Raw genomic sequence first — 115,343 nt, 5'->3', positions numbered from 1 at the left:
CTTGTATAGGACTGGCCCATCCCTTTAAGGGAAAACCTTGGGAGGGGAATATGCCGATAAGCCCCACTCCTCGTCCGAACAACAAGATCAGCAACAGACCACCCCAGAGTGCGGGAATGGATCCACCGACGATGGAGATCACATGAAAACTTTGGCGCGAACGCTTGCTGGTAGCCAATGCGCCTGCGCACCCTGAAGGTATGCCAATCAGTAAAGCGATTAGCATACCAATTGCAATCAGCGGAAAGGTAACTTGTGATCTCACAGCGATTTGTGCACTAATGGAGCGCCCTGTGAGCAGTGAAGTACCGAAATCCCCTCTCAATACGCCAGTAAGCCAACTACCATATTGCTCGGGGATAGAACGGTTCAGTCCCAACTGCTCACGAAGCGTCTCGACTCGCTGAGGTGTGGCATTGACACCGGCCATAACGGACGCCACATCGCCTGGAAGAATACGCAAAGCCGCAAATACTAACAGCGACATTCCAAACAAGGCCGCCAAAAACAACAGCAGACGCTTGACGACAGCAAGCATGAAATCTCCTTAGTTGCCCTATAGCGAATTCTTGACGAATAGGCTACTCATCATGATGACGTGTACCTCAGCACTGTAATCCTTTAGCACAGACTTCATGATCGAACATAAACAAGATTCGACAGAGGCAACAAGGATTGGTTCAGGTTCACTGGGAATCCGCTTACACCTTTCGCATAGGCCGTGGTCACTCGATAGTTGAACAACCAGTCAGCAGGCGCATCCTCACTGACCAAACGTGCCGCCTGGCGCAAGTAGGATTCCTCCTCGGTATCACTCGTAGCCGCGACCGCTTTCGCATAGAGATCCTGAACCGTGGGGTTGTCATAGTTGTAGTAATAGTCAGGGTCAGCCCACTGATAAAAGTCGTGACTTTCGTTATGGTCCACCAATGAAAGGTCATAATCCTTATTGGTGTACACATCTTGTAACCATGCAGAGAACTCCACAACATTCACCTGAAGATCTATGCCGACCGCTTTCAACTGAGATTTCAATTGATCACCGATTTCTGTCCCATAAATATTCGCATACTCAAAACGTAACTTGAGAGGATTCGCTGTTGTGTAACCTGCTTCAGCAAGCAGCGACTTCGCTTTGGTGGGATTATATGGATACAAATCAGTCAAATCCTCATACCCTGGATCCAGGGATGGGATTGGCCCGCCGAGAGCAGCATCTGAACCACCCCGAGCTGCAATCAGCTCCTCATTATTTATCGCGTATCTGATTGCCTGTCTTACACGCTTATCTGACGTGGAAGCTCCAGTGGAGTTGAACGCAAGCACAAACTTGTCAGTATCATCACCAGCTTTTACGACGTAATCATCATTATTGGAGAAGGTTGAGGCGAGATTTTCAGTGATTGGTGCCAGTACTTGCACATCACCACTTTTGAGTGCATTAACTGCTGCATTATCATCAGCAAAATATCGGATGATAATCTCTTGTGTTTTCGCTTTAGCGCTACCCCAATACTTAGCATTGGCGGTGAGTGTAATGGAATCGCCTTGTCTAAATGAACTCAGTAAGAAAGAGCCAGAGCCTATTGCCTGAGTTTTGGCATCATAGCTGGCATCTTTGTCAAACACCAATCCTGCCCTACCAGTGAGCGCCCAAAGCAAAGCGGAATAGGGTTTATTGAGTGTGATGACCACAGTGTTATCGTCTGTTGCTGTAATCGACTTCATAGTCGACAACACATCTGCATCAGTGTATTGCTTATCAACCAGCTCTTGGATGGACCACACCACATCCTTAGCGTCAAGCACGTCTCCATTGGAGAAGTTCATATCGGTATTAAGTTTGAAAGTATATGTCAGTCCATCATCAGATTTGCTCCATGATGAGGCGATGGCTGGCACTACTTTGTTTTCCGAAGAACGTGCTACAAGGCCCTGATACACGTTACCAATGAGCACCTGATCGAGCGCTGAACCCGACTCATTGCGGATATCAAGATTCGTGGGCGCCAACTTCAATCCGACGGTGACGCTTTTCGCCACAGTGCCTGTAGCTGTTGGCGTGGAACGCAGAGATGAGAATACCCATGCACCTGCCGACACTGCAATCACGACGATAACCGCGATTAATACCCACAACCAGCTATTACGTCGTTTCGGGATCTTACTGGCAGCGTTCAGTGTCTCATCAGTGCTTCCAGATGCTGTGATATCTGATGCTGCGGATGTTGGCTCAGTGTAATCTACTTCAGCATTACCTGACGTGTTATCACTCGGCTCAGCACTATCCGGATTACTATTTTCCGGTTCAATGTTTTGTGACATTCTTACTCTCTTTTGAACAAGGCTTCTATGAGAGCGTCAACAAACATCACAGCAGACATCGTTGAGATTCCATGCTGATGCAATCACAAAAGCTACGATTGGCCGCCCGAGTTCGGGTCGACCACCTCAACCCATTTTAACAATGGACATAGAATTTGTGATGATACTACTGCGATTATGCTGAGAACAGGACTTACATCTCAACAATCACTACTGTGATGACCAATGTCTGTTGCCGGACTACCTGCCTCAGACCTTTCGTACACCCGAAGGAGATTTTCATGCTAGTTGCCGTTGACATTGGAAACACCAACATCGTCCTAGGATTCATGGATCATTCGACTATCGCAGGCAGCTACAGAATAACCACGAAAACCAGCCGATCATCCGATGAATATGGCTTAATGATTAAGGAATTCCTTAACATGAGCGGATACAAAGTTGATGATGTCGATGACGTCATTATCACTTCTGTGGTACCCAAGGTGATGTATTCCTTCCGTTCGGCCATCATTAAATTCTTTGATATCGAGCCGATGATTGTTGGTCCTGGAATCAAAACAGGTATCAACATTCGTATGGATGATCCCGCTTCTGTTGGCGGTGACATTCTTGCAGGCTGTGCTGGTGCTCATTTTGTGTATAACAGTCCGGCACTTATCATCGACTTTGGTACAGCCACCACCTATGCTTACGTTGATGAATCTGGCGCTCTGACTGCAGGGCTGATAACCGTGGGTATTCAATCAGGAGCTTCAGCGTTGTGGGGACAAACCGCTCAACTGCCCGAAGTAGAAATCATTAAACCAGATTCAATACTTGCTTCCAGCACACGTTCGGCTATGCAAGCCGGCTTGTATTACAACTTCCTCGGTGGCGTGGAACGCACTATTGCACAATTTAGACAAGAGTTGGACAGCGACTTCAAAGTCATAGCTACAGGTGGCCTCGGTCGTGTGTTCGCTCATGACACTGATGCGATTGATATTTATGATCCGAACTTGCTGTTTAAGGGCATGGCACTGATTTATGCGCGCAATGTGCACAACTAGCTAAACGTTGTATTGCGAATCAATCCGCTCAACCTGAACTCGGGCGAGATATATATAGCAATTAGGGGCTGCGCAAGGAATTTTCCCTTGTGCAGCCCCTAATTGATGTTCTGTCTGGTTACTTAACCGTATACCCTTGGCTTTCAGCATAGCTCTTCAGATTCTTCTGCCAAGCCGCTATCCCCTGCTCGAGAGTAATCGATTTATCGGTAAAGGCCCCGCCAACATCATCTGCAAACACACCACGCGCATATACCTCAAATGGCAGGAATTTATATCCTGTAACCACATTCGCGGCTGCTTTGGCTAGTTCCTTATTGAACTCCTGACCACCGAAGTACTCATTATCTTTGCCATCAGCATCTTTCACAGATGTCATGCTCAAAAATGACTCAGAAGCCAGGCTGTCATTGTCAGCTGGGAAGGCCCCGCCATCTACGCGTTCTTTGATACCGGCGGCATTATGCGTCGCATACTCCAAGAACTTGTAGGCAGCCTTGACTTTGGCTTCGTCATCGGACTTGATAATAGCCAAAGATGATCCTCCGTTCTCGGAGTTCTCTGTACCACCTTGCTCCCAAGTAGGCATCTGGGCAATCCTCCACTTGCCGGAACCATCAGGAGCACCTGAAAGAAGGTTGTAAGGCATCCAAGCACCAGTCAGCAAAGATGCGATTGAACCATCATTCAGACCTTTATTCCAATCGTCCGTCCATCCGGCGGTTTTGGTGTCGATGAGATCCTCATCAATCATCTTCTGCCAGAAATCCGTCCACTTCTTGACGCCACTGTCGGATGTGAGATTAATGCCAACCTCTTTGCCATCTTTACTGGTGGAGAATGGTGTAGCTCCAGCTTGCCAAGTCATCGAATCAAAGAAGCCCGCATCCCCCGAATCTGAGGTGATATATGAACCGGTTGCACGAATTTTTTTTGCAGCTTCATAGAATTCGTCCCAAGTTGTAGGAATCTGCGTAACACCGGCCTTGTCGAATACTTCTTTATTGTAGAAAAATGCCATTGGGCCAGAGTCAAGTGGTAGACCGTAAACGCCTCCATTGATGTTGACAGAGCTCCATGTGCCTGGTGTGTAGAAGTCTTTGTAGTCAGAGGCACCCAAATCAGAAAGGTTCTGAACATTCTCCCTAATCACATACTCTGGTAACGCGTAATACTCGATTTGCGCGATATCAGGAGCACCCTTCCCTGCTGACATGGCGTTGTTTAGAGCAGTGTACTCATCCTTGTTCGTTCCTGCGTTGGTAATCTTGACAGTGATATTGGGATTCTCTTTCTCAAAACCGGCAACAGTCCGAGATAATGTTGAATCCCATGACCAAACTAGTACTTCGGTTTTGCCACTGCCTGAATCGCTCGCGTTGCTCCCCGACCCACCACATGCAGCCAATGGCGCGAGCATCACCACAGTTCCTAATATTGCAACCGCTCGTTTGCTGAACTTCATCGTTCACTCTCCTTTTTGTAAGCCCACCAAATCTTCATTGATCGGCTAAGCACACACTTCCCGAACGCATTTCTCGTTATAAATTCGACTTCAAACCAGTCGTCTTGTATCGTTCATGCTAACGATAACATCACTGAGCATGTTTACGCAAACAAACAAGTGTTTCAAAGCGAAAGGAAACTTTTTATGATTCGTGAAAGATCCAGTGAAAATGGCTCTAATCTTCATACACAGCAAGACAAGGTGAGCTCTCAAAATCTCTCACAGCCCGCGCCTGTGGCAACCGTCATACATACACCGGTTGCTGTGGCCGATATTCCCCAGCGTCTTTTTGGATCCTTCATCGAGCACATGGGGCGTGGTGTATATGGAGGTATATACGAACCGGAACACCCAAGCGCTGACGAATATGGATTTCGCCATGATGTCATTCAGCTAGTTAAGGAGCTGGGAGTCAACTGTGTTCGCTATCCCGGAGGCAATTTCGTCTCAAACTACAACTGGGAGGATGGAACCGGCCCTAAGGAGCATCGGCCCATTCGGCGAGATCTAGCATGGCACAGCACAGAAACGAATGAGGTCGGCATTGACGACTTCTACCGTTGGAGCCTACAAACAGATACAGAAATCATGCTGGCAGTCAACCTAGGAACGAGGGGTTTACACGCTTGCCTTGAAGAGTTGGAATATGTCAATGGAGCAGCCGGAACAACATTGGCCGATCGACGCATACGCAACGGCATTCCCAAAGCGATGGATGTCTCCATGTGGTGTTTGGGCAATGAGATGGACGGCCCTTGGCAAGTCGGCCATATGAGTGCCGAAGAATACGCAGCTGCCGTTGACAAGGTGGCACATGCCATGAAACTCGCCGAATCAGGGTTGCAACTCGTGGCCTGTGGATCTTCGAGTGCACATATGCCCAGCTTCGGACACTGGGAACGTACTGTGTTAGATAAGGCATATGAGAACCTGGATTTCATCTCCTGCCACGCCTACTACTATGATCGTGGAGCTTCCAGTTTCCAGGATTTTCTGCTCTCCTCCGAAGACATGACACAATTCATCAAAACAGTCGCCGAGATATGTGCCGACGTGAAAACAGAAAAGCACTCCGACCATGAAGTGGCTTTATCGTTCGACGAGTGGGGCGTATGGTATTCGGACATTTGGAACCGTCAGGAACAGGAATGGAAAGCCGAAGCGAAGGCCGGTCTTCATCATCAGCCATGGCCTCAGGCACCTCATCTGTTAGAGGATCGCTACACGGTCGCCGATGCCGTAGTGGAGGGTTCACTGATGATTACTTTGCTTAAGCATTGCGACCGTGTACGATCTGCATCTCGAGCACAACTAGTCAATGTCATCGCGCCCATTATGGCAGAGGCCAATGGGCAGGCTTGGAGGCAAAGTGTCTTTTATCCTTTTGCCGCGGCCGCAAACTTCGCCCGCGGAATTGCATACGCGCCTACCATCGAGGGTCCCCTGCTATCTACCCAAGACCTTGCTGTAACACCAGCTATTGATGCCGTAATTACGTGGGATGAGGAAGAGCATCAGGGACTAGTGCTCATCGTCAACCGCGATGAGCACCAGAGCCATACCGCCACTGTTGACTGCTCATTATTACCTGGTGTAGCGGATTCCTCCGTGATCATTGACTGCGCGCAAATGCTCCACGAGAACGACCCACTGATGTGCAATTCGCCAGAGGAAACCAGAGCGGTGGTTCCCCATCACGTAAATCTTCAAAACGCCATAAACGGCTGCATTACCATCGACATGCCTGAAATCTCGTGGATGGCGATTCAATTCCATACCTTGCAAGCATGACCCCACAATAAGATTTGGCAGGGTAATCGGATTCCTTCCGAAAACCCTGCCAGTCATCAACAGACAACACGTCCAGCATGCTGAGCTCTCAAGGGCCCACGATTCAGTGCTAATACTTCATCACCAGCAAACCATTCGCCTTCAGAGTGGCAGTAGAAGTCTCTTCGTGAACAGTAGCGCGCGAAGACACCAGAACTGTACCTTCCCTGCTGACAGTCACATCTTGATGAGTTCTGTTAAACAGGAACACGAAATGTTCTTGAGTATTCACATCAACTCGTTCAACACGCAACACACTGGCACTCGAGGATCCACCAGAAGCCGTGATATGCATATGGGACAGCAAATCTGGCAATGTTCTCGCCAAGCCTTCACGACCGAGTCTGCAACCCACATATGCCGCCAGACCTTCACCATAGACGTTGAGCGTTATAGCAGGAATACCACTCATTCCAGTCCACTCCTCCGCCTCGTACTGTGCCAGCACCTGTGCACTACCAGCAACCGAGGTGATTACATCGGCGAGATCATGCGCTACCGCACCATTGCTGAGATTGAGATGGTCCAACACCCCTGAAACATCGGTGCCGAGAGGTGCGAAATCCTCTGATCTCATACCAAGTACGTCGCGTATCGAGCCGGGATACCCTCCTAACCAGATATGGTCATCACCATCAGCAATCCCTGTGTAATACGTGGCAAACAACTTCCCGCCAGTAGCAACATAATCGTGCACACGTTTGGTGTTGCGTTCATCAAGCAGATATACGCTCGGCAACACTACAGCCTCATACGAGTCCCAGTCAGCCCTGATTGGGACCATGTCGGCGGTTATGCCGCAATCCGCCAACGCACGAAACCAGTCCAAGGGTTCGGTCCAGTGCCGGACTTGTTGTGTAGGCGTCGCAGTGTGTTCACTCGCCCACTCGCTTTCATAGTCATACACCACAGCGACTGATGACTTCACCACAGTGCTGGACGTTACACCTGCGCCACTAAGCACTTTCAGATTTTCCCCCAATTCACAAACCTCACGGAAATCCTGACTATGTTCACCCGCATGTGGCAACATCGCGGTATGGAATTTCTCCGCTCCCGATGACGACTGACGCCACTGGAAATAGCAGATAGCATTCGCCCCCATAGCCAGATGGACAAGGGAATCACGAATCAGTTGCCCCTGCTCTTTGCGGTAGTTAATGGTGCGCCAATTCACCGCACCCGTGGAATGCTCCATCAGGAACCAAGGACGCTTGCGTGCAATGCCATCCACAAGAGAGGAACTGTATGCAAGTTCGTCAAGATGCTGATCTCCTGGCACGAAGTAATGATCGTTGGATACGAAATCGACATCTTTGCCCCAAGCATCATAATCCAGCATGCTGTTACCTGCACTCACCATGAAATTGGTGGTCAGGGGAATATCAGGGGTAATTCGCTCCAGCGTATCTCGCTCTGCACGGAAGAACTCTTGTAATGCATCAGAAGAGAATCGTTTGAAATCGAGAAGTTTTCCCGGATTCATGAAATTACCCTCACCGATGAAACGAGGTGGGAGAATCTGCGAGAAATCCCCCATCTGTTGAGACCAGAATGAAGTTCCCCAGGCAGCATTAACAGATTCAATATCGCCATACCGCTTCTTACACCAAAGCTGAAATGCCTTCATAGCATCATCTGAGTAATCAAAACGATTGTGACATCCATATTCATTATTAACATGCCACGCCACGATATAAGGATTATCGCGATAGTGCTCAGCCATTTTCGTGCACAGTGCAAGCGCATATTCACGGAAGACTGGCGAAGTCGCTCTCCAATGCTGGCGTGCACCAGGCCAACATACATTCCCTCGTTCGTCACGCCAGAGCACCTCAGGATGCGCTTGAGTTAACCACATTGGAGGAGAAGCTGTTGCACTGGCAAGATCAACGGCAATACCCGCAGTACCTAGCTTTTCGATAATGCGATCAAGCCAGTCAAAGTCCCAGGTGTCCTCAGATGGTTGCAGCTTTGCCCACGAGAAGATTCCCAGGGATACAAGATTGACTCCTGCCTTGCGCATCAGAGCCACGTCCTCATCCCATATTTCCTCTGGCCATTGCTCGGGATTGTAATCTCCCCCGTACCAGATTTCCTGGCTGTTGCCCTGCAGTGGGTGCGGCCATCTGAATTCTCTGCGTTCAGTCATTGAAACTCCGATTCTTGTACCTCACGCACAATCTGGCATGCATGATATACCTTGCTATTAGTGATTATGGCCCTTTCTGAGCCTGTTGAGCTCCCCCTCATACCTGATGCGTCTGTACATCCATCAATGCCGAATCCAACGAAGATTACAGACCTATCTCAATACCAGAGGGGGGTCGCTTATTCTTTGACTGCGCCTGCTGCGAGGCCTGATTGCCAGTAGCGCTGTAGTAGCAGGAACGCGATAACCAGAGGAATAATGGTCACCAAGCTTCCAGTAACCACGAGATTCTGAATAGCCTGTCCTCCTGCAGTACTGGCCTGGTCTTTCCATTGATTCAAACCAATGGTTAGCGGATACCAATCTGCATCTTTAAGCATGATTAACGGCAGGAAGTAGTTATTCCATGTCGCCACAATAGTGAACAAGGCTGTGGTCACAATCCCTGGTGCTAACAAAGGCAAGCTCACCTGCCAGAATGTGCGGAACTCGCCAGCACCATCTACTCGTGCCGCTTCCAACAACTCTGTTGGTACAGCTTGCTCACTGAAAATCCACATCAAATACAAACCAAAAGGACTAATCAGACTCGGAATAATCATTGCCCACGGTGTATTGGTCAAGCCAAGCTTCGCGAACAGTAAAAACTGCGGCACTGCCAAGGCAATACCAGGCACACTGATAGCACCAATTACCACTACAAACACCGCTTTACGGCCCGGGAAACGGAACTTCGCCAAAGCATAGCCACCCATAATTGCCAACAACGTTGCACCACCAGCACCTACCAATACATACAACAGTGTGTTCAGCAGCCAGCGTCCAAAAATGCCATCCTGATATGTAAACACCAGAGACAAGTTATCCCACAAGGCAAACGAGTCGCCAAATCCCAAACCAAATGTTGACGTGAAATCTGCCTGTGTCTTGGTCGCGTTAATCAACAAGTACACAAAAGGAAATAGACAGTACACCGCGAACAAGGCACACACCAAGGTCAACAATGTAGAGCGTCGCGGATTTGCTGGATTCGAAAAACCAGAACGTCCAGCTCTGCGACGTTCTTCACGCTCATCGTGAGCGGTTCGTTTAGCTCGTTGACGTTCAGACTTAGACACAGCACTCATGGCATCCACCGCTGTTACGGGCTTCGTCTCTGCAACCACGACCGGAGAGATCGTATTCATTGATCCACTCACTTCATCTGCTCCTTCATACTGCGCAACTGCACGGCATAAGCAATAGCCATAGTGATGACAGCCATCACTATCGCCAACGCCGCCGCATAATTGGACTGATTACCAGAGAAACTCAAGTTGTAGGCATACATGTTTGGCGTGTAATACGTCGTCACAGCATTGCCTGGCACCATATTCTGCAGAATGCTCGGTTCGTTGAATAACTGAAAACTGCCAATAATACTGAAAATCACCGTAATCGCCAATGACCCCCTAAGTTCCGGCAGCTTAATCCTGCGCACAATCTGCCATTCACTAGCTCCATCAATTGCCGCAGCCTCATATAAAGAATGAGGGATTGTTGAGAGACTCGAATAGAAAATCAACATGTTATAGCCCGTGAACTCCCACGTCACAATGTTGCCAATCGCAGCCAACAACACCGAAGGAGCCAATACATCTAGATTGGTACCCAACACGTCGTTAAGCGAACCAACCAACCCATACTTTGATCCGTACACAAAACCCCAAATTAACGTGGATACCACTGCCGGCACCGCATAAGGCAGAAAAGTAGAAATACGGAAGAACTTTGAACCGTGTAATTTCATGCTGTCAAGTGCCAGAGCCAACGCAGCCGCCAAAAACAACATCACCGGCACCTGCACTACCGTGAACAGTGCCACTCTACGCACACTATCCCAGAACTGCGTATCGCCCAGTAAACGACCATAATTTGCTAAGCCTACGAACACCGTTCCACCAATCATTTTCTTTTGGAAGAACGAAATCCACACCGCATACACAATCGGCACGATAAACACAAACACGAATACCACAGCGAAAGGCAGCATAAACTTCCAACCACGCCAATCATGACGTCGACCACCACCACGAGCAGAGCCTGGCAACTCCGACCCCCGAATCACTGGCACACTAGGCGCAACCATAACAACCACTCTCCTTCGAATGGGGCCCGACAAGCTATTTTCCATGGCATCTGTGGGCACAACAGTTCATTTCACGTAAATGTTTACGCAACCATTTGTATTCTACACATGTTTTTTTGATTGCGCCACCATTACATATCTCTAAATCGCACGAAAGTTAATGAAGTAGGGTATACAGGAGGAATGGCAGGCAAACGCACACGATGGGCATCCATGCAAGACGTCGCCCAAGAAGCAGGCGTCTCTCCTCAAACCGTTTCTCGCGTATCCAATGGCAGTCAGGCTGTACGCCCCGAAACGCGCAAACGTGTTAAGGAGGCAATGCAGAAACTAGGATATCGTCCAAATTTTGCTGGACGCGCATTGAAACATGGCCGTTTCAAAGATATTGGCGTTGCCATGTTCAATATGAACACCTATGGCAATATGCGCATCTTGGAAGGCATCAGCACCTGCGCAGCGGCAAAGGGATATGCCACCACAGTGTTGACCATGCAAACTACAGATGAGCATCCTCTACGGCACGCCATTGAACAGATGAAGCAATTTCCTGTCGATGGTGTGATTGTCATCCTAGAACAACGCGTAGCAGATTTCACTGATTTCATACCTCCCAGGGATTTACCTGTAATCATGGTGACAGAGGGACCATCAAATCACTGCCCTACCATTGACGACGACCAGTATGGATGTGCAGCTTCGGCTAGCGAATACTTACTGAGCAAAGGACATCGGACCGTTTATCACATATCAGGACCTCAGCATTCACAGGCTGCCGTCAGCCGCGCACGAGGTTGGAAAGATACCCTCATGCAGCAGGGTTTAGCAGTTCCTGATGCTTTTATAGGCGACTGGAACGCCGACAGTGGATACGATGCAGGGCGACTCTTCGCCGCCGATCCACAATGCACGGCTATTTTTGCAGCAAACGACCAGATGGCATACGGTGCCATTCAAGGCATTGAAAGCACGGGTAAACATGTGCCCGATGACATCAGTGTCATAGGTGTCGACGATTCCTTACACGGCACTGTTCCACGGTTATCTCTGACCACTATGCGTATGCATTTCTCTGAAATCGCACAAAGTGCTTTCTCAATGGTTCTACGTGCATGCGAAGGTGACTCTCCATCCGTTGGCGTGAAAACTGTGATTCCTGCAGAACTCATAGAACGTTCCTCTGTTCGCGATTTGAACGAATAAAGCTACATTCACGAGTGTGCATTCGCATATATCAGGAGTTCCATGTTTGGCGTGTCATGTATGAGAGTGCACACTCGCGAAATTATCTGCAGGAGCTTGAGGCAAGCAGAGCAGGGGTGAAAACAAAAGACGTCAGTCGTGCGTCCCAATAGCATCATCCGACACCTGCAAAGGTATCTGGGATGTGAATCTGTGCAATAGCCCGCTATATGGATCTTTGAACTCTAGACTTCGCGCCACAAGCTGAAGAGGCTGCGAGAAATCATCCGTCGCCCTCATATTCAGCGTCGGATACAAATCATCACCGAGTATCGGCAATCCGAGGGCACTCATATGCACCCTGAGCTGGTGAGTTTTGCCACTGTATGGATGGAGTTGGTACACGCGCAACAACCGCGTTGCTGCTCGCTTGCCAAACATTGCCAGGGCATCTTCATTGACTGCCAACACAGCTTGCTGATTGCAACTTATAGCAATCACTGTCCTGCTATTTGCCTCACCAGCAGACTCATAAGCCTGAATAATCCCACGATCTTTGTCTATATGTGAAATGCGTTCCATCGGAAATAGTGAAGGCCTGTTGAGCTGCACGTTGACACCGAATCGTGTCGATATTAGCACTCTTGCAGGAGCGATACACTCGTAAGTTTTTCTCACTGCTCTCCGCTGGAATAACATTTGATATGCACCCCTAGCTGAGGGCTCTTTCACAAATACCACTATGCCCGCTGTTGAACGATCCAAGCGGTGAGCTGGAGTGATATCAGCATTATGGTATTGCTCGCGCAATCGCATTAAAGCGCTGGAACGATACCACATACCTCTTGGCATGGTGGGAAGAAAATGAGGTTTATCGACAACAATAATGCGCTGATCCTCATACAACACCTGCATGTCAAAAGGGATATCCGGCTCTTCAAGCACCCAACGATGATGCTCGTTCGGCTGCGTGTGATCACTCAAGCAATCATCCCGCCTACTGAAAGTGTGTGCTCAGGCACGTGACACACCGGAAAAAACCGGCTACACGTGCCATGGTGCACACTTCCAGATTCCCTTTGCCACATCACTCAACAGTGACTGACTTTGCCAAATTACGAGGCTTGTCAATGTCATAGTGCTTAAGTTTCGCCATATCCATGGCAAACAGTTGCAAAGGCACCACATCAGTAAGAGGACTCAGCAGGGTTGAACATTCTGGGCGCCAGAAGATCACATCAGCATAATGCTCAACATCTGGATCTCCTACTTCAGCCACAGCAATTGTGAATGCACCTCGTGCTTTAACCTCTTCAATTGAAGAAATTACCTTATTGTGCAAGACGTCACGACCACGAGGGCTAGGAACAATCACCACCACCGGCTCTCCCTCATCAACAAGAGCTATAGGTCCATGCTTCAGTTCACCTGCTGCAAAACCCTCAGAGAAAGTGTAAGCAATCTCCTTGAGCTTGAGCGCGCCCTCCATAGCAACCGGATATCCCACATGCCGCCCTAGGAATAGGAAAGAATGAGCATCGAGCATCTGTTCCGCCGTCTGAGCAATTGTCTCAGCCTGATTGTCTAACACCCATTGAATTTTTTCAGGCATGGATTTGAGATTATCGACGATATGTCGAATCTCATCGCGATACATAGTGCCCTTAACTTGAGCCAAATACAAGCCAAGAATATACGAAGCGACAATCTGAGCTACAAAGGCTTTTGTGGAGGCGACTGCTATCTCAGGTCCAGCATGCGTGTATAGCACAGCATCAGATTCACGAGGAATAGTGGAACCTTGTGTGTTGCATATTGCCAGCACTCGTGATCCTTGCTCGCGAGCGTGACGCAGAGCCATCAAGGTATCCATGGTTTCGCCAGACTGCGAAATAGCCACAACAAGAGTGCGAGGCGTCAAAATCGGATCGCGGTAACGGAATTCATGCGCGAGCTCAATCTCCACAGGAATACGCACCCAGTGTTCGATTGCATACTTAGCTACCAAACCCGCATATGAGGCTGACCCACAAGCGATGACCACAATCTTGTCTATCGAGCGGAACACATCTTCGTCAATACGGACTTCGTCCAGATTCAAGTCTCCATCAACACTGAAACGACCAAGCAGAGTATCAGAAACCGCTACGGGCTCTTCATGGATCTCTTTATCCATGTATGAGTCCCAACCACCCTTTTCAGTTGCGGAAGCATCCCAGTCTACAGTGAAACGTTTTGGTTCAGCAACAGCATTACCTTCGAAATCCGTGACTTCGACACTGTTGGCACTAATGCAAACCGCTTCATCTTGTCCAAGTTCTAGAGCCTGCTTAGTGTATGCCACAAATGCTGCGACATCGGAACCCAGGAAATTCTCTCCCTCACCTAAGCCAACAACCAAAGGTGAGTCATGACGAGCTCCTACCACTATCTCGGGCTGTCGTGAATCTACTGCAAGAATGGTAAATGCGCCGGTCAGCATCCTTGCTACGCGCCGCAGAGCTCTGAATAAATCAGCTTTACCTTCTTGAGCAATAATCTCGTTAGCAACCTTACCGAGTAACTTAGCTGCAACTTCTGTATCTGTGGCAGAGGCGAAGGTATATCCCTCAGCTTGTAGATTGAATTTGAGTTGAGGAGCATTTTCAATGATGCCATTATGAATAACAGCAATGTGCCCGTCGCCACTCATATGCGGATGAGCATTCACATCCGTAGGAGCCCCATTGGTGGCCCAACGTGTGTGACCTATACCTGCCGTAGCCTGTGGCATTGGATGCCGAGCAAGATCCTCTTCGAGATTGTTCAGACGTCCTGACTTCTTGCGCCAAGCGACTTCATCCATACCCGGCGCGACTAGGGCCACACCAGCGGAGTCATAACCCCGATATTCCAAACGCTGAAGCCCCTGCATACACACTTCCAAAGGCTTACCGCAAGCACATCCTGACCCAGCATATCCAACGATTCCGCACATAGTCCACTAGTTTATGATCAACACAGACAATCCTTGATAAGAAGTACGCTTCTTATCCGAACCTCTACACCTGTGTAGATAACCAGCAGGATTCAATCACAGCACGGATTGCAAAAAGGCTGAGAATCGTTCAGTCTGAGGATGATCGATAATGTCAGGAGTACCGTGTTCCACCACAACTCCCCCATCCATGAACACCACCTGATCTGCAACCTCGCGCGCAAAGCCCATCTCATGAGTAACTACGACCATGGTGATACCTTCATGAGCAACCTGTCTCATAACTGATAGCACTTCTCCAACCAACTCTGGGTCTAATGCCGAGGTTGGTTCGTCAAAAAGCATGATTTTTGGATGCATAGCCAAGGCTCTAGCTATAGCTACCCGTTGCTGTTGCCCACCAGAAAGCTGAGCTGGGTAATAATTTGCACGATCAGCAAGACCAACGCGATCAAGTTCTGCTAATGCTTGCTCTTTTGCCTCTTTTTTGGGCACTCCTGCAACATGTACAGGAGCTTCCATAACATTCTCAACAGCAGTTTTGTGGGGAAATAAGTTAAAGCGCTGAAACACCATACCGATTGTGGAACGTTGCTGCGCAACCTCGCGGTCATCGAGCATTCTCAAGCCACCGTCGCTTAAACGCTTATATCCAATCAGCTCACCTTCAACAATGATTTCACCACCACTTCGAGTCTCAAGCTGGTTAATCATGCGTAGCAAGGTAGATTTGCCGGACCCAGAAGGTCCCAGAATCGCAGTGACAGTTCCCGGCATCACTTTCAAACTCACACCTTTAAGCACATGAAGTGATCCGAAAGCCTTATGAACATCCTTGATCTCAATGGCCGCTACAGCAGACATGGAATCGGATAGTTGTTGTGTACTCATGCGTTCAACCCCACCATCGTCGCCTGATTCACTTTATTGACTGCATCTTGTGGCTCTCCTGAAGTCTTGCCTGGCAAAGGAGGCTGTTTACCTTTGCTGCCCATTGCTCTAGCATCAAAACCCTTACCAAAGTGACGTTCGAGTCTGGACTGAGCAAACATCAATATTGTGGTGATGACGAGATACCAAATGCACGCTACAAGTAGCAGAGGAATCGGCTTATAAATTCGATTAGCAATGGCATTTGTTGCGAACTGTAGTTCCAGAGTGAATGGCACAGCTAATACCAGCGACGTTGTTTTCAACATCCCTATTGTTTCATTGCCGGTTGGCGGCACAATGATACGCATGGCTTGAGGAAGAATGATACGTCTCATAATCACTGAACGTCTCATACCCAATGCCGCAGCTGCTTCGGATTGACCTGTATCTACAGCTTCAATGCCGGCACGTACAATTTCGGACAGATAGGCAGCCTCATTAAGGCCAAGGCCAAGAACCGCTGCAGTTCCTGCCGAAATCAATGTTTTAGTATCAATACTCCAGAATTCAGGACCGAAGGGAATGCCGAGTGCCATTTTGGGAATCAACACTGCTAGTAATCCCCAGAACACCAATTGTGTGTACACAGGTGTACCGCGGAAGAACCAGATAAAGAACCAGCTCACTCCCCGCAAGACAGGGTTAGCAGATTTACGCATGATAGCCAGTACAACAGCAAGCACAGTCGCCAACAGCATGGCATACACCGTGAGTTGCAGCGTCCATCCAATGCCCGAAAGCACATTTTCGTTGAATAAGTACATCCAGACCGTAGGCCAGTCAAAATTTGGATTCGTGACCATTCCATGAACCAGCATCAGCGCGACGACTACCACTATAACCGCGGCTACATATGGTCCCGCCTTTCTGACGGGACGTGCAGATATCCTATTCGGTATATCCAATCCGTCAGGGTTGTCCTTCTTTGGCATATCACTCCTCCAAGCTTGATATCTGCTGCTGTGCAGACCACGAATCACATCACGTTACAGCTATGCGCTATATAAAAGGTGTTGCACCTGGTGCGTAATCCGACTTAAGCACTATAAGCCGAATGCTTCGAATTCGGCCAGATTGTTCAATAGTATATACACACGAAATACTTGAGTGAGAGCTGAGTTCTAAGCTCAGCGCCCACTCATCTGTGTTCTCACATCTGTGTTCTCACAGCTGTGCTCTACTCACTAACGGTTGGGTTAATCTCCGATGTCTCTATGGCACCACTCTGAGCTCCCCAGGACTTAAGAATTTTGCCGTAAGTGCCGTCGTCAATGAGCTTTTGTATAGCTTGTTGAATCGCTTCATCCATTTTGCTGTCGCCTTTTTTGATTGCTACAGCTTGAGGCGCAACACCTTGATCTTCACCAAGTGTTTGGAGCTTATCGCCAGTCTGTTCAATGGCATAACCAGTTACTGGGCTATCAGCGTACAAAGCATCAACCTTGCCTGTAACTAGAGCAGTGGTGACATCAGTCTGCTGCTTATACGACTGAATATCAATAGCCTTCTTACCATTAGTCGTGCATTCTTTACTGGTGGAGGTAGCTTCTTCCTCTTCCGTTGTCCCAGTCTGGACGCCTAATGTAATACCGCAAAGATCGTTGACGTCCACTTTCTGAGGATTACCCTTTTGAACGGCATAGGTCATGCCAGCTTTGAAATACGTTACAAAATCGACAGCTTCGCTACGTTCTTTGGTAACTGTGAAACTCGAAACACCAATATCATATTTAGTGCCAATGGATGGGATGATTGAATCGAAAGTCGCAGTCTGTGGATCTGCTGTCAGACCGAGCACCTTGGAAATAGCGTTGACTAAATCAACATCGTATCCAATCGGAGTTTTACCATCTGAGCCAAGGAATTCCGCTGGCGCATATGAGGTATCCATACCTACGGTGAGCTTGCCGTCCTGAGCAATATAGCTCGGCACCAGTGATGCGATGCTGTCATCTTTCGAGATGCCACTGACATCAAACGCTGAAGGAGTAGCTGCGGATCCTGAAGCACCAGCACTCGAATTATCTGAACTATCTGTGGTTCCACAAGCAGCCATAGACAACACCAAGGCGCTGCTAATCAAAGCAGTTGCCATACATTTCATTTTCCCAAATGTCATTTCTTCCCTCTCTGTAAATGTCCTTACAACATCGGACGCCCTCAACAGGGAGAGTAAAAGGCATATGTCACGAAGTCGTAAAGACACAAGGTAATTCGCTCAAGTCACCAAATCGGTTACACGTTCAATATGCGGTCATTCAGCGACAAAAGAAGCGAAAACTGTGCAATTCGATATGCCCAATACCTTGCAATAGCAGGATTTGTGCGTTGAGGCAGCAATCCTGCTGGTGTCACTACTCAGAGCGATTCAAATTCTTGTAACGCATCGCACGTTGCGCTTCTCGCTTATCTTGCTCTTCACGCAGAGATTGACGTTTATCGAACTCGCGTTTACCTCGAGCAAGTGCGATCTCAACTTTGACGCGTCCATCTTTGAAATACATGCTCAAAGGAATAATGGTGTAACCTTTGGCTTCAATTTGCCTAGAAAATTTAGCAATCTGTGCAGCATGAAGCAATAATTTGCGCTTGCGCTTAGGTGCATGGTTATTCCACGTACCATTCAGATACTCTGGAATATTAGCGCCCTCAAGCCACATTTCGCCACGACGATCTATGGTGACAAATGCCTCGGCCAATGATGCACGACCTTCTCGCAGAGATTTGACTTCTGTACCAGTCAACGCGATACCAGCCTCAAGGTGGTCCTCGATAGCATAGTCATGGCGAGCTCGACGATTATTCGCAATCGTAGCGATGCCCTGCTCTTTAGCCATCGTGTCCCTCCTTCTTTCCGAACTATTCTGATGCCTGCAAACACATCACCTTATGCCAATGTTGTTGGAATGCTCAGGCTCATATGCACGGCTAGAGGATAGCACATATAGCATTCTGTTGCTCCTCTCGCAGCAGCAATCCCCTTCATACAACAACATGAGACCCCGGCATTACACCAGGGTCTCATGTTGCGTTGGCTTTATACCAATATGCGCTTATACGTCACATACAGCTCAGTAATGTATGTACCAATACAGCCCTGGGTTATAAATCGTTCGTGACTGAACGTTTCCCATCAAGCTGGCTCCACTTTCAGAAACGATGATGGAATTCGAATTGACCTGTTCCACAATAGCTACGTGGCCATATTGTGCATTCGCACCTAGCTGCCCACCACGTAGAGAAATCGCAGCCCCCACATGCGGTGTGTGATTTACCAGATATCCCAAAGCACGAGCTGAGTTAGCCCAGTCTTGACCATTACCCAAATAGGACCCCACAGGAAGGTTAAGCTGTTGCCGCCTGATATATGCCCACCAAGTGCATTGACTCCATGGGTAAGCGTTACCGACATTACCTGTACGATGCCCATAGCAGTATGTTGCCCCGGGTGCACAACTTCCTGGAACCGAGTAATTCATACCAGAAGCACCGCTTGAGCTAGCACTTCCTGAACTAGAACTACTTGATTTTGAGCTGCTAGAGCTGCTGGAACTCGTGGATTTATTGGAGCTACTTGAGCTTCTTGAACTGGTATTTGAAGAGCTAGATGATGTAGTGCTAGCTGTAGCCTTTCGATATTGCCCTTGTGCTGAAGCAGCAGCTGCCGCAGCATTTGCAGCAGCTTGCTGCTGTTGTTTCTGCAGCTGGATGTTATAAGCGTCAATCTGGGCTTTCATCATCACTGCTTCGGCAGCTTCTTTGGCCGCCGAAGAAGTCAACTGGCTCTTCTGGGATTCCAAGGCGGTCTGTTGCGCGCTGCCCTCTTCGCGCAAAGTATTTAAGCTGGTCTGCTTTTCAGACGCGGCTGCTGAAGCTTGTTGCGCAGCAGCTGCTTGATCTGCGGTTTGCTGTTTAAGCACAGCAATCTGTTTTTCGATCGCTTCTAGTCTCTGCTTACGATTCATCGAGTCGCTTAATGTGGTCGCAGCATCATCAGCGGCTTCAGTTTCACTGCGCGTGACAGCAGCCTTTGACTGCATCTTGTCGACGAACTCGGTCGTAGTTTTAGTATTGGTCACTACTTCCATAACATCGGAAGCATCAGATCCATGGAAGCTACTGCGAGCAAGTTGCGCAACTGCTGCTTTGGCATCGTCGTAATCAGCACCAGTTTCTGCGATCTTTGTTTCGAGATCACTTTTATCTTTTTTAGCGGCGTCAAGGCGATCTGCCGTTGCATCGGCTTGTTGTTTGGCTGATTCAGCAGCATCAGCAGCTGCATCAGCTGCTTTCTGCGCTGCCGGTATCTGATTTTCTACCAAATCATTGAGTTGAAGGATTTTGTCTTGTAGCGCGCTACTAACGCCTGCAAGCTGCGTCTTGAGTGCATCACTTGAAGCCAGCTTTTGCTGATACTCGGAATAACTTGCAACTGCATGAGCCTGTTTAATGTTGGCGTTGCTCACTACAATACAGCCGGTAAGCGCCATTGCTGTGCATAGCAGCCCTGCACTGACAGCTTTGAAACGTGTTCTCTGCTTCATGAATCAGCCTTTCGAGTCACATGTAGGCATATATCGTACCCCAGCACTCTGAATCAGCCAAGGACACAAACTCATAATATGCATATTAAGCCTTCAAATATCTACGGAGCGAGAAGGCAGAAGCGATGCCAGACAGCGCCATAGCACCTATGATGAGCGCAGGTGCCAGTAGTATAACGGTGGTCTGATTGATGTACGGCATCCACGTAATGGATTTAGCCAACCAGTTGGTAACAAATGTGTTCACAATCACACTCAGAGCTGCAACTGAAAGCACAGATCCTATGAGAGAAGCGAACATACCTTCCAAGATAAATGGCAGACTGATAGTCCAATTTGAAGCACCGACAAGTCGCATAATTTCGGTCTCATTTTTTCGAGATGCAGCAGACATTCGAATCGTGGTCCCAGTAAGCATAATGGCGACTAAGACCATCACTGCTGCCAACACAACAGTAACGGCTGTGGCACGATTCAGTATGCTAAATACAGGATCAAATATTTGGCGTTGATCAACAACTTCTTCGACACCAGTTTTGCCAGATAATACCTCAGAAACCACTTGGTATTTTGTTGGATCAGTGAGTTTTAGTCTCAATGATGATTGCATATCCGCAGCGGTAAGAGTACGCCCTTCGTATACACCATTTGGATATTCTTTGAGGAAGATATTCTTATAAAAATCTTCCTGACTCATATAGGTGATTTTTGATACATCGTCAGCAAGCTCTGTGTGAATTAGATCCTCGACAGCAACAATTTCTGTCTGTGTAGGAGCCTTACCAGAAGCGCAGGTTGCAGATTGACTGGAACCATCAGGGCAAAGCCAAACAACCACCTCAACCTTGTCGTACCAATCACCCTTAGCTTTGGTAATTTGAGCCTGCATCAAGCCAGAAGCACCGATGAATAGGAATGAGATGAAGGTCACCAAGGTGACAGAGAGAATCATGGGGCCGTTGCGCTTCAGGCTCGTCCACGTTTCTGAAAGTATGAACCGGAATCTCATTTGCTATCCCCTTGTTCCTCTTCGCTGTCGTCTGGTGAAGTAGATTCTGAGAGACGCGACTTCGCACGCTGTGCTGGATCTTTTGCTACCTGAGGAGGCACAGGCGGTGCAGGTGCTGGCGCTGGCGCAGGCGCAGGTGAGCTGTTAGCGTCATCCTGCTTCTCAAGATGATCTGGCTCAACTGCTCCTGTTTGGGCCCCACTATCTTCGTGTTGCGCATCCAGCACTATGCCTTTGCCCCAAGTCAGTGTTGTTTCGACAGGTGCGAAGGCCTCACCATACCGGCCTTTTCGTCCTGAATGCACCGAGTTTGCCAAACGTGCTATGCCTTCATCACCTTGTCCACTAGATTCGATTGCTTGATCGACCGCAGCATTATTCTCTGCAGCATTATCAGCTTCAGCAGGCGCACCCGCAAGCTCTGGAGTAGGTGCAATCTCGTTAGCTTGTAGTGCGTGGGTCTCTATAGCACCACCCTGAATGGCATCCTGAGCCTTGGCTTCTACCTCTGCATCGGGGAAGAACTTAGCTGAATCATACGATCCGCGTGACTCATCGCGCACAATCTTGCCCGTATGCAGCTCAACTACACGTTTGCGCATAGAGTTGACGATTTCCTCATTATGAGTTGCCATCACAATAGTGGTACCAGTTCGGTTAATAGCTTCCAAAACCTCCATGATACCTAGCGAAGTTGTTGGATCAAGATTGCCAGTCGGCTCATCGGCCAACAATATTTGAGGGTGATTGACATATGCTCGTGCAATAGCCACACGCTGTGCCTCTCCACCTGAGAGTTCGTGCGGATAGTTGTTCTCTTTACCGGTCAATCCCACAGTCTTCAATACTTGAGGAACTAAGGATTTTATGGTGCTCCTTCTGGTGCCAATCACTTCAAGAGCAAAAGCCACATTTTGCCACACGGTTTTGTTGGCCAAGAGTTTGTAATCCTGAAACACAAAGCCAATACTCCGACGATACATCGGCACTTGACGGTTAGTGAGACGACGTAAATCGTTGCCCGCAACCCTAATCTCGCCTTCGGTGGCCTCCTCTTCATGGAGCAGCAGACTAAGTAAGGTCGTTTTTCCTGAACCAGAAGCACCTACAAGAAACACGAAATTCCCGCGGTCAATGTCGAGATTGACATCACTAAGAGCAGGACGAGAACCTTTCGGATACACCTTGCTGACATGCTCCAATGAAATAAGCGCCATGTCGTCTCCTATTCCTTCGCTTCGGCATCTTCGCGGCGCTGTTGGTGGCGCCACCGAATACCAGCATCAATGAATGCATCGATATCGCCGTCAAATACACCTTGTGTGTCTGAGGTTTCATAACCAGTGCGTAAATCTTTCACCATTTGGTAAGGATGCAGCACATAGGAACGCATTTGATCGCCCCAGCTAGCCTTAATATCCCCAGCAAGTTCCTTCTTACGCTTTGCTTCTTCTTCGTGGCGAAGCACCAGCAGACGAGATTGCAACACAGCCATAGCCGCTGCTCGGTTTTGTATCTGGCTGCGCTCATCCTGCATCGTTACCACAATATTTGTAGGAAGGTGGGTAATACGAACTGCGGAATACGTGGTATTCACACCCTGTCCACCAGGACCTGATGAGCAGTAGGTGTCGAGTCGAATATCCGAATCAGGAACATCAATATGATCGGTTGCTTCAACCAAAGGAATGACCTCAACAGCAGCAAAGCTGGTCTGCCTGCGACCTTGATTATCGAAGGGTGAAATACGAACCAGACGGTGAGTGCCCCCCTCCACCGATAAACGCCCGTATGCATATGGAGCTTGAACTTGGAATGTAGCGGATTTAATTCCTGCTTCTTCAGCATAAGAGGTATCCATAACAGTAGTTTTGTAACCGTGACGCTCTGACCAGCGCAAATACATCCTCATCAACATTTGCGCCCAGTCCGCTGCATCGACACCACCTGCACCGGAACGAATCGTGACCACAGCGGCACGTTCGTCATACTCGCCGTCAAGCAGGGTCTGAATTTCCATGTCGACGAGATCGCTTTTCAACTTCTCAGACTCCGCGGCTGCCTCATCAAGAGTATCTTGATCACTCTCCTCTTGGGCAAGCTCTACCAGCGTCTGCACATCGTCAAGCCGACGCTGCGCGGATTCGAGATGCCGCAATAAAGTCTGAGCAGCAGATAGCCTACTAGTAACCTTTTGCGCATTTTCCTGATCATCCCACAACCCAGGAGCGCTTGCTTCCTGTTCTAGCTGTGCGATTCTGCGGCGCAAATCATCCATATCAATCGCTTGCGCGATTGACTCGAAAATCGTGCGAGCCTCGTCTATTGTCTGCATTACTTCAAAATCTGCCATTGATACCACCATACCGTTTACGCTGCGAATGAGCGCGTTGAAAACTCTTCACATTACTTTGTGTGCACAAGAACACACTGTTGTCCGTCCCTCTATAAGCATTGTGACAGCTTAATGCTCAGGTGACGTTGTTGACATAGCTGTTGCAGATATCCACAAAATACAGCACTCGAACAACAATCGTTTTAAGGCCCGAATTGAGGGTATAAGAGTGCTACTGCTGGTCAAAAACCTGAGAACAATGCTGGAATAATGAGGCTAGCAAGCATGGCGGCAGCAATAATCGCGCAAACGGCGCGAGTAATGTTTCGGCGCCGACGCTCCGCGCGCATACGCTGCTTTTCATATTCACCCATAAGCGAATATGATACCCAGACCTGTAAACCTCATTCTCTGGGCTGGGTCTTACAGTGATGAATATCTGTACGAAAGGAATATCAATGACCGAATCACGAATAGCTTGGGGATGGGGTCTGGCAAGTATCGACAGTGCCGGCAATACTCTAGATGTCTGGTATCCAGCGCTGCACCTCGGCAAAGCCCCAATAGATGATGACCGTCCACAACACGAATTCGGTACTCTCGTAAAACAAGAGGCTGATGCACGTGGTGTGCGACGAGTTCCAGTATTTACTGAATCGGCCATTGATGCGCAGATTCAAAGCACAGCTGATGCATATCTGCGTCTACATCTCTTAAGTCTAAGAATGGCATTACCAAATACGCTGAATCTTGAGGGTATCTTTGGCGCTCTGAACAATGTAGTGTGGACGAATTATGGCCCCTTCGCGGTTGATGATTTTGCACAGCGCAAAATGGCTGTGTTAAGCACATTGGGCAACAATCAAGCTGATATTAATGTTCTCTCGATTGACAAATTCCCACGTATGGTGGACTACGTAGTTCCTACAGGTGTGCGTATCGGCAACGCTGATCGCATCAGATTAGGAGCATATTTAAGTGAGGGAACCACTGTAATGCATGAGGGCTTCGTCAACTTCAATGCTGGAACGCTCGGTACCTCTATGGTCGAAGGACGCGTTTCACAAGGAGTTGTGGTCGGCGATGGCTCAGACATTGGCGGCGGTGCTTCGATTATGGGCACACTTTCTGGCGGCGGTCAGCACCGCGTATCCATCGGTGAACATTCACTGCTCGGCGCAAACTCAGGCATAGGAATTTCGCTCGGTAACCACTGCGTCGTGGAAGCTGGCTTATATGTAACAGCAGGCACAAAAGTAACTATCTACGACAAAGCTAAAGTCGCAGCTCATGAAAGCTTAGACATTGTCAAAGGAGCGGAGCTCAGCGGCAAGGACCATATCCTCTTCATCCGTAATTCAGTGAGCGGAGCTATTGAAGCCAGAAGCCGCAATACTGGTATCGCTCTTAACGCCCAACTGCACGCCAACTGAGAATCATAAACGAGATAACTGCCTCAATGTGGGAGCAATTGCGCTAGCATGTCATACCCATTGTTGCCACTATTACCGCAGTTATCTCGACTACGGTAATTACACTGTGTGGGGCTGCACGGTGCTGGGGTTACACAGTGGCGGCTACACAGTGGCGGCTACATTGTGGTACTTACAATCACCGCGCAGTGATTGGTATAACGTCACGTTTAGGTTGACCAGTATAAACCTGCCGTGGCCTGCCAATTTTTGTGGCGGGATCGTCAAGCATTTCACGGTACTGCGCAATCCAACCAGGGATACGTCCCAGTGCGAATAGTGTGGTGAACATGCTCGGCTCGAACCCGATAGCGCGATAGATCAGACCTGTATAGAAATCTACATTCGGGTACAGATGCCTTGAAGTGAAATAGTCATCGTGGAGAGCTATATCCTCAAGTTCTGTTGCCACATCAAACAGAGCAAGATCGCTACTTGGAAGCCTGAGCTGCTCCTCTGTCATGATTCGCGTCAGCCATTCCTTGGCTATCGCCGCTCTTGGATCGTAAGATTTATACACTCGGTGGCCAAGACCTGATATACGTTGACCATTCTCCTTTGAGTCCTCAACGAACTCTTTCACTGATTTACCCGAGTCACGTATCGACATCAGCTGTCTCAATGCCGCTTCGTTGGCACCACCATGCAGAGGACCTGAAAGCGCATTAATACCCGCAGCAACTGCCGAATACAAATTTGCATGCGCTGACCCTGCTATGCGCACCACAGAAGTTGAACAATTTTGCTCGTGGTCAGCGTGTATGATGAGCAGCTTATCCAAGGCTTCAACCATCAAAGCGTCAGCTTCAAACGATTGATACGGAGTTGCAAAACTCATCCTTAAGAAGTCATCTACATAACCGCGAGTGTAATCCGGATATAGCAAGGGTTCATCTTTACTACGGCGATGGATTAACGACACAATGGTGCGAACCTTAGCCATAATGATTGCTCCAGCCTCGTCCAATTGCGCCGGATCATTGACATCACATGTATCGGGATAAAAGCTCGCCAATGCATTTACAGCTGAGGACAACACACTCATAGGATGTGCATTTCTTGGGAATGAACCTAATAAGGTTCTGAATTCTTCTCCCACAACCGTGTGGTGCAATACTCGATCTCGATATTCCTCGTACTGCGGGAGCGTAGGCAACTCTCCCTGATTCAGTAACCAAGCAACCTCAAGAAAATTTGAATGCTCACATAACTGTTCAATAGGATAGCCTCGGTATCGCAGTATGGAACGATTACCGTCGATAAAAGTAATTTTGGACTCACATTGCGCTGTTGTCAGAAAACCCGGGTCGAGTGTAACCCAACCGTCATTGCGTAAATCAGAGACGACGATGCCGTCGGGTCCACACGTCGCTTTCACGACTGGCAAATCAAACTGCGACGAATCAACATTAAGCTTTGCTTTCGGCATCATTTGCCTCCCTTACCCAAGAAGTGACCAGCAACGGTACTGGAATGGAAATGCGAGGCATCTGTGACGATGCCAGAGTCGTTAATCGTATCAGACTGGGGAGTGCCAACCATCCGTTTGTATTGCTTCTCGAAATGGCGACAAACCCCGAATCTCATATGCCGTTGTTACCGCAAATACCGGTAATATCACTCGTCTCTGGCGGTCAAAATAATTGGACCGTCATCCGTTATTGCAATAGTATGCTCCGTGTGTGCACCACGAGAACCATCCGCTGAACGCAAGGTCCAACCGTCTTTTGGATCCTGGATGATTTCGTCTGTGGTACGAAGGAACCATGGTTCAATTGCAATGACCAATCCATTGCGCAGTTTATATCCGTGATGTGCTTTGCCATCGTTGGCTACATGCGGATCACCGTGCATGATATGCCCTACACCGTGTCCGCCGAACTCTAAATTAACGGTGTAACCATTCTCATGAGCGATTTCTCCGATAGCAGCTGAAATATCTCCCAAGCGGTTACCAGGTTTAGCTTGAGCAATACCCGCTTTCAAACCATCCTCTGTGGCCTTGATGATTTTCAAATCCTCAGGATCAGCATGCTCACCGACAACGAAACTAATCGCTGAGTCTCCAACCCATCCATCCACGTTGATTGCAAGATCTAGACTCAGTAAGTCCCCATCTTTCAACGTGTAGTCAAAAGGCACACCGTGCAGCACAGCATCATTTACTGAGGTACAGATGTAATGAGCAAAAGGACCGGTTCCAAAATCCGGAGCATAATCCACATAACAGGACTCTGCACCAGAGCGTGCCTCAATACGTTGTTTGACGAAGTCGTCGATCTCCAGAAGGTTGGTACCGACCTTGGTCATCTGACGTAAATCCTTGAGAATGCTCCCCACGAATTTACCTGCTGGGCGCATAGCCTTGATTTCCTGTGGTGTCTTCAGTTCGATCAATTGATTGTTTCTTTCTACCTTGTTTGGTTATCCACCACCCTACTGCTAAGGCGTTACAGGGCAAACCCGCAATAACAAAGATTCCCCTCAGACAAGGTATATCAAGGCATATAAGGACTCTTAGCCGTGAAGTATTGTTCAGTGACAGCGCATAACGTTGTCAAGAAACGTCATTAGGCTGTACTTATGAGCAAAGTATTGAAATCGGGCATTGATCCCACATCATTTTCATCAGTAATTCGGCCGCAGCAAGACCTCTTCCGTTACGTGAATGGACCTTGGATTGACACGTATTCGTTACCAGATGACCGTTCACGATTTGGCTCCTTCGACAAACTTGCCGACGATGCTGAGACTCAAATCCGTGACATTCTTGAGGATGCTGCAACACCAGCGGCTAAGTCAAGTGCTCTGTACACCAGTTTTTTGGATACTGAAGCCATTGAAGAGGCGGGTATTGAAGGCATTCGTGCAGATCTCGATGCTCTTGACCAAACTCATGACAAGAATGAGCTCATTACAGCACTCGGTGCACTCAATCCACTAGGCGGACCAGACCTGCTTGGTATCGGTATATACGGAGACCCAGGAGAACCAGAGCGCAATATCGTGCACATTGAGCAAGGTGGTCTCGGTCTACCTGATGAAGCGTATTACCGCGAGGATCGTTACGCCACGATTCGCGATGCGTACCAAATCATGGTTGCTAAGCTTCTCATGCTGGCCAAGTATGCATCCGATATGGATGACGCCAATACACAGGCGACTCGACTACTCGAACTTGAGCAACGCATCGCCTCACATCATTGGGATGTTGTAGAAACCCGTGACCAAGATAAAACCTATAACCCCACCGATTTCGACGCTTTACAGTCGGCGCTGAGCCATCTCAACATCGCTGCTTGGGCCGATGCATGGCAACAGTCCTACGCTACAACGCCTACAGCACAGGTCATGCCTCTGGACTTCAAAAAAACATTATCCCGTACCATTGTTCATGAACCGAGCTTCCTCAGCGGATTAGATACCGTCTGGGCTGAAGCTGAATTGAGCGATCTTCAACTTTGGGCACGCGTTCACACATTAATTTCTTGGGCAGGGTATCTCAGCCACGAATTTGAACAAGCTCGCTTTGACTTCTATGGCAAGGTACTTTCAGGCACAACCGAAATGCGCGCTCGTTGGAAGCGTGGAGTGATGCTTGTTAACGGTATTTGTGGTGAAGACGTTGGCAAAGTTTATGTCAATAGACACTTCCCCGAATCCAGTAAACAACGTATGGAGGAACTCGTAGGTAACTTAATTGATGCCTACCGAGTATCGATTCAATCTAGTGATTGGTTGGGAACAGCAACCAAAGAAAAAGCGTTAGATAAATTGAATCACTTCTCGCCAAAAATTGGTTACACCAACCATTGGAGAGATTACACGGCTCTTGATGTGAGGTCCGAAGCTAGCCTCTGCGAGAATATCCACGCTGCGCAAACCTACGAAACTGCCTATCAAATCAGCAAGGTTGGCCAACAAGTCGATAAAGACGAATGGCTAATGAACCCGCAGACGGTGAACGCATACTACGAACCGACTATGAATGTTATCGTATTCCCAGCTGCCATTTTGCAGCCACCCTTCTTTGACCCTGACGCTGACGATGCCGCAAATTACGGAGGAATCGGAGCTGTGATCGGGCATGAAATCGGTCACGGATTCGACGATCAGGGCAGCAAATATGACGGTTCTGGGCGTTTGAATGATTGGTGGACTGCCCAAGATCGTAAGAACTTTGAGCAACGTACCACAGCTCTGATTGATCAATACAACTCTTTTGTGCCAGCGCAGTTAGCTGAGCTGTATGCTGACCAACCATCTGAAGCTCCACATGTTAACGGCGCTTTAACTATCGGTGAGAACATCGGTGATCTTGGCGGCGTAAACATCTCACTTAAGGCCTATGCATTTGCACTAGATACAGCTGCGGGACGCAGCAAGGATGGGAGCGTAGAAGGTATACGAAGCTCATTGATGCAGACTCCTGAAATTGAAGGATTCACTGGAGTACAGCGTTTCTTCATCGCATATGCATCGATTTGGAGAACTAAACTTCGCGACCAGCTTGCTGAACAGTATTTACAAATTGACCCTCACTCCCCTGCAGAGTTCAGGACCAACGGCATTGTTCGTAACGTGGATTTATTCCATGAAGCCTTCTGCGTGAAGGATGGCGACGATATGTGGCTAGCGCCTGATTCCAGAGTCCGAATCTGGTAAACAACACTGTCATCGCAGTAAAAGCCATGAGGTATCTCGTTTGACTAGTACTGAGCACGTGCTCATCTACATGAAACGAGGTACCTCTTGGTGTTGTTTGAGCGGACTTCAGTTGACTTGTCAGAACATCTCTTCGAAATCACCCACAGTGCAACCGTCGTCTACCACATTGCTCTGAACTGTGCAGATATCACCATCACCAAACTGATGACTAGGTATTGTCTCTTGATGAGACAAACTTGATGAAGATGCAGGTGATGGAGCGGTAACAGGCTGAGCTGTCATTTCTTGTCCCGTGCTGCGCTTGGAGAATTGGGTGGAACCAAGGCCCAAATCGTGACCAACTGCGCTAGCTTCAATCACTAATGCGAACTGAGAACGGCCATCTTTTTTCCACTCGTCCACACTTAGTAAGCCGACGACAATTATTGGGTCTCCTTTATGCACCGAAGTCATGATGTTATTTGCCAGTGACCGGTAGGTTTTCACCGTAATCCACAGCGTAGGAAAGTCTTTCCAACGCTGTGTCTTTGCATCAAAATACGAACGTGTTGAAGCCAATCGCAATACGCATAGTGGAGTGCGGTCGAGGTCACCGATTCTTCGCGGTTCCTTGGCTACATATCCAGTAACAGTAACGAGTCCTTGTTGAACGCCCACGGTTCTCTCCTCACCAACGATGTGGACCGTCCGAATCGTATCCTGTCACTTCTTGGACAGTACATAACGAATCCAAGCAGAATTCGAGCCACATACTTGATGTACCCTTGATCAATTCCGACGGTAGGTAATATTCTCGGGCTTTGTCAGTGTCAGAGACCTATCCACTGGGCATTGTGGTCAAAGGTGGAAGTATCCACAATAGTGTTCTCACAAAGAATCATCCCCAGCGCTTCAGGGATGCAGCAACGTTCCAAATGTGATAATACATGTGAAGTTGTGCCTCACTGCACGGTTTCACATGCATATTCGAAATCACTGTCAGCAAATGCGTTTAACAACAGTTAAGCACGATAGCTGCACTCGCTATCATGCTTAACTGTTGAGTTTCAGCCTAGCTAGATATACCGCTAGATATAACTTCTCATCACGCAGGCTCTTGTACTGCGTCTTCTGCATATAGCGCATTGAGCCGTCTCAACACCGCGTCAGCAGCGTTATTTACAGGTACCGCTTCGCTTTGAGAACCATCACGACGACGAATCTCGATGGTGCCATTATTCACCGTGTCTCTTCCCGCTACAGCAATCAACGGAACACCGATTAACTCAGCATCCTTAAATTTCACTCCAGGTGACACTTTGAGGCGGTCATCATAAATTACCTCAACGTTGTGCTGTTCAAGCTGAGAGACCAGCTGGTTCGCAGCTTCGAATGCCTTCGGATCTTTGCCAGTAGCCATCACATGCACTTGTGCTGGGGCCACTGCAACAGGCCAGTCCAATCCCTTGTCGTCATGATGGAATTCAGCAATGCAAGCCAGTACACGGGATACGCCAATACCGTAGCTGCCCATCCATACTGGCACCGTTTTGCCATTCTGATCGAGAACTTTCAGATCAAGAGCTTTAGAGTATTTCAGACCAAGCTGGAATACCTGACCGATTTCTACACCGCGCTCAAAACTCAGTGGGCCGGAACCATCTGGACTCGTGTCTCCGTGGCGGACTTCCACTGCTTCTATGCGCTCCGAGCAGCCGAAATCTCTGGTGTACACCGCGTTGAAGAGGTGCTCACCCTCAACATCCGCACCGGTTATCCAAGCACTACCACGTGCCACATGCGCATCGACGAAGTATCGTATAGGATGCTCAATCTTGGCAGCCTCTGCCTGCGGGCCAAGCACATTCGGCCCGATATAACCCTTAACCAGCTCAGGATGACTGGCCAAGTCCTCGGGTGTCGCTTCCTCAACCTCAGCCGGAGCGAATTGGGCTTCGATACGTTTCATATCGACCTGACGATCGCCAGGAAGTGCAATAGCAACTAACTCACGCCAAGGCTGCTTATGCTCAGTATCTGCGGGATGCTTCACTGTGACGATAAGATTCTTCAGCGTGTCTGCGGCAGTCCACTCGCTGCCGTCAGCTTTGGGATGCAGGGCATTTGCCTGATCGACCAGACTTTCAATCGTCGTTGAGTCGGGTGTATGCAGTTGAACCATAGGTGGGACGTCTGAATAATCGACATCTGGCACGGATGGTGTGGTAAGTGCCTCAACATTCCACGCTTTGCCAGAGGGAGCAAGTGCAAAAGTGTCTTCGCCAATTGCAAGAGGAGCTAAGAACTCTTCAGACTCTGAACCACCCATCGGCCCAGAAACAGCGTGCACAATCACATACTGCACACCCAGACGTTTGAAAATACGCTCGTAAGCATCACGCTCATCTTGGTACGCTGATTTTAATCCGTCTGCATCAACTGTGAAAGAGTAGGCATCTTTCATCACAAACCCTCGCCCACGAACCAGCCCTGCACGAGGGCGGAATTCATCACGATACTTGGTCTGAATCTGGTACAGCGTCAGCGGTAAGTCCTTGTATGAGGAATACATATCTTTAACCAATAAAGTGAACATTTCCTCATGCGTTGGGGCAAGAAGGTAATCAGCACCATGACGATCTTTAAGGCGGAAGATATTGTCGCCATATTCTTCCCAACGATGTGTGCGCTCATATGGATCTTTAGGTAACAGTGATGGGAAATGCACTTCCTGCGCGCCGAAGCTGTTGATTTCCTCACGAATAATGGTTTCGACCTTATTGAGTACACGCAGTCCTAGCGGGAGCCAAGTAAAGATACCTGGGGCGGTTTTTCTGATGTATCCAGCTCGTTGAAGAAGTCTGGCGGAATCAACATCGGCATCAGCTGGATCCTCACGCAGTGTTCGTAAGAACAGCGTGGACATATGCAAAGCTTTGGCAGTCATGGCTCCCAAGATTATTCAGTCAAAAGGACAACGCCGTGTGTATATGTCAATCTGCTGCACACAATCTCTGATTGACAGTATGTTCAGCCTGAATCTCGACCTTAGAACAGATCACCTTGAGTGAATTCGTCTTCTTCTTGATTGAGAGCTACTTTGTTGAATGATGTGCTTCCTTCAGCAGCTAACCTTGCAGAGGCAGCTTTCGAGTCCTCGCGTAGCTGTGAGTCTAATAACACGGCATCAGGGGACACTAAGAAGGCGCGTTCATTGATTCCTCGAAGGTATAGCCCGCCTAGTGCCTCCACACGTGACAGCGCTACATATCCCATTCCTGGGGCAAAGGTTCTTCTCAAATCCATAACTGCGCGATCGAGTGTCATTCCCTGCGACTTATGGATCGTAATCGCCCATGCGCACCGCAGCGGAACTTGATTCACCGAAGCGAGGACTTGATCGCCATCCATCATTTCCCAAGCCGCTGGTTTCATCGTCACAATATTGCCATTGTCGAATTCAACGATTGGCCATCCGCCTTTATTCTCTTGGACAAAGCCACGAACAGTTCCTATAGAGCCATTAACAAACTGATGGTCTTGATCGTTGCGAAGTGCCATAACTGCAGCGCCTGTTTTTAATACCAACTGCTCTGGTGCAAGCATATTTTTTTTCAAGCGTTCGACCAATTGCGCCGAACCGGCTGACTCAGCGTGATATTCATGAGGTGTATCTGATATCTGTGCGAGACGGAGATCATTGAGACTATCAGCTTGCTTGTTTACTGGGAACAAATTGACCGAGACTTCACCAGGTGCAGGAACTTTTCCTAAGCGAGATGCCAGAACATCATGGTCTTCTTGGCTTACATACCCATCTCGGATATCGGTAAGTACAGTTAGCAATTGCCCATCATCTTGACGATGCTGCTCAGTGAGATAGCACGTTATAGGATTCAATGCATCCCATACGAGTGATTCAGTAATGAAACCTTCAGGGTCTTTTCCTGCTTGCACATATAACTCACGAGAACGCTCAAACTCTTCACTGGGCATCATCATCTCAGTATTACGACCAGAACGACTGACAGGTGGAAGTTGAAAAAAATCTCCAGAGAGCACTACTTGTAGTCCGCCGAATGGCTCGGGGCTATGGCGTATGGTTCGACACACTTCATCAACCATGTCAAAAAGCCACGCATGCATCATTGACACCTCATCGATAATGAGGATATCCGTTGATGAAATCTGACGCTTACGCCGAGTTCGTATGCGCTTGAGCAACTGTTCACTGAGACAGGTGGCAACGCCGAGGCCACTCCACGAATGGATTGTTTGCCCGTTGATATGCGTTGATGCGATGCCTGTGGAAGCTGTAACTGCCACTGCAGCGCCAGAGCTTCTCGCACCACGGATGAAATCATTTAGCACATAGGTTTTCCCAGCACCAGGAGCACCGGTGAGGAAGACATTAGCCCCCGCCCTGAGAATGGTCAACGCATCTGATTGCCGCATGCCCCTCATCGTGCCACGAGTGACGTACATACTGTTGAATCCCTACACAAACGGATATGCAAATTTGCAAAAGCCCCGAATGGCGCAGCGCGCTAACGCAGAACAACGCGTTTGTGTAGGGATGTAAAACTAGTAATCAAGTTTTTCTGGCGTAGAAGCGTTTTCAACGGCTTCGCCTCGCTCCTCATAACTGCGCAGCAAACTAGTTGACTCCACTTGAGCTGCAATCTCCTTAGAGCGACTGTTATCTGGCCCTGGCGTAGGTGCGAAGAAAGCCTCACGATAGTAGCGCAATTCATCAATGGACTCGATAATGTCCGCCAGTGCACGGTGCCCGCCATGTTTTGCGGGTTTGTTGTTATACACCGCTGGGTACCACCGGCGTGAAAGCTCCTTGAGAGTGCTGACGTCGATAACCCGATAGTGCAACTTAGCCATGAGATCTGGCATAAATCGGTCTAGGAACTTTTTATCTGAGCCAACTGAATTACCAGCGAGATGGGCTTTGCCTGTCTTAGGGAGAAATGGTGTGACATATTCAATCACCTGACGTTGTGCCTCAGCAAGCGCTAATCCTTGTTTCATCTCGTCAACAAGACCTGAAGAGGTGTGCATATGACGCACGAAATCGTTCATCTGTGCAAGCGACTCATCGGAAGGCTTGATCACTAAGTCAATTCCAGAATCCAAAACCTTCATGTTGAAATCGGTAGGAACTACTGATACTTCACACAACTCGTCATGGAAAATATCCAGACCCGTCATCTCACAATCGATCCAAATAAGTCTGGAGTCCTCTGTGCTGAGGGTCAGATCTTCTGTGTTGGACATATCTTGTACACCTTTCAATAGTTCCTGTACATCTGCTGTCGCCAAAACCTACCATTGCGGTGCGCATGGAAATCTGGCGACTTGTCCGTCTATCGAACTCTTCAACGTACCCCTGAGCGCAGACTACGACCATATTGGTGGCAGCCAGCAAACTCATCAGAATACAAAAGTGTGCACCTGCGCACGTCGACCACGTCATTCTGAACGTGTCGCATGCATCAGGTGCACACTTTCACCAATTATGAGATCTTCAATCAGTCATGGAATCCCGTGTAATTTGGAGCTTCCTTGGTCATGACGATGTCATGAGGGTGAGATTCACGTAAACCAGCATCGGTGATACGGATGAAACGTCCCTTGGACTTCAGCTCGTCAATAGTGCGTGCACCCGTGTAGAACATCGTTTGATGCAGACCACCAACGAGTTCATACAGTACATAGTTCAGTGGCCCACGATAAGGCACTTCACCTTCGACACCTTCTGGTATGACCTTGTCATTGCTGGTCACATCCGCTTGGAAGTAGCGATCCTTTGAGTAGCTCTTCTTGCCGCGAGGTGCCATTGCACCAAGTGAACCCATACCACGATAGACTTTGTACTGCTTGCCATGAAGGAGCACCTTCTCGCCTGGAGCTTCATCAGTTCCTGCAAGTAGTCCACCGAGCATCACGGTGTCTGCGCCAGCAACGAGTGCTTTAGCGATATCCCCTGAATAATGAATACCACCGTCAGCAACCAGAGGAATTCCTGCCGCTCTGCATGCCAAGCTTGAATCATAAACAGCTGTGAGCTGTGGCACGCCAACACCCGCGACAACACGAGTTGTGCAGATAGAACCTGGACCGACACCAACCTTGACAGCGTCAACACCGGCGTCAATAAGTGCCTGAGCACCTTCTCGGGTAGCAATATTGCCACCCATAATCTGCACACCGTCGAAAGCATGATCCGCTTTGATTCGTTTAATCATATCGAGCATAAGCTTGGCATGGCCATGCGCAGTATCAACTACTAGTACGTCAACACCAGCGTCAGCAAGTGCTGTAATGCGTTGCCATGCATCGCCGAAGAAACCTACTCCTGCTGCGACGCGTAGTCTACCTTGGTCATCCTTGGTGGCATCGGGATATTGTTCAGTTTTAACAAAGTCCTTCACCGTAATAAGACCAGCAAGTTTGCCGTTGGCATCAACCAAAGGAAGTTTCTCAACCTTGTTTTGTGCCAGCAGCTGATGAGCGTCTTCTTTTGAAATATTGGCAGGACCAGTAATCAATCCCTCTTTGGTCATGATGTCGCGGACCTTGAGGCGGTCATAATCCTCAGCATTAACAAAACGCATGTCACGGTTGGTGATAATACCGACAAGATGGTCATCACTATCTACCACTGGAAGACCGGAAACATGGTAGGCAGCGCACAACTTGTCAAGATCAGTGAGCGTGGCGTCTGGCGTTACGGTGAGTGGGTCTGAAATCATGCCTGACTCACTGCGCTTAACCACGTCGACCTGGTTAGCTTGATCTTCGATGCTGAGATTACGATGCAGCACGCCAATACCCCCATTGCGCGCCATAGCAATCGCCATCTGAGCTTCGGTCACGGTATCCATAGCGGCGGAAAGCACAGGAGATTTAACTGTGATATCCCGCGTCAAACGTGAAGTAGTGTCAACTTCTGATGGGATGACGTCTGATTCATTGGGAAGCAGCAGGACGTCATCATACGCCAAACCAAGCTTCTCAAACATTGGCGGGACTGGGGAATATGGGGAATCGGAATTTTTCGCATTAAAAGTTTCCATAGAGCCACTCTATAGTCGGTTATTGACGTGACGACACGCCACCGGCTGAATGTTCAACATTCATCGATACCAAACCACGTATCAACTGCTAATCGTTGTGATCTTGGTGTTCTTTGGGTTCTATTACATCATCAATTGAGTCATTGCCTTTGTGTGACTGCTCCCCCTCTTGCAGTGGCTCCTGAGGATGTTCTTGCCCAGGCTGTGTCAATGATTGCTGCTCTTCGCGATGTGCACGTTCGCGCCGCTTAGCTGCAGCCAACGCCTTATTCTCAGCACGTATCTCAGGGATACGACGGCGATAGTAGGGATACAAGGTTGCAATAGTTAAAGCTACACAGGCAATAGCGAATCCTATAGCCACATATTGAGCTTCAAAGAAAAGAATCATGATTGAGCCAAAAGCAATGAGCGCAGCCCAACCCCAAAGAATCAGTACAGCCGATTGGACTGAATGACCAATTTTTAGCATACGGTGGTGTAGATGCATCCTGTCTGGATGCATTGGTGACTGCCCATGGCTCACCCTGCGAACCACAGCAAGTAACATGTCCAAAACAGGCAGGAACAGCACTAAAATTGGCAGAAGAATCGGCATAAACACTGGGAGATAAATGCTGGTATGAATCGAGACTGGATCAAGTCTGCCAGTCATAATAATCGATGCACAGGTGATGAGATAGCCGAGAAGCATCGAACCAGAATCACCCATAAACAGTTTTGCTGGATGCCAATTATGCAAGATGAAACCCACACAGATACCAACCAATGCAACATCAATTAGGGTTGCCATTGAAGCATAACTTGGCGAAGTTCTAGCAATGATATATGAGTAAATAGCAAAAGCGATGCCTCCAATAGCCACAATGCCAGAGGCAAGCCCGTCAAGTCCATCTACAAAGTTCACAGCATTAATAGAAGCGACAATCAAGAATGCGGTTATGGCCATGGACAGACTCGGAGATGCTGTAACCAGCGATCCCAACGGCAAAGAAATAATCTGCACGCCGCCCCAAGAAACCACAACGGAAATGAGTAGCTGCCCGCCGAGTTTCAGCATCCAATCCAAATCCCACAGATCGTCAGCTACACCTAGCAAACAAATCAACACAGCCCCACCCAGTATCACCCAGGCTTGATTACTAGCCTCAAATAATCCTGTAATAAAGGGGACTTTGCTTGCAAACAGCAAAGCGACAGCAAAGCCAATCATCATGGCCACACCGCCCATCCGCGGTGTAGGCACTGTATGCACATCTCGCGAGCGCACCTGACCAACAGCACCAATGCGGATCGCCACATGGCGAACAATCGGGGTTACCAACCAGGTGGCTCCTCCTGCAATAGCTGCTATGAACAGATATACCCTCATGCCTGTGCGTTCCCCATGTTTTCGGCGACTGTTTGGTCAATGTTTTCAGAATCACTGTTACGCCTATGATCACCTAAAGCACTTGCTAAAGCGGCACGGATAGACTCTTCAGAAATTACGCCTGCTCTCAGTATCTCAATCCCATCAGCTCCACTTTGACTGGCAGCAACTACTGTGCTGGCAACAGGGCCAGGCGTAGCGCCAGCGTCAAGATACAATGCCACGCTATCGCCCAACTGCTCATAAGCTTCTTGTGCTGTCTGAGCACTAGGTAATCCCGAACGGTTTGCGCTAGATGCTGCCAAAGGTCCAGTCGCTCTCAACACTTGTCTACAAGCTTTGGAATCAGGAACTCTGACTCCTTGAGTTTTAAGATTTCCAACTTCATGTATCGTTACCAATGTGCATTTCGCTTGTGCCTCACAAATCGGCGAAAATGCTCCAGGCAAGAATGCGTTGGCAAGAACATCCAAAGGAGCTGGTAACTCTAGAAACAGCTCATCAATTGCTTCCACAGATGGCAGTAATACCTGCAGCGCTTTTGTGCGAGGCCGTTGCTTGGCTTGAAATATCCGATCGATTGCCTGCTCATTAAAAGGATCAGCGGCCACCCCGTATACAGTGTCCGTAGGCATAACGATGATTTCTCCACGCTGAATCAGCTTCGCAGCCAGAGACAAGGTTTCTGGAGTAATCGGACGCACTCGTTCAGATTCGCCACTTGCCATATAGTTACTGCCACCATTCCTGTTGTGTGTTGCTCACCAATCGCTATCTATAGAGCATCACGACTTGCACAATGTTAGTGCTGCTACTGCGTATGTACACAGCAGGCTTACTAGTCGATTTGCACAAGTTATGAAATCCTCGCATACCATTGTGCCATTGTTACCACCATTCACGAAGTATGCGGTGAAACACACTTGTATGCCCAATAAGCGATGCCATTTCCAAACCATACATATATCAAGTCTGGTATCGGTCCTCACGGGAGTCAATCCGGTGCCCACCACAGCGACCATTGCCACAATCACAGCACATAGCGCTGATACAGTATTGCTCGGCGCTCCCGCCCGTTTGCGCAGGTCAAGGAGCGTGAAGCGTTGTGAGATGATTGCACACAATCCCCTGCAACGCCGAAAATAAGACAATACTGTGCGCAAGCGTTCCAGAGGGGTACCGTCCCATGACCACAATTACACCAAATAACATCACTACACAGACACGCACATTATTACGGTGGCGGCCGATGGATATAGCCGTTTCATCTGCTATTGGCGTCGCCTGCGGTTTAGTATTTTGGGGATTCAATTACGTTTCAGCTTGGTTATTTCCTATGATGGCGGCAATATTGCCAGGTTTAGGAAGTCTTTTTCACGCGGTTTGGTACTTTTCCGGACCTCTGGCGCTGTTAATTATTCGCAAGCCAGGAGCAGCAATATATGTCAATCTAGTAGGCAGCGCCGTGGAGATGTTGCTAGGCAACCAATTTTCATTCGGCTTCGTGTTCCTGTCTGCAGCGCTACAGGGGTTGAGTGCAGAAATTGCTTTCGCAATATTCCTATACAAGCGTTGGACACTTAGTGTCACTATATTGTCAGGATTCTTGGTTGCCATTGAATATGGCTTGTATTTGTTGTTCTTCCAATACCAAGGCGTCGCGCTCATCAGTCCACGAGGCATCATTCACATGGTTTGCGAAATCATTGGCGGCATCCTCATCGGCGGTGTGATGAGCTGGTATCTCTACTTGGCGATTGCTAAAACTGGTGCTCTGGATAAGTTTGCGTCAGGCCGAGCTGTGCGTGGTATCAGCGACTGATTATCGGTAACTTGCTATTGAGGCAAGACAGATAGCTCACCCACGAACCTCACAAGCAGTCACCACATCGGATAGATATATCTTTATGGTTTAGCTATGAACATGTATCTATCCGAAGCGCCACACGACAGCACTTGCGCAGTAAGTAGGCTTTGCTAACATAGCTAAGTTGGCTTCTCGCCAATTGGGGCCTTAGCTCAGTCGGTTAGAGCAAACGACTCATAATCGTTCGGTCCAGGGTTCAAGCCCCTGAGGCCCCACCACGAACCGTGGCCGCACATCAGCGGCCGCGGTTTTTGCTATGACACACTACGCACAGCTGCCAGCCACATTAGAGCTTGGTCTGTTCCCAATGGCTAGCAGCAGGAATAGTCGAAATCTGCCGTGACATGAGTGCGATGACAATAGCAACGGCAAGAGGTATGGCAAAAACCAATATTGCAGCCGAAAAGCCCACACGACCAAGCAGCATTCCTGCGATAGCACTACTGAAGATCGAAAGTGTCTGAACGCTAACGGACATAGCAGATTTCACTCTGCCCTGTAGCTCATTAGGAGTTTTGGCAAATATAAAGCCAAGACATACAGCGTTGTACATAGGACAAGGCAATCCAATGAGTGCCGTACAGACCAACACAAGCACATATGACGTATTAAACATCAGTGGCAGACAAGCAACAAGCGTTAGGACTAGCGCTGTAATAATGCTGATACCGACTGGAGTTATTTCACTGAGTTTGCCAGCGATGAAGGCGCCAAGTAGCACACCAACACAGGTGCTCGTGCTAATCAATCCAATAAGAAAGGTGTTGGTATGCTCACTCACCAGGAACAGTTCAATGGCGTATTGCACCCCATTAACAGCTAAGTTAAATAACGCTGTCACCACGATAAGCACCACTAGCAATCTGCTGGTAAATACATAGCGCCAACCAGACTTGAAGTCAACACGAAAAGATTGTTTGCACAGCTGCTTTTCGCTTGTCTGCTGCTGATGTCGATCAGATGCGATTCGCGTAGCCGACACTCCAGCCAACGCGTAAAGCAGAGCGGCAATGAGGAACGGCAGCCAAGGAGCCACACCATAGAGCACACCACCTAAGGGACTGCCAGCAATGTTGATTGTCGCATCTCTTCCTTCGTTAATACTTTTGGCTTTCGGATAGTCATGAAGCTCGATAATTGAGCGGAGAGCAGCATCTGTCGCACCACCCAGAAAACCATTGATCAGTGAGGAGCACATAACTAGTACCGCGAATCCCCAGAAGGTCAGAGATCCACGAAACAGCAGTATGAAAACCGCTCCCCAGAGGATTGCTTCGCTCACCCCATTAACGATGATGAGCAATTTACGTCCGTGTCTGTCGATGAATGTGCCACCGAAGAGATTGGCAAATTGCTGCAGCACACGTGTAAGCGTAGTAAGCCATCCCGCGCTAACCACCGAACCTGAGAGTTTAAACGAGACCAGCGCAATCGCAAATCCTTGCATCGCTGCCCCCGCAGCAGAAGCAGTATCAGCGGTAAACCATGCCTTATATTGTGGTGTATGCCAAAGAGATGTCGAAGAAGAGCGGGACTTGTGCCCGCCTGAAATCAGGGAATCCATGGGAATGCCTGCAAAATCAGAGCGACCTGACGTTTGCCTTCATGGTTCGACGCGCTACGTGCACGTTCTTCCCACTTTCGGGCCAACTCGTCGAAATCACGACTCATTTCCTCAGTTTCCTCAGGAGTGAGTTCGATGGTCCTGTCCTCACTTAACCCTACGGCTTGCCATTGTCTAGGCAGATCAGGCAGGGCATCCAGATACCGTTCGTACACGGATTCATAAGCAACGGCAACTGCACGACGGTAGGCATAATTGGCATCTTCACCATCGCGGTCCTGTTGCTCATGATCTTCATCATCTCGTACCGCAGGACGCATTGCTTGGTAGGTCGCTTTCCACCAGCTCTTACGTGCATCACCCTGCGGCTTGACATCCTGTTGCACCATGCCTGCTTCGGCAAGTTTGCGCAGATGAAAACTCACGCTGCCTGGTGCTACACCAATCAATTCACTGATTTGCCCTACGTTCTTTTCTCCTTGAATACGCAATAGACCCAAAATACGCATACGCAAGGGATTAGCCACTGCGAGCAAGATTGAATCCTGATTAATAGTTGCAATGGCATCGCTATCTCTGGCGTGCTCATCTGATTGTTCTTGAGTCATAACACGTACAGTAACACCACAAGAATAATTGTACAATTCTAGTTGTGCAATAGTTATTGTCATTCAGTGACTTCTGCAGTCAGGCAAGGAAACAATCCGCTATTCGGGATACTCATCCTTTGAGATTTCATGTCTCAGCAGAATATTCGAGAGATAAGCGACAACACCAGAATGCACAGGAATGCGCTCGCGCATGGGAACCTACACTCTCGTTCTTCGCTACACACCTTGGCAGCACTACCATGCCTACACATCGTGCCGAATAAGCCCCACACCAAATACGCATCAGAGCGTACGAGGATCACCTAAAGCTCGGCCTTCGACCATTCACTCGATCGCGGGATGTCGTTAATTGCAGACGAGAATGTTGCAATTAGAGCACTTACTACGAGTGCTATAAGGAAAAACCCCGCAGTTACGGTAAAACCTACCGCGGGAAGGAGCATGCCAGCGATTCCACTACACCACATGGAAAGCATCTGAGCAGGTGCAGAGATTACTGTGGCCACTCGACCCTGTAGGGTTTCATCAGTTTTAGAGAAGACAAAACCAAAGAGCATGGAATTCACTATGGGAAATGGCGATGCCAAAAGCGCATAGAAAATGAATATCACCCAATAACTATGGTTAAACAGCATTGGCAGCACACATAAGACTGACATTGAAAAGGCAACCACCATAGCCTTGCCCACATGAATGTTGTCGCTGAGACGATTGGCCACAATGGAACCAATAAGCATACCAATGCACACTCCTGTGTCCATCAATCCAATGCGGAAAGGTTGCGTGCTGATATTAATCAAATGAAGTTGAACCGTATATTGAATACCAGAAAGTCCGAAGTTGATTAAGCTCGCTGCTGCAATGATTAGCGGAATTCGACGCGTGTGAAAAGACCACTTCCACCCTTGTAAAAAATCGCTGAGGAACGATGGCTGTCTAGCACTTGCCTGCTCAGTACTGTGGTGAATAATATTCTGAGCCTCAGCAGCAGCATCGTTAACAATGCTCTGTTCCGATTCTTCCGGTGCATGCAGATGCTCATGCATATGCAACCGCAAAGCGCTGCCACCAGCTATTGCGTAGACGATAGCAGAGCACAGAAATGGTAACCAGGGTTGGATGCCATACAAAATGCCACCAATCGGGCTACCCGCCATGTTAATAGTGGCATCGCGGCCTTCATTGATACTTCTAGCCTTCGAATAGTCTTGCATGCTGATAATCGAACGTAAAGCAGCATCGGTAGCTTGACCGATTAGACCTGTGGTGCATGCAGAGAGCGCAACAATGCCAAACAGTATGAACATAGTCAGTCGTCCACTGACCATAAGCACTGTCACCACAGACCACAGGACCATCTGCATCACAGCATTACCAATAATCATCGGTTTACGGAGATGTCTGTCAACAATAGTGCCACCAAAGAGCTCGCATATCTGCTGCAAAGCCAGCGAAAGTGTTGAGATCCAGCCTGCCGTCGCCAAAGACTGTGAAACAGAAAAGGCAATGAGCGGAATTGCAAAACCGCGTAAAGTCGATCCAACAGCCACAGCGGTGTCGGCTGTAAACCATGCTAGGTATCCTTGAGAGCGCCAAAGATGTGCTCTTTTGCTCATTCCAGTCGCCCTTTCTACGCAGACATCATCACCAGTTCACAACAATCGACCTATATCCCTCGAAGAGCATCCAGCGGATTCATACGTCAACCAGCAGCACTACGGTGTTTCACATAGTTCTACTCCAAAAAGTAATCAGCACAATTCGGCGGTGCAGCATCACAGAACATGCGATCGCTGTTATCTGGTCGGGTGACGCCATGGCTGAGAAGCGAACTGCAGTTCAGAAGTAGCACTAGAACCAAGCTTTATGCGGTCAGACTTTTTCTTTTGAGATAGGGGCAGTTGATGAGCAACACAGTCGTAATCACCGGCGGAGTATCAGGTATTGGATTAAGTGCTTCGAAGCAGTTCCTGAACAAAGGTTGGAATGTCATGATGGCCGACTTCAACGCTTCACTGGGTGAGGAAGTATATAACGAACTATCTGCGCAATTTACTCCTGAGCGAGTGGCATTTGAACAATGCGATGTTTCTAGCGAGGAATCTGTCAACAACCTTGCCGAAGCAACTCACCGCAAATTCCATCAAGTCCACAGTGTAATTAATAACGCAGGTATTTTTGCCAAAGGTGCAGTCCATGAACTCGATGAAGTTACGTGGGATCGGGTTATGGCTACTGATGTGAAGTCCATTTTTCTGACAACTAAGGCATTCGTGCCAGAAATGATAGAACGTAAATCAGGAACGATTGTTAACACCGCTTCAATTCCCGGTCTTCAGGGGGACTACAACATGGCTGTGTATAACGCAGCAAAAGGTGCAGTCGTAAATCTGGTGCGAGCTATGGCTCTTGACTATGGAAAATATGGCATTCGCGTGAATAATGTTAATCCTGGACCAACAATGACTCCGATGTTCAAAAGCAATCCTCAGCCAGTCATCGATGACTTCACGCAGGCCAGCCCTCTGGGCAGGCTAGTTCAGCCAGAAGATGTTGCGCGAACCATGTACTTCCTGGCTTCTGATGAATCCAATCCCATCACCGGAGAAAATATACCCGTCTCTGCAGGCTTCGAGATTTATAGCGGTCAGCCAGTGCAAGAGTGAAGCACTGAGCGCACATTCTCATGCCGAGTTGAGTTTTACAAAGAGATGGATTCAAGCTGAGCTTTCAGGGCGGATGCTACAGACATCGAGGGGCTCAACTGCGGTATGAGTGTTGCTTGCACAGCGTGATACAGATCAGGTTTCCCTTTCCATACCGTTGCAATTACTTGATTTTCAGCATTGAGTTGATGGAACCAGGAACCGTTAACGTGGTCGACTAGATACTCATCAATAAATTGCCAGAACACGCGATACCAGTCGGCATATTCCTCATCGCCGGTCACTGTATATAGAGTGGCAGCAGCATTAACAGCTTCAGCTAAGGTCCAGTGCATACGATCACCCACCACCGTGTTTCCCTGCCAATCTGTGGTGTAGCTCAGCCCTTGATGATTCCCGCGAGCGCTAGCCCAAGCATCGTGAAGCGCTGTTCCAAACAGTTGCCTAGCCAAGATAATAAGACGGTCTCGTTCTCTGCTTGGAATCGATTCTGCACTGAGTGCATACTGCGTAATAAGCCGTGACCATTCGATGCCATGCCCTGGGGTGGCGCCATAGGGTTTGAACTGATCGTCTCTCTTATCATTGTTGAATTCAAGCAATGGCTCCCATTCGCTCGTGAAATGTTCTGGGATACGCCACTGGTTATGCTCTGCCCAAGCTAGGACTCTGGTGATGATTCTGCCAGCTCGCCTGCGCCACTCTTCTTGATGAAGTACATCCGCGAGTGCAAGAAATGCTTCGACTGTGTGCATATTTGCATTAAGACCACGATATGAATCCGCTTGTGTAAAATCTTCGTTCCAAGAATCGACGGTTAATCCTTGTGTATCATCCCAAAAGTGTTCCATAAATATATTGACTGACTCGTCAAGCAATTTACGGGCACCCTGATGGCTTGTTAGTGTGGTTGATGTAGCTGCCAATATGACAAAAGCATGGGCGTAGCAGACTTTGCGTTGTTGTGGGATGCCATGGGCATCAATTGATGAATACCATCCACCATGAGCGTCGTCATGGAGCAAGCCGGTCAGCCCTGCAAGAGCTGCATCTACGAGCGATGCACTTGCGCTGTGCCCTTCAATCTCATCTAAGGTATAAACGTGCGCCATTCGGCTGGAAATCCAGGTGTGTATGCCTTGTTGGGTATCTGGTTTTCCTAGAGAGTCAAGGTAGTATGAAGCTCCTTGAGCGGTGGCGAAATGCTGTCCAAACGTTAAGAGATCTTTGCGAAGTTCGGCGAGGTATTGGTGGTGTTTCTCATTACCAAATTCGTATGCTTCTGGATCCTGTTGCCGGTCAACTGCCATAGTTGATACCTTTCAGCTTAGAGATATGCGTCATGCTGCTGTGCGGACGTCGTTGTCGCACGGAAACAATGACTGCTTGATTGTCATCAATTTATACTCATTGTATAAGTATGTGATGGACAAGCTCTTTCGTGCTCAGCATGATCTTTACGAGTGTGCATCTTCATGTATCAGTAGGGAAGTATGTGTTCCCGTATGCGAGCGGTCTGACTTTCGGGGTGTCGTGCGAGCAGTTGCACAGTCTCGACAGGATTCACACTCTGAACTGGAGCTTCTAGCATGCGCTTGGGGCGCAAATCCCGCCCGCGACGTATAATCTCGAAGGTTCCGGTTCACGTCTGTCACAAGGATATGGCGACCCGGTTCCCTTGACCCCTAGGAGTAACCATGAAGCAGGGTATCCATCCTGAATATCACGCAGTAGAAGTGCTGTGCTCATGCGGCAATAGCTTTGTTACGCGCTCCACTGCAGCAGGCGATCACATGACCGTCGATGTCTGCTCGAAGTGCCATCCCTTCTATACCGGCAAGCAGAAGATTCTCGACACGGGTGGCCGTGTCGCACGCTTCGAAGCTCGCTACGGTAAGAAGAACAAGTAGCTTGTGTAACGCCAGCCTCAGTTTGGGCATGTTTGTCATGTCTAAAACTGGACTGGCGTTTTTATATATCCGTAAATCATGCCAGTATTTCTGCGCAAAAGTAATGTTGATTGATTAGAGGTCAAGAGTGCCATCCGATGAACAATTTCCCGCAGCTGCTACAGCTCTTAGCGAGTACCAACGCATAGAGCAGCAGATGAGCGATCCTGCGGTTGCCTCCGATCCGAACGCTATGCGTAAGCTTGGGCGCCGGCATGCGGAACTTGGTTCCATTGTCAGCATTTATCGTGAATACCAACACCTTATAGATGACTACGAAGCAGCTCAAGAGATGGCGGCAGAAGACAGCGACTTTGCTGAAGAAGCCAAACGATTAGAGGCCAACATACCTGAGGCTGCCGAACGTTTGCGCACTGCATTGATTCCTCGTGACCCTGACGATTCACGCAATACGATTATGGAAATTAAAGCTGGCAGCGGTGGCGAAGAAGCTGCTCTGTTCGCTGGTGATTTGCTGCGTATGTACACCCGTTATACCGAAAAGCGTGGTTGGTCCACAGAAGTGATGAACGAAAATACTACAGAGCTTGGTGGTATCAAAGATATTCAGCTGGCTATTCGCTCAAAGGGCACTGTAGCTCCGGCTGATGGCGTATGGGCAAGCTTGAAATACGAAGGTGGAGTACATCGTGTGCAACGTGTCCCTGTAACCGAGTCACAGGGCCGCATTCAAACCTCGGCTGCTGGTGTGATTGTGTTTCCGGAAGCTGATGAAGATGACGACGAGATTGATATCGACGCCAAGGATCTGAAGATTGACATCTTCATGAGTTCCGGTCCTGGTGGGCAGTCGGTGAACACCACGTATTCAGCCGTCCGTATGACCCATATCCCCACGGGGATTGTGGTCAGTATGCAGGATCAGAAATCACAGATTCAAAATCGGCAAGCTGCTCTGCGTGTTTTGAAGTCACGACTTCTCGCTATGAAACACGAGCAAGATGCTGCAGAAGCCGCAGATATGCGTCACTCACAGGTCCGTTCTCTTGACCGCTCTGAGCGCATACGCACTTACAACTTCCCTGAAAACCGTATTGTCGATCACCGTACTGGATACAAGGCCTATAACCTTGATCAAGTACTCGATGGTGACCTACAAGAGATTATTAACTCCGATATCAGTGCGGATGAAGCCGAAAGACTTGAACGTAAGCAGTGAATTCTTCCTCACCACGCCCACTTGCACAAGCATCGAGCAACAGTGGTAATCAGCTCAATGTGGATCTCAGCACAGCACTTACTGCTACGCTGAGCGGTCTTGTGCGTAGCATCAGCGGACAGTTGCTGTCTGCAGGAATCGATACGCCTGAGCACGATGCGAGGATGTTGGTGTCCGAAGCTTTCTCGATGAGCCTTGCTGATTTGCGTATGGCAGAAATTCTTAACAAAACCGTTGTGGATATGATGCCTGTATCAGCACCAGAATTGTCCTCAACAGCTGCTGCAGCACCAATAACCCCCCAGAAGTTACTTAACGATTTATCGAGTCAGGTTGTCCGGCGTATGCAGCGAGAGCCCTTGCAACTCATACAGGGACACACTTGGTTTCGATACATTGATGTGCAAGTGGGTCCAGGGGTGTTTATACCCCGACCTGAAACGGAAAGCCTTGTTCAGTCAGGTATTGATTGGATACAACAACAGCACATCGTGAAGCCGCGAATTGTAGATTTATGTGCCGGTAGTGGAGTTATTGGCTTATCTCTGTGTAAAGAGCTCCCGAAGGCACAAGTCTGGGCTGTGGAACGCAGTCCCGCCGCAAGCGTGTGGACTGCTAAGAACCGCGACGCATTGATTGACAATGCCGGCATCTCCCCTACCCAATACCAACTTGCTTTGGCTGATGCCACTGACTCTGCCACTCTTGATGAACTGGACGGTTCTATCGATATGGTGATTTCTAATCCACCATATATTCCTGAAGATAACGCTCCGACTCAACCTGAAGTAGTTGATTGGGATCCAGCAATGGCACTGTATGGCGGCTCAGCTGATGGACTGCGCATACCTGCAGCGATTATTCGCAGAGCTTCATCCTTCCTGCATCAAGGTGGTGTGTTGCTTATGGAACATGACATCACTCAAGCTAAAGCACTATGCGATCAGGCTCGTCAACACGGATTTACACATGCACGTACCGCGGATGATTTAACAGGACGTCCTCGTTTTCTGGTTGCGACGCTGTAACTCCATCACTTTCAGCAATATCACTATTTTTCACCTGAATTATCACTGTAATTGACGAGAGTTCTCGATTGTGTAGGGATTGTTTGTTAGCTACGTTGTTTTCTTTCTTGAGATCGTTGAGATTCCAAGGATGCGAAAAATTGATACATTGAGTTAGCATAGAAATCCCTACAGAAACGGATATCTCGAGTACAACTGCAACCATGCAGCAGTCAAGTATTTCAGCTAAGCTGTAGCGGATATTTAAGACCTGATTGTTATAGGGAAATCAATCGCACAAACAATCAAGAACAAGCAATGTGAGAGCAGGAACAAGTTGGCTGATTTCATCTACCAAATGATCAAAGCGCGCAAGGCATTCGGCGATCGAGTAATCCTCGACGACGTAACACTAAGTTTCATTCCAGGAGCCAAAATCGGCGTGGTTGGCCCTAACGGCATGGGTAAGTCAACTTTGCTGAAGATCATGGCGGGCCTTGATACCGTTTCGAACGGCGAAGCACAACTCTCCCCAGGGTATTCTGTGGGGATTCTTCAACAGGAGCCGCCGCTTGATGAAGATAAAACCGTTGGCGAAAATATTGAGCAGGCTTTCGGTGAAATGAAAGCCAAGATTAGACGTTTTAATGCCATCGGTGAGGAAATGGCCGACCCTAATGCTGATTTTGACAAGCTTATGGCTGAAATGGGTACCTTGCAGGAGCAGATCGATGCCGCTGATGCTTGGGATCTTGATAGTCAACTTGAGCAAGCCATGGATGCGTTGCAATGCCCCGACTCCGATACTCCAGTTACGGTACTTTCCGGTGGGGAGCGTCGCCGAGTAGCCCTATGTAAGTTGCTGCTTGAGGCCCCTGACCTGTTGCTTCTCGACGAGCCAACTAACCATTTGGATGCCGAATCAATATTATGGCTTGAGCAGTTCCTACACACATACAAAGGCGCTGTGCTTGCAGTGACTCACGATAGGTACTTCCTCGACAATGTTGCTGAGTGGATCTGTGAGGTAGACCGCGGCCATCTGTATCCGTACCAAGGCAACTACACCACCTATTTGGAAACTAAAGCCAAGCGTCTTGAAGTCCAAGGTCAAAAAGATGCCAAACTTTCTAAGCGACTGAACTCAGAACTAGACTGGGTACGCAGCTCCCCCAAGGCACGACAGGCAAAGAACAAGGCTCGTCTTGAACGCTACGAGCAAATGGAATCAGATGCGCGTCAGAACAAGAAACTGGACTTCTCTGAAGTGCAGATTCCACCGGGGCCACGACTGGGATCCAAAGTATTGGAAGCTGATCATATTCATAAGGCTTTCGGCGATCGCGTACTCATCGATGATTTGAGTTTCACTTTGCCCCGAAACGGTATTGTTGGTGTGATTGGTCCTAACGGCGTCGGTAAATCTACGCTGTTTAAAACCATCGTCGGTCTTGAAGACATTACCAGCGGCACATTAGAGATTGGCGATACGGTAAAAATTTCTTATGTGGATCAGAATCGTGAAGGCATTGATCCTGACAAGACTTTGTGGGAAGTCGTCTCCGACGGCCTTGATTTTATGGAAGTAGCCGGTGTAGAAGTACCCACTCGAGCATACGTGGCCAGCTTTGGTTTCAAAGGTTCAGATCAGCAGAAGCCTGCAGGCGTGTTGTCTGGTGGTGAACGTAATCGTTTGAATCTTGCATTAACACTTAAGCAGGGTGGCAACCTGCTTTTACTCGATGAGCCTACTAACGATCTTGATGTAGAAACCTTGGAAAGTTTGGAAAATGCTTTGCTAGGCTTCCCTGGCTGCGCTGTGGTAATCTCCCACGATCGTTGGTTCCTTGACCGTATTTGCACCCATATTCTCGCTTGGGAAGGCACTGATGAGGACCCTGCCAACTGGTATTGGTTCGAAGGTAATTTCCAGGCGTATCAGGAAAACAAAGTGAGTCGTCTAGGTGAAGAGGCTTCAAAACCTCACCGCTTGCATCGCAAGCTTCGTCGGTAGCTTATGTCGACGAGTCGGCCACTCTTAGGTAGCCGACTCGTCATCCTACGTTTACCTATCTGCATCTTTTCGTTACAAAACGAGGAGAGCTTTTTACCTCCTGCCGTTAGACTGTTCAGCAGAACTCATGAGCTGATCATGCTAGATAAGCTCATGAACGGTACTGATGAAGAAACATGAAGGGGAACTATGCCAAATACGGATACGATGACTCCTCTGGAGCATTTAGTCAAGGTGTTGGAACTCGGTGAACCGTCAGCATATCGTAGTCACACATATGTGAATGGGGAAAGTTTATTCTTCCCCACTGGTCGGGTATACGGCGGCCAGGTCATTGCGCAATCGGTTATTGCCGCTGGAAAAACAGTGCCAGAAGGCCGTCTTCCCCACTCGATTCACGGATATTTTGTAACAGCAGGCGATATTCATCAAGATGTACTCTTCGATGTTGAGAATTTGCGTGATGGTCGTTCGTTCTCTGCACGTAGGGTCAATGCCACGCAGTCTGAAGGGACGATTCTTACAGCTATCACTAGCTTCCAGATTCCCGATCAAGAGGGTGTCGAATTCGCGGATCCTATGCCTGAGAATATTCCAGATCCTGAGGGCTTACCCAGTGCTAAAGAACTCATGGCGCCGTATGCCGATAAATCGCAATTTGCACATTATTACGCGACAAAATCTCCCTTTGAAATTCGTCACGTCACTCCCTCAATCCTCCTAGGTGTTGACAAGCATGCAGTGTCTCACGACTCCGGCAAGCAGATGGTGTGGATGCGTACCGACGGTACCGCTGAGGTGTCGCAGATGATGAATCGTGCCATGCTCGCACTGGGGTGTGACCAAATTATGATGGAACCTGTTCTACGTAGAGCAGGATTGAGTATGACGACGCCAGGAATCTCATATGCTTCACTTGATCACTCCATGTGGTGGTATCGAGATGTCGATATGAGTCAGTGGCATCTGTATGTGCAAGACACACCTACGGCAGCTCACGGTCGTGGTCTTAGCCAATCCAAGGTGTATTCCCAAGACGGTGTATTAGTGGCAGCAATGGCGCAGGAAGCAATGATTCGGGTACCACAATCCTGAATATAATCTCAACTTTTCGAGTCTTAGCAATAAGCTGCATAGTGCGGTATCGGTAGCACCTTCGATTTGAGGGCTATCTGTATCGCACTATGCGCTTTCGTCTAGCGAGACACCAAGATATTGATGTTAGCTTTGGTGTTCAGAGCACTCGTTGTTGGCAGTATTAGCAACGTTACTTCGACGCTGCGCCGCTTTCACCTTGGGATGTTCGGGGCCTTGATTGGGTGGCAACTGACACCACCGTTCAGCGATAATGCCGATAACCATATCAATCACAGCAGCTCCTGCAGCAAACAGACATTCTTTGATTACCTCAGCATAAAAGGGGGCTTCTGCGTGAGAGAGGCTCATGAGTAGTTGACCGCCATACCAACCGAATAGAGCTGCGCCGGCGATACCAAGTGCCTTCGCTAATACTAAAGTGTTTACGGCGCGGGTAGCATCCATCTGCCGTCTTTTTCCTGTGACATAGAGATGCACTTGCCATGCCATATAGAGCACTATCGCAGCGATTAACACTAACATCGCTGACACAAACCAAGGCGCTCCGAGCACATTGATTTGACTACTTTGTGTAAGACGGACAAGCCCAGCACCTGCAAAGGCTCCCAGCAAAGCGGCAATAAGGTAATACCACCAAGGTGTACGACGTGCCTTCATGCCATTCCTCCAAGAATCCAGTCATCAGATATTTTTGTAACGCTCGCGATAGGCTCCCTGATATCTCGATCGCTTCTGCTGATCTCATCAGTCGACGTACTTGGATGATTATGATGCACACTCTGATCCAAATCTGCCCACGCTTCACCTATCTCAGGATAATCTTGCAGATAGCTTTCTGCACCGCCCGCTGTTGCGACGAATTTCTGACCGTCATAGCTGAGTAGCCGTATAGTTACCTCTTGCGGCAAATGCGCATCCTCTTGAGATTGTTGAGTCAGAGCGAGGACAATCGAGTGTATGACGCTCTGAAGCTCCTCAACTCCCGTCACACAGTCAATCATGACTACGGCGCTAGCACGACTAAGCCCAGAAGATGATTGATACCCATACAGAGGTGAAATACCAATTACCTGGCTCCCAGGCACTCCGTCCAACATCACAATAGACATTCGCAGTAGCTGGTTAGCGGTAGTGGAACTACTCGTAGACATAGCAATAAATGCATGATGTCGGGTCGCAGTGGATAACCCTGTATCGGGTGATTGGCTATCAGCGCCAGAAGTGTTGTGCTCACCCTCATACAACTGCCTGAGACTATCCCCGTCTCGAGCATCTTGTTGAGCTGCACTACTGAGGTCAGCACTCGCCAGTGCAGCTGCAGACACTCGCGAATCTTGATGCTGTGATTGAGTGCGAGTGATACTCACTGAGACGTTTTGTAAGCTCAGCCCTTGCATCGCGCGATGCTGATGAAGAGTTACTACCACTTCGTGCACCCTGTGTGAGAGCAATACTGATTCAGCCACGTTCTGAGCCGTGGCTTCGAGAAGTTCATGCTGGCTAATATCTAAGACCGTAGCCACACGCCTAGCTATTTGTTCATAGTCCACAGTCGTGGTGATATCGCCGCTGCTACCTGCTTCATGCAAATCAAGCATCATGGTTACGTCAGCCCATAACGACGGGGACTCAACGCCTACGGTGTTACTACTAGTAACACCGCTGGGTTGAATCCCCGTCAGTCGTATCTCATCCATATGTGGATCTATACCAATATCATTCTCCCGGCTGCAGTCCTGCATCGCGTTTGAGCGATTCTGGAATCTCAACCGGAGGAATATGAGAATCGGGCCTTTGATCGTTTGACAACCACACACGGCGTTCGGGCGACATCTTCAGCTGGCTGAAAATGTCTTTCAGCTCTTTCTCGTTCAGTGTTTCCTTGACGAGCAGCTGACGCACAAGCTCATCGAGAACAGGACGGTTCTCAGTGATGATATTCCAAGCTTCCGTATGAGCATTCTCAACGAGATCTAATACTTCACTATCGATAACTCGAGCTGTTTCGTCCGAGTACTTTCGCGGTTGCAAACCATCCATCACAGTAGTTTGGTCATCGTCATCGGCCCACTTGATTGAGCCTAGACGAGCGGAGAATCCAAATTCCACAACCATTTTTCGTGCAATACTGGTGGCCTTCTCGATATCGTTAGAAGCCCCTGTTGTTGGATCGTGGAATACGATCTCCTCAGCAGCTCTTCCACCCATCGCATATGCCATTTGATCGAGCAGCTCATTGCGTGACTGTGAATATCTATCTTCGGTTGGCATGACCGCGGTATAGCCCAATGCCCGCCCACGAGGAAGAATAGTTACTTTGGTTACCGGATCAGTATTGTGCAACGCTGCAGCTACCAGAGCGTGTCCACCCTCGTGATAGGCAGTGTTACGAAGCTCTTTGAGAGCCATACCCTTTGATTGACGTCGTGGACCTGCCTGAACTCGGTCAATAGCTTCATCAATCGCACGGTTATCAATAAGCTGAGCGTCTGAACGCGCAGTCAACAACGCTGCTTCGTTGAGCACATTTGCCAAATCTGCACCGGTGAATCCTGGAGTACGAACTGCAACCATATGCAAATCAACGTTTGGCACGAAAGGCTTGCCTTTAGCATGAACTTTAAGGATTGCCTCACGGCCTTCGAGATCAGGTGCCTCAACACCCACCTGACGATCAAAACGGCCTGGACGTAAGAGTGCGGGATCAAGCACGTCGGGACGGTTAGTTGCCGCGATAATAATCAAATTCGTATCGTTGTCGAATCCATCCATCTCAACCAGCAGCTGATTCAGAGTCTGTTCACGCTCATCGTGGCCACCGCCCATACCAGAGCCACGTCGACGACCGACTGCATCAATCTCATCGATGAAGATAATGGCAGGTGCGGTCTTCTTGGCTTCTTCGAAGAGGTCTCGTACTCGAGATGCGCCGAGTCCAACAAACATCTCAACAAAATCTGAACCCGCCATGGAGTAGAACGGTACCGCAGCTTCACCGGCGATAGCCCTTGCTAACAGAGTCTTACCTGTTCCTGGAGGACCGTACAACAACACACCGCGTGGAATTCGAGCCCCAAGTGCCTTGTACTTCGAGGGATCTTTGAGGAAGTCTTTGATTTCCTCAACTTCCTGAACTGCTGCAGCCTCACCAGCGACATCCGCAAATTTTGTTTTCGGCGTTTTACCGTCAAGCAGTTTTCCAGAATTCTTCTTACCGCCCATACCAAACAGACCGCCGCCACTGCCCTGCATACGATTCATAAAGAACCAGAAAATACCCATGATAATGAGTAATGGCAACATGCTGACCAGCAGACTTGACCAAATGCTGCTCTGTGGCACCACTGAATTGAAACCAGCTGAGGGGTCAGCTTTATCTATAGCTTGGACGACCTGACCACCTTGAGCAAAGACATAGTAGAACTGAACGTTCTTACCCATGTTCTCAGTTTTTCCGGTGCTGGCATCAGTTTTGACGAAGTCATCTTTAAGCTTCAGATTGACGACCTGCTTGTTTTCCGTGATCTGAGCATAAGTGACTTCACCCTTGCTCAGCAGATCAAAACCATCTTTAGTATCAATGGTCTTAGGTCCGCCCATGGAGAATAGCTGCAACGCAACTGCAAACAGTAGACCCAGAACCACCAACCACACGAGTGGCATTTGCCACAGTGGACGGTTCGGCTGATTGGGTCCATTGGTATTGCGTCCATTGTCGTTACGACCTGGATTGTTAAAGGGATTGTTGCCGTTCCCCGGCCGATTGCCGCCATTACCTGCCGGCGGCCTCTGCTGCGGCCCTTGAGGATAGCTCATGCATGTTCTCCTTGATACACCTGTGGTTTGAGTACCGCTATAGAATCGAGATTCCTGTACTCTTCGCAGTAATCCAAACCGAAACCAACTACGAACTCATCTGGAATCTCAAAACCTCGGTATTTCACATCGAATTCAACTTCACGTCGTGCAGGTTTTTCTAATAAAGCAAAAACCTCCACCGAAGCCGCTCCTCTATCTCTCAGCTCACCCATAAGCCACTGTAATGTTCGGCCTGAATCAACAATATCCTCGACAATAAGAATGTGCCTGCCGCGAACATCAACACTCAAATCCTGACGAACAGTAATAGTCCCAGTACTTTCTGTTCCATTCCCATAGCTAGAAAGACTCATAAAATCCATCTGCACAGGAATACTCAAGGCCTGAGAGAACGCTGTTAGCGTGTTGACTGCTCCTTTGAGCACCGCCACCAGCAGCGGTGGGTTATCTGCGTAATCAATACTTACTTGTTTAGCTACCGATTTGATTTTCGCGTCGATTTGGTCTTTCGAAACCAACTCGTGGTCAATGTCCGATTGAATATCAGCGATTTGCATGCCAACCATCTTTGCATATGAGAATGACGTGCCCCTTACGCAACGCAGAATATCCACGAGATATCACAATTGGACCTTGGCCGTGCCAATCAACAGCTAGCTTGTCCAAAGCCTCGAGATGTTTGCGTGCTGGTGGTAAATCCAGCGTTTGCAGGCACTGGGACCATATGCGATAGCGCATAGCGGCGTGTTCCTTAGCAATCGCTGTAGCGTCTACCGACAGCTGCGTGATAGGTGATGCAGTATCACTTACGAGCCGTCCTGCAAGCGAATCAGATGCACTTGAAAATTTCACCAACTTTTCGAATGCTGCGCCAGCAAGACTATCAAGATATTGCAAGTCGATTTGTGCAGACTTTGCCCCAGCTGCAAGCTGAGGTGCGACACTACTCCCCCAGAATTCCTCAATTTGGGGAATCAAGTCATGGCGCACACGGGATCTCAGCGGATACTCAACGCCAAGTTTGCCATCCATATTTTCGCCGTTTGTAGGATCATCCCACCAGTCGAGGTTCAAATCTGTGCATGTTTGTGTAGTCTGGCGTCTGCTGTTATCCAAAAGCGGTCGAAGAAAATGTACACCAGCACGAACCATACTTTGCGGCATACCAGCCAAGGCGCCAAGACCACCACCGCGCAGTAACCCCATTAGCACAGTCTCAGCTTGATCGTCTGCTGTATGAGCCAGCAGCACTAACTCGGCACTGAGATTTTGAGCAACATCACAAATTGCGGCGTATCTGGCTTCACGAGCTGCTGACTCGGTTCCCTGTCCTGTCGGTACCACATGGATTCTCTGGCTGATTACCGGTTTGAGCCCGATATCCTCACAACTGTCAACAACCTTACGCGTGAGCTGAGCGGAAGTCTCGAATAATCCATGATCGATGATTACAGCACCGCAACGTACACCCAGCATCGCGCAAACCGTATGAGCTACCCACGCCAAAGCTAGCGAATCCCTGCCACCAGAACAGGCAACCATAACTAGAGGGCTATCCGGCTGTGGCTGATGTTGTCCATGTTGCGAATATTGCTCTGATTGACGTGTGATGCCTTGTGCAGCAAGACTTGAACGCACTGCTCCGATCAAACTCTTGATATCTGCGGAATATGCCATGGCGTCATCCTATAACTCAGGGAGTTTTGTCATAAAAGCGTTAATCGCTTGGGTAGCTGACCACGCGTTTTCAGGATTGTTGATAATCACGGAAAAGCTTAGAGCTCCCCCTGCCCTTCGTGACACATTCCCTGCCATAGAGGTCACGTTGCTTAACGTACCTGTTTTTACACGCAGCAATCCATTCGCTGAGGCATTAGTGGCACGATCAGCTGCAGTACCAACCAAACCGGTAACGGACAAAGCTTCGGCAGCTGCAGCTGTAGAATTTCCTGACTCGATGAAGCGATGTTGAATCTCATCCAAGGTGGTTGCAGTCACCTTCGACCCTGGAGATAAACCCGAACAATCTGCCATATGCAAACTAGTGGTGTTAATTGAGTTGCCACTGAGAGTCTGTTCAACAGCTTTCACTGCTCCTGCTGAGCTATTACCTGTGCCGAGTTTGATAGCGCTCAGTCTGCCCAGCAACTCAGCTTCAGTGTTGTCAGAGTTACGCAACATAAACGCCATGATTTCAGACAGCTTCGCGGAACTGACCTTTACTAATGGAGAAATATTGGCGGGTGCTGTTGCAGCACTAGGCTCAGCATCGACCTTAATACCATTGCTACGTAGTTTCGCAGCAAATGTTGTTGCTGCATCGAGAGCTGTTTGTGTAGACCGAGTCGGATAGCTTGATTCAACGTCAGGGTTACTGTCACGTGCCGTATCAGTCCATTGACGTCCACCGTCAACCGCCATTGAGGAAATTGGCGTGAAATATCGCCACTCAGCATCATTTTCTTCTATGCCTGTAGGTTTTCTGTCTGAGCCAAATAGTGAATCGTCGTATGACAAGCGCACGGTGGTTATGCCTCGCGCCGTAAGGGCCTGAGCACTTTCCTTGGCTAGAGTCCCTAATCCGGCACGTCCATTGATATGAGCTGCATCGTTGTCCCCGTCCGACAGCAGCATATCTCCGTTACCCTTGAGCACCAGTTGAGCAACGCCATCGCTCTCACTTTGATTCAAATACACTTCAGTATCGAGTGTGGCATTCATATCCAACACTGATGAAGCTGTGAAAGCGGTGAGAGTCTTGAGTGTTGATGCGGGTTCACGCGCAACACTGCTGTTGTGCTCTGCACTAACCTTGCCTGAAGCGTCAGCTATGACCACTGATACATCACTGCCCAAGCCCTCAGCAGCGAGCAATTCCTTCACCACAGATGCAGCTTGCGCTGAGTCTACTGCGCGATTTTTTTCTATAGATGTGAACAGAGTTGAACTTTTATAAGCTTGTTGGGCACTAGAAAAACTAGGACGATCCACACCAACAAAGGTGAGTGAACCTGGAACTATATCGAAAGCGTCAGCCACAATATACGTCACGCACAACGCTAGAGTAACCATGACACTACAAGATATAGTCAACACCCGTCTATGGTTACGACGTAAGACGGGTGTGGTGCTTTCCTTATGACTTTCAGACAAGCGTATTACTCATTTCTGCAACGAGGCGAAACCATCGAGCGTGCTCACGATCTTCAACAAACGTGCGTCCATCAGCTTACCCCCAAGCAACACTCCGAGGCAGAGGAACAGCACTCCGTTGAGCACAGCAACAGGAGCCAGCACCCACCACAAACTATTTGCAGAGCTAATCGCCAACACGATAGCCACAATTCCAGTCGGCACCATGGCAGCTACGCAAGCAAACATATGGATGAATGGGAAGAATCCTTGCGCTAATGCGCGACCTTGTGGTGAAGAAAAAGGCTTGTCCATACTTGCTACCGGATACAAGAATATGCAGGAGAAAATCTCAGCTAGTCCCAGACCTGCTAAGAAAAGCCCTAGAGAGCATCCAGTAACGACGATTGCGATAGTAACTCCACTTGCACTTGTCCAAGAATGCGCAACGATGAATGCCACTACACAAGTCAACAGTAGATACACGGTGCCCAGAGTGCAATACACTCGAACGCGGCCAATACGATCATCCTTTCCGCGAACGCCAATAATTGCTTGCATGATAAAACCACGGCCGTCATACGCGAGACCGTTTGCTTCCGCCATCATCAGGAACAAGGCAGAGAATGCTGGTGCCATCCATACCAATTCAGGAACATTAGATGACTGCAACGCGAATAACACTAGGAATATCACAGGGAAGAGTAAAAACATCGCTTGCCTTGGATCCCTGCGCAAATAACTGAGCAGGCGAGCAGAAATCGCTCCTGATGAAGAATCAGGCATCCAAGCGAAGGGACCAACCCCTTTGAGACTTTTTGCTTGTTCAGCCTCACCAGCAAATCGTCGATCGCGTGCAAGGCACCACACACCACCCAGAAAGCACACCAGCCAGGTGGCAATAATAATGACCACACGGATGATTAATGCCAACCAGTCTGCTGACTGTACATCAAAAGGCAGCTGGAATGGCGCTCCAAACGGTGTCCAGGAAAAGATTTGCGCCACCATCGTGAATGGTTCCAAAGTCAAATGAGTGGGATCACCGGAGTTCATGATGATGTTTGGCGTATTACTCAGCCCAATAATCACCACCATGACCACGATGTATAGCACAGCTTGGCTTCGACGCGAGTGCATCATCGTAGAAGCTAAAGAAATGACCAATTTTGAGACACTCATTATGGTGACCACAGCCAGAGGTGCAGCAAAGATGCCTACAACTATCATTCCCACACCAAGACTTCTGTAGGACAGAGTGAGAAGGAATAGCGACAGCAAACCAGCAATTGCTGGAATGCCACTGAGCCCTGCCAGAGTCAAACCACTTTGCAGCTTGCTATCAGGAATACCAAATAGCGCGAACTTCTTGGGATTGAGAGTGGATCCCTCACCGATGAGCATTACCTGCACCAAAGCGCATAGCAAGCTGGCTAGGGAACCACCAATGACAATGATGGTATACATCAGTTCAAAATTCCAAGAATTTCCGCCATTGAAGTCAAGTTTGCCTAGAAACCAAGCAGCTGCGCCGATTGCTACTACAAGAGAAATACCCATCAGCATGCTGAAAATGTAGCCAATAAGCTGCCAAGAGGATTTGCGCATAGCAGCAATTGTCAAGGCCCATCTCAAACGAACGATGGTGAATATGCTGTTCATCACTCACTCACCGATCCATCAGAGGTGTTTGCAGCGGCAGTTGAATTGGAATTCGTTGAAGGTTCTAACGGGTTACCGCCATACGCCGGTGACGAAGGAACAGCAGCACCGACGCCAGCACCACCGTCTAGCCAAGCAAGGTGTGCAGCCGCGTGACGTCCGCCAACCAAATCAAGGAAGCGATCTTCCAATTCTTCACCTGCAGCCACCTCGTGTACGGTTCCTGCTGCGGCAACTTGGCCTTGATTAATAATTGCTACGTGAGTGCACATCTTCTCAACTAACGCCATAACATGCGAAGAAATAATTACCGTACCGCCAGTTTGTGCATATTCGATAAGAATGTCTTTGAGATTCGCGCTCGAAACCGGATCAACAGATTCAAACGGTTCATCGAGTACAAGAATTCGTGGACTATGAATCATCGCAGTGGCAAGGCATATTTTCTTTGTCATACCTGCTGAATAGTCACTAACCATCACATTCGCAGAATTTTGCAAATCAAAAGCGTTGAGTAAGTCTTGTGCGCGCGAGGTAACCTCGGCTCGTGACATTCCCCTGAGCATCCCTGAATATACGAGAAGCTGTAAACCTGTAAGTCTGTCAAAGATCTGCTCAGACTGCGGCATCACGCCAATAATGCGTTTAACATGATTCGTGTCAGCCCAAACATTGTTGCCAAGCACCATTGCTACACCTGCGTCGGGGATCAGCAGACCTGTAACCATGTTCAGCGTGGTGGTCTTTCCTGCACCATTTGGCCCAACTAAACCGTAGAAAGAGCCCACAGGAATATCCAGAGACAGTCCGTTAACAGCAACTTTCCCATCAAACTGCTTAGCTAATCCGCGAATAGACACAGCGGCATTGGGATCGGGATTCATCGCAGCAAATGTGGGTTGCGCCTGTGGCTGCATTGCAGGCTGCGCTTGATAAACGCCTGATTGGGGTTGATTGGTGGGCATTGACTCATATGGTGTACTCATACCTCAACCATAGCAAGCTGTTCAGGCGCGTAGCACTCTCCGCAGCCTTCCAACCAGCATTAACCACGCTGCAGTCGAAATCTATTGACCTTTATGCTGAATTGGTTTCCACTCTGGCTTCGAAAAAATGGCAAGGAAAGAAATCGGTATGTAGCTGAGCATGTATACAGGAAAACTCAAGCAGTAAGCAAAGAGTTCCTTATTAGAAGCTCCGATACGATTACGCTCGGCAATGATGGTTAAGGCTGCTAGGCCCATCATCGTCAGGATACTCAACGCTATTCCACTCGCCCAGCCGCTCAAAGCAGAGATTTGCCCACCCCAAGAGACAAATCCAAACGCAGCGAACAATGCTCCCAGAAACACTCTAATAGCTCCAAAAGCTGCAAATGGGCATATCAATAAGGTCAAATCTACTGCAGAAAAATCCCGCTCTTGAATCGCTCTCTGAATCAAACTTGGCCCATAGTAGCGGAACACCTGCAAGAAACCTTTACTCCAACGCACGCGCTGACGCCAACTCTGCCGGAACGTTACAGGTTGTTCGTCATACAAAATTGCCGTACCGCAGTATCCAATACGGTCACCATGGAGCACAGAATCCATGGTAAATTCCAAATCTTCTGTTAGCAGATGGAATTTCCAGCCATTATTGCGCTCCATAATCTCTCTGGAGAACATAAACCCTGTTCCTCCAACGTGACAACTGGATCCGAAAACCATACGCGAAGAGTTCAAGAATCGGGATTCTCTGATGTACCACAACGCAGATCCGGAAGACACCCAATTCTCCGAAAAATTCTTGGAATTGCGGTAGCTGGTGAGAATTTTGAAGCCCGACTGATATGCCTTATTCATTTCCTCGATGTAATGCTTGTCGAGTAGGTTATCGGCATCAAAGACGAAGAACGCATCGTAACTTTTTGCATACGGTGAATCAATGATGTGGTTGAGTAAGTAGGTTAGTGCATACCCTTTGCCGATTTCATGAAGATTGTCGCGCACCACTACGTGGCAACCCTTTGAACGTGCGAGTCCTGCCGTATCGTCAGTGCAGTTGTCTGCAACAAGCCAAATATCGATGAGCTCTGACGGATAGCTCTGCGCTCTCACAGAATCAATGAGATTGCCGACCACCAATTCTTCATTTCGAGCCGAGATAAGGACCGCATATCGTTTATTTTGTGGTGCTTGCGAGAAGGTTACCGGCTTCGAAAAAAATGAAGTGAGAATGCATATGGCTTGGTACAAGATACCAACCACGCCAAGAATCATCAATATGACATCGAGAATATTCAGAAGAGCCATTAGCGCCAGTTATTCCTTGGATTGTCGTCAGTGGAATTGTCATGAGTGGAGTGGTCATCATCTGCACTGTCATCTTCTGTATGATCACTGTCGGTTTTATCCTGCTTATCATGGTCATCATCGCCGCCTGATAAGGACGATTGAAGAAGCGCACCGCCGCGTAAGGCACCCTTCGGGATAGCTATGGTTTCAGAGCTATCCAAATCTTGGGATGTGGGAGGCGTATATATCTGGTCACGGAGCTTGGTAAGCTCTTCATCTTCAACAGTTACCCGTGCACTTGATCCGCTTGCAGCCCTCGGTATATGCAGAGCAACAGGCTGAATCACATGTTCGTTAAATGCTTCTGCGCCAGCCACAACCTTGGACTTCTTCACAGGCTTCGGATCTTGCATCAACGGTGAATCTATAAGTTCATAACGTTTTGTATACGTTTTGAAAATGACCTGGAAACTCGCGGCGATTGGTAGAGCCAAAAATGCACCAAGAGCTCCGAATACCGAACCAAGGACCAGCACAGATAGGAATGCCACTGCAGGGTTGAGATCCATCGTACGTTGTGAAACGGCTGGAAGGAAAATCAGATTCTCGATTTGCTGGTACACCACGATGAAGATCAACACGCTTAGCGCAACCATCAATCCATTACTGCCCCAAGCGAAGAGAATTGGTAACGCTCCCCCGATGTAAGTACCGATCGTTGGTACAAACTGCGAGACCAAACCACAGAAAATTGCGAGCGGTAACCAGTAGGGCACATGCATAATGACCATGAATATAGACATGCACACACTGTTGATTACTGCCAAAATCGTGCGGCTAAATAGGAAGCTCGATATCTGGTCTTGCGCAACAGTCCAAACCAGCACAAATTTACGTTGGCTTTTCTGACTCATCCATTGGCACATGCTTCTACGCATTTTGGGGCCAGCTGCACAGATGTAATACGTAACGAGAAGTACCGTCAAGAAATTCAACAGGAAGCTCATAAAACCAACTGTTGTCGAAATCGCTTGGCCGGCGAAATCAGTAACCCATGAACTTTGAATATTTTTCACTATCTCATTACCGAGATCGGATATTGCTGGCAACTGCCATGAAGTCTGCTGCTCTATGGTCTTCGACATTTGCTCATAGAAATCAGGTAGACCCTCTGCCATGCCTGTCACCTGTTGCACAAACATGTTGCCAAACATCACCAGCAGCGCAATAGCCACTATGACGAGCACCACCAGCGATACTGCTGCTGCTACACCTCTGCGCCATCCGTGACGAACCAAATTCTGCACTAAGGGTTCCATAGCCAGAGCTATGAACATCGAGATCACAATATCTAAAACAACAAACTCTACTTGGCCCCAAGACCTGAATATGAACCAAGCCAGATACACCGCAATGCCGGTGTATAGGAGTGCTCTGCCGTACCACTCTGGTGGACGCCGTGGATCACCCTTGTGTGGGAACACCGAGGCTAGATCGAATTGTTGGTTATCTTGAGCGCTCATATCTACCATTATGTCCTGTGAACTGACATCATCAGTGATTATCGCGTACGACTCAAGCGATTGTCGACATTCCATACGCCACGATTCGTCCCGTGTATGCCCGGGCACGTATCCTAGAGAACATGCTGACCGTCTCGATAATCATTCCTGCTTGGAATGAAGAAGAACGCATCACGGACTGCCTGCTGAATGCCACCAGACAAACAGTGCCTCCACACGAAGTGATTGTCGTCGACAATCGTTCCACTGATAACACCGTTAGCGTTACTCAACAATTCATAAAAGAGCACCCAGACGCCAATGTACGTCTACTGCATCAGGATGATGACCAGGGGCTGATACCAACCAGAAACTGGGGTCTCAACCATGCCACAGGCGATGTGCTTGGCAGAGTGGATGCTGACAGCATGTTGAAACCTGATTGGGCTGAAGTAGTGTCCGGTATTTTCACTGAGGACCCTGATGCCATGGGTGCTACTGGCCCTGTGGTGTATTACGACATGCCCGGAAAAAAGATTGGTCTCAAAGGCGACAACAGGATTAGGCAAAATATCTACCGTGCTGACGGCGGACACTATTTACTCTTCGGCTCCAACATGGCCATACGAGCTTCTGCCTGGAAGACCATCTCATCTCAAGTATGCCGTGACGAATCTGATGTAATGCACGAAGATGTCGATATATCACTGCATTTATTAGGTAAAGGGTATAAAACCGTCTACTCCCCTCGTATGATCGCTGGTATGAGCGCACGACGTATGGATACGTCATTCTCATCGTTTAGAAGCTACATGAAGCGATTCAAAAACACTTTCGATGCACATCCGCAACATTGGAGAACAGAAAAACCTGAGCATACGCTCTATGCCTTGTACCCTGTGCTCAGAACCTTCTACCCCGTGTACCAGAAATATCTTGACAGCATGGATATCAACCCTGCTGAGCGCGTATGGATGCGGGAACAGATCGAAATCGCTCGTCGTGATGACGGAGACTTGGTTGACTAACTCTACAAATCTGTCAATGGCATTCCGCACATCGTCCATTCTTGGTTAGAATGACGGACATGGCCCAAACTCGAAAGCAATTGCGCAAACGGCGCAATACTTGGATTTCAATCCTAAGTTTTACTTCTTTCGTGTTGGGTTTCATCGCCATTATTCATCCCGCCCTGCCTTACCCTTTGCTCAGCACGATGATTTTGGCGATATTGTCGTTGTTACTAGGCGTATGTGGGGTTTCTCAATCAAAACAATTTCAGGGATTCGCCACCATTGGTATCATCTTTTCTCTGATGTATATTTTTGCCGTTGTGGTTAGTGTTATTGGACGATAGCTTCTTTGCCTCCCCTCACAAACGCTTGCGCTGTTGTTGTTATGAGACGCTGTTAAGCTGAATGCGTTGGAAGAGCGACAATATCTGGTGCTTCCAGATATTTTTTCGAAGGGGATTGCATTATGCACGTAAAAGTCATTATTGGAGCCATCAGCCTTGCATTCGGAGCTGTCAGTCTAGCCCTTTCGATCGCCACCCCTGGTCCAGCCGCTGGTATCTGCGGTCTTATTGCAGGGCTCCTTGGACTTGGCTGCGGACTCTTGCCAGAGAGTTCCAACAGCAATGATCAGAGCTCAGAACTCTGAATCTGCTGTGTAACTGCACACCTAGAGCAGGCCTTGAGAGAGTGTAATAGGGAGTTGATGTCGCTATGAAAATACTCATCGCTCCTGACTCTTTTAAGGGTTCGCTGAGTGCTCATCAAGCAGCTGAAGCCATATCGCGCGGTATACACCGTGCATTGCCTTCAGCCACGTGTGTGCTGATTCCACTCGCTGACGGTGGGGAGGGAACTGTATCAGCACTGCTCAATCAGCCCCTCCAATATTCAGGTACTACCTCGCTTTCACGCAGCGTAAGCGATGAGGCAACACCGCAAATGGTTACAGTGAGGGTCACTGGGCCGTTAGGTAATCACGTCGATGCGGAATATGCATTTCTAGACAGCGACCATACAGCAATTATGGAAATGGCCTCAGCTAGCGGTTTGCAATATGTGGATTCAACAACCATGAATCCACTTTTCGCCACGTCATATGGTACCGGTGAAATGATTCGTGATGCGCTGGATCGTGGAGCGCAGACCATTATCCTTGGCTTAGGAGGGAGCGCCAGCAACGATGGTGGCGCGGGGATGGCGCAAGCGCTCGGTGTCCACTTGCTCGATAGCAATGCACATGAGCTCCATTGGGGAGGTGCCGCTTTAGCGTCGCTAAGCACCATTGATCTTAAAGATGTCGATGAGCGCTTATCATCAGTCAACATATTGTTGGCTAGTGACGTTGATAATCCTCTCACTGGACGTCATGGTGCTTCAGCAGTGTTTGGCCCACAAAAAGGAGCCACTCACGATATGGTCGACACATTAGATCGCGCAATGTGCCATTATGCCGACATTATTCGCACTCAACTTCATCAAGATATTGCTAATATCCCTGGTTCTGGAGCTGCAGGCGGATTAGGTGCAGGATGTTTAGCTTTTACGAACGCTTCGATACATAGCGGTATAGATATGGTCATCCAACATCTTCACGTTACAGAACACGCCGTTGACGCAGATTACTGCTTTGTGGGCGAGGGGCGAATCGACGCACAAACCAGCAGAGGTAAAGCGCCTGTAGGTGTTGCAAAAGCTGTGAAATCCGTGGCACCAGCATGTAAGGTCATCGCTGTTGGCGGTGCAATAGGCAATGACGTCAACAGCCTCTATGAGCAAGGGATTGACGCGATATTTAGTATTTCTCCTGGTGCAATCTCACTAGACTGCGCTATGAATACGGCCGCTCACCATCTCGAGCGCTGTTGTGAGAACATTATGCGGGCTATCATGTGAGCCTCTTCTCAGAGAATCTTCAGTCACCTGCTGTGCATGAGTTACCTCACGTAGTTGTTTCACATCCAGCGCGATATGAGCATTGGTAATTGCTGCCGAAACATCAGCTTTCCGTGAGCCAACATTAGCTTACTCATTGATTGCACATACTAGGCTGTTACAGTAAGCGGCATGACTGATGAGACACAGCACAACACCGCCGATAACGGCACAGACAACTCTGCAATGCAAGAACCACATGCAGCACCAAACGAAGCTCAAATATCTGAGATTGATGTACAAGCATTATCTCAGGAAGCTATTGCTCAACTTCCTAAAGACGAATTCGCCTACCCAGGACCAATCCGTGACGCATTAATCGCGGCTATATTTTCTGGGGCAAAAACCAGCACTGCCAGCTTATATCGCGACTTTGCGCTAAGTAACGAAGCGTTACCGAAGGCAGGCGACCTCAGTGTAATCATCGATTCTGACGGCAAAGATGTAGCGATACTGAGATATACGGCCGTAACGACTACGCGATTCATTGATGTTGACGACAACCATGCCAAAGATGAAGGCGAAGGCTACACCGATGCTGCGGGTTGGCGACAGGTTCATGAGAAGTTTTGGAATTCGCAGGAGTATTTAGCCGAATATGGTGAGGGGTTTACTCTCAACGACGAGACTCCTGTTGTGCTTGAACGCTTTGAGCTAGTACGAAAGCTTTGATTCCAACACGCTATGTCTGTTTGAATAGACGATTCTAGGCAACTCTAAACTCGCACTGTCTGCATCTATGCCTACGCTCGTTCTTGTCAATGCACGGGAGCTGAAAAGCTGAGAGGGAGATTTAATCTCCGACCGTTGAACGTGACACGGCTAATACCGTCGAACGAAGTCATCTATTTGCTGACGACCCTGTGCAACCATATCGCAATCAGGGAGTTGATGTCAGACATGGTAGTTCACCTTTGCCGTAGGTCTATTCACCTGGTGCAACAAGAGATGTCGTTGCTGCCGCCAGTGTTTATGAAATATATCAGTCTGTCTCTTAAAGAGATTCGCAGCAATCATGGAAAGTAAGGGAAATCCTCAGCTCGATATGGTTGTGCAACGTTGGCCAGATGTTGATCTTGATCAGGCGCAGGCACTATGTTCATCACTTTCAGAACCAGTCGTTGCACAAAGAATACTGTCACACAGTGCTCGGCCAACCGCAGCAGCATCCTTGGTGAGTACCAATGTCGCTCCTATATTTATCAAACGCTATGATCGTGCAATTCGTGATACTCCAAGCATCACCCCATATCATCGCTACGCCGAATATCTTGGCGATCATGGTATTACTGCACCTCGATTCTTGCATTTCAACTCCCAATCCTCCACAGCTTTTAGCGTCGATTCAAGCAATGACACTGTAGCTGTGCAAGGTAACGCAGCATTTGAATGCTATGTCGCTGTAGAGGGTGAAGACCGCTATGCGAAGGCCCTAAGTTGGGATTCTCCCTCTGATCTCGAAGAGGCACACGAACTAGGCTCATACGTTGCATCCATTGATTGCGCCTCTGTAGGATTTGCAGAGGCACGTTTACCAATCAACGGTATGTCGAATACCTTTGGCATGTTTGCATCCGGTGATATTCACAAATCACTCAACCTATGGCTTAGTCAACGTCCACTCGTTAGGCGCTATCTGGAACTCACGCAACGCGATATTGCACATGATGTACAGGTAGTTGAACCATATGCCAGTCGTGTAGGCAAGTTGTATCAGACTCTGCCTGCAAGATGGACGCACGGCGATCCTCATATCTCGAATTTCCTATGGCACGGCAAACACCCATCTGCCGTTATTGACTTCGGCCTATCAGACCAAAACACTGCAATCTTCGAGCTCGCAATGCTATTAGAGCGACACTGCATACAGTGGGTTGACATTATGGACGGTAACGAGGCAGCATACCAGCCTGATGTCGCCGCAGCACTTATAACAGGCTATTGCACAGTGCGCCCTTTGAGCGATATTGAACGACTTATACTGCCAGACATATTGGCTATCTGCCAAGCTGAAGCTGGCCTGAACTGGCTGCAGTACTACATGAAACTTCCTAACCGTCTGCAAGATGCTGATTGGTGCTACGACTCCTGTTTTCTGGCACATACTCGCTGGTTCTCAACTCCTTCAGGGCAATCCTTACTCAAAGACATACGCGAGTGCCTCGAAAAATGCGCTAGATAGTACGCAGCAGAAGCAGCTCAGCCGGTACCAAAACAACGTGCACTAGGAATATTTGTCTCGTAGAACACTGGTGCACACTCACCTGGGTGACTCTGCACCGGCGCACAACAATCTTGTCAACCAACAATCTCAGCAAGCAATATCTCAGCATCACCGCATCATCGATTTTTCAAGAAATCCAACCTTAATTAAGGAGAAATAATGTTGAAAGTCAGACTCGAATATGTTCATCCCTGGACTAATCACGCCGGAATGTATCTTGCTCGAGCAGCAGGGCTATATCAAGAAGTTGGCATTGATCCCGAGTTCGCTAGCGGAGACTTCTTCCGCGGAGATCCTGCTTACCTGTTGGCACGCGGCGAATGCGACATTGCTTTGCTAAGACTGAATCAACTCCTGTTTCATCAACACGATGAAGCCTCGTTGATTTCCGTAGCAGTGATGAATCAATGCCAGATTGGCGGCATCATCACCAACACATCGACAGGAATTACACGCTTCAAAGATCTCGAAGGTAAACGAGTATGTATTCCGATGGGAGTTAAGCGTCTCTACACTGAACTGGAACAAGCGGTGAGCAAGGACGGCGGGGACTTCTCCAAAGTCATCACCACAGACCCAGGTGAATGGGAGCCAGATATACGTTCAGTCGAACGAGGTAAATGTGACGCATTCATCAATGTGGCTTGGTGGGAACCATTCCAAGGATCGCAACCTTTCGAACAGGTGGTGACATTACCTTTTGACTCGATTGACGTTGCCCCGCACCACTCTTACTATCTGTGCGTCAGACGCGAATTCCTTGACCGCAACCCACAAGTGGTGCAAAACTTTGTCACTGCCACCGAACGCGGTTATCGCATGGTTCGGGAAGATGAACAGGCCGCAGTAAATGCGCTACAACCAGCACTATGCCACATTGACCCCGAAGTGCTCACGGTATCGTTGCGCTCAGTACTGCCCTCATGGTTTGACTCAACCGGTCGTTGGGGCACTGCCAATCTCTCCATGGTGCGCTCATATACCACTTGGATGAATCAACACGGACATCTCAGTGTGCCATTAGAACAAGCTCTGCAATCCATCGACAACGGTTGCATCACGAATGCGCTACTTCCTCAAAGCAATGAGCCTCTGCCCTCAGCCGTATCACTACCAGAAGTTGCTTAGTGCTTTCTCTCATATCGATAAAAAGGTGAACTCACATAAACGGTCAATGAACACTTGTGAGCAATAGTGAGCCTGAGACTGTTTGTTGCCTATGGAGATACTCAAAGGCGTAGATGATGCGTTGCTTCATCTACGCCTAGACTGAAGATGAGGAATCCGATGTATGCGTGGTCAACGCGCATCCACAGATCCAAGGGAGAAGATATATATGACAAGAAAAATTAATTGGGATTATTTCTTTGTAGGGATACTCTTCATCATTACCGCGCTGATTTCATTCAGCAATCCAGCCAGCAATTTGGTAGCCATTGTTTATGTTTTTGCTATTTTGGCGATTCTCAAAGGTATATCGGAATTGGTTTTCAGAAGAAAGCTTGATGACTTCACCGGTGCGAAAAATATCTATATCCTGGTACTCGGCATTGTAGATATTCTGCTCGGCATATTTCTACTATTCAACGCTAACGTAGGGGTTATTGCGCTCCCCTATCTCTTTGCTATCTGGTTCATTCTAGATTCTCTGTTTGAGCTGGCCGTTTCGAGCGTTTACAAAGTTAAAGCCACGAGTTATTACCGCTTCGATGTCTTCATGAATATTTTAGGTGTGATTCTAGGTATCGTTCTGCTATTTAATCCTGTTTCTTCAGCGATTACCTTGGCCTTCCTTGTTGGGACATACTTCCTGTTTTCTGGTACCTCATATCTCGCTGCAGCCTTCTAGAAACCACAAACAAATAGTCTCAGAGAGGGTGTTTTGGCAATTCTCAAGATATTGAGAATTGCCAAAACACCAAATATTCAAGATTTATTCGCGCTCATAGCTAGGATGCGGTTGCAGCTTTGATTGATTGTGCGCTATTTGGTAATTGTTGTTTACATTGTGCTGTTTTTTATCTCTGTGCAGGCTCAATTTGGGCCAATTCCATTCTGGGTTTCGTTTGTGTAGGGATTATTGACAAGACTGGAAGTATTCGCTGCCTCTACGGACGCAGGAATGGCGGAATACCAGCATTTTTCGTGAATGAATTATAGCTTTATACTTGGCAATCACTACACAACCGTGCTCAGTCTCACAACGAGTGGATATTTATACCAAAATCCTCCTTTTTCGAGCCAGCTTTCTCATTTGCAGCAGGTTCTCGACCTGAGTTCTTCCAGATATGAGATAAAACCTACTCGGCCTCTAGATACCAGTGAGATACTCTGAGTTTGTAACTGCATCAGTAATGGAGAGAGCCTTCAAAGAAGAGTGATAACAGTATTTATATACGGCGTCTATGCACCATGCCTATGCACAGTGCCTGCTAACTTTTCTCCTTCTCATAATTTTTTTTCAAATCCTTCCATCGGTGCCATCTGATGTCGGTATTGCACGTGGGATTCGTCTGCGCTGCTGATATCGCCTCTGGTTGCCGGAATTTCGTCATCTGCAACATGCATTACCGACCGGAATGCTGTCAGAAGATAAGTACGCATCACAGGAGGGATACTTAGCTCTGCCATATCGGAGGTGCTAATCGTTGTCCTAATGCTGGCAAAATCATGGGCGGAAATTTTTTGCACCCATTGTGGTTCGCGGAGCAATTCCCGCCCCAAAGCCACTAAGTCTGCGCCACCTGCAAGCGCCGCCTCGGCGTCCTCGAGACTTTCAACAGAACCGACTCCGATCAGAGGAATATGCCCTTTGGTGACCCTAGCGAATTTTGCTTGCAATGGCTCTTGATCCTGCGTATCGTTTAGTGAGCTTCGCTGATAGCTACCCATTGATAAATGGAGATAATCGATATGTTCGCGTATCTGTTCAGCAAAATACAACGAATCTTGAAACCGTATTCCAGGAGTTTCAATTTCCTCAGGTGAGAGACGATACCCCAGCAAGAACGGCCTGGCGGCATATGTGCTAATCGCTTTATGTACTGATGAGATGACCGCCAGAGCAAAATTCATTCGCTTATCACAATCTCCTCCCCAGCGGTCTTGTCGACGATTTGAATGCGGTGAAAAGAACTGTTGCAATAAGTAGGTGTTAGCACCATGAAGCTCAACGCCGTCAAACCCTGCTGCAATGGCGCGTCTGGTAGCTTGCGCAAAATCCTCTATTATTTCACGAATTTCACTATCACTCAGTTCTTGAGGAATCTCTGAGTCCTGCGGATATTCAGCAGCGACTGCACTGGCGCTTTTAGGATGTTCGCCCCTGAGAATTCTGCTATTTGATTTCCTTCCAGCATGGAAAATTTGTAAGACCGCAAGCGCACCATGTTTCTTAATGGCGTTAGCCACTTCTTGCAAACCTGGAATCATCGAGTCCTGCGATACAGACAGTTCTCCTTCAAATCCTTTACCGCTTGCGCTGACATTTGCTACCCCTGTGATAACCATGCCTGGGCCACTACTTCGAGCCGCGTAATAGTCGATTTCATCTTGTGTAACCATGCCATTGTAGAAGCTAGCCATAGTGGTCATTGGACTCATAACCACTCTATTTCTCAACCGTAGTCCGTTGTTGAAAACAAAGTCTTGTAACACATTCTCTGTCATGCCGAATCCTCCATAGTTGTTCAGACCTACCGTTGGCAGGTCGATGATTAGCATGATGCTCTGATGACGTGTATTTAGCTAGTACCTACTTTTTAGTGGCTATGGTAGTGAAAACGTCAGTATTGTTCTTATTGGAGGAATTATGGCAAAAGAATATCGTTTGGGGATCGAGGCAACGCTTGAAGCTATCGGCGGAAAATGGAAACCTCTTATTCTGTGTCACCTTGGCAATGGACCACAACGTCCTGGTGAACTATCTCGCAAAATTTGCGGCATTACCCAGAAGATGTTAACTCAGCAACTTCGTGAGCTTGAAAGAGATGGCATCGTGCAGCGAACTGTATATGCGGAGGTACCGCCACGGGTGGAATACTCCATCACTCCAACAGGGAAAAGTCTGCGCGAAGTTCTGTTAACGATGTCTGAATGGGGCGAATCACAGATACAAGCACGGCAATCTCGAGGGGAAGATGTCGCTCTTCTCAATAACGATCACCGTGGATATCTTCAGTACTGACACTAGGAAAGAACGGAGGTGGTGTGATGACACATCAATACCCTATGTTGACTGCATATAACTCAGCATTCAAGGAGTCATTGGAGCATTTTCAATTAGCTGATCTGAGCTTTACTGGTTCTCCCGCACACGCTATCCATGTGTCGCTATCTGCCAAGGGGTATCACCCGATTCTTCTGGTGACATCAGATCGGGAAATTCCCACGTTTTTGGTATTGGATTATGGCGATGACAAATATCGGTACACAGATCGCTCCGACAGTTTACTCATCAGAAGCTTTTCAACCGATGATCGTTTTCACCGCAGAGGGTTCGCACTTCAAGCCATGACGTTGCTGCCAGACTATGTTCGTGGCAATTTTAGCGATATTCACGAACTAGTGCTTGGCGTCAATGAACGCAATAAGCCCGCTCAGCAACTTTATGAGCGCAGCGGCTTTACCAAAATCTCTAGAACATATCAGGGCGCAAAAGGTAAACAATTTATCTACCGTAAAACAGTATGACTCTTATTGAGTCACGAAGGCGAATACAACTAGTCAGCCAACGGAGCCGACTGTTTGAAAAGTCATTGAACGCTGTCGCAGACCCGTAAGTCTCACACTAGCGTGCGCGACGAGTACACACCAGTTCACGCAAACGTTGAAAACAAAGGAATTCTTGAGCGTCGAACGCTATAGACAATCACCATCTATGTATATATTGAATCAAGAAAAAATGCGAGAGAAAACTGAAATATTGCAATTACATACCCTAAGTGGTACCCCCGGAGAGAGTCGAACTCTCGTTGTCAGAGTGAAAGTCTGATGTCCTAACCGTTAGACGACGGGGGCAAACGAGTTCATAATACGCGATTTATAGGACTAGGGCAAACCGGTGAGTCGCGTCGTGCATTCAAGCAAACGCAATAATGTCTGTCAGCAATCTATACAACAAAACTGTGCATGTCGGCACGTGAGGAAGTGAATATTTTCTTCCTCACGTGTCAACATGCACAGTTTGGTTTTTTAACTATGCGTGGGGCTTCACGAAGTCGCTTTGGCACGATAAGTGAAATCGTGGATTGCCCGTCCTGCGGTAATGCCCTTGTTCTCGAAGTTGGTCAGGACTCGTCCCTCGAATCGCTCGGACTCGATGAAGTCCTTATGAGGAAGATTTACTGCCTGTCCGGCAGTGCCTTTACCGACATGCTCGATCGGGAGCGATACCGTCAGATTACCGACATTGGTAAAGCAGTCCATCTCGTCGAGTACTTCATGAATGTGCAGGGCGTAGTCCTCAATGTCAGTCGCAATTCGCCAAAACCCTTGCGGCGCGAGCGCAGCGCTCACCGCTCTCGCGAAGGAGTCCTGGATAATACGTCTTTTATGATGCTTCATCTTTGGCCAAGGGTCAGGAAAGAAGGTCCATACCTCGGCAATAATTCCCTCTTGCATATGTGCAAAGATATCGGGAGCATTCAGCTGCCCGATGCGCAGATTATGCAGCCCCTGTTTTCCAGCTAACAAGAGCGTGTGGGCAATACCTGGGTCATAGACTTCTAATGCGAGGAAGTTCAATTCAGGATGTGCAGCCGCCGCTGCCACGATATTCTCACCCTGTCCTGTGCCTACTTCCACGATAAGTGGATTATGATTCCCCCAATATTGCTTAATCGTCTCTACATCGAATATCAACTGCTCACGTACATTAAGCGATGACTCCGATTCATTGAGAGGGATGAGATATTCATCAGCATAACAATCCCAAGCTTTCTGCAAGCGTTTATCTAAACGTCCAGAGCGCCTGACAAAAGATAACACTTCACGACGCGGTCCACTCTTGGCGTCATCTACAGATGGCGATGCTATAGACAGTGGTTCTGCCTCTACGCTCATATCTACTCCTTGCACGGCATCATGCCGTGATATCACTGCTTACACATACTCAATATGCTTACAAGAGTATCGTCCAAATTCAAATGTTCAATCTTGTTCATGTGATACACTTAAAGTGCTAAAAAGGTAACATATTCGAGCATAAGCGAACAGAGGTTGTGCTTTTCTCGTTCGCCTTCGCTCTATCAAGGAAGGCCAGATATGACAGTTCTCGTCACTGGAGGTTGCGGCTACATCGGTGCGCACGTTGTTCATGCGCTTCACGAAGCTGGCGAACAAGTAATCGTGATTGATGATCTCAGCTATGGCAAGTCTACTCGCATCGAGGGTTCGCGCCTTTATGGTGCAGACATCTCTGCCCCAGGCTCCGATAAGATCATCGCTCAAATCCTCACCGAGCATAAGGTCGATGCGGTAATCCACTTTGCAGCACGCAAACAAGTTGGAGAATCCGTCGAAAAACCGCTGTGGTATTTCCAGCAAAACATCAACGGCATGCTCAATGTGCTTCAAGGCATGGCTGATGCCGGAGTGAAAAAACTGGTCTTCTCAAGCTCAGCAGCAACTTATGGCGTTCCACCTGTTGATGTGGTTCCAGAAGACGTGATTCCCATGATCCCCATCAACCCTTACGGACAAACCAAACTCTTCGGTGAGTGGATGGCACGCGCCTGCGAACAACCATTCGGCATTCGTTTCTGTGCACTTCGTTACTTCAACGTTGCTGGGTGCGGTCCAGTCGAGCTTGAAGATCCAGCAATTCTGAATCTCATACCTATGCTCTTTGACCGCTTAAAGCAGGGCAAAGCTCCCGCAATCTTCGGCGATGATTACCCCACACCAGATGGCACTTGTGTGCGCGACTATATTCACGTATCCGATCTCGCCGATGCCCATCTCGCTGCCCTGAACTATCTCGACAAAGATGAACGAGAATATGATGCCTTCAACGTTGGTACAGGCGAAGGAACCTCAGTGCGTCAAATCGTAGACGAAGTTAAGAAAGTCACTGGATTGCCCTTCACAGAAGCAATTAAAGAACGTCGAGCTGGAGACCCACCGCATCTCATTGGCTCACCGAAACGCATTAATGAATCTATGAATTGGCATGCGAAATATGGTGTGGAAGACATCGTTCGATCTGCATGGGAAGCATGGCAGGCGAACCCTGAACATCACATTGACGTCAACACTTGGAAGCAAGCTGACTGATTACTCGAGTAGCTCATAGTTGAAACACGATTGAGATAAGTGCATTACCATCGCCGATAGAACACAAGATTTCTGTCAATATCGGCGGTGGTAATGCACTTATCTGATGTTCTCCCAGACAATACACGGGTGGGAGCGATTACACTTTGCCATATGACCGATAATTTTGGCAATCCACAAGATAATGCGCCGCAGCAGCCGACGTCTGACTCGTACAGACAGAGTTCCTATACTCCAGGCTCACCGGCTCAGAATCCAGAAAACCCTGAACCATCACCGTATGCCCCTCAGCAACAATATGGACAGTCTGCACCGTCGACGCAGCCCTATTACAGTCAGGGCGGAGAGCAGTACCAGCAGCAATCTTCTCAAACTGCAAATGATCCCCGATACGCGAACCAGAATCCGTATGCGCCTAAGCCACAGCAGCCTTATGTGCAGCAATCGTACAGTCAACAAGTCTTTCCGCAGCAACCATACTATGTGCCTAATCAGGCTTATGGGGTGTCACAAAATGCACCTTGGAATGTCATGGCGATCGTTGGTTTCGCTCTCTGCTTTGTTTTTGCACCTGCCGGATTAGTGATTTCCATTATTGCCTTAGTACAGATACATAAATCCCGCGAACGAGGCAATGGTTTTGCTATTGCCGGAACAGTCGTTGGAGGCATCTTCACAATCATTATTGCGATATTTGTGGGATTGCTTATTTGGGGCATAGGTTTGGCAGCATCTTCAGATTATGACTACTACAGTGATCCTTCGTGCAGCAGCTCAAGTGGTTACGGGTGCTACAGCGACGAATCTGACACCATAGATAGTGCGCTGCGCACATATATCGAATCGCCGAATTCGCAGCTTAAGTAACTGCTATAACAATACTTTTCAGTTGTGTAGGGATTTTTAGGCTTACCCGAAGTATCAGCGTTGAAAAATGGCGGAATTCCGCACTCGATACTTACTATATGCGCCTAAATCCCTACACAAATGGAATCGCAACCCGTAATTGACCATGCGGACATGCATATATGAACGAGTTTGTTAAATAATTAGCTATTTATTGGTTTTTTGGTATCTTTTGGCACAATAATTAGCAACATTATCAGTGCCACAATCACCACGGCTAAGGTAATCAACCCAGGCAAAGTACGCATCCAGACAATGGCGTATCCAATACCAGAAAGCGCTATCCACATACGAGGAGCTGACTCAATAAGCACTTGATGAGGGTCGCGTGCAATATTGGCGTCACCCTTCAATATGAAAGAGCACCGCTCCCCTGCGCAGTCGCCTGCTTCGATAATTCTATGAGTCACTAAACGCTGGCTTCCACTGCGACTGACAGTAATAACATCTCCCAGTTTAAGAGATGTAGCCGGTGTTTCGATAGAGAGAATCAACGACCCCACAGTGATTTCCGGTTCCATTGAACCGGAAATCACCACCATAGGCCGCAATCCAAACGCCGCCGCTCCTATAAACAACACTATTGATATCACACCAATGCACGCCATAACGGTGAGTAGCATTGATCTCAAGCGGAGATAGATGCGCACAACAGGATTGTTGCGTGCCTTCGGCATGGTACCCATCCCAGTATCGACGACATCCGTCATTACTGCTTTAATCCCGTCACCCATAATCTACTCACCTCCGCTGCACTGCTGATAGAAACGTTTAGGCCACAGATTCACCGGTGAATTGCACCTGAATATCCGCGCTCCCACCAACGAAATCTGCTAGATCTGCCGCGTCATCCAAGGCGACCTTCACCACTACGAATGTTGCATTACCGGCGCCGCTGTTATACAGCACATCAGCAGAACCATCGTATGCAGCCAAAGGTGTTGTATCACCAATCAATTCGACCGGCGTGCTGCTAGTATTTTCGCCGGTTAGTGAGACTGCTGTTGAAAAATCTCCGTCGTCATCGCAGGCTGCGAGCGGAGTATCGGTCATGCAATGCGATAGTTCCAGCGCTTGAATAAAAGCTTCTTTAGCATCGAGAATATTTTGATCGCTTTCAGCAGCTTCACTGGTCGATTGCACTTCTTTGAAATTCATACTCAATGTAGACGCCCAGTCCTCGCTGGCATTGCGTACCGGAATCACGAAGGTCAATGCATCGCCTGGTTCCATGGATTGCATAGCTAAAGCAAATTCGGTTTCATTGGTGATGTTTACACCTGCACCTTCCTCATCATCACCTTCCACCCATGCCACGTCGTCAAGGGCAGTCTCTTTAGTTATGCTGACCTGAATGTTGTAATCACTGGCTGGCGCAAAACCATTCGCTCCAAGATTCACATTGGCAAAATCTGTTAACGTTGCAGCTGTAATCAGGGTAAATACTCCAAGTAGTGCACCGGCAGCCAGCAGTCCGCGCTTCATACCTGGTCGTTGTAAGAATGACATCATTGTCCCATTTCTCTAGTTTGCTTGTTTGCTTGTTTGCTTGTTTGTTTATCTGGTTATCTGTTTATTCATGAGTTGAGTGAGCTCAATAAATTCACTCGACACTAAGTGGAATCCATCGTGACATTTCAGCGCTGAGCAAGCGCTGATTGTTATTGTGCTGTTGTCTCCTTTCTCTGCAGCCTTCGATGTACGATCGCGAATACGACCCCTATTAATGTCAACGTCGCTACGCCAAGAACTCCCATGGCTACTGATATGCCTGTTCTTCCAAGCAACTGCGTATCATCAGCAATACTTGACTGCTCTTTTGCCAAATCTTGAACTGTAAACATCCACCGGATAGAGATACGCCGGCCTCTAACTTCATCTCCAGCATCACGATTCATATGTAGTGCTGCAGTCAATATGCATCCGTTATCAGAAGCGTGTGGGCATTCGAAGGAAAACTGCCGAAGCTGGCTGAGCGATACACCAGAAGCAACAACATTCGCGGAGCCTTGTGACTCGTCAATGATGTCAACGCTCACCCACCGTTCAACTTCGCTATACACATCAGTAATCTCGATAATCTGGAAAGTAATATCCGACGCGTCATAGATGACCGCTCCGCTAGACATACGCCATTCGACTGACTCCCCTGGTAACGGCATATCAATACTCAGTGATGCATCCATTCGGTCATCCTGCGCATAGGCAAAGTCCGTGTAGTCATATGAGCCCAAAGCAACAAGGCTTAATGACAAACACCCCGTTAATACTGCAAGGACTACGCAAACAAGGATGTGAAGGAACGCCTGAATATTTCGCAAAACAACTCGTAACAACCTCATCGTTGTACTCCTTCGAACAGCAACTGAGGAATTACTCTTGCTCGCCGCTGTGTGACGGAGTTGTCACTGAATACCTCTGGCCTGAGTGCAACACCCACATGGCATAACATCACGTCCTCGACGTTGAGAACCCGAGTTATGCTCAACCCTGTCATGCTCTCCAAATCGCTTCCTGGCACTTGATCTAGCAAGGTCACGCCGTCGCACTCAAGAGAAAAAGTCGTATGAGTAAAGAGATTCACAGAAGAATCTGCACGATAAGCATCGCGTATGCTAACTTTCAAACTCCCAGATGCTGACTGTGATGTGTTCTTGACCAAGACTGAATTCCATATGGTTGTTCCAGGAATTAGGAGCGCTGAAGCTTCTGGAACATCCACGATATAAGGTTCAGCTGTCCCTTGTTCCCAATCACTCACAGCACTACTGTCAGGGTTCCAATTCACATCAGACGAGCCACTAACCATAATGTCGAAAGAGTCTAAACCGAGCGCAGTAATGATTACATCACCGAATACTCGATATGTGGAATTGGCGATTGAAACTCCTGCTACACCAGCTAATGCCCAGAGTACAACGATTGTTACCCACGCTAAGGGGGTTGAAATTGTTTGATATCGGGCTCTTATCCGTTGAAGCAAGCCAAGCAATCGGGTGAATACTTTGCCATCTTTGTGCACATCGTGCTCTTGATGTTCTTGAGCTGACATCGTATGTACCTCCAATCTGCTCGGTTTGGCGTTATCGAAACATTGGTTTTGCCGCATCATTCACCAAGCGTGAGATACTCCGCAAATCATGCGGCAAAGTAACCGAACGCAACAGGACACTACAAACGAATTACCAGAGCGTTGTAGGCATCCATCAGATCGCAGTAAGCCAGATCAACCGCATCTTGTGTTGCTAGACCGTTCGATTTAACACCGTTCGCAGCCGTGAGCAAGGCATTCATCGGATCCCATGTAGCTGCAGTGAACTTTGCCTGTTTGGCTTTTTTCGCCAAAGTAATCATGGTATTCAGCTGCGTTTTGCTCACTGGTGCACCATCCACTGCATTGCTAATCACCACACTGAAACGAGTGGTAATAGCCTTCTTCGATCCAAGAAGCGATATCGTCAAAGGCTTTGTACCAGCAGTGGCAGCGCTGAAACCGATAATCTGATACTCCGAGGCTTTCAGCACACGAGTGCTGTCATCCTCCAAAGTCGCGGTTACTGCCAGACCCGTCGTGTCGAGAGCAAGCATTCCCTGCGCATAACTACGTTTCGTTGGCAGCGTGGTTATTGCGATGGACTTCACCGGCGAATCACTTGGCTCAGGTTCAGGTTTGACTGCTTCGACGGTAACTTGAAATGCCGTGGTGACACTTCCGTCCGCTTTCAATTTCACGGTCACATCCCTCGTTCCAGGCGAGCTGAAATCGAAGTCGAAATCATACTCCGAAGCTTGCAATACGCGCTGGGTCCCGTTCGACAATTCCGCCGTGACTTCAAGACCTGTTGCATCAATCTCGGTATCGGTGTTCTGGTAGATGGTTTTTGTCGGCTGCGAAGTGACCGCCATGGAAGACACCGTAGCCTCGGGGAGCTGATTGTCCGCCCAGATACCTTGCAGGGGGTAGATGTTCACATCTGCCTCTACGTTCCCGTTTGCCGCCCAGATGTTCAGACCTTGCCATGACTCGTCCGGCAATACCTGGACGGAAGCAGCCATCGTGTAATCATCAGCAAAAACCTCGACTGATGAACGGTCCACGAAGATATGCAGAGTAACTCTTCCATCCTCCGCAGGCTTCACGGATACTTGCTGCGCATAATCCTGGAAATTGTCCGAAACGTACATGGCATGCGCATTCTCACGATTTACCGCAAGCGTTTTCGTTGACCAGTTGTAGGTAATCGAGGTGCCGTTGTTGAAGTCGTCACTCATCAATACGACGACACCCGCCTCGGTGGCTCCTGCTTGTGGGGTGAGTTTCACAGTCATTTCGTACTGATTGCCCGTGAATCCTGCCATGACGTTCGCTCCGCCAGGAACAACCCTGTATTGGCCTGATTTGGCATGAACTCCCATGCGGAGCTCCTGATAAGCGTCAAGCGGCGTGCTGGTGAGCAGATACTTGCCGCTTGCATCCTTAGTCAAACCCATCTTGAGTTGTAGATCAAAACTGCCGTTGAAGTGCTGGCCTGAGTTCACCAAAGCCTGCGCTACCTTATTGCAGTAGTCCTCCCAAGTGTTCATCCATTGGATGGCGATGACCTCTGGATTGGCTTCGCTTTCGACGAATTCACCTTGGTAATAGGTCTGTGCCGCATAGGCGTCGCGGGCAAGATTCATCACCCCGTTGGCATCGTTGTCGGCATATTGCGAGTCTGGAACAAATGCCCACTTGCCTTCGACCTGCTTGAAATCACCGATTTTGTAGGTACGCCCACCACGACTGAGCACCCACTTGTACACCGTGGTATCACCATCGTTGAAGGGCAGCATGAACAAATCAGGGCATTCGGTATGCAAATCGCCGTACAGCGTCTCGGGCTGCCAATCGACAAGATTTGTTGATGAATAGATACGCAGTGGCCCGCCGGCAATCACCATGAACCAGGTGCCCTGATAACGGAAGACCTTGGGATCACGGAAATCCTTGCTGTTCAGGCCGTCCTCGGACCAATCCTTGACGATGCCCTCGTGCTTGGTCCATGTATCGCCATCTTTGCTGGACGCCACCATGACGCGCTGCCCGTTGCCATCCGTGGTGATGATGGCCACCAGACAGTCTTGTGTATAGCCATCGCCGCACAGTCCGGAAGCATTGCCTGCATCCACGACGGCACTACCGGAAAACATCGCCCCGTACTCATCAGGATAGAAGGTGATGGGCTGGTCCTCCCAATGAATCAGGTCGGTGCTCACCGAGTGCGCCCAGTGCATCGGGCCCCAGACCGTGTCGTTATAGAACTGGTAGAAGAGGTGGTACTCGCCGTTGAAGTAGACCATACCGTTGGGGTCGTTCGCCCAGCCCTCCTTGACGGAGTAATGGTATTGGCTGCGGTAGGTCTCATCGTAGTAGTCGACGTTCGGGTCATACCTGTGAATCATCAGGCGATACACGAGTTTGGCACCGTTATTGTCTGTTTCGATGGTGAAAACGTTCTTGCCAACGGCAAGAGGAAGATTCGTGAGCTCGACCGGCTCTCCGCCCGCATTTCTGACCGTCACCGAGGTAGCGGCATTCTTCACCGGAGCAGATATATCGATATTGCTCGTGTCGGCACTGACATATTGAATGTAGACGTACTGGTTGTCGTCAAAAGGAGTGGGCGCTTCGGCAGTGCCAGAACCATTCGCAGCGACACCCAGCCCGCTCAACTGCGGTGAATTTTGCTCGGTAATAGCTTGATACGTCAAGTTGGAGTAGCTGACATCACCGTTGAAGGTCAGCAGTCCTATCTTGCCTTCCAAATACGCGTCATTCTGACCGAGAATAGTCATCCCCACACCGGCATCCGCCGCATGTTCCACACCGCGAAGCAGATAGTCGGCCGTATTGAAGGCCAACACTCCATCGATGTACACCACGACGTGTTTGCCGATGGTATGCACAGCGATGGTGTAGCTGGGCTTTCTTTCAACATCCAGTTCGGTTTGCAAATCAATGGCGTTGCCGTTCTCGAATTTGAACAAGCGAGCCTTACCGCTGTCGTAATTGATATTGGCGGCGTAGGAACAATTCCCGCTCGAACAGGAGTCAGTCACTCCCCCAGCTGCACGAAACACCATCGTTGCCGCACCGCGAGGTTGGTTGAAAGTCACGGTCGAGCTGTACACACCATCGGTGAAGGTGTCCGTATCCGAATACAGGAAGGAATCATGCAGACCAGTGCCTTCGAGATTGGAGATGCCCCGAATACCGTTTTCCGCGTATTCCCAATATCCGCTACTGTAAGTGAAATCACCGAGTCCGGTGCCGTTGGAGCCTTCTGGCGAATGCGTACCGGAGCCAGACAGTGCACGGTATTCGACATTGCTAAATACGGCACCCGACTCCCAAGTCAGCAGACCCAGAGTGCCGCCATTCCAAGAGCTGCCGTTGGCAGTAAGATCGCCCGAGACCTGATATCCGTTACCCAATTCGGCTCCGGTGTTACTAATGGCGTAGTTGAACTTGCCGTTTTCGCTGACCTGCAGACGAAGGTGCACGGAGCCATCGAAATTCAAAGCGGACCAATCACCGCCCGGCACGACCCACTCCTGAAGTGCCTGTTCGGGAGACACTCGGAATACACGGGATTTGTTGGATTCGGCGTCCTTATCGAAATTCGCTGCATACCATGTGCCACTCCCCGGGTCACTGGCATTCTGCACGCCGAATAGCAGTGCAGCACTGCGACTGCCTTCATCTCGAAGTACTACATCAGCCTCGTAGACGAAAGCTTTGGCATCCGATGGACTTTCATTCCATGTTATGAAGTGATCACCGTTCTGCTTAGGAACGGAGATCTCGTTGTTGCTTGCGGTCATTAAACTGCCGCTCGGTCGCTCAGTAAAGTCCGTGGCCGTCTGCGCCGTTGCAGTGCCCACGAATCCGGCTGAAATGCATAAAGCCGCAACACCCGCCATCGCAGATGTCATGAAGCGTTTCATTCTGTTGTTCCTTCCGATACCACTGATGTTGTTCATCGTTGAATAGCAAGTAAGCTCGAGGAGGATTGCCAGGCCATCGACTTCATCGTGGCCTGATGGGAGGGGAAAGCCGGAATACATACCTGTGATACATATTCCGGCTTGTTGTTACAACACTGCTGCATACGGACGAGACCACGTCCATATTTCAATCACCGTTTGATGCAGATAGTTGCTGCCAACTGACAACCCCTACTTCAGCAATGCCAAACGGTCGGCATCGTCAGCAAAGACTTCCTTGGCATTGTCTTTGGTTACCACAACCGGCGAAAGCTCGTAGAGCGGCACATCGATGGAACCGTTGTCGGCTGTGTCGTCGGCGGTCGGCAAATCCTTGCCTGCCTGCAATGCCTGAATGAGTTCGACGCTCTTGGCGACCAGGGCATCGGTCGGCTTGGCAACGGTTGACCATTGCTTGCCTTCCCATATCCACGTCACCGATTCGTTCTCGGCATCCAGACCGGTGACCACGGGAATATCCTGACCAGCCTGCTCGCAAGCGGTCACGATGGCTCGTGCGATGCCGTCGTTCGGCGAGAGCACGCCGTCGATTTTCTTGTCGGAGTAGTTGCCCGAGAGCAGAGAATCCATGCGCTGCTGCGCCTTACTGTTATCCCAGTCGGGAGTAGCGACCTGCGTGAACTCAGTCTGACCGGAAACCACGGTCAGCGTACCGTCGTCAATCTTTGGCTGCAGTACGGACATGGCACCCTTGAAGAAGTTCGGAGCATTCGGATCAGCCGGTCCACCGCCGAAGAGCTCAATATTGTAAGGACCATCGCCCTTCTTAGCCTTCAGACCTTCAAGGAGCGACTCTGCTTGCAATTCGCCAGTTTTGATAGAACCAAACTGTACAACGGCATCCACAGCATCAGTATTTTCAATAAGCCGGTCATACCCAATAACCGCAACACCAGCTTCTTTAGCTTTGCTGAGCACAGAACCGAGTTGGGTACCATCAATAGGACCAACGACAATTACCTTAGCTCCTTGCTCAATCATTGCCTCGATTTGTTGCTGCTGCTGAGGTACCTTTTGGTCTGCAGCTTGAATGAGGGGCTTAAAACCAGCGGCAGTCAGCTGATCGTTGAACATGGTTTCAGCTTCTTTCCAATTCTGTGTGCCAAGCCACGGCAACGAAACACCGATCGTTGCATCAGCAGCGAAACCCTTTTCTCCCGAGACAGTTCCGCTATCTGACCTGCTGCTACCTCCGCAAGCTGCCAGAGTGCCTACTGCTACAATCGCTGCAATTGCTGTAACTACTTTCTTAACCTTCATCTGTCTTCCTTTCTGTTCTACTGCTGTTGCTTTGTGCTTTGTATTGCTGCCTCGTCATTGAGGAGGCAATACAACGTTCTGCTGTGGTCACTTGTCCTTTTTTTGGAAGGATTCCATGATTTTCCCGATGATTGATGGTCGTCCTTGTTGCTTGTTCAACGCATCAATCGCCACTGCCAGCAGCAGCACCAAACCTTTAATGACCTGTGTTTTGTCAGCTCCCACACCCATGAGCATGAGACCAGAGTTCAACACCGCAATCAACACACCACCGACCATCGTCGCCATAATGGTGCCGACACCTCCTGAGACTGCAGCGCCTCCGATAAATACTGCAGAAATGGCATCAAGTTCCCAGTTGGTACCATCACCAGGTCCTGCTGCAGTCGCACGCCCCAAAAACAGCACTCCGGCAAGAGCTGCAAGGAATGACATATTCGCCATAGCAGCAAAATAAGTTCTCGACACATTGACTCCGGAAAGCGCTGCAGCCTGCTTGTTACCACCGACTGCATAGATATGACGGCCAAAGCGCGTGCGTTCCGTGACTATGTGGTAAATCACAATCAGAGCAACAAGAACTAAACCTGGTATAGGGAAGGATGTTCCTGGGCGGCCTGAACCAAAGAGCCACGTTACATAGGCGATGGCAGCGCCTCCTCCGATAACTCTGACTAGCATTGGCCACATAGGCATTGTTGCAGTATTTGCTTCGCTCTTGGTCTGCTGATATTTGGTGATTTGTGACCAAGCAAGAAAAGCTATAGCGATCAGCCCAAGAAGCAGAGTCGAATTATTCATATTCGTCCAGCCTGGACCCCATTCGGGAAGATAGCCTGCGCCAAAAAACTGAAGTTCTTTAGGTGCTGGGACGGAAATCGAACCTGAGAGCCAGATAACTGCACCGCGGAAAATCATCATTCCGGCAAGTGTTGAAATGAAGCCTGGAATCCCCATTTTCGAAAGCCAAAATCCTTGCCACGCGCCAATAGCTAACCCTAAGGCAAAGCCCAGAAGCACTGCGATATACCATGGCAAGTGCAAGTCTCTTGCGGAAATAGCCACCACCATGGCCACGAATCCTGCAACAGAACCGACTGACAGATCAATTTGCCCAATAACGATCACCATCAGCATGCCTATCGCAAGAATTAACACGTAGGCATTGCCTGATATGAGATTTTGCATATTCGATGAGGTCAACATTCTGCCTCCCGATATGACATGGAAGCCAAGCAGTAATACGAGCAGCGCCAACACCATAGGTATTTGCCGCAAATCGTTGCCGAGAACCTGTTTCAGATATTTCATGCGAAGGTACCTCTCTCTTTCAACAAATCGGTTGGGGCAGATTGCACTGATACCCCGAAAAATGAACGCGAATCTTGGGGGCGACTAAGCCGCAAGGGTGGTGGTCATCATGCGCATCAGAGATTCCTGATCAGCATCTTTGGTCTGCACTTCTCCAGAGATATGACCCTCACAAATGGTGTAGATTCTGTCGGTCATACCCAGAATTTCTGGGAGCTCAGAAGATATGAAAATGACGGCTTTGCCTTCGTCTGCTAACTGATGGACGAGTTTGTAAATCTCGTATTTTGCACCAACGTCAATTCCTCGGGTGGGCTCGTCAAGAATCAACACATCAGGATCAGGGAACATCCACTTGGAAATCACGACTTTCTGCTGGTTCCCTCCCGACAACGTGGATACCCCAACGTCGACGGCATGAGCCTTAATTTTTAAGCTCTCGCGATATCGTTCAGCGACGGTACGTTGTTTGGAGAAGTCAATGAGATTATGCGTCAAAATTTTGCGCATATTTGCAGAAACTGTAGTTTCTTCGATGCTATCGAGCAGATTCAGACCCAGCAGCTTGCGATCTTCTGGCACATATGCAAGACCGTTTTTAATAGCTTCACTGACCGAGTTAAATACTGTGCGCTTCCCGCGAATGGTGACCGAACCACCTTTGTATATGCCGTAATTTTTGCCAAAAAGAGAACGAGCCATTTCGGTTCGACCAGCGCCCATCAGACCGGCAAAACCCACGATTTCACCTGCACGAATTTCAAAGTTAATGTGGTCGCAGAGCAAACGACCGGGAACGTTTGGGTCTTCAACCGTCCAATCACTGACTTTGAAGATAACGTCCCCCACCTTCGACTCGTGCGTTGGATAGCGATTATCTAGTGATCTACCAACCATGGCCTTAATAATGGTGTCTTCGTCAACATGACCATTCTCAACGGCAATCTCGCCTACCGTCTTACCGTCACGAATCACCGTGATAGCGTCGGAAATCTCAGCGATCTCATTGAGCTTGTGCGAGATCATGATGCAGGTTATGCCTTTACTGCGCAGTGAACGCATCAGATTCAGCAGATTTGCTGAGTCCTCTTCATTCAGAGCAGACGTGGGTTCATCGAGAATCAATAGGCTCACGTTTTTTGACAAGGCTTTAGCAATTTCCACGAGCTGCTGTTGACCTACACCAAGATTTTTAATAGGTGTGGAAGGATCGGCATCTAACCCTACGCGGGCGAGAAGATCGCTAGTACGAGTTTGCGTGCCGCTCCAGTCAATAAGCCCAGCTGTAACTAGCTCATTCCCGAGGAAGATATTCTCCGCAATCGAGAGTTCAGGGATTAACGCCAATTCTTGGTGAATAATGACGATGCCTGATTTCTCTGATTCCTTTATCGAATGGAACTTGGCAACTTTGCCTGAAAATACGATGTCTCCTGAATACGTGCCATAAGGATATACACCAGAGAGCACTTTCATCAGCGTTGATTTTCCAGCGCCGTTCTCTCCGCAAATAGCGTGGACTTCACCTCGTTTCACTTTCAAGGTGACCTTGCCAAGTGCGCGCACCCCGGTAAATTCTTTCGTGATGCTCTGCATTTCCAAGATGTTGTCGTGTGTTGAGACATTACTGCTCATCGTCTACTCCTTTCCGGCTCATCCTCGAGCTGGAGTGCACAGAAGGAAAGGTACTGCGGCATATAACCTCGACCACAGCAGAAGTAATCAGTTCAGCTGTGAACCCATTGCTTCATAACCTATTTTTTACTAAGTGTTAACTATGCTAATACATTAACTACGTTATGTAAAAACTTCGACACTCCGTTGATTTTCAACACTCCCACTGCACCATATTGTTGCGACAATCAAGCAATACGTGTCGAAGGCAGCGTTTTGACACATAGCCAAGTAGGAGAAAGAGAAAGAAATACTGATGTCACACAGCACAATTACCAGAGGTGCAACTCAGAGATAAGCAATGCTACGTGAGCAGCGACCTGGCAAGGAACAGTACACATAAGCGTAGCTGCACAAAAGCATATTTACAGATCAAGCATATTTACAGATCATTTGATACGGCAGCATCGACCTCATCGACTATACGACGCATACCTTCTCGTGCTGTTGCAGGCTCACCGTGCAGTACTCCGTCAGCGACTTCTTGGTGGGCATCTAAAGCTTCGGGGGCAGGTTGTTGAGGATACATTCCTATTTCAACTCTTCCTCGAAGAATCGTTGAAACGATGTCCGAAAGTCCTGCAAATAACTCGTTGCCGCTATATTTGAGCAGGAGTGAATGAAATTGGATATCGAAGTTATGGAATTCTTCCAAATTTCCTTGCTCCCCTGTCTTTCTCATTTCTACAGCCAATGCCGCCACTTTGGCTTTCACCTCTATAGGAGCATTCACTGCGGCTCCTGCAGCAGCTGCAGGTTCCACCGCAAGCCTCAACTCTGTGAGAGAGATGAGTTGTTTTCTACGCTGATTTGAGTGAAGTTTCCAATTGACAACTTGTGGATTTAACGCGGCCCAATCGCCCACTGGTTGAGCTACGATGCCCAGACGTTTTCTGACCTGCACAGCATCAACGGACTGGAGTTGTCTCGCTACCTCCCTAGCAACGGTCCTAGAAATCGAGAAACGTTGTTGAATCTGTTCGAGTGTCATTGACTCACCAACAATCCAACGCCCCTCGATGATGTCAATAGCCAATTCTTGCGCCACCGGCATGTGCATCAACACCGTCTGAGCAGGTTCTCCATCTCCAAAGTTCGCCATAGTTATGAGAGTACCAATGAGGCTTCATAATGTGATATTGCTCATTAAGTACTCTTTTTAATTTGATTGGTACTCTTTATTTGATTACTATGTGAGGTGTCAAGCAATTCGGGATGTAGACATTACGCAATATCCCGACATCGTACAAACTGCAACGACGCAGAAGGCAGGTAAGAACAGTAATGGTCATTCGCACAAATGAGAATAAACGTCCGGTTCACGTTGTGGTGATGGGCGTGGCAGGGTGTGGCAAATCCACAGTCGCTGAAGCCATCAGGGACCAGCTCGGCTTCACTATGGCTGAAGGAGATGATTTCCATCCCAAAGCAAATATCGAAAAAATGTCGCACGGCATTCCCCTCACAGATGAGGATCGCCGCCCTTGGCTTGAAGTAATTAACCGGTGGATGCTCGGTCGACAAACACTTGGAGAATCCACAGTGGTTTCTAGTTCAGCGCTCAAACGCTCATATAGAGATATCCTGCGCAAAGATGTTCCAGTGTTTTTCGTGCACTTAGTCGGCTCACAAGCACTCATACAGGATCGTCTAGCTCACAGAAAAGGGCATTTCATGCCCCCAGCACTCTTGCCAAGTCAATTCGCCATACTCGAAGCTCTGCAAGCTGACGAACCTGGCATTGAAGTGTCCATTGAAGGAAGCCAGCAGGAGATGATCGATCGAGCCATTCAAGCTGTACAAAAACATGCCTCTAAGGAAGAGTCCTTGGTCCGTTGAGTACCCTCAGCCTCATTGCCAGATATCGTTCTTCAACAGCGACTAGACACACGCAAGTTGAGATGCATGCCAATACGAATCAGGCATTGGCATGCAATCAAAGCAGTCTCAAACAAATCATTGAACACAAAGGAGTGATTCTATGAACCTCATAATTGCCGCATTACTCGGCATTTTGGTGATTGTTATATTGATTTCCGTCGTCAAGCTACACCCATTCTTAGCATTGATGCTGGGGTCCTTCGTTATGGCTGTATCCGCGGGGATTAGTTATGACAAATCCTTTACTAGTTTTACCGACGGACTTGGCTCAACCGTTTCAAGCGTAGGCATTCTCATTGCTTTAGGTGGCATCATCGGTACGCTACTCACCGTATCGGGCGGCGCTGATGTCATCGTTGACACAATTTTAAGCAAAACACCTTCACACCTGCTCCCTTGGGCCATGGCGCTCATCGCCTTTGCTGTAGGTATTCCACTGTTTTTTGAAGTGGGCGTGGTCATTCTGATACCAGTGGTGATTTTTGCCGCACATAGGGCAAACAAACCTGTCATCCTTCTGGGAATACCAGCCTTAGCAGGCTTATCAACCTTGCATGCTTTTCTCCCCCCACATCCAGGACCATTGGCTGCAATTAGCGCTCTTCACGCTAATCTCGGCTTAACTCTTGGACTTGGTCTGTTGGTCGCTATACCAACTGTGATTATCTCGGGTCCGTTGCTCGCAAAACTCATGGTTCGTTGGGTGCCCATCATGGCTCCTGAGGATACTAAGGTAAAGGAAACAGCAGAGTCTCAGAGCAGCAAACCGTCATTTGGTGCAGCTTTGAGCGTTATATTACTGCCTGTGGTGCTGATGCTTGCAGGTAGCATCATCGATCTCACAGGACAAACGGGCAATCCTGTTGGAAAATTCTTCGTGTTTATTGGGCAGCCTTTGGAAGCGCTACTTATCACCACTCTCGTCGCGATGATCGTACTGGGTACGATGCACGGTGCAGGGCGTGACAAACTCAACTCAATCGTAGGCACGTCGATTGGCTCCGTGTCTGGCATCCTCCTCATTGTGGGAGCCGGCGGCGGCTTCAAACAAACTCTGGTTGATTCAGGCATCGGTGATGTGATTGCGCAAGGTATCTCTAGCTCGTCGCTCAATCCCTTAATCGCAGGATGGTTGGTCGCCGTGCTTATTCGTGTTGCCACAGGCTCTGCAACAGTCGCAACCGTAACTGCATCGGGTATCATGGTGCCCCTTGCAAGTGGACTCAGCCCAACTCACCTGTGCTTGCTAGTGCTAGCCATAGGAGCAGGCTCAGTCATCTTCTCCCATCTCAACGACGCTGGATTCTGGATGGTTAAGGAATACTTCGGCATGAGTGTTGGGCAAACATTCAAAACCTGGACATTGATGGAAACCGTGCTCTCTGTTATCGGATTAATCTTCACCCTGCTACTTTCACTGGTCGTGTAGCAGTTTGACGACATCACATAACAAGCGTCACATCAATCGTCACAACATGTGTTATTACCAGTGACACCACACAACAAGAAAGAAGGCACTATGCAACTGGGCATGATTGGACTAGGCCGCATGGGCGGCAATATGGCTTCTCGAATCCGCGAAGCAGGACACACCATTGTGGGCTATGACCGCGCACCCGACTCGGGGCGCGATGTTGAATCACTCGAAGAGTTAGTTGAGACACTGCAAGCCCCACGAGTGATCTGGGTGATGCTACCCGCAGGAATACCTACAGATTCGACCATAACTGCGCTCAGCACTTTGTTGTCAGCTGGCGACTTAGTCATTGACGGTGGCAACACGAAATACTCGGATGACGCTCCTCATGAGCAAGAGCTTGCTGCGCATGGCGTGCACTTCATGGAGGCTGGTGTCTCTGGCGGCGTTTGGGGCCCAAAGAATGGCTATGCGCTGATGGTTGGCGGCAGCACAGAAGATTTCGACATAGCCCTGCCATTTTTTAATGCTCTCAAGCCCGAAGGAGATGCCGGGCTCGTACTCGCAGGTCCTGTTGGTGCCGGACACTTTGCAAAGATGGTTCATAACGGTATCGAATATGGGATGATGCAAGCTCTGGGTGAAGGGTACGCAACCATGACTCATAGCGACCTGATCGATAACCCCACAGAAGTCATCGACTCATGGACTTCTGGAACAGTCATCAAATCTTGGCTGCTTGATCTGTTGGCTTTAGCTCTGAAAAAAGATCCCAACCTTGCTTCAATGCCACCCGTAGCAAATGAATCAGGCGAAGCACGCTGGATGGTCGATGCAGCTCTTGATCTTGGCGTTCCTGTCCCTGCAACAGCAGCCGCACTCTTTGCTCGCCAAACTTCGCGTGGTGGCAGTGATGACGCGCTCAAAGTTGTCTCTGCACTTCGCGGGCAATTTGGCGGCCATATCACTGAAAAGTAGCCAAAAAGAGATGCTAACGACACGCCGAAATCGCATCATATCGGCACAGAATTTGCATGTCGCGCAGTTTCTTGTAAGATATCCACTTGGCTGCTTTTTGTAGCCACGGCCCCGTAGCTCAGCTGGTTAGAGCGCCGCCCTGTCACGGCGGAGGTCACCGGTTCAAGTCCGGCCGGGGTCGCTTGAGTAGTAATTGGAACCCGGTTCGCCGGGTTTTTTCAACTATTCATTGGCTCTGTAGCTCAGTTGGTAGAGCGAGCGACTGAAAATCGCTAGGTCAGCGGATCGATGCCGCTCGGAGCCACTGGAAAGAATCCCTCACATCACGAAAGTGCTTATGTGAGGGATTTTTCATATCATCACCACCCTTGAAATATGCATACAGATCGAGTGCCTTCAGCAGCTATGTTTTTACGAGCCCTTTCTGTTTCAATCTGAATTGAAATGTGCACATGTGAGACCTTTCATAGGCATATCCACACACTTTCTCACCAGTCCTCCGCTTATAGCGGCATGATGATTCGTTTGTGTAGGGATTTATCTGCAGACACCCCTGCTTCAAAGTCGTAAAACCGCGCGATTCCGCCAATCTAAAATTCGAGAACCCGCTGTTATCAGCGAAAATCCCTACACAAACGAAAACTGCTCGCAAGTGAATGCATGTTTCGCGTTCACAACTCTCCCAACAGGTACATATGCACTTAATAATTCTCAAATACTTCTTCAACAATCATCAAATAGAGCAGGCATATGTTGGTATCTATCAAGATTGCTCGTAGCCACTATCTATCAGCTATGTACGAGACGACGAGGGAATATGAGGGAAAGAAGATGGATGACTTGGCCATGACCGTAGAGGATCAACACGTCGTTAGCGCAATGTGGGCTAGACACCTCTTTCAACAGCAGGAAGAGATACGCGCCTATCAAGCTCAACATCGCAGAATCCGCATGCCTGGGATGATTCTGGGATGCATCTTTGCTGCTGTCGGCATGCTCAATATAGGAGCTGGAAGCTCCGTATTCTTCCTGTCAGCAGGCACTGACGAAGGTCTGATGCTGGTCATTGTTGGCCTTGCAGTCATACTGATATCAATCCCCATCAACCTCATTATTACCAAATTGAGACGCAACAGTCTTGAGACACAGCATTTACAGCCCAGTCGACCACAGCTTCAGTCGCGGAATCAATCAACTGACTAAGCACGCAATCAATCAACAGGATTACCAGGGCTTCTCGGCTGCACCACAATCTCAACATCCACAATCGTATTATCCGAAAGGCAACATCATTATGAGTAATGAACAATCATTCTTTGAGCGAGCATATGACAATATGCAGGAGGATGCGAAACTCCAACATGAAATTGACAAAGAAAACTTCGAAGCCATAAAAGGCTCCGAGAATGAAGACTTCAAAGAATTCCGTGAAGCTAAAGGGTTCAAGGCCAAACTCGGAGTACTGCTGAACCACGCTGAGCGCGATTCACAGTCAATCCGAGAAGATCAGCGTGAAGACTATAGAGCTATGCTCAAGCAAATGCGCGAAGACGCAAACTCGCATATACACTAAAGCGCGCAATAACCACATACACATCTCCACAGAACAGTGCGATATAGCCTCAACGTCTGCGAACCCCTCATACGTGCTATATCGCGCTGTTTTCTGTTTAGCAGTGCGCACACGGTACTTGCTAAACAGAAAACAGCAGACAACCATACTCAGCAAAAGCATTACGAGACGGCACAGAAGCTCCTATAGTTCCGACTGACTGAAAACACTATTACTGCCGTACGAACTGCCCACAGCGGGTGCCTTGAGAGGCTTTTACAGCACTGGTGGGTCCATCCTGGCACCGTCGTGCTCCCCCACTTGTAAACTCTCACAAACCCAGCAATGGAACCGAGAACCTTCTCCTGGTATTCGATCTGAAACAGGTATGCGCTTGCCAAACGGACATTCATCGTCATCGTGGTAAAACTTCGAACGCAAACCATTTTCAACATAGAACGGATTACACTTCATCGTGATCCACCCCCTTTGGCTACATACCGCTAGTCTACAGGAAAACGCCAAGTCATACAGGGTTTGTGTGGGGCGGTCGCGAGGCATGAGTGCACCTGCACATCTAGCGCTGCTGCTTGTGGCAACAATCACATGGGTGGATTAACTGATGCAAGTCAGATTACGACTAGCTCAGATATGACCCAATAGCTGAGCTAGCACCAGTGATTGCATCAGTTCATACGGCGGTACTCACGCCGGCACCTGCATGAAAACTCATAACAGCTATATCTGTTTAGATACCCAGTCAACAATATATGGTGCAGCCTGTTCTATCTGATCAATAGCAAGCTCGAACTCTTCTGGACCACCATACCAAGGGTCAGCCAAATCGAGAGCACTCTCATGAGTTTTCCCGAGCTGAGCAATCTCAGGAACAAAGCTCCGATACATGTGCACAGATTGACGTTTTTCTGTAGGGAGAAGTCGCAGCAATGAGCGCATATGCGCAACTGTCATTGGCAGCAGTAGATCGGACTCGATTGCTTCTTGGTGCGTGATGCGGTGAGCAAAATGATGCTCTGGTAATGTATATCCGCGCTCTAATAATACTTTGCGTGCGCGTCGATCTATCGGATTACCGTACTCTTCATCGCTCACACCACTCGAATCAACAATTACTGAGTCTGTGCCGATGCCCTGTTTTGCGAAAAAGTCAGCAAGCACAATTTGGGCCATTGGAGACCGGCAAATATTGCCTGTGCAAACGGTCATAACCACATAAGGTTTGGATTGCATATGTCTCATTCCTTAAAATGCCTTGTGGACTATTGGGCTTTCACATAGTTCATGAATCGGAATCGACGAACTACAGCACTGTGCTTGTTGGGGCTACGCCACTCACCAGATTCACTAATGCGCCATAGTCCTGCATCAACGAGTTCAGCAATATCAGGCGCATACGTATCAGCTTGGACTGCTGCATCAATCACAGTGACAAAAGCTTTATCTGCTTGTGAGATGACATCATCGAAAAGCTGTGCTCCCCCGATAACCCAAATCTCAGAACGGTCCATACCATCGTCTGGTATGGATTCTTGGCGGGCAATCTCTAGAGCCGCTTCAATATCATCGACGACTGTGGCGCCTGCTGCTTCATAGTGCGGCTGGCGAGATACAACGATGTTGTCCCTATTGCTCAGCGGTCTATACCGTTCTTGCAATGATTCCCAAGTTTTACGGCCCATTATCACTGGGTGTGAAATAGTGAGCTCTTTGAAACGCTGCAAGTCCTCAGACAGATGCCAAGGCATGGACCCTTCAAAACCGATCGCACCGTCACGACCGTGAGTGTCATGGGCCTGAGCCCATATGAGATTGACTGAATATGGTTTTCTCGGAGTTATTTCCGAATTGTCCCATTCTTCTTCGTCATCGGCATGCCCGGTCCTACCGGGCTTAGGTTCGTGATAGCCGCTACGACTGCTACTGTCATGCTCCATCTAAACAATTACTCCTTATTAAACTGTGTCGAAAAGTATTGTAATGATGCCCTCAGACCGCAACCGGAGCCTTGATACTGGGGTGGTGTTGATAGCCCGAAACAGTGAAATCTTCGTATTGGTAATCGAATAATGAACCAGCCTTACGCAACTCCACAGTCGGATACGGATAGGGTGCTCGCGACAGTTGTTCAAGAACCTGATCGATATGGTTGTCATATATATGGCAGTCTCCTCCGGTCCAAACAAACTCTCCAGGTTCAAGACCTGCCTGTTGTGCAATCATCAGAGTGAGCAAGGAATACGAAGCTATATTGAATGGCACGCCCAGGAACATATCGCAAGAACGCTGATATAGCTGGCAACTCAATTTCCCATCAGCTACATAGAACTGGAACAATGCGTGGCATGGGGGCAGAGCCATATTCTCAACCTCGGCGGGATTCCATGCACTAACCACCATGCGCCGAGAATCTGGTTGCTTCTTGACTAGATTCAGTACGTTTGAGATTTGGTCAATGGTTCTCGCGGGGTTATCGGCCGTCGGCGCAGGCCAACTTCTCCACTGCACGCCATACACCGGGCCAAGCTCACCCGTCTCTGGGTCAGCCCATTCATCCCAGATATGAACGTTATGTTCTTGGAGCCAGCGGATATTACTAGAACCCTTCAAAAACCACAGCAGCTCGTATGCTAAGCCTTTGAAAAATACCGTTTTCGTGGTCAGTAGTGGGAAAGAATCATGAAGATCGAAACGAATCTGCTGGCCAAATAAGGAAATCGTTCCCGTACCAGTTCGATCTGACTTCAGTGTTCCTTCAAGAAGGATTTTACGCACCAAGTCTTCGTATGGCATTGGAATGTTAGTGTCCGGACGCTGGGGAATCCTAGAACGAATATCAGCCAACTCTTGTTCTGTTAAAGCCATGATGTCTAATCTAACGCATTCTTTGACACTCAAGCGATTCTTAGCCTCCAGCTCATCACTTTTTCACACGTTCAACGGCACCCTGACTCTCAATCGGAATCGAATACTACAACAACCGAGCAGCTGTGAGAAGAATTCTCCTTTTGACGATGTTGGACACTAGATTGGAAGAGTCAGGATGTGACCGACACATCTGCATGGTGAATGACTAGATATGAGTCACACAAGTTTGGAGGAGTCATGGGCAAGAGGCTATGGGTTGAACGCAATAAGGATGGTTCTTGGGATGCTTTTTCTGAGGACGGAGCCCATCTGAAGTTCGGCAAAGGTAAAGGAGTCTTCACACCTGGCGATTTGATTAAAATCGCTCTCGGTGGTTGTGCAGCACTGTCCAGCAATTTTGCCGTTGAAAGTGTGCTCGGCAAAGGTGCTGGTGCCCACGTGGTTATTGATGGCAACTACGATGCCGAGGACGATACATACCTTGCTTTCACTGAACAAGTCACGGTTGATGCCAGTGATGCTGATCTCAGCGATGAAGATGCCGAAAAACTCAAAGAACGCATGACTCGCCACATTGAGAAGTCATGCACGGTAAAGCACACCTTAGAGCGCGAAACCCCAGTACGCATGCAGGTTACTGTCCGCCACTAAACAAAACGGCCGTCTGCAACAGCAGAGACCGTGGATGCGACGTTAAATTGCTTCTTAACGTCGCATCCACGGTCTCTTTTTGTTTTGTGTAGGGATTATTCCTCAAACGGGCCGTAGCCAGTCCCGCCGCCGAACGTCAAATGGCGCAACAGCAAGGATCTCAGCACTGACATCCGCAGAAGCTACTTGGCAAACCCTACACAAACGTAGTTTCGATGCCTCACTGCACCCCGAATAGCCCGAACGAGCAGCTATTCAGGTTTCTTCTCACCCTCATCTTGACGCAGAGGATCGATTATGGTGTCGATATCTCTAGCAAGCTGAGCATCTGCTGGCGGTATATCAACTTGGTGTACTCCACTAATCTCTTCCAGAGACATGATCGGCACATCTGCAGGCGAATTAGGAGTCTTACCAGACTCGGATGCCTCAACATATTTGCGAGGAACAACATATACAGGACTTACTGCATGTTGTAACAAACCTTGGCTGGTGGAACCGAGTAGTAAGCCTGTAAAGCCACCTCTACCACGAGATCCGACAACCACGACATCATGTTCGTGGCTCGCCTTCGTTAACGCTTGCACAGCTGATCCAGGAACAATGGACTTAAAGATGCGAAGTTCAGGATAAGCATTTTGCAAAGGCTTGATTCGCAAATCCAAATCTTCCATATACGATTCCATGATGCCATGTTCTTCATCAGAATCTGAACCCGTCAATCCATCGATGCTAGGTACAGCAAGCATAACGTCCAGCTCAGCACCCCAGCTATTGGCAAAAGCAGCGGCAATCTCCAAAGCTTTAATACCCCAACGCGTTTCATCTGAACCAACAGCGACCCTAGTAATCGTGTTGTTCAAATGCATCAATTTTCCGTCATCATCGGTATATGGCACCACGATGATTGGGCAGTATGCATATGCGGGAAGACTCGAACTGGTGGTTCCCAACAGACGCTCAGCCAAGCCGCCCTTGCCACGGTTGCCAATCACAATGAGATTGTAGTTCCTAGACAGCTCAACAAACACAGAAGCAGGATCGCCTGTAACAATCAACGTGGTGGCTTCCACGCCTTGTTCATCAGCGATGGCTTTGGCCTTTGACAATATCTCCTGAGCATCGTTATGTGCAGCCTTATCATCACCAAGAGCGGTGTAGGTGGCATCGAATGACACCGCCGCATAACTTGGCAAAGAATAAGCACAGACGATTTGTAACGTTAGTCCTGCATGCTTAGCATAGTTCGCTGCCCACCATGCAGCTTTATAACTTGCATCCGACCCATCAACCCCGACGAGTATGGCCTTATCATTCACCATGACGACCTCCCTATGGTCTTTGAATAGTGCAGCTGAGCGCTATTCACCCACTTAATACAATAGCGCGGCAAGCTTAGTGAGAACACTCGCTTTAGCTATACATACGCATAAAACAGTACAAAAAAGCACGCGCAACCTTGAAAATCAAGGTCTACACGTGCTTAGATGCACAGTTAAATTTGGTCTTGAGAACTCACATTACGCGTCGAATGGAATAACCACCCGAGAATGCATACTGAACTGGTGTATATGCTGTGCCAACAGAAGGCTTCAAAGCATTAACTACCATGCCATTACCAGCATAAATGCCGACATGGGTGCTGTTAGCAATAAGATCTCCAGGCTGGGCATCCGCCAAGCTTGCCACCGCTGTGCCAACACTGGCTTGCGCGCCAGATGTGCGCGGCAGAGAAATACCAAAATGTGCAAAGACATATTGTGTAAATCCTGAACAATCCCAACCACTAGTGGGGCTTGATCCTCCATACACATATGGAGACACCCCAACAAACTGATTAGCATACGACACTATTGCGCTAGAACTGGCACTCACTGTTGACGTGGTGGTGGTTGTAGTGCTCGTCGTATCGGTACGAGTTTGATTACGACTTGCCGCTGCCGATTGTGCTGCAGCCTCAGCGGCTTCAGCAGCCGCCTGCTCCCGTGCTGCTTGCTCTTGAGCAGCCCGCTCTTCTGCTTGCTGTTCCGCAGTAGATTTCGTTTTCGGCACACTCATAGTGCCGAGGCCACCCCAGTTTGATGTTTTTTCAACATCAACCGATTTGGATTCTGCGAGCAGATCCTTCTTGGTCTTGTTGATCTTCGGGAAGGAACGCGAAGATGTGACACCATCCTTATCGGCCGCATTTGCCATAGGCGCGGTAAAGGAAAGTAGTGAACCTGCGACAGCAACCGCCGCAAGAATAACAATATGCTTTCGTATGGTCTTCATCAATCCCACACAATAGCATATGAATCTTGCAAGACTGCTTATCGCCCACCGAAATTATTAGACGAAGCTCTGTAATTCGGGAACTACAGCACGACACGCCCAACTACGCATAAACGAACACCAAAGCAATAGCTAGTGTGACTCTGCATATATACAGAATACGAAACTCAGTAGTGGATATATTGGAAATCGTGAACGTTGGTAAAGGTTCGAGTAAAAGTCTTGCCGTTGTATGACGAACCACATTCGGATGTAACCACGGACCCGTCGGCATTGATTTTCTCAACTATTGCCACATGCCCATATGCAGAGGAAGATCCCTCTTGACCAGTACGAAACACCATAATGTCACCAACATTACGTGGCGTGTTATCAACCCAATACCCTAGAGCTTGTGCTGAGCTAGCCCATTGATGTCCATCGCCAAAATGCGAGCCGACAGGAAGTCCAAGCTGATGTCTGCGGACATACACCCACCATGTGCATTGACTAAATGAGTAGGCATTGCCGCTGTCCCCAGTGGCGTGATTGGGGTTGAACCCCGAAGGCAGCACATCTTTATTAACATCCAAAAGTTTAGATACTACATCGTTATCAGCTTTAGCTCGTGAAACTTCTGATGAAGTCACCGTGGTGTCTCCCATTGCCCAAGTGCCCTCAGAGCCACTATTAGCCGAAGATGAAACCTGCTCATTAAGAGAAACCCTGGCTTGTGAACGCGAGGCAGCAGACGATGTTGTGGAGCTCTGAGCATTGGAGACCAGAGAACTTGTGGTGCTGCTGCTTGCAACAGAAGCCTTCTGCGACTTTGGAGAGGCCATAGCAATGGAGGTGGCAGCCGTACCAAGTAGAGCGGCCATTGCGGTTCCGGCAAGCAAATGCGCCTTTTGTGCATGATGTTTAGCGGCAAGCCTCATTGCTTTGCGAGAAGGAGGAGCAACTTCATTAAGTTTTTCAGCCAACGCCATATCAAGGGCGTTTAAAGCTTCCACGCTTTGGGTCGCTCTGCGAGAAACAGCTCTGGTGGTATTAGCGCGCAATGATGACACTGCAGAAGTTCTTGCGTGCGCATGTGAGGATCTCCTCGTTTGGTGCGCGGCATTCTTCATATAAACAATCTCCTGTACAGGTACATTTGGGCACATGTGAAATCCATCACGTAACCATCACAAGAAAGCAGATTACAACGTATCGGTTACGAAAGTCCAACGGAGTGCTGTCCAGATAACGGCAAATATCCCGTGTATGAGGTCTATTTCGCGTCGAAAACCCTGAAATTTCAATGACGATGCCTTCGAGAAAAAATTCTGTAAACATCTATCGTTCACTCAATACTTTTCGGTGTGTCTAATTTTTAGAAATTATTGCCTTTCTCATGCGGATTCAACACTCAGCACCATGAGTTAAGGCCAATAATCCCGAAATTTGTGCTTGGCTCTTTGAAACAAAACGCTATTGAAAGCATCGTAAGCCCTCTGAGAATCCATCGGTGTGGATATGGTGTTGCGTATGACCAACAGTGTGGAAATCCCTGAAGAGTTACTGCCTAACGATGGAAGATTCGGTTCAGGCCCCAGCAAAATACGACGTGCACAGATTGAGGCGCTGAGCGGGGAGTGGAATACGCTCTTAGGAACCTCACATCGTCAACAGCCGGTACGCCAAGTAGTAGCATCAATTCGTCAAGGTCTTTCCCAACTGTTTTCAGTGCCCGATGGCTACGAAATCGCTCTAGGTAATGGCGGAGCAAGTGCTTTCTGGGATATCGTTTGCGCCAGTCTTATAGAGCAGCGCCCCGCCTTTGGCGTGTATGGATCATTTAGCCGCAAATTCGCTCAAGAAGCTGCCAATACGCCATTTATCGACAAGACTTACGTCTTTGAGTCTGACCCCGGTACATATAGGATTCCTGACTTCTGCGAAGACGCAGACGTCTATTGCTGGGCTCATAATGAAACATCAACAGGTGTTGCTGCCCCCGTTCAACGGATTCCAGGGAGTGCCGAGAATGGGGCTCTCACGATCGTTGATGGCACCAGTGCCGCAGGTGCTTTACACATCGACATCACACAAACTGATGTGTATTATTTTTCTCCACAAAAAGCTTTTGGGTCCGATGGAGGGCTTTGGTTTGCAGTACTCTCCCCTGATGCCATTGAGAGAGCAGAGCGCGTAGAAGCAGAGGCCAAACAGGCAGGTTCTCATCGTTGGATTCCCGCATTTCTCTCACTGAGTACCGCACTCTCGAACTCGCGCAAAGAACAGACACTGAATACACCTTCGATAGCCACGATAGCTTTGATGGACCAGCAGGTCAGATGGATGAATGAACAAGGTGGCATGCCCTGGACTGAGGCACGTTGCACCGAGTCTTCCGACTATTTGTATCGTTGGGCTGAGGCTTCATCTTTTGCGCAACCCTTCGTCACTGATATTGCCGCACGTTCAAACAGCGTGGTCACCATCGATATCGATGATCAATTTAGTGCAGACGAGATTATTAGTTCACTGCGAGCCAATGGCATCGTTGATACGGCCGGCTACCGCAAACTCGGACGTAACCAACTACGTATCGGCGTGTTTCCATCAGTTGACCCTGATGATGTGAAAAAGCTTACGCAGTGCATTGACTACGTCACCGAGCGTCTGTAACTCTGACTGAAAGACTTCGAATATGAAGGGCAGCTGCGAGAGCACAGAGCAGCTGCACGCATCGTTCTGATAGCTCTAAGTATCCCCGAATCCCCGTATTCCTCAATCACTACAGACATCGTGAAGGATTAGAACGGGGTTGACGCCAGTAGATACGAGCCTTTGGAACTCGAGCGAGATATCTCGTCAGCAGTTGCTGCATCAGAGTGTCTAGTTTCTAGCGTCTCGGTGGCAGCACGAATATCAACTCGTCCATCACAGGCAGGGATAAACACTGCTTCCCCTTGACTCAGCACCATCGACTCAGTCAACGTGGAGCATTGAATTGCACCCTCAGTACACAGCAACACTCTAGGCCCGCTCTTAGGTAGTTGGACGCGCTGACGCAAGACCGGTTGAGGTCGTAATCGTTGCAATAATTCTCCGTAGCGTCGCACCAGTCGACCGACAATAGCCCATGACGGCGTGCTGTCATCGACACGACCATAAGCCAGCATAAATTCATTAATATGTGGCTTGTATGTCACCAAATTCTGGTTTGACAAAAAACCGAAGGGCGTGTTTGACGGGTCTATTGGTGAACCTGTTTGGCAGTTGAGACTGTGCAGCAAATTGCCAATATCCTTGTGCTTGGCAGTCATACCTCCCCGTAACACATTATCTGAATTGTTCATTATTTCGGCTGCCGTACCGTGGATATAGGCGTGAGGTGTACCAGCAGGAATATAGACAGATTCTCCCTCTTCTAACGACACGGGATTCATCATCAACATGCACAGGACCGAGGGATCCGACGGGAAAGCTCTTGCAGCTTGAAGTGCATTAGATATAGCGGCATGCATCGCAAATTCCGCGGACTGATCTAAAGCCACCAACGCTCCTTCGATGCCTTCCCCAAACTGCTTTGGAGCCGTGATTGCAGCAGTGAACGCCCTAAATAATCGCTTCCTGGAATCCGGCCAGGTAATAGCACTTAACGGCATCATCTGATCAATGAGCTCAATGGTGAGCTCATCGGTGTCATCTATGTTATTAAGCGATTGATCGTCATATGAGCCATATGAACCTGCAAGAATCGATGCCATGCGTTGAGCAAGTGGGTGTTGCATAGAAGTAAGCAAACGCATTTGTGAAGCAATCGGAGCGAACCCCACAGCTGCTTCGAAAGGCTCAAGCGCTACCACCATCTCATTCTTAGCCAAAGTGTCTTTGAAGGAGCGTTCAGGGGCATTTAGAGGTATGCCTTGGGCATTCTCCCGATTAAAACCAGCGCGGGCTTGGAAATCCAAAGGGTGCACCTGCAGAGAGAGCGGTATACGCGCCGAAATGATTTTAAATAAGTAAGGCATTACAGGACCGAATAGATGCGATGCATTATCCCCAAGCATCTCTTCAGGATGTCGTCTAATGACCCCAGGGACATCCTGAGAAGATCCATCAGGCAATAACAGCATTGATGGCGACTGACGATGCCCACTGAACCACATCTCTGCGAGCGCAGTAGGTTTATCGTTATCGTTGAGGTGAAACATGGTCTGCAAACGATTCAGAGATCCCCATGCATATGGTTTCTGTACTGGCTGAATCCGATACACCCAGTCCCCCTCTGCAATCCGTCTTTGACAGCTTCTACCGTATGGTATTCGACACTCGGCCGCATGCACAAACTCGAATCAAGGTTACCCTGCGCGCTATGGTGTTGGTATGAGGCTCGCTCCAATCTTTCAGCCAGAGACACGCAGACCGTCGCCGAAACCGATTCAAGTCGATTTGCGTAAGGTTTTTGTCGTAGGTACCAGTCTGTGGTCCCTCGCTTTGATTATCACTGTCTGCCTTTGGCTTGCTGACATTGAACCTCTGGGACCTGCATTGGTTTGCGCATCTGGTGTGGTTATTGGCTTAATGTTGCTGATTTGGGAACGTATCAATCGCAAAGAATACCGTCGTTTAGGCGAATAGCACTACGCTTGTCGAGACGTTGAAACACTGAGACGCTGCTAAAACATTGATCTTAGGCGTTGGCTAAGGGCAATATGAGGCTGAATGTGCTGCCTTGCCGTGGGGCGCTCCATACAGTTACAGAACCGTGATGAGTCAGTGCCACGTGCTTGACGATTGCTAGACCGAGACCGACTCCATCAGAAGTGCGCTCATTCTGGTTGCTGCCTCGATAGAAGCGCTCAAAAATTCGCTCTCGTTCCGCTTTGACAATTCCATTACCCTGATCGATTACTCTGACTACTGCATGTGTGCCATCTACGGTTGTCTCAACAGCGACGTTGACAGCAGCACCCTGAGGTGAGTAGGCAATAGCATTTTCGATTAATTTATGTATTGCCGCGGTAATCTGCTGTGCATCTGCATTGACTGCCACTTTGGGGTCTCCCCCTATATTGAGGTGTATTGCGGCTTGCTGGGCGCTAGGCTGCAATGAGGTTACGACGCCTTGTACCAGATTCAAGAGCTTAATACGATTGGTGTCGTTAGGGACGACTTTCTCTTGTGCTTTAATCAGTAGCATTAAATCCGCAATGGTGTGTTCCAAATGCAAGCAATATTGGCGTAGTAACTTAGCGTCATTGGCGATGAGCTCTTGTGGTTCTTGGCCACTTTCCAGTCGTAATGCCAAATGTTGCAGTGCTTGAATTGGTTTAGTCAGCTGCTCAGAAACATTTTCGATAAAGGCATCTCTAGTCTGTGAGAATCTGATACTTTCACTAACATCGTCGACCAACACCACAACAAAGGCGTCGCTGATGCGACCAACAGTTACATGAATCCAGTTAGGGCGTGATACCTCACTGTGAGTTGTGGATGCACTGCGGTCACTAATCTCTCGTCGGTTAGTTTCAGCAGTTGATTCGTTGAGAAATTCTTGTGGCGTTTCAGTGGTGACGTCCAGATGATATTTTCCCCCTGAGATTCTCACTCGTTCTATTGCTTCGAGCACCTTGGGCTCAATAACAGCATCATTGCGGACCAGACCCAAACGGTATGCCTCAGGATTGGATCGAACAACCTCATTGGTATTGTCTACAACAATCGGGGCGGTGGGAAGCATCGATAGCAGTGTAGCGGTGGAATCGTCAATGTCATCAAAGCTATCTGATCCCTCCTCGTTGCCTCTTGCACTAAAAAAACTATGAAGCTTGGTTCCCAAGGAACTCATAGGTGTCTGCCTCCGAACGCTCTTGGCCGTCGATACCGACATCTGTCTGTGCACACATTGTACCCGTGGATACTCTTAGCTAGCACGAGCACAGCATGAATCGAGGGTGTCGTTGTATGAACAGTGAGCTAACTCGCAGTGTTTTTTCCGGTACCAGCGTGCCTCTGGGGTACATAACCTATAGACTTGTCGTGGATATGTAACAGGTCACGAGAGAGGGTAGCGGAAAATGCGCGTTATTTTCAACGAGGAGTTGAAACAGGTCGCAGATGACCTTGACCGAATGGCACAGGATGTTAGCCGAGCTATCCACGGCGCAGGCAGTGCACTTCTTAAATCAGATGTTGAGGCAGCGCAGACGGTCATCGATGGAGATATTGAAATCGATGCTCTAGAATCCAGCGTTATCGATCAATGCATCAGGCTCTTAGCTAAACAAAGTCCTGTGGCAACTGATTTGCGTGTGATTGTTTCTACGTTGAGACTTTCGGCCACCTTTGAGCGTATGGGCGATTTGGCGAGGCATATCGCCGAAACTGCTCGTCGCACTTACCCACAGCCAACGCTGCCCCCTGAAACTCAGGAGTTGTTTACTCAGATGCAGCAATTCCTAGATATGACTGCGGATCGCTTAGTCTCTATGCTCGCTGATAAAGATGCCACAACTGCCGAACAGATCATCGTTGATGATGACAAACTCGACAATTTGCATCATCAGACCTTTGATTTGGCCCTTTCGGACGAATGGTCAGGATCTAAGCAGCAGATGATTGATATGGTTCTGCTTGCACGCTTCATGGAGCGACTCGGAGACCACGCTGTGTCCGCTGCACGTCGCGTTGTGTACATAGTTTCAGGATTTGACCCCAGCAAAGAGCCAAGTGGCGAAGACCCAGACTGAGTTTCTAGCAGTTTGACGTTTGTGTAGGGATTTCGCCGTATACCGCGAGTAGTAAGCGTTGGTATACGGCGATTTTTCAATGTTTATAGTGACCGACTATCTGATAATCCCTACACAATCGACAATGAGCTGTGTAAATATCACAATGTGCCCTGTTTTCATGAGTTATTTCATGAAAACAGGGCACATTGTGTGTGTCTCCGTCGGAGTTACTTCTTCTGCTGACCTTGAGCAGCGACTGCTGCTGCACCCGCAGCGGCTGCCTCTGGGTCGAGGTACTCACCACGAGGCTTAATCGGCTTGAAGTTTTCATCAAGTTCATACAGCAGTGGAATAGCTGTTGGAATGTTGACCTTAGAAATTTCTTCCTCGCTCAAACCATCAAGCATTTTAACAATGGCGCGCAAGGAGTTGCCATGCGCTGCAATGAGGACTGTTTTACCAGCCTTGAGCTCTGGAATGATTTCGCTTTCCCAGTATGGCGTTACTCGCTCAACGACATTTGCAAGCGCTTCAGTCTCAGGAACTGGTTCTCCTGCATAACGAGGATCGCCATTCTGTGAGAATTCATCATTTGGATCAATTTCTGGCGGTGGAGTGCCATAAGAACGACGCCAGATCATGAACTTCTCATCGCCGTACTTCTCGCGAATTTCAGCTTTGTTCTTACCTTGCAAGGCTCCATAGTGACGCTCGTTGAGGTGCCAGCTGCGCTTAACAGGAATCCACAGGCGGTCAGCCTCATCAAGGGCAAGATTCGCTGTGTTGATAGCGCGACGCAGCAAGGATGTGAAAACAATGTCAGGAAGGACATTCTTTTCCTTGAGCAGATCGCCACCATGCTTGGCTTCTTCGACACCTTGCTCGGTCAGGGGGACATCAACCCAGCCGGTGAACTGATTGGTTTTATTCCATGCGCTCTGGCCATGCCGGAGCAATATGAGTTTGTATGTCATACACGCATTCTATGCGGACACTTTGACCGGAAAGCACCTAACTTTGAGGCCATATATTCGGGACACCTAGACTGCGTACAGGCAGGTCAGGGGCACTATAGGCATTGCGTCGCTTATCAAGCAACGAGCACCACTGCAACAATGTGAGTGACTGCATACAATAACAGGGCTGTACCGCTTCTCGACAAAGCACTCTTGAACTGTTGATTATGCACAGTACTTACCACGGACCACATAGAGCCAAGAGCTAATGTTGCACTTAAGGACAATGGCCAGAGTCGCTCTAGGTCTGAGCTGACACTCAGAAATATCGCACAGACCATTACTGCCGCAGGAATCAGTACAGCGACATACAGTGCGACTGTGGCACGGTTACGCCCTAATCGAACCGCTAAGGTACGTTTAGCTACCGCTTCGTCTTGTGACAAATCTCGCAGGTTATTAACCATCAGCATCACGCAAGAGAGTAAGCCTGTGCATACAGCTCCGAGAATGCCTAAGCTATCGATACGAGCAGCTAAGGCATACTGGGTACCTAATGTGGCTACTCCGCCAAAACATAGAAATACTAGAAGCTCACCAAAGCCAGAATATCCGTAAGGATGTTTGCCACCGGTATAGAACCACCCTGCCAAAACACATAGAACTCCTATCGGAATCAGCAGATATTGACCCGAAATTAATACCGCAATCATGCCGAAGACGCAGGCACTTATCGCACTGATAGCCGCGGCAGTCAGCACTAGAGACGGTTTTACACCAGAAGCTACTAAACGTTGAGGTTTGTCACTGTAAGATTCTTCAACATGTCTGGCGGCATCAGTTCCTCGTATGCCGTCTGAATAGTCGTTGGCGAAATTCACCGCTACTTGTAGGAATAACGCCAATAATGCGCATGCAATGAGTACGGTAGAGAAACGTTCCTGAGCCGCCTGATACCGTTGCGTCGCAGTAATACATGCTTGTGGCACCGGATAGATGTCAGGGCAGATTGTTGATTGCTGTAACGCATGCCATGCCGATGCCGCTCCTACAAATACGGGGGCGACACTAGCTGGCAGTGTTTTGGGCCGTAGCCCTGTAACCCACAGCTTCCAATCCATAATTGAAGAGTGTAGCGATTATGACATACCGCCACTCAACGCTGTGTATATCGCATCAATCCGATACCAATACAGTAGCTATCTGGCACCTATTCAGCACTAATTAAGTGGTTTAACTAGTGGAAAGGTGATGGTCTCACGGATCGTGGCACCAGTCAATGCAATAAGCAAACGGTCTATGCCCATGCCCATGCCGCCTGCTGGAGGCATACCGACACCCAAAGCTTCAAGGAAGTCCTCATCAATATCCATAGCTTCAACGTCCCCAGCCAAAGCCATCTTGGCCTGTTCGACGAAACGCTGACGTTGAACCACTGGATCATTGAGCTCAGAGTAACCTGTTGCTAGCTCAAAGCCGCGTACGTATAAATCCCACTTCTCGACGACACCAGGAATACTGCGATGAGATTTCACTAACGGTGATGTCTCAACGGGGAAATCACGTACAAAAGTGGGCTTGTAGAGTTTATCTTCCCAGAAGTGTTCCCACAGATGCTCAACTAATTTGCCATGGTTTTCAGCAGCCTCTTGTTCAAGCCCGAGCTTGTCTGCAATCGCACGCAAATGCTCAACACTGGTCTCAGGAGTGATCTGCTCCCCCAGCGCCTCGGATAGAGAACCATACATGGTGATGGTCTTCCACTCGCCACCAAAATCGTATTCGGTACCGTCCAGCAGCGTCACCTTGGTTGAACCGAATGCATCCACTGCGGCATGCTGTATGAGTTCCTTGACCAAATCCGCGATCGTATCGTATGTGCCATATGCCTGATAAGCCTCGAGCATGGTGAATTCCGGTGCGTGTGTAGCATCTACACCTTCGTTACGGAAATTACGATTGATTTCAAAGACTCGATCGATACCGCCGACCAAACAGCGTTTCAAGAACAATTCAGGAGCGATACGGAGGAATAAATCAATGTCGAAGGCGTTCATATGCGTGGTAAACGGTCGAGCTGCTGCACCGCCATGAACTGTTTGCAACATAGGCGTTTCAACTTCGAGAAAATCATGCCCGCCGAAGGTGTTTCTCAATGAGCTCACCGTAGCTGAACGGCGACGAACCATCTCACGAATATGATCATCAGCAATCATGCCGATATATGGTTTACGAGTGCGTTGTTCCTCGTTGAGTTCCTTATGTAGTGCAGGAAGTGGCTGTAGAGCTTTTGCAGCAATAGCCCAGTCTGTGGCGAATACTGAGAGCTCGCCAGTTTTCGAAGCAATCACTCTGCCACGCACAAATAGATGATCACCGAGGTCAACCAGTTGTTTGAATTGTTTAAGAGAATCAGCACCGACTTCTCGCTTAGAAATCATGGCCTGAATACGTACCCCATCACCTGCTGCAAGTTGTGCAAAGCACAGGCCTCCACCGTTACGCAAGAACAACACTCGTCCTGCAATACCGACGACGTCTTCAGTCTCCTGGCCGGCTTCCAACGTACCGTCATATTGCGCACGCAAGTCATTGATGGACGTGGTGACATCAAGGTGTACTGGATAAGGCTCTAGGCCTTCCTTGAGCATCATGGCACGTTTTGCCACACGCATCTGCACCTGCTCTGGATGAGCGTTGCTACCGAATTCCTTGTTACTTGGGTCAATAGCTTCATCAAGCGATGAACCTTGTTCCACACGTTCTTGAATTGCACCATCCTGATCCAGGAGCAACTCGGCACGCTCAACTGTTGTCATAGTTTGTGCGGTGGAATCCTCAGTGTTCTTGTCTGACTCTTGATGGTCTGAGACTTGGCTTTGCGATGCATTCTGATTCGACTCGGTCATAAGCCCACAGTGTACGCAGAAGCCGATACACCACAGGGAAATGGAGGCATTAACCCCACTAGCAACCTTGTTTGGCGTTTGGTCTGGGGTCGGTGTAACATCTGACACGTTGTATCGCGGGGTATAGCGCAGCTTGGTAGCGCGCTTCGTTCGGGACGAAGAGGCCGGGGGTTCAAATCCCCCTACCCCGACCAAGTGACCGGAATCGTTGGAAATCAGCGGTTCTGGTTTTCTTTTATCTATACTCTTGGTGTCGCTAATAGTGTCGCTACTATATACTGATTCCATGATGATTCAGGGGTCACGCCGCAGCGACTGAATGAAGATATATCAGCATGCTACATCCCTCGACAATCAACCCATATGCATGGTGACGAGCAAATATCGTTGCACATGAACTCGCGTGCAATGATGAGCTGCAAACGTCCAGCGATAGCATCGATACGCTATATCACCAGCGCTCAGAATGCCAGCTTCTCCACAACACAGCGACAACAGTTTGTGACGGGATAATCGTAAAATAATCTGCGATAGAGGGCTGCTTCAACGCTTTCTACCTTGCCCTGATGAGTGTCTGAAGAAAGCACATATGAAGAAGAGTCTTCTTGCCCTGGCCGCGGGTGCATTCGCACTCGGCGCCGCTGAATTCGTTATGATGGGGATACTCCCCCAATCTGCCGCAGCCATGCATGTGAGCATACCGACAGCCGGCCATTTCATCTCTGCTTATGCCATAGGTGTGTGCTTTGGTACCTTAATTCTGGTCTTTGGTCGCAAGATACCACCAAAACGACTCATTATGATATTCGTGCTGCTTATCGTAATTGGCAACTTGCTCTCAGCACTCTCACTCAACGCGCCCATGCTGGTCGCTGCACGTTTTATTGCTGGACTACCCCATGGCGCATTTTTCGGTACAGCAACCTTAATTGCTAAATCGGTGGCAGATCCAGGTAAAGAAGCAAAAGCTGTTTCACTCATGGTAACCGGACAGACTGTAGCAAATATGGTTGGCGTTCCCGCTGGCACACTCTTAGCTCAACACATGAGCTGGCGAATGACCTTCGCTGCGTTAAGTATTTGGGCTGTATTAACCCTTGTACTGGTGGCGATTTGGGTTCCTGACGTTGCTGCAATCAAAGATGCAGGCATTGCAGGGCAGTTCAAATTCCTTCGTCGTAGAGGTCCTTGGTTCATCCTAGGGGCAGTATTTGTAGGTAATACCGGCATTTTTTGCTGGTGGAGTTACGTATCACCGTGGCTTATTCACGTTGGTGGCTATGCTGCGACGGTCGTACCTGCACTGATGATGCTGGCGGGATTCGGCATGGTTATTGGTGGGCTTAGCGGTGGAACTCTTACAGACAAATGGCGTCACGCCGGCACTGCAGCGCTTGGCCAATCAATATCAGCAGTTGGTCTATTATTGGTTTTTCTGATTCCAGGCACACCTATTAGCACGGCTATATTGACCTTTTGGGTAGCATTTGGATTATTCTTCATCTCTTCACCGCAACAAATTCTTATGGTTGAAGCAGGAGAGGGCGGCGGAGAGCTTATCGGCGGCGCTGCCGTTCAGGTGGCGTTCAATCTTGGTAATGCTGTTGGATCACTTGTTGGTGGCATCACTCTCTCAGCAGATGCAAATTATCACTATCCAGCACTTGCGGGTGTGCCCTTTGCCATATTCGCGGTGGTATTGCTCGTCATTTACTCTTGGCGTCATGAAACTCATACAGGTGCGCTCCAACGTATGCGTGAAATCCACCCTGAAGCTATAGGTTCCTCACCAAAAGCTTAGGTATATATAGCTGCTCGCCTCATCGCATGTGTTTGGAGTGTCAACAGTCTGGTGTCAACAATCTGTTGGTAACAATCCGGCGGTAACAATCTCATATTCTGATGCTCTGTATCTAAACTTTCTTTGCCGTTCAACGCTGGCAATTGGAAAGCCTCATATAGAGTCGCCTACACTGGTGAAGTGAAACCATGAGCTTATTGAGATTGGTTTCGCAGGCAAGGGGGCCCAGAATGGATCATTACAGTGCACGCACTAATAGCAGCACTGATCAGCACAACAGCAGTAGTGTCGACATTGATGCGTTCTTCGCAGGATTAGATGCCATATTTGCTGCCAACGCTGCACCTACTCAAGCAGAAGCTTTTATGATCAAAACACTGCATCAAGCCAGATCCACCCATGATGCTGCATCAGAGTTGACCGTACTCAATGAGCTTATGGGCTTTTTACGCTCGCAAGGTAGACATGACGATAATACGATTATTGTTCATGAATCTTTAGCTCTTGCTGAACGCATGGGTATTGTTGGCACCGAGGCATGGCTCACCACGCTTATCAATGCTGCAACCAGTTTGAGAGCGGCGGGAGAGTTCCAAGAATCAGAGAAGCTCTATCAGCAAGCGCTTGAAGCGTCAAAAAGCTTGTTGAATAGCAATGATCGCCGTCTAGCGGCATTGCATAACAATCTCTCTATGCTTTACTCGTCAACTCAACGCTACAAGGAAGCTGAACATCATCTTCTTGAGGCACTGAACATACTTGAACGCTCTAGTACCAATCCTGAGGAAGATATTGATGTTGCTTCAACTCATACCAATCTTGCTTTACTGCTCCTGAATATCTCTGGCGGCAATCACGAAGCACTCCACCATGCGCGTGAAGCAATGAATATCTATCATCAGGGCAAGCTAGAAGAACGTGCACACTATGCGGCAGCTCTAGCTGGCTTTGCGCAGGTTCTCTTCCAGACCGGCCATCTGAGCGAGGCCATAGATGCTTACACGCACGCCCTTGCAGTTATTGAATTACATTATGGAAAGGATACCGAATATTACCGAAGCACCACGCACAATCTTGAAGTTGCTCAATCAACGCTAGCTTCAACCGCCACGCTAAACGTGCCAAGCTCACCAGCAACAGTAAATCCCCATACTGAGACTGATTTCAGAGCACATCACGCCCCTAGCGATGAACAAACCAGTAACACTGTTCACGCACATACTCAGTCACCTGACAACATTTCAGGTTTGCAACTCTCCCGCGCTTACTGGGAGCAATATGGCAAAGCTATGTTGTCAGAGCGCTACCACGACTATGTCGATCGCATTGCAGTGGGGTTGGTCGGGCACGGATCAGAGTGCTATGGCTTCGACGATCAGTACTCACACGACCATGATTTTGGCCCAGGGTTTTGTCTCTGGCTCACCTCGGAAGATTTTCAAGTAATCGGAGACCAGCTGCAACAGGATTACGATGCTCTCGAACAAGAATTCATGGGATTCGGGCCCCGCAAATCAACCATTCGTGCGCAAGGGGATTCGCACAGGGTAGGAGTATTCGACATTGGCGAATTCTTTACCTCAATAACCGGATACCCCGAAGCACCTGAACAACACGAACATTCAGCATGGCTCATGCTCGATGAAGCGACGCTCGCTGCTGCTACCAATGGTGAGATATTTGCCGACCCTTATGGGGCATTTTCACGCACCCGACAAGGTTTCAAAATGATGCCCGAGGATGTGCGACTTTCGCTAATTTCTCGACGCTTAGGCATGATAGCGCAGTC

At 48.7% G+C, this 115,343-nt stretch carries 96 protein-coding genes and 5 tRNA genes (2 of these 101 only partly in view); 39 read left to right on the top strand and 62 right to left on the bottom strand.

Annotated elements, in window-relative coordinates; all coding sequences use genetic code 11:
- Together LKI20_RS04500 and LKI20_RS04495 are read right to left on the bottom strand one after the other, a co-directional pair.
- On the bottom strand, window positions 1-538 hold the 5' portion of the coding sequence (locus LKI20_RS04500) for an ABC transporter permease (protein ID WP_291770474.1). The gene continues 428 nt to the left of window position 1, outside the view; 538 of the gene's 966 nt are visible here — the first part of the coding sequence; its start codon is at window positions 536-538; its stop codon lies off the left edge, out of view.
- A 95-nt stretch (window positions 539-633) separates the two neighbouring features.
- On the bottom strand, window positions 634-2,325 hold the full coding sequence (locus tag LKI20_RS04495; protein WP_291770471.1) for an ABC transporter substrate-binding protein: 1,692 nt from the start codon (window positions 2,323-2,325) through the stop codon (window positions 634-636).
- Between the two features lie 281 nt (window positions 2,326-2,606).
- On the opposite strand from LKI20_RS04495, the gene LKI20_RS04490 reads away from it, so the two are divergent.
- Window positions 2,607-3,377: a type III pantothenate kinase gene (locus LKI20_RS04490; protein WP_291770469.1), complete on the top strand. Its 771-nt coding sequence runs from the start codon at window positions 2,607-2,609 to the stop codon at window positions 3,375-3,377.
- Between the two features lie 118 nt (window positions 3,378-3,495).
- Here LKI20_RS04490 and LKI20_RS04485 read toward each other — a convergent pair whose 3' ends face one another.
- Window positions 3,496-4,842, bottom strand: coding sequence for an ABC transporter substrate-binding protein (locus LKI20_RS04485; RefSeq protein WP_291770467.1), 1,347 nt, complete (start codon window positions 4,840-4,842; stop codon window positions 3,496-3,498).
- A gap of 186 nt (window positions 4,843-5,028) precedes the next feature.
- On the opposite strand from LKI20_RS04485, the gene LKI20_RS04480 reads away from it, so the two are divergent.
- Complete coding sequence (locus LKI20_RS04480) at window positions 5,029-6,675, top strand: alpha-N-arabinofuranosidase (RefSeq protein WP_291770465.1); 1,647 nt, start codon at window positions 5,029-5,031, stop codon at window positions 6,673-6,675.
- A 109-nt stretch (window positions 6,676-6,784) separates the two neighbouring features.
- Here the strand turns inward: LKI20_RS04480 and LKI20_RS04475 are convergent, their stop codons facing one another.
- The 3 genes from LKI20_RS04475 to LKI20_RS04465 form a co-directional block, all read right to left on the bottom strand.
- Window positions 6,785-8,866 (bottom strand): beta-galactosidase, encoded by a 2,082-nt coding sequence (locus LKI20_RS04475; protein WP_291770464.1) that lies wholly within the window; start codon window positions 8,864-8,866, stop codon window positions 6,785-6,787.
- Between the two features lie 179 nt (window positions 8,867-9,045).
- On the bottom strand, window positions 9,046-9,993 hold the full coding sequence (locus LKI20_RS04470) for a carbohydrate ABC transporter permease (RefSeq protein ID WP_291773357.1): 948 nt from the start codon (window positions 9,991-9,993) through the stop codon (window positions 9,046-9,048).
- Window positions 9,994-10,061: 68 nt separating this feature from the next.
- The gene (locus tag LKI20_RS04465) at window positions 10,062-10,994 is read right to left on the bottom strand and encodes a carbohydrate ABC transporter permease (RefSeq protein WP_366936167.1); all 933 of its coding nucleotides are present in this window, start codon (window positions 10,992-10,994) and stop codon (window positions 10,062-10,064) included.
- A gap of 213 nt (window positions 10,995-11,207) precedes the next feature.
- Between LKI20_RS04465 and LKI20_RS04460 the strand changes: the two genes are divergently transcribed.
- On the top strand, window positions 11,208-12,197 hold the full coding sequence (locus tag LKI20_RS04460; protein WP_291773355.1) for a LacI family DNA-binding transcriptional regulator: 990 nt from the start codon (window positions 11,208-11,210) through the stop codon (window positions 12,195-12,197).
- Window positions 12,198-12,329: 132 nt separating this feature from the next.
- On the opposite strand, the gene LKI20_RS04455 is transcribed toward LKI20_RS04460, so the two are convergent.
- The 10 genes from LKI20_RS04455 to prfB form a co-directional block, all read right to left on the bottom strand.
- On the bottom strand, window positions 12,330-13,121 hold the full coding sequence (locus LKI20_RS04455) for a pseudouridine synthase (RefSeq protein ID WP_291773352.1): 792 nt from the start codon (window positions 13,119-13,121) through the stop codon (window positions 12,330-12,332).
- 142 nt (window positions 13,122-13,263) lie between these two features.
- Entirely contained in the window at window positions 13,264-15,153 is a 1,890-nt protein-coding gene (gene glmS / locus LKI20_RS04450; protein WP_291770461.1) for a glutamine--fructose-6-phosphate transaminase (isomerizing), read from the bottom strand.
- 96 nt (window positions 15,154-15,249) lie between these two features.
- Window positions 15,250-16,044: an amino acid ABC transporter ATP-binding protein gene (locus LKI20_RS04445; RefSeq protein WP_291770455.1), complete on the bottom strand. Its 795-nt coding sequence runs from the start codon at window positions 16,042-16,044 to the stop codon at window positions 15,250-15,252.
- The gene (locus tag LKI20_RS04440) at window positions 16,041-17,018 is read right to left on the bottom strand and encodes an amino acid ABC transporter permease (RefSeq protein WP_291770449.1); all 978 of its coding nucleotides are present in this window, start codon (window positions 17,016-17,018) and stop codon (window positions 16,041-16,043) included. Before LKI20_RS04440 ends, LKI20_RS04445 begins: the two co-directional genes overlap by 4 nt.
- A 245-nt stretch (window positions 17,019-17,263) precedes the next feature.
- Window positions 17,264-18,190 (bottom strand): ABC transporter substrate-binding protein, encoded by a 927-nt coding sequence (locus LKI20_RS04435; protein WP_434734935.1) that lies wholly within the window; start codon window positions 18,188-18,190, stop codon window positions 17,264-17,266.
- 250 nt (window positions 18,191-18,440) lie between these two features.
- A complete protein-coding gene (gene smpB, locus LKI20_RS04430; protein WP_291770441.1) occupies window positions 18,441-18,923 on the bottom strand; it encodes an SsrA-binding protein SmpB in 483 nt (160 codons plus the stop codon).
- 234 nt (window positions 18,924-19,157) lie between these two features.
- Window positions 19,158-20,630: a CHAP domain-containing protein gene (locus LKI20_RS04425; protein ID WP_291770437.1), complete on the bottom strand. Its 1,473-nt coding sequence runs from the start codon at window positions 20,628-20,630 to the stop codon at window positions 19,158-19,160.
- Between the two features lie 85 nt (window positions 20,631-20,715).
- Window positions 20,716-21,639, bottom strand: a complete 924-nt coding sequence (gene ftsX, locus LKI20_RS04420; protein ID WP_291770434.1) for a permease-like cell division protein FtsX — start codon at window positions 21,637-21,639, stop codon at window positions 20,716-20,718.
- Window positions 21,636-22,856: a cell division ATP-binding protein FtsE gene (ftsE, locus tag LKI20_RS04415; RefSeq protein ID WP_291770431.1), complete on the bottom strand. Its 1,221-nt coding sequence runs from the start codon at window positions 22,854-22,856 to the stop codon at window positions 21,636-21,638. Before ftsE ends, ftsX begins: the two co-directional genes overlap by 4 nt.
- A gap of 8 nt (window positions 22,857-22,864) precedes the next feature.
- Window positions 22,865-23,992 carry a peptide chain release factor 2 gene (prfB, locus tag LKI20_RS04410; RefSeq protein WP_291770428.1) on the bottom strand — a complete coding sequence of 376 codons (1,128 nt, stop codon included), beginning with the start codon at window positions 23,990-23,992 and terminating at the stop codon, window positions 22,865-22,867.
- A 440-nt stretch (window positions 23,993-24,432) separates the two neighbouring features.
- Here prfB and dapD point away from each other — a divergent pair, with 440 nt between their 5' ends.
- Entirely contained in the window at window positions 24,433-25,407 is a 975-nt protein-coding gene (gene dapD, locus LKI20_RS04405) for a 2,3,4,5-tetrahydropyridine-2,6-dicarboxylate N-succinyltransferase (RefSeq protein WP_291770424.1), read from the top strand.
- Window positions 25,408-25,585: 178 nt separating this feature from the next.
- Here the strand turns inward: dapD and LKI20_RS04400 are convergent, their stop codons facing one another.
- Window positions 25,586-26,875: a citrate synthase gene (locus LKI20_RS04400; protein WP_291773350.1), complete on the bottom strand. Its 1,290-nt coding sequence runs from the start codon at window positions 26,873-26,875 to the stop codon at window positions 25,586-25,588.
- A gap of 188 nt (window positions 26,876-27,063) precedes the next feature.
- On the bottom strand, window positions 27,064-27,843 hold the full coding sequence (gene map, locus LKI20_RS04395) for a type I methionyl aminopeptidase (RefSeq protein ID WP_291770422.1): 780 nt from the start codon (window positions 27,841-27,843) through the stop codon (window positions 27,064-27,066).
- A gap of 186 nt (window positions 27,844-28,029) precedes the next feature.
- Between map and LKI20_RS04390 the strand changes: the two genes are divergently transcribed.
- The gene (locus tag LKI20_RS04390) at window positions 28,030-30,111 is read left to right on the top strand and encodes a M13 family metallopeptidase (RefSeq protein ID WP_291770419.1); all 2,082 of its coding nucleotides are present in this window, start codon (window positions 28,030-28,032) and stop codon (window positions 30,109-30,111) included.
- A gap of 120 nt (window positions 30,112-30,231) precedes the next feature.
- Here LKI20_RS04390 and LKI20_RS04385 read toward each other — a convergent pair whose 3' ends face one another.
- The 7 genes from LKI20_RS04385 to LKI20_RS04355 form a co-directional block, all read right to left on the bottom strand.
- Entirely contained in the window at window positions 30,232-30,771 is a 540-nt protein-coding gene (locus tag LKI20_RS04385) for a single-stranded DNA-binding protein (protein ID WP_291770416.1), read from the bottom strand.
- A gap of 427 nt (window positions 30,772-31,198) precedes the next feature.
- Window positions 31,199-33,040 (bottom strand): proline--tRNA ligase, encoded by a 1,842-nt coding sequence (locus LKI20_RS04380; protein WP_291770413.1) that lies wholly within the window; start codon window positions 33,038-33,040, stop codon window positions 31,199-31,201.
- A 101-nt stretch (window positions 33,041-33,141) separates the two neighbouring features.
- Window positions 33,142-34,548: a PIF1 family DEAD/DEAH box helicase gene (locus LKI20_RS04375; RefSeq protein WP_291773348.1), complete on the bottom strand. Its 1,407-nt coding sequence runs from the start codon at window positions 34,546-34,548 to the stop codon at window positions 33,142-33,144.
- A gap of 129 nt (window positions 34,549-34,677) precedes the next feature.
- Window positions 34,678-35,379 carry an oligoribonuclease gene (gene orn, locus LKI20_RS04370; RefSeq protein WP_291770409.1) on the bottom strand — a complete coding sequence of 234 codons (702 nt, stop codon included), beginning with the start codon at window positions 35,377-35,379 and terminating at the stop codon, window positions 34,678-34,680.
- 254 nt (window positions 35,380-35,633) lie between these two features.
- Window positions 35,634-37,181 (bottom strand): IMP dehydrogenase, encoded by a 1,548-nt coding sequence (gene guaB, locus LKI20_RS04365; RefSeq protein WP_291770405.1) that lies wholly within the window; start codon window positions 37,179-37,181, stop codon window positions 35,634-35,636.
- Between the two features lie 88 nt (window positions 37,182-37,269).
- The gene (locus tag LKI20_RS04360) at window positions 37,270-38,553 is read right to left on the bottom strand and encodes an MraY family glycosyltransferase (RefSeq protein ID WP_291770402.1); all 1,284 of its coding nucleotides are present in this window, start codon (window positions 38,551-38,553) and stop codon (window positions 37,270-37,272) included.
- The gene (locus LKI20_RS04355) at window positions 38,550-39,281 is read right to left on the bottom strand and encodes an L-threonylcarbamoyladenylate synthase (protein ID WP_291770399.1); all 732 of its coding nucleotides are present in this window, start codon (window positions 39,279-39,281) and stop codon (window positions 38,550-38,552) included. The genes LKI20_RS04360 and LKI20_RS04355 overlap by 4 nt, the downstream gene beginning before the upstream one ends.
- 458 nt (window positions 39,282-39,739) lie before the next feature.
- Here LKI20_RS04355 and LKI20_RS04350 point away from each other — a divergent pair, with 458 nt between their 5' ends.
- Both LKI20_RS04350 and LKI20_RS04345 read left to right on the top strand, forming a co-directional pair.
- The gene (locus LKI20_RS04350) at window positions 39,740-40,375 is read left to right on the top strand and encodes an ECF transporter S component (protein ID WP_291770396.1); all 636 of its coding nucleotides are present in this window, start codon (window positions 39,740-39,742) and stop codon (window positions 40,373-40,375) included.
- Window positions 40,376-40,561: 186 nt separating this feature from the next.
- Window positions 40,562-40,638: transfer RNA gene (locus tag LKI20_RS04345), tRNA-Ile, on the top strand.
- A 68-nt stretch (window positions 40,639-40,706) separates the two neighbouring features.
- Here LKI20_RS04345 and LKI20_RS04340 read toward each other — a convergent pair.
- The 3 genes from LKI20_RS04340 to LKI20_RS04330 form a co-directional block, all read right to left on the bottom strand.
- A complete protein-coding gene (locus LKI20_RS04340; protein WP_291770393.1) occupies window positions 40,707-41,984 on the bottom strand; it encodes an MFS transporter in 1,278 nt (425 codons plus the stop codon).
- Window positions 41,972-42,592 carry an ArsR/SmtB family transcription factor gene (locus LKI20_RS04335; protein ID WP_291770389.1) on the bottom strand — a complete coding sequence of 207 codons (621 nt, stop codon included), beginning with the start codon at window positions 42,590-42,592 and terminating at the stop codon, window positions 41,972-41,974. The genes LKI20_RS04340 and LKI20_RS04335 overlap by 13 nt, the downstream gene beginning before the upstream one ends.
- Window positions 42,593-42,897: 305 nt before the next feature.
- Window positions 42,898-44,211 carry an MFS transporter gene (locus tag LKI20_RS04330; protein ID WP_291770386.1) on the bottom strand — a complete coding sequence of 438 codons (1,314 nt, stop codon included), beginning with the start codon at window positions 44,209-44,211 and terminating at the stop codon, window positions 42,898-42,900.
- Between the two features lie 288 nt (window positions 44,212-44,499).
- Between LKI20_RS04330 and LKI20_RS04325 the strand changes: the two genes are divergently transcribed.
- Window positions 44,500-45,261 carry an SDR family NAD(P)-dependent oxidoreductase gene (locus LKI20_RS04325; RefSeq protein WP_291770383.1) on the top strand — a complete coding sequence of 254 codons (762 nt, stop codon included), beginning with the start codon at window positions 44,500-44,502 and terminating at the stop codon, window positions 45,259-45,261.
- Between the two features lie 35 nt (window positions 45,262-45,296).
- Here the strand turns inward: LKI20_RS04325 and LKI20_RS04320 are convergent, their stop codons facing one another.
- Window positions 45,297-46,571, bottom strand: a complete 1,275-nt coding sequence (locus LKI20_RS04320) for an AGE family epimerase/isomerase (protein WP_291770380.1) — start codon at window positions 46,569-46,571, stop codon at window positions 45,297-45,299.
- A gap of 387 nt (window positions 46,572-46,958) precedes the next feature.
- Between LKI20_RS04320 and rpmE the strand changes: the two genes are divergently transcribed.
- The 5 genes from rpmE to LKI20_RS04295 all read left to right on the top strand — a co-directional run bounded on the left by rpmE (window position 46,959) and on the right by LKI20_RS04295 (window position 52,506).
- The gene (gene rpmE, locus LKI20_RS04315; RefSeq protein WP_034251798.1) at window positions 46,959-47,171 is read left to right on the top strand and encodes a 50S ribosomal protein L31; all 213 of its coding nucleotides are present in this window, start codon (window positions 46,959-46,961) and stop codon (window positions 47,169-47,171) included.
- A 127-nt stretch (window positions 47,172-47,298) separates the two neighbouring features.
- Complete coding sequence (gene prfA, locus LKI20_RS04310) at window positions 47,299-48,390, top strand: peptide chain release factor 1 (RefSeq protein WP_291770375.1); 1,092 nt, start codon at window positions 47,299-47,301, stop codon at window positions 48,388-48,390.
- 89 nt (window positions 48,391-48,479) lie between these two features.
- Window positions 48,480-49,418: a peptide chain release factor N(5)-glutamine methyltransferase gene (gene prmC / locus LKI20_RS04305; protein WP_434734934.1), complete on the top strand. Its 939-nt coding sequence runs from the start codon at window positions 48,480-48,482 to the stop codon at window positions 49,416-49,418.
- A gap of 316 nt (window positions 49,419-49,734) precedes the next feature.
- Window positions 49,735-51,411: an energy-dependent translational throttle protein EttA gene (ettA, locus tag LKI20_RS04300; protein ID WP_291770369.1), complete on the top strand. Its 1,677-nt coding sequence runs from the start codon at window positions 49,735-49,737 to the stop codon at window positions 51,409-51,411.
- Between the two features lie 189 nt (window positions 51,412-51,600).
- Entirely contained in the window at window positions 51,601-52,506 is a 906-nt protein-coding gene (locus tag LKI20_RS04295; protein WP_291770366.1) for an acyl-CoA thioesterase, read from the top strand.
- 126 nt (window positions 52,507-52,632) lie between these two features.
- Here the strand turns inward: LKI20_RS04295 and LKI20_RS04290 are convergent, their stop codons facing one another.
- The 10 genes from LKI20_RS04290 to LKI20_RS04245 all read right to left on the bottom strand — a co-directional run bounded on the left by LKI20_RS04290 (window position 52,633) and on the right by LKI20_RS04245 (window position 64,921).
- The gene (locus tag LKI20_RS04290) at window positions 52,633-53,166 is read right to left on the bottom strand and encodes a DUF3180 domain-containing protein (protein ID WP_291770363.1); all 534 of its coding nucleotides are present in this window, start codon (window positions 53,164-53,166) and stop codon (window positions 52,633-52,635) included.
- The gene (locus LKI20_RS04285; RefSeq protein WP_291770360.1) at window positions 53,163-54,206 is read right to left on the bottom strand and encodes a dihydroneopterin aldolase; all 1,044 of its coding nucleotides are present in this window, start codon (window positions 54,204-54,206) and stop codon (window positions 53,163-53,165) included. The genes LKI20_RS04290 and LKI20_RS04285 overlap by 4 nt, the downstream gene beginning before the upstream one ends.
- A 19-nt stretch (window positions 54,207-54,225) precedes the next feature.
- A complete protein-coding gene (gene ftsH / locus LKI20_RS04280; protein ID WP_291770356.1) occupies window positions 54,226-56,325 on the bottom strand; it encodes an ATP-dependent zinc metalloprotease FtsH in 2,100 nt (699 codons plus the stop codon).
- Entirely contained in the window at window positions 56,322-56,885 is a 564-nt protein-coding gene (gene hpt, locus LKI20_RS04275; protein ID WP_291770353.1) for a hypoxanthine phosphoribosyltransferase, read from the bottom strand. The genes ftsH and hpt overlap by 4 nt, the downstream gene beginning before the upstream one ends.
- Window positions 56,872-58,005, bottom strand: coding sequence for a tRNA lysidine(34) synthetase TilS (gene tilS, locus LKI20_RS04270; protein WP_291770350.1), 1,134 nt, complete (start codon window positions 58,003-58,005; stop codon window positions 56,872-56,874). The genes hpt and tilS overlap by 14 nt, the downstream gene beginning before the upstream one ends.
- 9 nt (window positions 58,006-58,014) lie before the next feature.
- Window positions 58,015-59,400 carry a D-alanyl-D-alanine carboxypeptidase gene (locus LKI20_RS04265; protein ID WP_291773346.1) on the bottom strand — a complete coding sequence of 462 codons (1,386 nt, stop codon included), beginning with the start codon at window positions 59,398-59,400 and terminating at the stop codon, window positions 58,015-58,017.
- A 90-nt stretch (window positions 59,401-59,490) separates the two neighbouring features.
- The gene (locus LKI20_RS04260; protein WP_291770345.1) at window positions 59,491-61,122 is read right to left on the bottom strand and encodes an ABC transporter permease; all 1,632 of its coding nucleotides are present in this window, start codon (window positions 61,120-61,122) and stop codon (window positions 59,491-59,493) included.
- On the bottom strand, window positions 61,122-62,039 hold the full coding sequence (locus tag LKI20_RS04255) for an ABC transporter ATP-binding protein (protein WP_291773344.1): 918 nt from the start codon (window positions 62,037-62,039) through the stop codon (window positions 61,122-61,124). Before LKI20_RS04255 ends, LKI20_RS04260 begins: the two co-directional genes overlap by 1 nt.
- Before the next feature lie 150 nt (window positions 62,040-62,189).
- Window positions 62,190-63,416, bottom strand: a complete 1,227-nt coding sequence (locus LKI20_RS04250; protein ID WP_291770342.1) for a glycosyltransferase family 2 protein — start codon at window positions 63,414-63,416, stop codon at window positions 62,190-62,192.
- Complete coding sequence (locus LKI20_RS04245; protein ID WP_291770339.1) at window positions 63,416-64,921, bottom strand: AI-2E family transporter; 1,506 nt, start codon at window positions 64,919-64,921, stop codon at window positions 63,416-63,418. Before LKI20_RS04245 ends, LKI20_RS04250 begins: the two co-directional genes overlap by 1 nt.
- Before the next feature lie 122 nt (window positions 64,922-65,043).
- Between LKI20_RS04245 and LKI20_RS04240 the strand changes: the two genes are divergently transcribed.
- The 8 genes from LKI20_RS04240 (at window position 65,044) to LKI20_RS04205 (ending at window position 71,921) form a co-directional block, all read left to right on the top strand.
- A complete protein-coding gene (locus LKI20_RS04240; RefSeq protein WP_291770336.1) occupies window positions 65,044-65,928 on the top strand; it encodes a glycosyltransferase in 885 nt (294 codons plus the stop codon).
- A gap of 59 nt (window positions 65,929-65,987) precedes the next feature.
- Window positions 65,988-66,257, top strand: coding sequence for a hypothetical protein (locus LKI20_RS04235; RefSeq protein ID WP_291770333.1), 270 nt, complete (start codon window positions 65,988-65,990; stop codon window positions 66,255-66,257).
- 122 nt (window positions 66,258-66,379) lie between these two features.
- On the top strand, window positions 66,380-66,562 hold the full coding sequence (locus tag LKI20_RS04230; protein ID WP_291770329.1) for a hypothetical protein: 183 nt from the start codon (window positions 66,380-66,382) through the stop codon (window positions 66,560-66,562).
- 65 nt (window positions 66,563-66,627) lie between these two features.
- Window positions 66,628-67,809, top strand: a complete 1,182-nt coding sequence (locus LKI20_RS04225) for a glycerate kinase family protein (protein ID WP_291770325.1) — start codon at window positions 66,628-66,630, stop codon at window positions 67,807-67,809.
- Between the two features lie 171 nt (window positions 67,810-67,980).
- Complete coding sequence (locus LKI20_RS04220; protein WP_291770322.1) at window positions 67,981-68,520, top strand: ASCH domain-containing protein; 540 nt, start codon at window positions 67,981-67,983, stop codon at window positions 68,518-68,520.
- A 343-nt stretch (window positions 68,521-68,863) separates the two neighbouring features.
- On the top strand, window positions 68,864-70,030 hold the full coding sequence (locus tag LKI20_RS04215) for a phosphotransferase enzyme family protein (RefSeq protein ID WP_291770318.1): 1,167 nt from the start codon (window positions 68,864-68,866) through the stop codon (window positions 70,028-70,030).
- Window positions 70,031-70,231: 201 nt separating this feature from the next.
- Complete coding sequence (locus tag LKI20_RS04210) at window positions 70,232-71,200, top strand: ABC transporter substrate-binding protein (protein ID WP_291770315.1); 969 nt, start codon at window positions 70,232-70,234, stop codon at window positions 71,198-71,200.
- Window positions 71,201-71,408: 208 nt separating this feature from the next.
- Window positions 71,409-71,921 carry an HdeD family acid-resistance protein gene (locus LKI20_RS04205; protein ID WP_291770312.1) on the top strand — a complete coding sequence of 171 codons (513 nt, stop codon included), beginning with the start codon at window positions 71,409-71,411 and terminating at the stop codon, window positions 71,919-71,921.
- 599 nt (window positions 71,922-72,520) lie between these two features.
- On the opposite strand, the gene LKI20_RS04200 is transcribed toward LKI20_RS04205, so the two are convergent.
- Complete coding sequence (locus LKI20_RS04200) at window positions 72,521-73,741, bottom strand: NADH-dependent flavin oxidoreductase (RefSeq protein ID WP_291770309.1); 1,221 nt, start codon at window positions 73,739-73,741, stop codon at window positions 72,521-72,523.
- A 142-nt stretch (window positions 73,742-73,883) separates the two neighbouring features.
- Between LKI20_RS04200 and LKI20_RS04195 the strand changes: the two genes are divergently transcribed.
- A complete protein-coding gene (locus LKI20_RS04195; RefSeq protein ID WP_291770306.1) occupies window positions 73,884-74,258 on the top strand; it encodes a winged helix-turn-helix transcriptional regulator in 375 nt (124 codons plus the stop codon).
- Window positions 74,259-74,284: 26 nt separating this feature from the next.
- Complete coding sequence (locus tag LKI20_RS04190) at window positions 74,285-74,764, top strand: GNAT family N-acetyltransferase (RefSeq protein WP_291770303.1); 480 nt, start codon at window positions 74,285-74,287, stop codon at window positions 74,762-74,764.
- A gap of 252 nt (window positions 74,765-75,016) precedes the next feature.
- Here LKI20_RS04190 and LKI20_RS04185 read toward each other — a convergent pair.
- Window positions 75,017-75,091: transfer RNA gene (locus LKI20_RS04185), tRNA-Glu, on the bottom strand.
- 192 nt (window positions 75,092-75,283) lie between these two features.
- Window positions 75,284-76,135, bottom strand: a complete 852-nt coding sequence (gene trmB / locus LKI20_RS04180) for a tRNA (guanosine(46)-N7)-methyltransferase TrmB (protein ID WP_291770300.1) — start codon at window positions 76,133-76,135, stop codon at window positions 75,284-75,286.
- A 201-nt stretch (window positions 76,136-76,336) separates the two neighbouring features.
- Between trmB and galE the strand changes: the two genes are divergently transcribed.
- Both galE and LKI20_RS04170 read left to right on the top strand, forming a co-directional pair.
- A complete protein-coding gene (galE, locus tag LKI20_RS04175) occupies window positions 76,337-77,347 on the top strand; it encodes a UDP-glucose 4-epimerase GalE (protein WP_291770297.1) in 1,011 nt (336 codons plus the stop codon).
- A 153-nt stretch (window positions 77,348-77,500) separates the two neighbouring features.
- Entirely contained in the window at window positions 77,501-78,214 is a 714-nt protein-coding gene (locus LKI20_RS04170; RefSeq protein ID WP_291770294.1) for a DUF4190 domain-containing protein, read from the top strand.
- Window positions 78,215-78,396: 182 nt separating this feature from the next.
- On the opposite strand, the gene LKI20_RS04165 is transcribed toward LKI20_RS04170, so the two are convergent.
- The 9 genes from LKI20_RS04165 to LKI20_RS04125 all read right to left on the bottom strand — a co-directional run bounded on the left by LKI20_RS04165 (window position 78,397) and on the right by LKI20_RS04125 (window position 90,647).
- Window positions 78,397-78,987 (bottom strand): signal peptidase I, encoded by a 591-nt coding sequence (locus tag LKI20_RS04165; RefSeq protein WP_291770292.1) that lies wholly within the window; start codon window positions 78,985-78,987, stop codon window positions 78,397-78,399.
- 37 nt (window positions 78,988-79,024) lie between these two features.
- Window positions 79,025-79,765: a hypothetical protein gene (locus tag LKI20_RS04160; protein ID WP_291770287.1), complete on the bottom strand. Its 741-nt coding sequence runs from the start codon at window positions 79,763-79,765 to the stop codon at window positions 79,025-79,027.
- Between the two features lie 149 nt (window positions 79,766-79,914).
- Window positions 79,915-80,595: a hypothetical protein gene (locus LKI20_RS04155; RefSeq protein ID WP_291770284.1), complete on the bottom strand. Its 681-nt coding sequence runs from the start codon at window positions 80,593-80,595 to the stop codon at window positions 79,915-79,917.
- Complete coding sequence (locus LKI20_RS04150; RefSeq protein WP_291770281.1) at window positions 80,592-81,305, bottom strand: hypothetical protein; 714 nt, start codon at window positions 81,303-81,305, stop codon at window positions 80,592-80,594. The genes LKI20_RS04155 and LKI20_RS04150 overlap by 4 nt, the downstream gene beginning before the upstream one ends.
- Before the next feature lie 119 nt (window positions 81,306-81,424).
- On the bottom strand, window positions 81,425-85,240 hold the full coding sequence (locus LKI20_RS04145) for a GH32 C-terminal domain-containing protein (protein ID WP_291770278.1): 3,816 nt from the start codon (window positions 85,238-85,240) through the stop codon (window positions 81,425-81,427).
- Between the two features lie 231 nt (window positions 85,241-85,471).
- A complete protein-coding gene (locus LKI20_RS04140; protein ID WP_291770276.1) occupies window positions 85,472-86,560 on the bottom strand; it encodes a substrate-binding domain-containing protein in 1,089 nt (362 codons plus the stop codon).
- A gap of 87 nt (window positions 86,561-86,647) precedes the next feature.
- Window positions 86,648-87,871 (bottom strand): sugar ABC transporter permease, encoded by a 1,224-nt coding sequence (locus LKI20_RS04135; protein WP_291770273.1) that lies wholly within the window; start codon window positions 87,869-87,871, stop codon window positions 86,648-86,650.
- Window positions 87,872-87,955: 84 nt separating this feature from the next.
- Window positions 87,956-89,506, bottom strand: a complete 1,551-nt coding sequence (locus LKI20_RS04130) for a sugar ABC transporter ATP-binding protein (protein ID WP_291770270.1) — start codon at window positions 89,504-89,506, stop codon at window positions 87,956-87,958.
- A 421-nt stretch (window positions 89,507-89,927) separates the two neighbouring features.
- The gene (locus tag LKI20_RS04125; RefSeq protein ID WP_291770267.1) at window positions 89,928-90,647 is read right to left on the bottom strand and encodes a FadR/GntR family transcriptional regulator; all 720 of its coding nucleotides are present in this window, start codon (window positions 90,645-90,647) and stop codon (window positions 89,928-89,930) included.
- Between the two features lie 182 nt (window positions 90,648-90,829).
- Between LKI20_RS04125 and LKI20_RS04120 the strand changes: the two genes are divergently transcribed.
- The 7 genes from LKI20_RS04120 (at window position 90,830) to LKI20_RS04090 (ending at window position 95,394) form a co-directional block, all read left to right on the top strand.
- Entirely contained in the window at window positions 90,830-91,384 is a 555-nt protein-coding gene (locus LKI20_RS04120; RefSeq protein ID WP_291770264.1) for a gluconokinase, read from the top strand.
- A gap of 142 nt (window positions 91,385-91,526) precedes the next feature.
- Window positions 91,527-92,855, top strand: a complete 1,329-nt coding sequence (locus tag LKI20_RS04115; RefSeq protein WP_291770261.1) for a GntP family permease — start codon at window positions 91,527-91,529, stop codon at window positions 92,853-92,855.
- Between the two features lie 90 nt (window positions 92,856-92,945).
- Window positions 92,946-93,821, top strand: coding sequence for a phosphogluconate dehydrogenase (NAD(+)-dependent, decarboxylating) (gene gnd / locus LKI20_RS04110; protein WP_291770258.1), 876 nt, complete (start codon window positions 92,946-92,948; stop codon window positions 93,819-93,821).
- A gap of 107 nt (window positions 93,822-93,928) precedes the next feature.
- Window positions 93,929-94,002, top strand: a tRNA-Asp gene (locus LKI20_RS04105).
- Between the two features lie 50 nt (window positions 94,003-94,052).
- Window positions 94,053-94,125 (top strand) — tRNA-Phe (locus LKI20_RS04100).
- 446 nt (window positions 94,126-94,571) lie between these two features.
- A complete protein-coding gene (locus tag LKI20_RS04095) occupies window positions 94,572-95,024 on the top strand; it encodes a hypothetical protein (RefSeq protein ID WP_291770255.1) in 453 nt (150 codons plus the stop codon).
- Between the two features lie 91 nt (window positions 95,025-95,115).
- The gene (locus LKI20_RS04090) at window positions 95,116-95,394 is read left to right on the top strand and encodes a hypothetical protein (protein WP_291770253.1); all 279 of its coding nucleotides are present in this window, start codon (window positions 95,116-95,118) and stop codon (window positions 95,392-95,394) included.
- A gap of 717 nt (window positions 95,395-96,111) precedes the next feature.
- Here the strand turns inward: LKI20_RS04090 and LKI20_RS04085 are convergent.
- From LKI20_RS04085 to LKI20_RS04075, 3 genes are read right to left on the bottom strand one after another with little or no spacing between them, the layout of a single operon-like run.
- A complete protein-coding gene (locus tag LKI20_RS04085; RefSeq protein WP_291770250.1) occupies window positions 96,112-96,633 on the bottom strand; it encodes a low molecular weight protein-tyrosine-phosphatase in 522 nt (173 codons plus the stop codon).
- A 20-nt stretch (window positions 96,634-96,653) separates the two neighbouring features.
- Entirely contained in the window at window positions 96,654-97,328 is a 675-nt protein-coding gene (locus tag LKI20_RS04080; RefSeq protein ID WP_291770247.1) for a dihydrofolate reductase, read from the bottom strand.
- Between the two features lie 52 nt (window positions 97,329-97,380).
- A complete protein-coding gene (locus LKI20_RS04075) occupies window positions 97,381-98,256 on the bottom strand; it encodes a thymidylate synthase (RefSeq protein WP_291770245.1) in 876 nt (291 codons plus the stop codon).
- Between the two features lie 240 nt (window positions 98,257-98,496).
- On the opposite strand from LKI20_RS04075, the gene LKI20_RS04070 reads away from it, so the two are divergent.
- The gene (locus LKI20_RS04070) at window positions 98,497-98,910 is read left to right on the top strand and encodes an OsmC family protein (RefSeq protein ID WP_291770242.1); all 414 of its coding nucleotides are present in this window, start codon (window positions 98,497-98,499) and stop codon (window positions 98,908-98,910) included.
- Between the two features lie 251 nt (window positions 98,911-99,161).
- On the opposite strand, the gene LKI20_RS04065 is transcribed toward LKI20_RS04070, so the two are convergent.
- The 3 genes from LKI20_RS04065 to LKI20_RS04055 form a co-directional block, all read right to left on the bottom strand.
- Window positions 99,162-100,232, bottom strand: coding sequence for a universal stress protein (locus LKI20_RS04065; protein WP_291770239.1), 1,071 nt, complete (start codon window positions 100,230-100,232; stop codon window positions 99,162-99,164).
- 193 nt (window positions 100,233-100,425) lie between these two features.
- Window positions 100,426-101,184, bottom strand: a complete 759-nt coding sequence (locus LKI20_RS04060; protein ID WP_291770236.1) for a C40 family peptidase — start codon at window positions 101,182-101,184, stop codon at window positions 100,426-100,428.
- 167 nt (window positions 101,185-101,351) lie between these two features.
- Complete coding sequence (locus tag LKI20_RS04055) at window positions 101,352-102,293, bottom strand: CHAP domain-containing protein (RefSeq protein ID WP_291770233.1); 942 nt, start codon at window positions 102,291-102,293, stop codon at window positions 101,352-101,354.
- Window positions 102,294-102,693: 400 nt separating this feature from the next.
- Here LKI20_RS04055 and serC point away from each other — a divergent pair, with 400 nt between their 5' ends.
- The gene (serC, locus tag LKI20_RS04050) at window positions 102,694-103,836 is read left to right on the top strand and encodes a phosphoserine transaminase (RefSeq protein WP_291770230.1); all 1,143 of its coding nucleotides are present in this window, start codon (window positions 102,694-102,696) and stop codon (window positions 103,834-103,836) included.
- Window positions 103,837-103,964: 128 nt separating this feature from the next.
- Here serC and manA read toward each other — a convergent pair whose 3' ends face one another.
- On the bottom strand, window positions 103,965-105,431 hold the full coding sequence (gene manA / locus LKI20_RS04045) for a mannose-6-phosphate isomerase, class I (RefSeq protein WP_291770227.1): 1,467 nt from the start codon (window positions 105,429-105,431) through the stop codon (window positions 103,965-103,967).
- 109 nt (window positions 105,432-105,540) lie between these two features.
- Between manA and LKI20_RS04040 the strand changes: the two genes are divergently transcribed.
- A complete protein-coding gene (locus LKI20_RS04040; RefSeq protein WP_291770224.1) occupies window positions 105,541-105,795 on the top strand; it encodes a DUF2530 domain-containing protein in 255 nt (84 codons plus the stop codon).
- Window positions 105,796-105,847: 52 nt separating this feature from the next.
- Here the strand turns inward: LKI20_RS04040 and LKI20_RS04035 are convergent, their stop codons facing one another.
- Window positions 105,848-107,005 (bottom strand): sensor histidine kinase, encoded by a 1,158-nt coding sequence (locus tag LKI20_RS04035; RefSeq protein ID WP_291770221.1) that lies wholly within the window; start codon window positions 107,003-107,005, stop codon window positions 105,848-105,850.
- 229 nt (window positions 107,006-107,234) lie between these two features.
- On the opposite strand from LKI20_RS04035, the gene phoU reads away from it, so the two are divergent.
- The gene (gene phoU / locus LKI20_RS04030) at window positions 107,235-107,906 is read left to right on the top strand and encodes a phosphate signaling complex protein PhoU (protein WP_291770219.1); all 672 of its coding nucleotides are present in this window, start codon (window positions 107,235-107,237) and stop codon (window positions 107,904-107,906) included.
- A gap of 209 nt (window positions 107,907-108,115) precedes the next feature.
- Here the strand turns inward: phoU and LKI20_RS04025 are convergent, their stop codons facing one another.
- From LKI20_RS04025 to lysS, 3 genes are all read right to left on the bottom strand, one after another.
- A complete protein-coding gene (locus LKI20_RS04025; RefSeq protein WP_291770216.1) occupies window positions 108,116-108,862 on the bottom strand; it encodes a phosphoglyceromutase in 747 nt (248 codons plus the stop codon).
- 116 nt (window positions 108,863-108,978) lie between these two features.
- On the bottom strand, window positions 108,979-109,965 hold the full coding sequence (gene menA / locus LKI20_RS04020; protein WP_291770214.1) for a 1,4-dihydroxy-2-naphthoate octaprenyltransferase: 987 nt from the start codon (window positions 109,963-109,965) through the stop codon (window positions 108,979-108,981).
- Window positions 109,966-110,064: 99 nt separating this feature from the next.
- Window positions 110,065-111,753 (bottom strand): lysine--tRNA ligase, encoded by a 1,689-nt coding sequence (lysS, locus tag LKI20_RS04015; protein ID WP_291770210.1) that lies wholly within the window; start codon window positions 111,751-111,753, stop codon window positions 110,065-110,067.
- 117 nt (window positions 111,754-111,870) lie between these two features.
- Here lysS and LKI20_RS04010 point away from each other — a divergent pair.
- From LKI20_RS04010 to LKI20_RS04000, 3 genes are all read left to right on the top strand, one after another.
- Window positions 111,871-111,947: transfer RNA gene (locus tag LKI20_RS04010), tRNA-Pro, on the top strand.
- A gap of 395 nt (window positions 111,948-112,342) precedes the next feature.
- Complete coding sequence (locus LKI20_RS04005; RefSeq protein ID WP_291770207.1) at window positions 112,343-113,554, top strand: MFS transporter; 1,212 nt, start codon at window positions 112,343-112,345, stop codon at window positions 113,552-113,554.
- Between the two features lie 230 nt (window positions 113,555-113,784).
- On the top strand, window positions 113,785-115,343 hold the 5' portion of the coding sequence (locus LKI20_RS04000) for a DUF4037 domain-containing protein (protein WP_291770204.1). The gene runs 460 nt beyond the window's last position; the window shows 1,559 of its 2,019 coding nt (coding positions 1-1,559); its start codon is at window positions 113,785-113,787; its stop codon lies off the right edge, out of view.

The sequence above is a fragment of the Bifidobacterium sp. genome (assembly GCF_022647885.1).
Lineage (GTDB): Bacteria > Actinomycetota > Actinomycetes > Actinomycetales > Bifidobacteriaceae > Bombiscardovia.
The sequence above is the reverse complement of the archived record's forward strand: the minus strand, read 5'-3'. Positions and strand labels throughout refer to the sequence as shown.

What these genes read in the sequence shown, in the direction of transcription:
- LKI20_RS04495 (WP_291770471.1), bottom strand. Translation starts at nt 2,325, where the DNA reads ATGTCACAAAACATTGAACCGGAAAATAGTAATCCGGATAGTGCTGAG.
- LKI20_RS04490 (WP_291770469.1), top strand. Translation starts at nt 2,607, where the DNA reads ATGCTAGTTGCCGTTGACATTGGAAACACCAACATCGTCCTAGGATTC.
- LKI20_RS04485 (WP_291770467.1), bottom strand. Translation starts at nt 4,842, where the DNA reads ATGAAGTTCAGCAAACGAGCGGTTGCAATATTAGGAACTGTGGTGATG.
- LKI20_RS04480 (WP_291770465.1), top strand. Translation starts at nt 5,029, where the DNA reads ATGATTCGTGAAAGATCCAGTGAAAATGGCTCTAATCTTCATACACAG.
- LKI20_RS04475 (WP_291770464.1), bottom strand. Translation starts at nt 8,866, where the DNA reads ATGACTGAACGCAGAGAATTCAGATGGCCGCACCCACTGCAGGGCAAC.
- LKI20_RS04470 (WP_291773357.1), bottom strand. Translation starts at nt 9,993, where the DNA reads ATGAGTGCTGTGTCTAAGTCTGAACGTCAACGAGCTAAACGAACCGCT.
- LKI20_RS04465 (WP_366936167.1), bottom strand. Translation starts at nt 10,994, where the DNA reads ATGGTTGCGCCTAGTGTGCCAGTGATTCGGGGGTCGGAGTTGCCAGGC.
- LKI20_RS04460 (WP_291773355.1), top strand. Translation starts at nt 11,208, where the DNA reads ATGCAAGACGTCGCCCAAGAAGCAGGCGTCTCTCCTCAAACCGTTTCT.
- glmS (WP_291770461.1), bottom strand. Translation starts at nt 15,153, where the DNA reads ATGTGCGGAATCGTTGGATATGCTGGGTCAGGATGTGCTTGCGGTAAG.
- LKI20_RS04445 (WP_291770455.1), bottom strand. Translation starts at nt 16,044, where the DNA reads ATGAGTACACAACAACTATCCGATTCCATGTCTGCTGTAGCGGCCATT.
- LKI20_RS04440 (WP_291770449.1), bottom strand. Translation starts at nt 17,018, where the DNA reads ATGCCAAAGAAGGACAACCCTGACGGATTGGATATACCGAATAGGATA.
- LKI20_RS04435 (WP_434734935.1), bottom strand. Translation starts at nt 18,190, where the DNA reads ATGAAATGTATGGCAACTGCTTTGATTAGCAGCGCCTTGGTGTTGTCT.
- smpB (WP_291770441.1), bottom strand. Translation starts at nt 18,923, where the DNA reads ATGGCTAAAGAGCAGGGCATCGCTACGATTGCGAATAATCGTCGAGCT.
- LKI20_RS04425 (WP_291770437.1), bottom strand. Translation starts at nt 20,630, where the DNA reads ATGAAGCAGAGAACACGTTTCAAAGCTGTCAGTGCAGGGCTGCTATGC.
- ftsX (WP_291770434.1), bottom strand. Translation starts at nt 21,639, where the DNA reads ATGAGATTCCGGTTCATACTTTCAGAAACGTGGACGAGCCTGAAGCGC.
- ftsE (WP_291770431.1), bottom strand. Translation starts at nt 22,856, where the DNA reads ATGGCGCTTATTTCATTGGAGCATGTCAGCAAGGTGTATCCGAAAGGT.
- prfB (WP_291770428.1), bottom strand. Translation starts at nt 23,992, where the DNA reads ATGGCAGATTTTGAAGTAATGCAGACAATAGACGAGGCTCGCACGATT.
- dapD (WP_291770424.1), top strand. Translation starts at nt 24,433, where the DNA reads ATGACCGAATCACGAATAGCTTGGGGATGGGGTCTGGCAAGTATCGAC.
- LKI20_RS04400 (WP_291773350.1), bottom strand. Translation starts at nt 26,875, where the DNA reads ATGCCGAAAGCAAAGCTTAATGTTGATTCGTCGCAGTTTGATTTGCCA.
- LKI20_RS04390 (WP_291770419.1), top strand. Translation starts at nt 28,030, where the DNA reads ATGAGCAAAGTATTGAAATCGGGCATTGATCCCACATCATTTTCATCA.
- LKI20_RS04380 (WP_291770413.1), bottom strand. Translation starts at nt 33,040, where the DNA reads ATGACTGCCAAAGCTTTGCATATGTCCACGCTGTTCTTACGAACACTG.
- LKI20_RS04375 (WP_291773348.1), bottom strand. Translation starts at nt 34,548, where the DNA reads ATGCGGCAATCAGATGCGTTGACCATTCTCAGGGCGGGGGCTAATGTC.
- orn (WP_291770409.1), bottom strand. Translation starts at nt 35,379, where the DNA reads ATGTCCAACACAGAAGATCTGACCCTCAGCACAGAGGACTCCAGACTT.
- guaB (WP_291770405.1), bottom strand. Translation starts at nt 37,181, where the DNA reads ATGGAAACTTTTAATGCGAAAAATTCCGATTCCCCATATTCCCCAGTC.
- LKI20_RS04360 (WP_291770402.1), bottom strand. Translation starts at nt 38,553, where the DNA reads ATGAGGGTATATCTGTTCATAGCAGCTATTGCAGGAGGAGCCACCTGG.
- LKI20_RS04355 (WP_291770399.1), bottom strand. Translation starts at nt 39,281, where the DNA reads ATGGCAAGTGGCGAATCTGAACGAGTGCGTCCGATTACTCCAGAAACC.
- LKI20_RS04350 (WP_291770396.1), top strand. Translation starts at nt 39,740, where the DNA reads ATGACCACAATTACACCAAATAACATCACTACACAGACACGCACATTA.
- LKI20_RS04340 (WP_291770393.1), bottom strand. Translation starts at nt 41,984, where the DNA reads ATGGATTCCCTGATTTCAGGCGGGCACAAGTCCCGCTCTTCTTCGACA.
- LKI20_RS04335 (WP_291770389.1), bottom strand. Translation starts at nt 42,592, where the DNA reads ATGACTCAAGAACAATCAGATGAGCACGCCAGAGATAGCGATGCCATT.
- LKI20_RS04330 (WP_291770386.1), bottom strand. Translation starts at nt 44,211, where the DNA reads ATGAGCAAAAGAGCACATCTTTGGCGCTCTCAAGGATACCTAGCATGG.
- LKI20_RS04325 (WP_291770383.1), top strand. Translation starts at nt 44,500, where the DNA reads ATGAGCAACACAGTCGTAATCACCGGCGGAGTATCAGGTATTGGATTA.
- LKI20_RS04320 (WP_291770380.1), bottom strand. Translation starts at nt 46,571, where the DNA reads ATGGCAGTTGACCGGCAACAGGATCCAGAAGCATACGAATTTGGTAAT.
- rpmE (WP_034251798.1), top strand. Translation starts at nt 46,959, where the DNA reads ATGAAGCAGGGTATCCATCCTGAATATCACGCAGTAGAAGTGCTGTGC.
- LKI20_RS04295 (WP_291770366.1), top strand. Translation starts at nt 51,601, where the DNA reads ATGCCAAATACGGATACGATGACTCCTCTGGAGCATTTAGTCAAGGTG.
- LKI20_RS04290 (WP_291770363.1), bottom strand. Translation starts at nt 53,166, where the DNA reads ATGAAGGCACGTCGTACACCTTGGTGGTATTACCTTATTGCCGCTTTG.
- LKI20_RS04285 (WP_291770360.1), bottom strand. Translation starts at nt 54,206, where the DNA reads ATGGATGAGATACGACTGACGGGGATTCAACCCAGCGGTGTTACTAGT.
- ftsH (WP_291770356.1), bottom strand. Translation starts at nt 56,325, where the DNA reads ATGAGCTATCCTCAAGGGCCGCAGCAGAGGCCGCCGGCAGGTAATGGC.
- hpt (WP_291770353.1), bottom strand. Translation starts at nt 56,885, where the DNA reads ATGCAAATCGCTGATATTCAATCGGACATTGACCACGAGTTGGTTTCG.
- tilS (WP_291770350.1), bottom strand. Translation starts at nt 58,005, where the DNA reads ATGGCATATTCCGCAGATATCAAGAGTTTGATCGGAGCAGTGCGTTCA.
- LKI20_RS04265 (WP_291773346.1), bottom strand. Translation starts at nt 59,400, where the DNA reads ATGGTTACTCTAGCGTTGTGCGTGACGTATATTGTGGCTGACGCTTTC.
- LKI20_RS04260 (WP_291770345.1), bottom strand. Translation starts at nt 61,122, where the DNA reads ATGAACAGCATATTCACCATCGTTCGTTTGAGATGGGCCTTGACAATT.
- LKI20_RS04255 (WP_291773344.1), bottom strand. Translation starts at nt 62,039, where the DNA reads ATGCAGCCACAGGCGCAACCCACATTTGCTGCGATGAATCCCGATCCC.
- LKI20_RS04250 (WP_291770342.1), bottom strand. Translation starts at nt 63,416, where the DNA reads ATGGCTCTTCTGAATATTCTCGATGTCATATTGATGATTCTTGGCGTG.
- LKI20_RS04245 (WP_291770339.1), bottom strand. Translation starts at nt 64,921, where the DNA reads ATGAGCGCTCAAGATAACCAACAATTCGATCTAGCCTCGGTGTTCCCA.
- LKI20_RS04240 (WP_291770336.1), top strand. Translation starts at nt 65,044, where the DNA reads ATGCTGACCGTCTCGATAATCATTCCTGCTTGGAATGAAGAAGAACGC.
- LKI20_RS04235 (WP_291770333.1), top strand. Translation starts at nt 65,988, where the DNA reads ATGGCCCAAACTCGAAAGCAATTGCGCAAACGGCGCAATACTTGGATT.
- LKI20_RS04230 (WP_291770329.1), top strand. Translation starts at nt 66,380, where the DNA reads ATGCACGTAAAAGTCATTATTGGAGCCATCAGCCTTGCATTCGGAGCT.
- LKI20_RS04225 (WP_291770325.1), top strand. Translation starts at nt 66,628, where the DNA reads ATGAAAATACTCATCGCTCCTGACTCTTTTAAGGGTTCGCTGAGTGCT.
- LKI20_RS04220 (WP_291770322.1), top strand. Translation starts at nt 67,981, where the DNA reads ATGACTGATGAGACACAGCACAACACCGCCGATAACGGCACAGACAAC.
- LKI20_RS04215 (WP_291770318.1), top strand. Translation starts at nt 68,864, where the DNA reads ATGGAAAGTAAGGGAAATCCTCAGCTCGATATGGTTGTGCAACGTTGG.
- LKI20_RS04210 (WP_291770315.1), top strand. Translation starts at nt 70,232, where the DNA reads ATGTTGAAAGTCAGACTCGAATATGTTCATCCCTGGACTAATCACGCC.
- LKI20_RS04205 (WP_291770312.1), top strand. Translation starts at nt 71,409, where the DNA reads ATGACAAGAAAAATTAATTGGGATTATTTCTTTGTAGGGATACTCTTC.
- LKI20_RS04200 (WP_291770309.1), bottom strand. Translation starts at nt 73,741, where the DNA reads ATGACAGAGAATGTGTTACAAGACTTTGTTTTCAACAACGGACTACGG.
- LKI20_RS04195 (WP_291770306.1), top strand. Translation starts at nt 73,884, where the DNA reads ATGGCAAAAGAATATCGTTTGGGGATCGAGGCAACGCTTGAAGCTATC.
- LKI20_RS04190 (WP_291770303.1), top strand. Translation starts at nt 74,285, where the DNA reads ATGACACATCAATACCCTATGTTGACTGCATATAACTCAGCATTCAAG.
- trmB (WP_291770300.1), bottom strand. Translation starts at nt 76,135, where the DNA reads ATGAGCGTAGAGGCAGAACCACTGTCTATAGCATCGCCATCTGTAGAT.
- galE (WP_291770297.1), top strand. Translation starts at nt 76,337, where the DNA reads ATGACAGTTCTCGTCACTGGAGGTTGCGGCTACATCGGTGCGCACGTT.
- LKI20_RS04170 (WP_291770294.1), top strand. Translation starts at nt 77,501, where the DNA reads ATGACCGATAATTTTGGCAATCCACAAGATAATGCGCCGCAGCAGCCG.
- LKI20_RS04165 (WP_291770292.1), bottom strand. Translation starts at nt 78,987, where the DNA reads ATGGGTGACGGGATTAAAGCAGTAATGACGGATGTCGTCGATACTGGG.
- LKI20_RS04160 (WP_291770287.1), bottom strand. Translation starts at nt 79,765, where the DNA reads ATGATGTCATTCTTACAACGACCAGGTATGAAGCGCGGACTGCTGGCT.
- LKI20_RS04155 (WP_291770284.1), bottom strand. Translation starts at nt 80,595, where the DNA reads ATGAGGTTGTTACGAGTTGTTTTGCGAAATATTCAGGCGTTCCTTCAC.
- LKI20_RS04150 (WP_291770281.1), bottom strand. Translation starts at nt 81,305, where the DNA reads ATGTCAGCTCAAGAACATCAAGAGCACGATGTGCACAAAGATGGCAAA.
- LKI20_RS04145 (WP_291770278.1), bottom strand. Translation starts at nt 85,240, where the DNA reads ATGAAACGCTTCATGACATCTGCGATGGCGGGTGTTGCGGCTTTATGC.
- LKI20_RS04140 (WP_291770276.1), bottom strand. Translation starts at nt 86,560, where the DNA reads ATGAAGGTTAAGAAAGTAGTTACAGCAATTGCAGCGATTGTAGCAGTA.
- LKI20_RS04135 (WP_291770273.1), bottom strand. Translation starts at nt 87,871, where the DNA reads ATGAAATATCTGAAACAGGTTCTCGGCAACGATTTGCGGCAAATACCT.
- LKI20_RS04130 (WP_291770270.1), bottom strand. Translation starts at nt 89,506, where the DNA reads ATGAGCAGTAATGTCTCAACACACGACAACATCTTGGAAATGCAGAGC.
- LKI20_RS04125 (WP_291770267.1), bottom strand. Translation starts at nt 90,647, where the DNA reads ATGGCGAACTTTGGAGATGGAGAACCTGCTCAGACGGTGTTGATGCAC.
- LKI20_RS04120 (WP_291770264.1), top strand. Translation starts at nt 90,830, where the DNA reads ATGGTCATTCGCACAAATGAGAATAAACGTCCGGTTCACGTTGTGGTG.
- LKI20_RS04115 (WP_291770261.1), top strand. Translation starts at nt 91,527, where the DNA reads ATGAACCTCATAATTGCCGCATTACTCGGCATTTTGGTGATTGTTATA.
- gnd (WP_291770258.1), top strand. Translation starts at nt 92,946, where the DNA reads ATGCAACTGGGCATGATTGGACTAGGCCGCATGGGCGGCAATATGGCT.
- LKI20_RS04095 (WP_291770255.1), top strand. Translation starts at nt 94,572, where the DNA reads ATGTTGGTATCTATCAAGATTGCTCGTAGCCACTATCTATCAGCTATG.
- LKI20_RS04090 (WP_291770253.1), top strand. Translation starts at nt 95,116, where the DNA reads ATGAGTAATGAACAATCATTCTTTGAGCGAGCATATGACAATATGCAG.
- LKI20_RS04085 (WP_291770250.1), bottom strand. Translation starts at nt 96,633, where the DNA reads ATGAGACATATGCAATCCAAACCTTATGTGGTTATGACCGTTTGCACA.
- LKI20_RS04080 (WP_291770247.1), bottom strand. Translation starts at nt 97,328, where the DNA reads ATGGAGCATGACAGTAGCAGTCGTAGCGGCTATCACGAACCTAAGCCC.
- LKI20_RS04075 (WP_291770245.1), bottom strand. Translation starts at nt 98,256, where the DNA reads ATGGCTTTAACAGAACAAGAGTTGGCTGATATTCGTTCTAGGATTCCC.
- LKI20_RS04070 (WP_291770242.1), top strand. Translation starts at nt 98,497, where the DNA reads ATGGGCAAGAGGCTATGGGTTGAACGCAATAAGGATGGTTCTTGGGAT.
- LKI20_RS04065 (WP_291770239.1), bottom strand. Translation starts at nt 100,232, where the DNA reads ATGGTGAATGATAAGGCCATACTCGTCGGGGTTGATGGGTCGGATGCA.
- LKI20_RS04060 (WP_291770236.1), bottom strand. Translation starts at nt 101,184, where the DNA reads ATGAAGACCATACGAAAGCATATTGTTATTCTTGCGGCGGTTGCTGTC.
- LKI20_RS04055 (WP_291770233.1), bottom strand. Translation starts at nt 102,293, where the DNA reads ATGAAGAATGCCGCGCACCAAACGAGGAGATCCTCACATGCGCACGCA.
- serC (WP_291770230.1), top strand. Translation starts at nt 102,694, where the DNA reads ATGACCAACAGTGTGGAAATCCCTGAAGAGTTACTGCCTAACGATGGA.
- LKI20_RS04040 (WP_291770224.1), top strand. Translation starts at nt 105,541, where the DNA reads ATGAGGCTCGCTCCAATCTTTCAGCCAGAGACACGCAGACCGTCGCCG.
- LKI20_RS04035 (WP_291770221.1), bottom strand. Translation starts at nt 107,005, where the DNA reads ATGAGTTCCTTGGGAACCAAGCTTCATAGTTTTTTTAGTGCAAGAGGC.
- phoU (WP_291770219.1), top strand. Translation starts at nt 107,235, where the DNA reads ATGCGCGTTATTTTCAACGAGGAGTTGAAACAGGTCGCAGATGACCTT.
- LKI20_RS04025 (WP_291770216.1), bottom strand. Translation starts at nt 108,862, where the DNA reads ATGACATACAAACTCATATTGCTCCGGCATGGCCAGAGCGCATGGAAT.
- menA (WP_291770214.1), bottom strand. Translation starts at nt 109,965, where the DNA reads ATGGATTGGAAGCTGTGGGTTACAGGGCTACGGCCCAAAACACTGCCA.
- lysS (WP_291770210.1), bottom strand. Translation starts at nt 111,753, where the DNA reads ATGACCGAGTCGAATCAGAATGCATCGCAAAGCCAAGTCTCAGACCAT.
- LKI20_RS04005 (WP_291770207.1), top strand. Translation starts at nt 112,343, where the DNA reads ATGAAGAAGAGTCTTCTTGCCCTGGCCGCGGGTGCATTCGCACTCGGC.